Annotated in this window: 83 protein-coding genes, 1 tRNA gene, 1 pseudogene and 2 riboswitches (2 of these 87 running past the window's edge); of the genes and pseudogenes, 60 read left to right on the top strand and 25 right to left on the bottom strand. The window is 56.8% G+C overall.

Going from position 1 to position 115,343, the window contains the following annotated elements; genetic code table 11:
- Nucleotides 1-972, top strand: the 3' portion of a protein-coding gene (gene groL, locus DKK74_RS05470; RefSeq protein ID WP_015022107.1) for a chaperonin GroEL. 648 nt of this gene lie to the left of the window's left edge; 972 of the gene's 1,620 nt are visible here — the last part of the coding sequence; the start codon falls outside the window, past its left edge; the stop codon is at nucleotides 970-972.
- A gap of 207 nt (nucleotides 973-1,179) precedes the next feature.
- On the opposite strand, the gene DKK74_RS05465 is transcribed toward groL, so the two are convergent.
- Nucleotides 1,180-1,473 carry a WXG100 family type VII secretion target gene (locus tag DKK74_RS05465; protein ID WP_015022106.1) on the bottom strand — a complete coding sequence of 98 codons (294 nt, stop codon included), beginning with the start codon at nucleotides 1,471-1,473 and terminating at the stop codon, nucleotides 1,180-1,182.
- Between the two features lie 69 nt (nucleotides 1,474-1,542).
- Between DKK74_RS05465 and DKK74_RS05460 the strand changes: the two genes are divergently transcribed.
- From DKK74_RS05460 to DKK74_RS05435, 6 genes are all read left to right on the top strand, one after another.
- Entirely contained in the window at nucleotides 1,543-2,334 is a 792-nt protein-coding gene (locus DKK74_RS05460) for a TPM domain-containing protein (protein ID WP_219997355.1), read from the top strand.
- Nucleotides 2,335-2,338: 4 nt separating this feature from the next.
- Nucleotides 2,339-3,097, top strand: coding sequence for a response regulator transcription factor (locus DKK74_RS05455; RefSeq protein WP_110413148.1), 759 nt, complete (start codon nucleotides 2,339-2,341; stop codon nucleotides 3,095-3,097).
- A gap of 94 nt (nucleotides 3,098-3,191) precedes the next feature.
- Nucleotides 3,192-5,042: a sensor histidine kinase gene (locus DKK74_RS08835; protein ID WP_309146457.1), complete on the top strand. Its 1,851-nt coding sequence runs from the start codon at nucleotides 3,192-3,194 to the stop codon at nucleotides 5,040-5,042.
- Between the two features lie 86 nt (nucleotides 5,043-5,128).
- Nucleotides 5,129-5,518, top strand: a complete 390-nt coding sequence (locus DKK74_RS05445) for a cold-shock protein (RefSeq protein WP_110413147.1) — start codon at nucleotides 5,129-5,131, stop codon at nucleotides 5,516-5,518.
- Between the two features lie 68 nt (nucleotides 5,519-5,586).
- The gene (locus DKK74_RS05440; RefSeq protein ID WP_110413146.1) at nucleotides 5,587-6,573 is read left to right on the top strand and encodes a DUF3027 domain-containing protein; all 987 of its coding nucleotides are present in this window, start codon (nucleotides 5,587-5,589) and stop codon (nucleotides 6,571-6,573) included.
- A gap of 102 nt (nucleotides 6,574-6,675) precedes the next feature.
- Nucleotides 6,676-9,318, top strand: coding sequence for an ATP-dependent Clp protease ATP-binding subunit (locus tag DKK74_RS05435; RefSeq protein WP_258334468.1), 2,643 nt, complete (start codon nucleotides 6,676-6,678; stop codon nucleotides 9,316-9,318).
- A gap of 559 nt (nucleotides 9,319-9,877) precedes the next feature.
- Here DKK74_RS05435 and DKK74_RS05430 read toward each other — a convergent pair.
- Complete coding sequence (locus DKK74_RS05430; RefSeq protein WP_110413145.1) at nucleotides 9,878-10,267, bottom strand: hypothetical protein; 390 nt, start codon at nucleotides 10,265-10,267, stop codon at nucleotides 9,878-9,880.
- A gap of 1,032 nt (nucleotides 10,268-11,299) precedes the next feature.
- Between DKK74_RS05430 and DKK74_RS05425 the strand changes: the two genes are divergently transcribed.
- The 6 genes and pseudogenes from DKK74_RS05425 to DKK74_RS05400 all read left to right on the top strand — a co-directional run bounded on the left by DKK74_RS05425 (nucleotide 11,300) and on the right by DKK74_RS05400 (nucleotide 17,296).
- Nucleotides 11,300-12,760 (top strand): NAD-dependent succinate-semialdehyde dehydrogenase, encoded by a 1,461-nt coding sequence (locus DKK74_RS05425; protein ID WP_110413144.1) that lies wholly within the window; start codon nucleotides 11,300-11,302, stop codon nucleotides 12,758-12,760.
- Nucleotides 12,761-12,954: 194 nt separating this feature from the next.
- Nucleotides 12,955-13,788 carry an IclR family transcriptional regulator gene (locus tag DKK74_RS05420; protein ID WP_110413143.1) on the top strand — a complete coding sequence of 278 codons (834 nt, stop codon included), beginning with the start codon at nucleotides 12,955-12,957 and terminating at the stop codon, nucleotides 13,786-13,788.
- Nucleotides 13,772-14,560 (top strand): IclR family transcriptional regulator, encoded by a 789-nt coding sequence (locus DKK74_RS05415; RefSeq protein ID WP_146210546.1) that lies wholly within the window; start codon nucleotides 13,772-13,774, stop codon nucleotides 14,558-14,560. Before DKK74_RS05420 ends, DKK74_RS05415 begins: the two co-directional genes overlap by 17 nt.
- Before the next feature lie 960 nt (nucleotides 14,561-15,520).
- Nucleotides 15,521-15,712: a hypothetical protein gene (locus DKK74_RS05410; RefSeq protein ID WP_110413141.1), complete on the top strand. Its 192-nt coding sequence runs from the start codon at nucleotides 15,521-15,523 to the stop codon at nucleotides 15,710-15,712.
- A gap of 117 nt (nucleotides 15,713-15,829) precedes the next feature.
- Nucleotides 15,830-16,072: pseudogene (locus DKK74_RS08925) on the top strand (hypothetical protein); the annotation flags it as partial.
- A gap of 171 nt (nucleotides 16,073-16,243) precedes the next feature.
- Nucleotides 16,244-17,296: a 3-isopropylmalate dehydrogenase gene (locus DKK74_RS05400; protein ID WP_110413140.1), complete on the top strand. Its 1,053-nt coding sequence runs from the start codon at nucleotides 16,244-16,246 to the stop codon at nucleotides 17,294-17,296.
- Between the two features lie 542 nt (nucleotides 17,297-17,838).
- On the opposite strand, the gene DKK74_RS05395 is transcribed toward DKK74_RS05400, so the two are convergent.
- Together DKK74_RS05395 and DKK74_RS05390 are read right to left on the bottom strand one after the other, a co-directional pair.
- Nucleotides 17,839-20,256: an energy-coupling factor transporter ATPase gene (locus DKK74_RS05395; RefSeq protein ID WP_110413139.1), complete on the bottom strand. Its 2,418-nt coding sequence runs from the start codon at nucleotides 20,254-20,256 to the stop codon at nucleotides 17,839-17,841.
- 33 nt (nucleotides 20,257-20,289) lie between these two features.
- Complete coding sequence (locus DKK74_RS05390; protein ID WP_045924627.1) at nucleotides 20,290-20,916, bottom strand: ECF transporter S component; 627 nt, start codon at nucleotides 20,914-20,916, stop codon at nucleotides 20,290-20,292.
- Nucleotides 20,901-21,035: riboswitch (FMN riboswitch) on the bottom strand. Its footprint overlaps the gene before it by 16 nt.
- Nucleotides 21,036-21,295: 260 nt before the next feature.
- Here DKK74_RS05390 and DKK74_RS05385 point away from each other — a divergent pair.
- Complete coding sequence (locus tag DKK74_RS05385) at nucleotides 21,296-22,321, top strand: glycosyltransferase (RefSeq protein WP_446002667.1); 1,026 nt, start codon at nucleotides 21,296-21,298, stop codon at nucleotides 22,319-22,321.
- A gap of 12 nt (nucleotides 22,322-22,333) precedes the next feature.
- Here DKK74_RS05385 and DKK74_RS05380 read toward each other — a convergent pair whose 3' ends face one another.
- Complete coding sequence (locus tag DKK74_RS05380; RefSeq protein ID WP_110413137.1) at nucleotides 22,334-23,107, bottom strand: histidine phosphatase family protein; 774 nt, start codon at nucleotides 23,105-23,107, stop codon at nucleotides 22,334-22,336.
- Nucleotides 23,108-23,159: 52 nt separating this feature from the next.
- Nucleotides 23,160-23,939 carry a nitroreductase family protein gene (locus DKK74_RS05375; RefSeq protein WP_110413136.1) on the bottom strand — a complete coding sequence of 260 codons (780 nt, stop codon included), beginning with the start codon at nucleotides 23,937-23,939 and terminating at the stop codon, nucleotides 23,160-23,162.
- A 172-nt stretch (nucleotides 23,940-24,111) separates the two neighbouring features.
- Here DKK74_RS05375 and ppgK point away from each other — a divergent pair, with 172 nt between their 5' ends.
- The 4 genes from ppgK (at nucleotide 24,112) to DKK74_RS05355 (ending at nucleotide 29,956) form a co-directional block, all read left to right on the top strand.
- Nucleotides 24,112-24,882: a polyphosphate--glucose phosphotransferase gene (ppgK, locus tag DKK74_RS05370; RefSeq protein ID WP_110413135.1), complete on the top strand. Its 771-nt coding sequence runs from the start codon at nucleotides 24,112-24,114 to the stop codon at nucleotides 24,880-24,882.
- Between the two features lie 75 nt (nucleotides 24,883-24,957).
- Nucleotides 24,958-26,139, top strand: coding sequence for a pyridoxal phosphate-dependent aminotransferase (locus DKK74_RS05365; protein WP_110413134.1), 1,182 nt, complete (start codon nucleotides 24,958-24,960; stop codon nucleotides 26,137-26,139).
- A 131-nt stretch (nucleotides 26,140-26,270) separates the two neighbouring features.
- A complete protein-coding gene (locus tag DKK74_RS05360; protein ID WP_110413133.1) occupies nucleotides 26,271-27,647 on the top strand; it encodes an MFS transporter in 1,377 nt (458 codons plus the stop codon).
- A 71-nt stretch (nucleotides 27,648-27,718) separates the two neighbouring features.
- Nucleotides 27,719-29,956, top strand: coding sequence for an exo-alpha-(1->6)-L-arabinopyranosidase (locus DKK74_RS05355; RefSeq protein WP_110413132.1), 2,238 nt, complete (start codon nucleotides 27,719-27,721; stop codon nucleotides 29,954-29,956).
- A gap of 18 nt (nucleotides 29,957-29,974) precedes the next feature.
- On the opposite strand, the gene DKK74_RS05350 is transcribed toward DKK74_RS05355, so the two are convergent.
- Nucleotides 29,975-32,233, bottom strand: coding sequence for a hypothetical protein (locus DKK74_RS05350; protein WP_146210545.1), 2,259 nt, complete (start codon nucleotides 32,231-32,233; stop codon nucleotides 29,975-29,977).
- A 50-nt stretch (nucleotides 32,234-32,283) separates the two neighbouring features.
- Between DKK74_RS05350 and DKK74_RS05345 the strand changes: the two genes are divergently transcribed.
- The 3 genes from DKK74_RS05345 (at nucleotide 32,284) to DKK74_RS05335 (ending at nucleotide 39,526) form a co-directional block, all read left to right on the top strand.
- Entirely contained in the window at nucleotides 32,284-35,679 is a 3,396-nt protein-coding gene (locus DKK74_RS05345) for a tetratricopeptide repeat protein (RefSeq protein WP_258334467.1), read from the top strand.
- Complete coding sequence (gene ligA, locus DKK74_RS05340; RefSeq protein ID WP_110413130.1) at nucleotides 35,672-38,260, top strand: NAD-dependent DNA ligase LigA; 2,589 nt, start codon at nucleotides 35,672-35,674, stop codon at nucleotides 38,258-38,260. The genes DKK74_RS05345 and ligA overlap by 8 nt, the downstream gene beginning before the upstream one ends.
- A 69-nt stretch (nucleotides 38,261-38,329) precedes the next feature.
- Nucleotides 38,330-39,526 carry an Mrp/NBP35 family ATP-binding protein gene (locus DKK74_RS05335; RefSeq protein ID WP_110413129.1) on the top strand — a complete coding sequence of 399 codons (1,197 nt, stop codon included), beginning with the start codon at nucleotides 38,330-38,332 and terminating at the stop codon, nucleotides 39,524-39,526.
- 131 nt (nucleotides 39,527-39,657) lie between these two features.
- Here the strand turns inward: DKK74_RS05335 and DKK74_RS05330 are convergent, their stop codons facing one another.
- Nucleotides 39,658-41,004 carry an MFS transporter gene (locus DKK74_RS05330; protein ID WP_181414933.1) on the bottom strand — a complete coding sequence of 449 codons (1,347 nt, stop codon included), beginning with the start codon at nucleotides 41,002-41,004 and terminating at the stop codon, nucleotides 39,658-39,660.
- 157 nt (nucleotides 41,005-41,161) lie between these two features.
- Here DKK74_RS05330 and DKK74_RS05325 point away from each other — a divergent pair, with 157 nt between their 5' ends.
- From DKK74_RS05325 to DKK74_RS05300, 6 genes are all read left to right on the top strand, one after another.
- Nucleotides 41,162-41,875 (top strand): LytR/AlgR family response regulator transcription factor, encoded by a 714-nt coding sequence (locus DKK74_RS05325; RefSeq protein WP_110413127.1) that lies wholly within the window; start codon nucleotides 41,162-41,164, stop codon nucleotides 41,873-41,875.
- On the top strand, nucleotides 41,865-43,175 hold the full coding sequence (locus tag DKK74_RS05320; RefSeq protein WP_181414932.1) for an ATP-binding protein: 1,311 nt from the start codon (nucleotides 41,865-41,867) through the stop codon (nucleotides 43,173-43,175). Before DKK74_RS05325 ends, DKK74_RS05320 begins: the two co-directional genes overlap by 11 nt.
- A gap of 154 nt (nucleotides 43,176-43,329) precedes the next feature.
- A complete protein-coding gene (locus tag DKK74_RS05315; RefSeq protein WP_110413125.1) occupies nucleotides 43,330-45,936 on the top strand; it encodes an alpha-L-rhamnosidase in 2,607 nt (868 codons plus the stop codon).
- On the top strand, nucleotides 45,936-47,645 hold the full coding sequence (locus DKK74_RS05310; protein ID WP_110413124.1) for an MFS transporter: 1,710 nt from the start codon (nucleotides 45,936-45,938) through the stop codon (nucleotides 47,643-47,645). The genes DKK74_RS05315 and DKK74_RS05310 overlap by 1 nt, the downstream gene beginning before the upstream one ends.
- A 78-nt stretch (nucleotides 47,646-47,723) precedes the next feature.
- Nucleotides 47,724-50,804: a beta-glucosidase gene (locus tag DKK74_RS05305; protein WP_110413123.1), complete on the top strand. Its 3,081-nt coding sequence runs from the start codon at nucleotides 47,724-47,726 to the stop codon at nucleotides 50,802-50,804.
- 12 nt (nucleotides 50,805-50,816) lie between these two features.
- Nucleotides 50,817-51,269, top strand: coding sequence for a hypothetical protein (locus DKK74_RS05300; RefSeq protein WP_110413122.1), 453 nt, complete (start codon nucleotides 50,817-50,819; stop codon nucleotides 51,267-51,269).
- A gap of 89 nt (nucleotides 51,270-51,358) precedes the next feature.
- Here DKK74_RS05300 and glnA read toward each other — a convergent pair whose 3' ends face one another.
- The 4 genes from glnA to DKK74_RS05280 all read right to left on the bottom strand — a co-directional run bounded on the left by glnA (nucleotide 51,359) and on the right by DKK74_RS05280 (nucleotide 55,978).
- Complete coding sequence (gene glnA / locus DKK74_RS05295) at nucleotides 51,359-52,795, bottom strand: type I glutamate--ammonia ligase (RefSeq protein WP_110413121.1); 1,437 nt, start codon at nucleotides 52,793-52,795, stop codon at nucleotides 51,359-51,361.
- Between the two features lie 144 nt (nucleotides 52,796-52,939).
- Nucleotides 52,940-53,674: a DUF4191 domain-containing protein gene (locus DKK74_RS05290; protein WP_110413120.1), complete on the bottom strand. Its 735-nt coding sequence runs from the start codon at nucleotides 53,672-53,674 to the stop codon at nucleotides 52,940-52,942.
- A 48-nt stretch (nucleotides 53,675-53,722) separates the two neighbouring features.
- Nucleotides 53,723-55,210, bottom strand: coding sequence for a dihydrolipoyl dehydrogenase family protein (locus DKK74_RS05285; protein WP_110413119.1), 1,488 nt, complete (start codon nucleotides 55,208-55,210; stop codon nucleotides 53,723-53,725).
- Between the two features lie 141 nt (nucleotides 55,211-55,351).
- Entirely contained in the window at nucleotides 55,352-55,978 is a 627-nt protein-coding gene (locus DKK74_RS05280) for a DUF3043 domain-containing protein (RefSeq protein WP_110413118.1), read from the bottom strand.
- A 66-nt stretch (nucleotides 55,979-56,044) separates the two neighbouring features.
- Here DKK74_RS05280 and DKK74_RS05275 point away from each other — a divergent pair, with 66 nt between their 5' ends.
- From DKK74_RS05275 to DKK74_RS08970, 3 genes are all read left to right on the top strand, one after another.
- On the top strand, nucleotides 56,045-57,421 hold the full coding sequence (locus DKK74_RS05275) for a dipeptidase (RefSeq protein WP_110413117.1): 1,377 nt from the start codon (nucleotides 56,045-56,047) through the stop codon (nucleotides 57,419-57,421).
- Between the two features lie 27 nt (nucleotides 57,422-57,448).
- A riboswitch (TPP riboswitch) is annotated at nucleotides 57,449-57,564 on the top strand.
- 49 nt (nucleotides 57,565-57,613) lie between these two features.
- Nucleotides 57,614-58,288, top strand: a complete 675-nt coding sequence (locus DKK74_RS05270) for an ECF transporter S component (RefSeq protein WP_258334466.1) — start codon at nucleotides 57,614-57,616, stop codon at nucleotides 58,286-58,288.
- 10 nt (nucleotides 58,289-58,298) lie between these two features.
- Nucleotides 58,299-60,794: an ATP-binding cassette domain-containing protein gene (locus DKK74_RS08970; RefSeq protein ID WP_110413116.1), complete on the top strand. Its 2,496-nt coding sequence runs from the start codon at nucleotides 58,299-58,301 to the stop codon at nucleotides 60,792-60,794.
- Nucleotides 60,795-60,906: 112 nt separating this feature from the next.
- On the opposite strand, the gene DKK74_RS05260 is transcribed toward DKK74_RS08970, so the two are convergent.
- Nucleotides 60,907-61,527: a superoxide dismutase gene (locus tag DKK74_RS05260; RefSeq protein WP_015022073.1), complete on the bottom strand. Its 621-nt coding sequence runs from the start codon at nucleotides 61,525-61,527 to the stop codon at nucleotides 60,907-60,909.
- Between the two features lie 220 nt (nucleotides 61,528-61,747).
- Between DKK74_RS05260 and DKK74_RS05255 the strand changes: the two genes are divergently transcribed.
- From DKK74_RS05255 to DKK74_RS05125, 25 genes are all read left to right on the top strand, one after another.
- Complete coding sequence (locus DKK74_RS05255) at nucleotides 61,748-62,668, top strand: TrmH family RNA methyltransferase (protein ID WP_110413305.1); 921 nt, start codon at nucleotides 61,748-61,750, stop codon at nucleotides 62,666-62,668.
- Between the two features lie 69 nt (nucleotides 62,669-62,737).
- On the top strand, nucleotides 62,738-63,805 hold the full coding sequence (pheS, locus tag DKK74_RS05250) for a phenylalanine--tRNA ligase subunit alpha (RefSeq protein WP_110413115.1): 1,068 nt from the start codon (nucleotides 62,738-62,740) through the stop codon (nucleotides 63,803-63,805).
- Nucleotides 63,806-63,812: 7 nt separating this feature from the next.
- Entirely contained in the window at nucleotides 63,813-66,419 is a 2,607-nt protein-coding gene (pheT, locus tag DKK74_RS05245; RefSeq protein WP_110413114.1) for a phenylalanine--tRNA ligase subunit beta, read from the top strand.
- A gap of 27 nt (nucleotides 66,420-66,446) precedes the next feature.
- Nucleotides 66,447-67,052 carry a DUF4190 domain-containing protein gene (locus tag DKK74_RS05240; protein ID WP_052733342.1) on the top strand — a complete coding sequence of 202 codons (606 nt, stop codon included), beginning with the start codon at nucleotides 66,447-66,449 and terminating at the stop codon, nucleotides 67,050-67,052.
- Between the two features lie 115 nt (nucleotides 67,053-67,167).
- Nucleotides 67,168-67,770, top strand: coding sequence for a DJ-1/PfpI family protein (locus DKK74_RS05235; RefSeq protein ID WP_219997354.1), 603 nt, complete (start codon nucleotides 67,168-67,170; stop codon nucleotides 67,768-67,770).
- 108 nt (nucleotides 67,771-67,878) lie between these two features.
- Entirely contained in the window at nucleotides 67,879-68,973 is a 1,095-nt protein-coding gene (gene argC / locus DKK74_RS05230; RefSeq protein ID WP_110413113.1) for an N-acetyl-gamma-glutamyl-phosphate reductase, read from the top strand.
- Nucleotides 68,970-70,139 carry a bifunctional glutamate N-acetyltransferase/amino-acid acetyltransferase ArgJ gene (gene argJ / locus DKK74_RS05225; RefSeq protein ID WP_110413112.1) on the top strand — a complete coding sequence of 390 codons (1,170 nt, stop codon included), beginning with the start codon at nucleotides 68,970-68,972 and terminating at the stop codon, nucleotides 70,137-70,139. The genes argC and argJ overlap by 4 nt, the downstream gene beginning before the upstream one ends.
- A gap of 71 nt (nucleotides 70,140-70,210) precedes the next feature.
- Nucleotides 70,211-71,158, top strand: coding sequence for an acetylglutamate kinase (gene argB / locus DKK74_RS05220; RefSeq protein WP_110413111.1), 948 nt, complete (start codon nucleotides 70,211-70,213; stop codon nucleotides 71,156-71,158).
- A 28-nt stretch (nucleotides 71,159-71,186) separates the two neighbouring features.
- Entirely contained in the window at nucleotides 71,187-72,458 is a 1,272-nt protein-coding gene (locus DKK74_RS05215) for an acetylornithine transaminase (RefSeq protein WP_181414944.1), read from the top strand.
- A 47-nt stretch (nucleotides 72,459-72,505) separates the two neighbouring features.
- On the top strand, nucleotides 72,506-73,480 hold the full coding sequence (argF, locus tag DKK74_RS05210; RefSeq protein WP_110413303.1) for an ornithine carbamoyltransferase: 975 nt from the start codon (nucleotides 72,506-72,508) through the stop codon (nucleotides 73,478-73,480).
- Nucleotides 73,480-74,016, top strand: coding sequence for an arginine repressor (locus DKK74_RS05205; protein ID WP_110413109.1), 537 nt, complete (start codon nucleotides 73,480-73,482; stop codon nucleotides 74,014-74,016). The genes argF and DKK74_RS05205 overlap by 1 nt, the downstream gene beginning before the upstream one ends.
- A gap of 59 nt (nucleotides 74,017-74,075) precedes the next feature.
- Nucleotides 74,076-75,311 (top strand): argininosuccinate synthase, encoded by a 1,236-nt coding sequence (locus tag DKK74_RS05200; RefSeq protein WP_110413108.1) that lies wholly within the window; start codon nucleotides 74,076-74,078, stop codon nucleotides 75,309-75,311.
- A 17-nt stretch (nucleotides 75,312-75,328) separates the two neighbouring features.
- A complete protein-coding gene (argH, locus tag DKK74_RS05195) occupies nucleotides 75,329-76,774 on the top strand; it encodes an argininosuccinate lyase (protein ID WP_110413302.1) in 1,446 nt (481 codons plus the stop codon).
- A gap of 93 nt (nucleotides 76,775-76,867) precedes the next feature.
- Nucleotides 76,868-77,599 (top strand): SGNH/GDSL hydrolase family protein, encoded by a 732-nt coding sequence (locus tag DKK74_RS05190; protein ID WP_110413107.1) that lies wholly within the window; start codon nucleotides 76,868-76,870, stop codon nucleotides 77,597-77,599.
- A gap of 248 nt (nucleotides 77,600-77,847) precedes the next feature.
- Nucleotides 77,848-79,179: a tyrosine--tRNA ligase gene (gene tyrS / locus DKK74_RS05185; RefSeq protein ID WP_110413106.1), complete on the top strand. Its 1,332-nt coding sequence runs from the start codon at nucleotides 77,848-77,850 to the stop codon at nucleotides 79,177-79,179.
- A gap of 23 nt (nucleotides 79,180-79,202) precedes the next feature.
- Nucleotides 79,203-81,290, top strand: coding sequence for a helicase (locus tag DKK74_RS05180; RefSeq protein WP_258334465.1), 2,088 nt, complete (start codon nucleotides 79,203-79,205; stop codon nucleotides 81,288-81,290).
- Nucleotides 81,287-82,351: an HAD-IIA family hydrolase gene (locus DKK74_RS05175; protein WP_110413105.1), complete on the top strand. Its 1,065-nt coding sequence runs from the start codon at nucleotides 81,287-81,289 to the stop codon at nucleotides 82,349-82,351. Before DKK74_RS05180 ends, DKK74_RS05175 begins: the two co-directional genes overlap by 4 nt.
- Before the next feature lie 38 nt (nucleotides 82,352-82,389).
- A complete protein-coding gene (locus tag DKK74_RS05170; RefSeq protein ID WP_146210544.1) occupies nucleotides 82,390-82,677 on the top strand; it encodes a hypothetical protein in 288 nt (95 codons plus the stop codon).
- A gap of 47 nt (nucleotides 82,678-82,724) precedes the next feature.
- Nucleotides 82,725-83,483: a TlyA family RNA methyltransferase gene (locus DKK74_RS05165; protein ID WP_181414943.1), complete on the top strand. Its 759-nt coding sequence runs from the start codon at nucleotides 82,725-82,727 to the stop codon at nucleotides 83,481-83,483.
- Nucleotides 83,484-83,588: 105 nt separating this feature from the next.
- Nucleotides 83,589-83,662: transfer RNA gene (locus tag DKK74_RS05160), tRNA-Arg, on the top strand.
- Nucleotides 83,663-84,874: 1,212 nt separating this feature from the next.
- A complete protein-coding gene (locus DKK74_RS05145) occupies nucleotides 84,875-85,318 on the top strand; it encodes a nucleotide disphospho-sugar-binding domain-containing protein (RefSeq protein WP_309146458.1) in 444 nt (147 codons plus the stop codon).
- Nucleotides 85,319-85,700: 382 nt separating this feature from the next.
- On the top strand, nucleotides 85,701-86,240 hold the full coding sequence (locus tag DKK74_RS05140) for a gluconokinase (RefSeq protein ID WP_110413100.1): 540 nt from the start codon (nucleotides 85,701-85,703) through the stop codon (nucleotides 86,238-86,240).
- Nucleotides 86,241-86,366: 126 nt separating this feature from the next.
- On the top strand, nucleotides 86,367-87,530 hold the full coding sequence (locus tag DKK74_RS05135; protein ID WP_219997353.1) for a Gfo/Idh/MocA family protein: 1,164 nt from the start codon (nucleotides 86,367-86,369) through the stop codon (nucleotides 87,528-87,530).
- A 6-nt stretch (nucleotides 87,531-87,536) separates the two neighbouring features.
- Entirely contained in the window at nucleotides 87,537-88,415 is an 879-nt protein-coding gene (locus DKK74_RS05130; protein ID WP_110413099.1) for a sugar phosphate isomerase/epimerase family protein, read from the top strand.
- A gap of 39 nt (nucleotides 88,416-88,454) precedes the next feature.
- Nucleotides 88,455-89,945, top strand: a complete 1,491-nt coding sequence (locus DKK74_RS05125; RefSeq protein ID WP_110413098.1) for a GntP family permease — start codon at nucleotides 88,455-88,457, stop codon at nucleotides 89,943-89,945.
- 128 nt (nucleotides 89,946-90,073) lie between these two features.
- On the opposite strand, the gene DKK74_RS08830 is transcribed toward DKK74_RS05125, so the two are convergent.
- The 5 genes from DKK74_RS08830 to DKK74_RS05105 form a co-directional block, all read right to left on the bottom strand.
- Entirely contained in the window at nucleotides 90,074-90,301 is a 228-nt protein-coding gene (locus DKK74_RS08830) for a hypothetical protein (RefSeq protein WP_258334478.1), read from the bottom strand.
- 38 nt (nucleotides 90,302-90,339) lie between these two features.
- Nucleotides 90,340-90,873: a FadR/GntR family transcriptional regulator gene (locus DKK74_RS05120; protein ID WP_258334464.1), complete on the bottom strand. Its 534-nt coding sequence runs from the start codon at nucleotides 90,871-90,873 to the stop codon at nucleotides 90,340-90,342.
- Between the two features lie 158 nt (nucleotides 90,874-91,031).
- Nucleotides 91,032-91,772, bottom strand: coding sequence for a glucose 1-dehydrogenase (locus tag DKK74_RS05115; protein WP_110413097.1), 741 nt, complete (start codon nucleotides 91,770-91,772; stop codon nucleotides 91,032-91,034).
- Between the two features lie 1,097 nt (nucleotides 91,773-92,869).
- On the bottom strand, nucleotides 92,870-94,162 hold the full coding sequence (locus DKK74_RS05110) for an MFS transporter (RefSeq protein ID WP_110413096.1): 1,293 nt from the start codon (nucleotides 94,160-94,162) through the stop codon (nucleotides 92,870-92,872).
- Nucleotides 94,163-94,935: 773 nt separating this feature from the next.
- A complete protein-coding gene (locus DKK74_RS05105) occupies nucleotides 94,936-95,751 on the bottom strand; it encodes an MFS transporter (protein WP_146210543.1) in 816 nt (271 codons plus the stop codon).
- A 1,461-nt stretch (nucleotides 95,752-97,212) separates the two neighbouring features.
- Here DKK74_RS05105 and DKK74_RS05100 point away from each other — a divergent pair.
- Entirely contained in the window at nucleotides 97,213-98,448 is a 1,236-nt protein-coding gene (locus DKK74_RS05100) for an MFS transporter (protein ID WP_110413094.1), read from the top strand.
- 635 nt (nucleotides 98,449-99,083) lie between these two features.
- Here DKK74_RS05100 and DKK74_RS05095 read toward each other — a convergent pair.
- The 4 genes from DKK74_RS05095 to DKK74_RS05075 all read right to left on the bottom strand — a co-directional run bounded on the left by DKK74_RS05095 (nucleotide 99,084) and on the right by DKK74_RS05075 (nucleotide 104,276).
- Nucleotides 99,084-99,659, bottom strand: coding sequence for a cysteine hydrolase (locus tag DKK74_RS05095; RefSeq protein WP_110413093.1), 576 nt, complete (start codon nucleotides 99,657-99,659; stop codon nucleotides 99,084-99,086).
- Between the two features lie 58 nt (nucleotides 99,660-99,717).
- A complete protein-coding gene (locus DKK74_RS05090) occupies nucleotides 99,718-101,181 on the bottom strand; it encodes a purine-cytosine permease family protein (protein ID WP_110413092.1) in 1,464 nt (487 codons plus the stop codon).
- Nucleotides 101,182-103,301: 2,120 nt separating this feature from the next.
- Nucleotides 103,302-103,682: a helix-turn-helix domain-containing protein gene (locus DKK74_RS08905; RefSeq protein WP_110413090.1), complete on the bottom strand. Its 381-nt coding sequence runs from the start codon at nucleotides 103,680-103,682 to the stop codon at nucleotides 103,302-103,304.
- A gap of 54 nt (nucleotides 103,683-103,736) precedes the next feature.
- Nucleotides 103,737-104,276 (bottom strand): hypothetical protein, encoded by a 540-nt coding sequence (locus DKK74_RS05075; protein ID WP_110413089.1) that lies wholly within the window; start codon nucleotides 104,274-104,276, stop codon nucleotides 103,737-103,739.
- Nucleotides 104,277-104,431: 155 nt separating this feature from the next.
- Here DKK74_RS05075 and DKK74_RS05070 point away from each other — a divergent pair, with 155 nt between their 5' ends.
- Together DKK74_RS05070 and DKK74_RS05065 are read left to right on the top strand one after the other, a co-directional pair.
- Nucleotides 104,432-106,471 (top strand): ABC transporter ATP-binding protein, encoded by a 2,040-nt coding sequence (locus DKK74_RS05070; RefSeq protein ID WP_309146456.1) that lies wholly within the window; start codon nucleotides 104,432-104,434, stop codon nucleotides 106,469-106,471.
- A complete protein-coding gene (locus DKK74_RS05065; RefSeq protein ID WP_181414930.1) occupies nucleotides 106,472-108,229 on the top strand; it encodes an ABC transporter ATP-binding protein in 1,758 nt (585 codons plus the stop codon).
- A gap of 716 nt (nucleotides 108,230-108,945) precedes the next feature.
- Here the strand turns inward: DKK74_RS05065 and DKK74_RS05060 are convergent.
- The 3 genes from DKK74_RS05060 to DKK74_RS05050 form a co-directional block, all read right to left on the bottom strand.
- Complete coding sequence (locus DKK74_RS05060; protein WP_219997352.1) at nucleotides 108,946-110,208, bottom strand: MFS transporter; 1,263 nt, start codon at nucleotides 110,206-110,208, stop codon at nucleotides 108,946-108,948.
- A gap of 150 nt (nucleotides 110,209-110,358) precedes the next feature.
- Complete coding sequence (locus DKK74_RS05055) at nucleotides 110,359-111,807, bottom strand: FAD-binding oxidoreductase (protein WP_219997351.1); 1,449 nt, start codon at nucleotides 111,805-111,807, stop codon at nucleotides 110,359-110,361.
- 108 nt (nucleotides 111,808-111,915) lie between these two features.
- Entirely contained in the window at nucleotides 111,916-112,836 is a 921-nt protein-coding gene (locus DKK74_RS05050) for a LysR family transcriptional regulator (protein WP_181414929.1), read from the bottom strand.
- A gap of 334 nt (nucleotides 112,837-113,170) precedes the next feature.
- Between DKK74_RS05050 and DKK74_RS05045 the strand changes: the two genes are divergently transcribed.
- Nucleotides 113,171-114,400 carry an L-lactate MFS transporter gene (locus DKK74_RS05045; RefSeq protein WP_110413085.1) on the top strand — a complete coding sequence of 410 codons (1,230 nt, stop codon included), beginning with the start codon at nucleotides 113,171-113,173 and terminating at the stop codon, nucleotides 114,398-114,400.
- A gap of 3 nt (nucleotides 114,401-114,403) precedes the next feature.
- Nucleotides 114,404-115,343 carry the 5' portion of an acyl-CoA dehydrogenase family protein gene (locus DKK74_RS05040; protein ID WP_110413084.1) on the top strand. The gene runs 263 nt beyond the window's last position, so the window shows 940 of its 1,203 coding nt (coding positions 1-940); its start codon is at nucleotides 114,404-114,406; its stop codon lies off the right edge, out of view.

Below are 115,343 nucleotides of genomic sequence, written 5' to 3'. Positions count from 1 at the left end.
TACATTCTGCTGACCTCGGGCAAGGTCTCCAGCCAGCAGGACGTGGTTCACATCGCCGAGCTGGTCATGAAGACCGGCAAGCCCCTGCTGATCGTGGCCGAGGACGTGGACGGCGAGGCGCTGCCTACCCTGATCCTCAACAAGATCCGCGGCACCTTCAACTCCTGCGCTGTCAAGGCTCCTGGCTTCGGCGACCGCCGCAAGGCCATGCTGCAGGATATGGCCATCCTGACCGGTGCACAGGTTGTCTCCGATGAGCTTGGTCTCAAGCTGGACTCCATCGACATGAGCGTGCTGGGCACCGCCAAGAAGGTCATCGTCTCCAAGGACGAGACCACCATCGTCTCCGGTGGCGGTTCCAAGGACGAGGTCTCCGCCCGCGTGGGCCAGATCCGCACCGAGATCGAGAACACCGATTCCGACTACGACCGCGAGAAGCTGCAGGAGCGGCTGGCCAAGCTGGCCGGCGGCGTGGCCGTCATCAAGGTCGGCGCAGCCACCGAGGTCGAGGCCAAGGAGCGTAAGCACCGCATCGAGGATGCTGTCCGTAACGCCAAGGCCGCCATCGAAGAGGGCCTGCTGCCCGGAGGTGGCGTGGCTCTGGTTCAGGCCGCTGCCAAGGCTGAGAAGGATGTCAAGCTGGATGGCGACGAATCCACCGGCGCCTCCATCGTCTTCCGCGCCATCGAGGCCCCGATCAAGCAGATCGCCGAGAACAGCGGCGTCTCCGGTGACGTGGTCATCAACAAGGTCCGTTCGCTGCCTGCTGGTCAGGGCTTCAACGCCGCCAATAACGAGTACCAGGACCTGCTGGAAGCAGGCGTGGCCGACCCCGTCAAGGTGACTCGTTCCGCGTTGCAGAACGCAGCCTCCATCGCCGGGCTCTTCCTGACCACCGAGGCTGTCGTGGCCAACAAGCCTGAGCCTCCGGCACCTGCCGCCGCTCAGCCCCAGGGCGACATGGGCTACTGATCCTTTAAGGTTCGGCCGGGCTTTCGGCTGAACCTAGTGATCGCCAAGGACGGGGGCCTGCGCACCGGGCAATGGTGCGCAGGCCCCCGTTTCTTTTATGGTCTGCTTTCGTTTATCGTCTGTTCTGTCTTTCCAGATGCTTGCCAGATCTGGGCCCGATATGCCATGGTCAAATAGCTTTGAGCTGCCAGCACATCGGTCCGGTGCTCAGGCTCCGGCGAAGAGGCGTGTGGCCTGGGCTTCCGTATCTGCATAGAGAGCAGAAGCTTGGGTTAAAGCCGCCTGGATGCCTTCAAGTGCCTGTTCCATCTGGGCTTGAGAGGCGCGCCACTGCTGGGCCACTGTGGCGAATTGGCTGGCCGCCGAGCCTTGCCAGACACTTTGGAGATTGTCCAGGTTGGTGTACATTCCCGCCACGGCATCTCTGATGGCCCCTATCGAGCCGCTGACTGCGCCGGAGGCGGTCTGTATCTGATCTGAATCAACTTGGAACCGTGTCATGGTTGTCCTTTCCGTGAATGGCGGTGATGGTGGGGGAGTCCGATGCCGTCAGCCGCTACTGTGGACACTATGACAGTGTTCACGCAGTTGCCCCGTCCACGGATCCATGTGGTCGAACGAGTCTTCCTCCACAAGGCGAGTCCGGGCTGCGCTCCGGTCATGGGGCGGGTTCTGGCTTTCCTGCTTTTGATGGTTTTGATGACGAGCGCCCTTGGACCGACCAGGGTCTTTGCTGATGAGCCTCAGACCGGGGCCGGAACCATGACCGACACGATCACTGATCCACAGAATCTGCTGGGCTCGGATGTAGGATCCGTCAAGGATGCGATCAAGGAGACTGCAGAGCAAACAGGGGTATCGGTCCGACTGCTCTACTTGCCGCATTTCTATGAGGGCGTCAAGCCGGAGATCTGGGCATCCCGGGTGCTCGAATCGATGAAGCCTGCCCAAGACACGGTTATGCTGGCCGTGGCCTCTCAGGACGGCAAATTGGTGGTGGCAGTCTCCAGCAACTCGCAGGCCTGGCTCAAGGACCAATCCAGCGTGGATCAGCTCTCGCAGGCTGCTCTGGAGCCGGTCACCAAAAGCCGCAATCCTGACTGGGTGGGCTCGGCCAAAGCCATGATGACCCAAGTGGAGACTCTTGACCAAAACCACAGACATCACCGGGTCATGATCATCGCTCTTTCGGTAACGGTTGTGGTCCTGGTCGTTCTGGGTATAGCCGTTACGATTTGGTGGCGTCGCAGCAGCCGAAGCGGGGCTCATCATCGCAGGTCCAGTTCAGTGAAGAAGAAATCACGCCCGGCAGAGACGGTCAGCGAACTTTCAGACAATACCCAGAAAGAGGCGGCAAGCTGAAGCCATGAGCAAACCGACGCAAGCACAACTGGTCGTGGTCGACGACGAACCGTCCATCAGGGATCTGCTGGTGGCTTCCCTGCACTTCGCGGGCTTTGCGGTTGAGACCGCAGCGTCCGGCTCCGAGGCCATTCAGGTCATTGAGCGCATCCAGCCCGATCTGATCGTCCTGGATGTCATGCTGCCTGACATCGATGGGTTCACAGTCACCTCCCGTATCCGTCAGGAGGGAATCGATGCGCCGGTGCTCTTCCTGACGGCCAGGGATGACACCCAGGACAAGGTCATGGGGCTGACTGTGGGCGGTGACGATTACGTGACCAAACCCTTCAGCCTGGAGGAGGTCGTGGCCAGAATCAAGGCCATACTGCGCAGAACCCGCGAGCATCAGGAGGACGACCCGATCATCCGCGTGGGCGATCTGGAGATCAACGAGGATTCCCATGACGTCACCAGGGCTGGCCGACCAATCGACCTGAGCCCGACCGAATACAAGCTGCTACGCTACTTAATGGACAATGAAGGTCGCGTGCTCAGCAAGGCCCAGATTCTGGACCACGTCTGGCAGTACGACTGGGGCGGCGATGCGGCCATTGTGGAATCCTACATCTCCTACCTGCGCAAGAAGGTGGATGGTATCACCGTCAGCGACGGGCATGGCCGGGAACACAAGGTCATCCCGTTGATCGAGACCAAGCGAGGAATCGGCTATATGATCCGGGCACCCAAGCAGAACGCATCGGACGGCGGCGATGGCGACTAGTCCCCAGAGTCCGACCCCTAAGACAGAACAGTCGGCTGTTCCCGACCCGAGGTCGGCTGACAGGTCCAGGTCGTTCAAGGGTTCGGACTCCGGCATGAGAGCCGACGCCAACAAGCCGCGGGGCAGGTCTATGCCCAGGTCGCCTCTGGCTGCGATTCCCTTAAGTACCAAACTTGTGGCCAGCATGCTCATCCTGCTCATCGTGGGTACGGTAGGCGTTTCTGTAGCAATCTGCCAGATGGCCGACGACTACCTGATGAAGCGCACGGACTCGCAGCTGATCCGCCAGGCCAATCTGGGAATCCGCAATGCCACCCTTTTGCGTCAGGAGGATCTGAGCAAGAACGGCCTGGGCCCCACCGACTACTTCCTGCAGATCCGTGACGACGACCTGCATATCATTTCGGACGATCTGAATCCCATGCAGGTCAACGGGGTCATCTCCCGCCCGCGTCTGCCTGCCGACGGCAGCATGGACTCGATACCCCTTGGCCAGCCGACCACGGTACCAGCATACGTGCGGATCTCTAAACAAGCCTCGCCAGACCGCGACACCATGAAGCGAGCCCGGGCCTCCTGGCGTGTGGTTGCCATGCAGTGGAAGTTGCGCAATGAACTGGACGGGTCCGAAATCAGCGGCGTACTCTTCATCGGTTTGTCCATGAGCGACCAGGATGAGGCTGTACACGATCTGACGGCTTTCTGCATGGTCATCTCCGCCGTGGTGGTTCTTCTGGGCGGGATTATCTCGGTCCTGCTGATCCAGTCCACTCTGGTTCCCCTCAAGCGCATCGAGAAGACTGCTGCAAAGATAGCGGCCGGCGACCTTTCCCAACGCATTCCCAGCTTCCCAGAAAATACCGAGGTGGGCTCCTTGGCGGCATCCCTCAATGCCATGCTGGCACGAATCGAGCATTCCTTCGACGAGCAGCGCCAGACCACTGAAAAGATGAAGCAGTTCGTTTCGGATGCTAGCCACGAGCTGCGTACCCCTCTGGCCGCCATCCACGGCTATGCAGAGCTCTACAGGATGCAGCGCGACTATCCAGGGGCTTTGGAGCGTGCCGATAAGTCCATTCGGCACATCGAGGATTCTTCCACCAGGATGACGGTCCTGGTTACGGATCTGCTTTCGCTTGCTCGTCTGGATGAGGGCAGGGGGATCGACCCGACCCTGTCGGTCGATCTGACTGGACTGGTGCGGGACGGAGTGGATGACCTGCATGCCCTGGACCCGGATAGAGATGTGGCTACAGGAAAGGTTTGCCTGCATACCGAGGATCAGCCTGCCCCTCAGGAAATGCAAGCTACGGCCAACAAGGGACTGCCAGGCCTCAAGGGACGCAACAAGGAGAAAATCACCGTGGGCGGGCACCTGGGCCCATCGGTCAGCCTGGACATTCAGGAGGGATCTCTGCCCTCGGTACAGGTGACTGGCGACCCCAGCCGTTTGCGTCAGGTGATCACCAATATCGTGGGCAATATTCACCGCTATACTCCATCTGATTCCCCGGTCCAGGTGGGATTGGGCCTTGTCAGGGCAACCATCGCTCCAGCGGATTTGACAAGGCTGGAGGCCACTGAATCTTCGCTGGGACGACTGACAGAGGCGATTCAGGTGGCAGAGAACAGCCATGTGGGCACTGACTACGCCATCATTCGCGTGGTTGACCACGGGCCAGGTGTCCCCGAGGAATCCAGGGCCAGGCTGTTCGAGCGCTTCTACACGGCCGACCCGTCCAGGGCTCGGGAGAAAGGCGGCACGGGGCTTGGACTGGCCATCGTCCAGTCTATTGTCAAGGCCCATCAGGGGTTCATCTGCGCTTCGCAGACCCCGGGTGGCGGCTTGACCTTCACCATCGTCATGCCACAGGGCGTCAGCCGGGATCAGGGGCACGTTGAGGACCAGGCCAATTCTGCCGCCAACCATCCCGTACGCCTATGACAAGATGGGTCGTCCTGCCCGCTCCAGTCAGGTAGACTAATTTCGGATATATTTGTTCAAGAAGCAACGTAAGGAAGTGGCAGAGCATGCCCAGCGGGAGAGTACGGTGGTACGACGCCAAGCGGGGGTTCGGGTTCATCACGGATGAACAAGGTGGGGATGTCTTCCTGCCCTCATCAGCCCTGCCTGCCGGGGTATCCACCGTACGTAAGGGATCCCGGGTGGAGTTCTCGGTGGCGGAGGGCCGCAAGGGGCCCCAGGCCCTGGATCTGAAGCTGATGGGGCCGACTCCCTCCATCCTGCGCGCCAAGCGACCTGATCCGGACGATATGGCCGCCATCGTGGAGGATTTGATCAAGCTGCTGGATTCGGCTGGCAACGGACTGCGTCGGCACCACTATCCAGGTCGGGCCGAATCCGCCAAGCTGGCCACCCTCCTGAGGGCTGTGGCCGATGACTTTGATGTGCCGGACTGAGTGGACGGCGAGAGGAATCCGACGTGGATCGGTCTTGTCCGGTCCCACTGATGATGAAGGTGTGATAGATGGTTCAAGAGGACCTAGATCCTGAGGAACTGGCCAGGCGAGTGGCTCTGAGCGTGGCTGCCGACAGTGATGAGGTCGGTGAACTGGTCGGCCGTACCCCGATCGGGGATGGAGTCTGGGACTACCGGTTCGCCTCGGCCATCAAGGGCTACGAGGGCTGGCAATGGTCGGTTACCCTTTACCGTGACGAGGATGCCGATACCTGGACTGTGGATGAATCGTCCCTGGTGCCCACTGATGCGGCCCTTCAGCCTCCGGCATGGGTTCCTTGGAAGGATCGCCTGCTGCCCTCGGATCTGAGCGTGACCGACGTCATGGGAACCGATCCCGACGATCCCAGGCTGACAGTCGGATACAAGCCAGCGCAAGCTAGTCTTCAGACTCACGAAGACAACGAAGAAGCCAGGACAGAATCAGCATCGGTTGATGCTGATGGTGCCGATCAGGAGAATGATGGTGCGGTCTTCCGCCTGGTAGATCGCTCAGGTGACGAAAAGGACATTCAAGGGCAGGAACCGAATGATCAGGTTTCTCTTGGCGCACAGACCTCTGTCGCCGACCTGGATGAGGCCGTCGATCGTTTTGCTCTGAGCCGCCGACACGTGATGACCGCCGAGGCCAGGGCCACAACTGCCAAGCGCTGGTACGAAGGTCAGCACGGTCCCAAGTCCCTGTCGACCCGAACGGCCAGGGGCAAGACATGCGAGACCTGCGGATTCATGATTCCCCTGGCAGGCGATCTGGGGACTATGTTCGGCGTGTGCGCGAATCGTTGGAGCCCGGACGACGGTCGCGTGGTCTCCCTGGATCATGGTTGCGGCGAACATTCTGAGATCGAGCCCCAGGAGGAGTCCCATCTTTGGGTTCAATCCCAACCGGCCTATGACGATCTTCATATTGATGTGGTCAGGCAGAAGCCACGCGAGGAGCGCCCTGAGGTGGAGCTCATGGAGCAGATGGAGTCGGAAGACGGTTCAGGGGACTGATTCCAAGGCCTCGTTGCGTTCAGAGCGCAATCACCGGCGGGCCGAGAATAAACGTCACCGTAAATCTGTAGAGTGAATTACGGATCAAAGGGAAGGACAAGTATGTTCGAACGGTTTACCGACCGTGCGCGGCGGGTGATTGTGCTGGCGCAGGAAGAGGCCCGCACCCTGCAGCACAACTACATCGGCACCGAGCACCTCCTCCTGGGCCTGATCAGGGAAGGTGACGGTGTTGCCGCCAAGGCCCTGGCCTCCAAGGGCGTGGAACTGGATGCCACACGCAAGCAGGTTGAGGAGATGATCGGTAAGGGCAATGCGGTCCCCAATGGGCACATCCCATTTACACCGCACGCCCGTCAGGTCTTGGAGCTGTCGCTGCGCGAAGCTCTTCAACTGGGTCACTCATACATTGGCACCGAGCACATCCTCCTCGGCCTCATTCGTGAGGGTGAGGGCGTCGGCACCCAGGTGTTGATCAAGATGGGTGTAGACCTGGGCGATCTGCGGACTGCCACTATTGACATGATTCGCGGCAACCATGAAGGCGGCGACGCTGGCAAGGGCGATCTGGCCAATGCCGGCGGCGTTTCCAACAAGGGTGGGCAGACCGGTTCGGCCATTCTGGACCAGTTCGGCAGGAACCTGACCCAGGAAGCCGCTGAAGGCAAGCTGGACCCGGTCATCGGCCGAGCCAACGAGATTGAGCGGGTCATGGTCGTCCTGTCCAGGAGGACCAAGAACAACCCGGTGCTGATCGGTGAGCCTGGCGTGGGCAAGACTGCCGTGGTCGAAGGCCTGGCGCAAAAGATTCATGAGGGCGATGTTCCAGAGACGCTCAAGGGCAAGCAGGTCTACTCGCTGGATCTGGGCTCTATGGTGGCCGGTTCCCGCTACCGGGGCGACTTCGAGGAGCGTCTGAAGAAGGTGCTCAAGGAGATCAAGACCCGGGGCGACATCATTCTCTTCATTGATGAGATTCATACCATCGTCGGTGCAGGTTCGGCCGATGGGGCCTTGGGCGCTTCTGATATGCTCAAGCCCCTGCTGGCCCGCGGCGAGCTGCAGACCATCGGCGCCACCACTACCGACGAGTACCGCAAGTACATCGAGAAGGATGCAGCCCTGGAGCGGCGATTCCAACCCATTCAGGTCTCCGAGCCCACAATCGCCCAGACCATCGAGATCCTTAAGGGTCTGCGCGGTCGCTACGAGCATCATCACCACGTCACTATCACTGACAAGGCCCTGCAATCGGCGGCCGAGCTCTCTGCACGCTACATTCAGGACAGGAACCTGCCTGACAAGGCCATCGATTTGATTGATGAGGCCGGCGCACGTCTGCGCATCAAGCGGCTGACCGCCCCGCCGGAGCTCAAAGAACTTGATACCAAGGTGGATCGTATCTCAGCTCAGAAGGACCAGGCCATCAAGGACCAGGACTTTGAGAAGGCCGCTCAGTTGCGTGACAGCCAGGAGAAGCTGGAGGCCGAGCGCAAGGAGAAGGAGAAGGCCTGGCACGAGGGCGAGTCCGACGTGAAGATGGTTGTCGACGAGGACGTGATTGCCGAGGTGGTCTCCTCGACCACCGGCATCCCGGTCTTCAAGCTGACCCAGGCCGAGTCCAAGAAGCTCCTGGGTATGGAGAAGGAGCTGCACAAGCGGATCATCGGCCAGGATGAAGCTGTCTCCGCCCTCTCCCGTTCCATCCGTCGTACGCGTGTCGGTCTTAAGGATCCAAAGCGTCCTGCAGGTTCCTTCATCTTCGCTGGACCCACCGGCGTGGGCAAGACTGAGCTGGCCAAGGCTCTGGCCCAGTTCCTCTTTGACGATGAGGATGCCTTGATCCGGGTGGATATGTCCGAGTTCTCGGAGAAGTACTCCACCTCTCGTCTATTCGGTGCCCCTCCGGGGTATGTGGGATACGAAGAGGGCGGCGAGCTGACCGAGAAGGTCAGGCGTAAGCCATTCTCCGTGGTCCTCTTCGACGAGATCGAGAAGGCTCATCCGGACATCTTCAACACCCTTCTGCAGGTGCTGGACGACGGTCATCTGACCGATGGCCAGGGTCGCATGGTGGACTTCAAGAACACCATCATCATTCTGACCACCAACCTGGGAACCCGCGACATCGCCAAGGCGGCCAACACCGGCTTCAATGTGAGCGGCAACACCGAGACCTCCTATCAGAGGATGAAGGACCAGGTGACCAGTGAGCTCAAGCAGCAGTTCAGGCCTGAGTTCCTGAACCGCCTGGATGACATCATCGTCTTCCAACAGCTGACCGAGCCCCAGGTCCGCCAGATCGTCGATCTGGACATCGCTCAGCTTAACGATCGTCTCTTTGAACGCCACATGTCCCTGGATCTGACCGACAAGGCCAAGGACCTGCTGGCCGAGAAGGGCTTCGATCCGCTCCTGGGCGCCCGGCCTCTGCGCCGCGTCATCCAGCGCGACATCGAGGATGCGGTCTCTGAGAAGATCCTCATGGGCGACCTTACGGACAATGAGTCCGTCCAGGTTGACGCCGAAGGCGAGGGCATCCTGGGCGAGTTCACCTTCACTGGCAAGCCTTTCGAGGGACCCCGGCATGCGGCCAGCTCTGCCGATGGGCAGAACCAGGAGCCTGAACTGGTTGGAGCCCCAGTGTCTGCTACCCCAGATGCCGATCTCTCTGAGGATGCCTCTCAGGCAGATCGGGTGGAACGTCCCTTGGGTGATGAGCCGCCAGAGGGTTCAGCTGAGTAAACAGGCCATGGACATTCTCTTGATGTGTTCGGCAGAGGAACCAAGGATTTAAAACACGATGATGGGGGTGGAGAACACAAGAGGTGTTCTCCACCCCCATCATTGCTATTTCCGGAGTCTCCGCCATGGTAATAGGCTGGGCCTTGAGCCCTTCAGCTTTGATAAGCCGGTAGGTGGGTATGCATACCCCCTCAAGTATCTTCGAAAATGGATGGGCAGGAAGTGGTCTTTGTCCTCAAATCCCTGGTCATTCTTCATGTAAAAGCGGGTTTTAAACCCCTGCGATCCCCCTGGTGGAAGAGGAAGTTAATGGAACCAAGCCGTAGTCGTTGACAAGAATGATGATGTTTTTTCCTGTTCCGGTATGGCAGCGAGGACACCTTGGTGGCGCATGAGGAAGAATGCGTGTCCTCTGAAGTTGAAGATTTCCCGATTTGGTGCTGCCATGCGCAGTCCATGCAGCAATGTTCATATTCGACGGAATAATCAAAGGTGATCCTGACTGCCAGGATTCCTTGGGGCCGCTGCATAGGGATCCAACGGCATTGACCATTGCATCCTAGGGCCCGGCGAAACTGGTGACAATCCCGATCACCTTTTTCTGACCCAGCTTGTCGTCTTCGGGAATATGCTGAGTCTGCCGAACAACTTCCGTCTTCCTGCTGTAGTCATAAGGTACCTGCCAGTCTGCCGGGGCATGGCTCAGTTCATGAATCGCATCCTTGCAACTCCCGACGATCGCGATTGTCGCTACCTTGTTGACATCAAACAAGGCTACGTTGATATTGACGAACCATACTGGGGGCTCTGGGAAGACGGTATTCGAGGCCGAGATAAAGTCGGTGTACTTGGTTCCGGTGCCGATTATCAGGTCGGTTGGCTGGCTCCGGTTGATTGGCTTATGTGAATCTGATGGAGCTGAAAGACTCGACATTCGGTGGGCGCTCATAGACTGATAGCCTCCCTTGGCTGACTGAGGGCTGCCACTGGGATGCCGATGTGTTCAGTGAAGACGTTCGGTTGCTTGCTGGCTGGCTGAAGAGTAGACCGTGCCGCCGCTGGCGATAGTGAAGGGAAGTTTACTAGTTCATATGGTTGTGGCTGTAGCCACAGCATCCGCATCCGGCCGGGCCTGCTGATTTTCCAGGTGCGTTGCTTAAAAGAGTGGCGGGGAGTCGAGGCTTCGGCCTGAACATCGAGCGTTGCCGCCCTGTTTTGGCTTGGACTGTCAGTGTTTCCACGGCATTGTTCAGGGCGGTTAATCCTATTCCGATAGCGGCCGATACGCTTAGGGCATCATTGCCGGAGATGTCATAGGAGCGTTCATTCCTCAATCTGTTGCAAGATTGAACCGGCACGACGGGTTGAGACAATATAGCTGGGCTGCAAGAGGAAGGGAAGGCAGAGGACGATCAGCCTTGCCGTGCCAGTGTCTGTCACCAGGTTGGCGGATCCTGGACCTATTCGGCTATCGCGGCCATGGCCTCTATGGTTCTTAAGGCGTGTTTAGAGCACGGCGACGTGGCTCAAACTTGTTCATTGTGCGCTTGTATGAAGCGTATTTGTTTTGCTCTTCTAAGAACGTCCACCCAAGGCTGCAGACATTGCCATGTTCCATAATGCGCATGGGTATCTTTAGAGAAGCTGTTGGCCTGTCTGCCGTGGATGACTTGTTGGGCCTCTAAGATCCGCGCCATCTGCCTGGCTGCCAATCGTATCACGCCCTTTTGGCGTATCCTCCGCTTTCTTGTATACCGACCCTGAGTAGTTGCTGGCCCATTGCCATCGGCGCCATTTCCCTATCTCCCTCCTGCTAGGAACCGGACTAGGTCATGCTTATCAGAGCAGTTGCTACTGACTGCAAATGCGAAAGATATCACTAAATGGACAAATTGTCTGAAATTTAGTATGTTAGAAATGTTTATCCAAACACAGGAATGTATTTGCTGCAAAGAAGCGCTGAAAGTGAGGAATAGACAGTATGTGGAAATACAAGGTCGAGTCATTACTTCCCCAGTCGGGAACGAGCTTGTTTATCGACGGACAGTGGAGGGCTGCCGACAGTGGCCGGGTATTTGAAGTGGACAACCCTGCCGATGGCTCTACGCTCTATCAGGCATCGGACGGGGATGGGCAGGAGGCGCTGGCTGCCCTGGACAGTGCTGACAGGGCCCAAGAGTCCTGGGCCCAGTCAACGCCGCAGGAGCGGAGGGATATACTGCAAACAGCTTATGAGGCTCTGATGGATAACAAGGAGATTTTTGCAGAGCTGATGACACGTGAGATGGGCAAGAGCTTCAAGCAGGCGCTGGGAGAGGTGGACTACGGCGGCGGCTTTCTCAAGTGGTTCTCAGAGGAGGCCATGCGTGAGTATGGCAGGACTTTCCGCCTGCCGGACGGCCGCAAGGGTCTGGTTACACACGATCCGGTGGGACCCTGTTACTTGATTACCCCCTGGAACTTCCCGCTGGCGATGGGAACCCGGAAGATTGGCCCAGCCTTGGCTGCAGGAGATACCGTGGTGGTCAAACCTGCCGCGATGACTCCTCTTACCACGCTGGCGTTAGTGGAGATTTTACGGCAGGCAGGGGTGCCTAAGGGCGTGGTCAATGTCATCACCACCTCCCATTCCTCTCACATTTCAGATGCCCTCTTTGCCGACCATCGGTTACGTAAGGTGAGCTTTACCGGTTCCACCCCTGTGGGTGTCAAGCTGATGAAGCAGGCGGCCGACAATGTGCTGCGCACTTCCATGGAGTTGGGTGGCAATGCCCCCTTTGTGGTTTTCGATGATGCGGATATCGATGCGGCCGTTGACGGCGTCATGCTGGCCAAATTCCGCAACTATGGAGAAGCTTGCACTTCAGCTAACAGGATATTGGTCCAAAAGGGGGTTGCCGACCGGTTTGTGGCCAAGGTGAAGGAGCGTATTGAGGCTCTGGTCGTGGGTGATGGCATGGATGAGGCAACCGATATCGGTCCCCTGATTGACGTCAAGGCTGTAGATCGTATCGGGCACTTAGTTGATGAAGCAGTCAGCGAGGGGGCGGAGCTGATCGTCGGTGGTCACAGGGATGAGCACGGTGAACGATACTTCCAACCGACGCTTCTGGACCGTGTCCCCCGCCAATCTCGGGTATACACTGAGGAAATCTTTGGACCCGTCCTGGCTGTAAGCCGCTTTGACAGCGACGAAGAAGGCATCCAGGCCGCTAACGACACGCCGTACGGACTGGCAGCATATGCCTACACCAGTTCGATAAAGCGCAGTGAACTCATGCAACGCCGTAGTGAGTCTGGTGTCCTGGCCATCAATTCCGGCGTGCTCTCCGATGCCACGGTTCCCTTCGGCGGAGTCAAGCAATCAGGTGTTGGCAGAGAGGGCGGAGCCGAAGGCATCTTTGAGTATATGACCACGAAGTATACCCTTCTGGTTCCCTGATGCTCAGTTTTGTGGTCTTCAAACCTAAGCGGTTGGAGACAGATTGAAGGGGGCAGATCCGCACAAGTTTTCGCTAGGTCCTGTCCACCTCAAGCCTCCTGATGGTGGACTTCCTTGTATGCCGGATAACCTGCCGACACCATATAATGTGCACTGGGCATAGATGGATGGCCAAACATTAGAAGGAGGGTGCCATGAGGAGGGGTACCAGATCTGACCCGGGGCACAGTGTTGGCACCCTGACCAAGGCCAAAGCGGTATTGGACGCTCTGAAGCAGCTTGGTCCTTCGAGGATCAGCGAGATCAGCGCTTATGTGCACGAGCCTGCAAGCTCCACCTATCGCCTGCTCTCCAATCTCGTGACCTTAGGTTGGGTGGATCATGGCCTACATCGCGGCGAATACCGCTTGGGCATCGCCTGTGTGCGCATTGGTGGCCGTATTGAGGCAAGGCTGGATGTACAAAGCATTGCCAGACATGTCTTTAAGAGGCAGGAGGGCTCAAATGGCAGCTGGAGTCTTTTCGTCCGCTACAATGTGCGCTCGGTCTGTGTGCAGATGACCTTCCTGGGGCAGAGTCGATTGCGCTCGCCCCAGATTGGCTATTCGCTGCCGATCAGCTTGGGTGCCCCCTCCGACGTCCTCCTGGCCTTTCTTGATCAATCGCGGTTTGAACGTCTGATAGAGCACTATCGCTACAACGCTGACATGGGCGGACTGCTTTCGACCTTCCGGGAGCGCTCGGTGCAGATGGCTGAAAAGGTCACCAAACGGGGTTACGCCTATGATGTTGACCAGACAGTACCTGGGGCGCTCACCATAGCTGCCCCGATATTCGATCATTCTGGTCATATCAGGGCGGCGGCCTGTTATAGCGGGCTCTCCAGGACCAATAAGGCACTGGTTGAATCAGGTGCCGATCTGTGTGAGGTGAACCGTCTGCGTCAAGCTGCTAGGCAGATATCGCAGGGACTAGGCTATTCGTTTGACGCCAGGGAGGGAAGGCTCGATAGTGAGAGTGAGCAGTAAGGCCAGCGATCAGGAGCCGACCGGGGCCCTGTTTAAGGCTGGAAAGATCATCGATATCCTGGCTGACAACAACGGTATCGGGCCTGCTGAAGTGGCGGTTGTCTCTGGCATCCCCCGCTCATCCGCCTACAGGATCCTGGATGGCCTGGTCCAAGTCGGTCTGGTCAAGGCCAACCAGGATGATACCTATTCACTGAGTTTGAGCTGGCTCGATCTTTCCGATGTGGCACGCAGTTCCCTGACTGAATGGCCCAAGGCCTATGATCTCTTGGCTGAACTGACGACTCTCACTGGGCAGACCTCCTTCCTGACAGTAATCAGTGGTTTCGAAACCGTCTGTGTGGAATGTGCACAGGGGCAAAGCTTTGACGCGTTGATCCTACGGCCGGGCGGTACTTTGCCCTTCTTTGCTGGTGCTGCTGGCCGGGTTTGTCTGGCCTATTCTGATGAGCAGATCCAGGAAGACTATCTGCAGCAGGCACCTTTTGAAGGATATAACGAGAACTCGTTGGTCACTTCCGACGCTCTGTGTGCGGATATTAAGCAGATTCAGAAGAGAGGATTTGCCATTTCCAATGAGGACATCACCATCGGTGTGGCCTCGATCGGTGTTCCCATTTTTTCACAATCGAATGGTAGGGTCGTGGGTGCTCTGTCGACTGGCGGTTTTGTAGACGCGATGATGCCACGTTGTGAAGAACTGGCAGGGCAACTCAAGGTTTATGTTAATCGCTTAGGAGCAGGTAGGCCTTTGGACTCCCTATCGGAATAAAGCCCTGATGTCCGGTTTTTGGGGGGGGGGAGACAGTAGAGTCCGAAGGTCGGGCTTGTGTTGCCTGGATGAACAGTCGGTCTGTTGTCTAGATCAGTGGAACTTTACTATTTCATTTGGAGTAATGAGCATATTGACCATAATTCAACAAGTAAGTCAAATTTATGGTTAGCGAGAAACACAAATAGGCATGTAGCATCTCAAGAGCCTTCCAGGACTTGTATGTCGAAGCCCTGGCTCGTAAATGTATACGTCATGTCAGCATAATGGTTGCGGTGGGAATTTTGGCGGGAGACTGGCTTGGTTATACGCTAACCTTCCGTCCAAGGCAGTCGCAAAGATGAATTTCGCTGTCTCCAGGCAGCGGCTCGGTGCCTGGCGTAAGGGCATTATCACTGCGATGATGCTCCTAGGGTGTGCAGTTGGTTCTTTCTGTGGTGGCAGCCTGGCAGATCACCTGAGTTGCAAGCGACTGATCCTCTACCGGGTGATCATATATGCTCTGGCAATCCATGCCGCCTTCCTTTGTCATCTTCCGGGAACTCGCAGGATTTGCGGTAGGGACGACTTTCTGTGTGGTTCCCAGATATCTGGGAGAGCTTGCACCATCCTGACGGCAGGGCTGGGTGGTCTCCCGCAATTCCCTGGTCCAAGAAGACTGGCATGGCCTGGATTTGGGCGATTGTGGTTCCTCGGTCCGCAGTCCATAACGGTTATCTTTTGTCCATGGAACACCGAGCTTCCTTGCTAGCCAGTTTATGGAAACCGAGGCAGTCAAGTTCCTGATGGAAACTTGTTCTAAGTCTGGAGCAGAGGCGACTCTCGCCTCCTTTCAACCGGCGGAAAAGAAAGAGACAGAGGGGCCAAGGAAAATTGCTCCACTCTTGGCTGCGTAGGATCTTGTTGGCAAAAGCAGGGGCATGGTAAATGAATCAGCGGCTGGTTTGAAAGCCATCAACATTGGGTATCGGCCTGGATAACTCGGTTATTGCCATGGTGCCGGTCATGAGTGATTTGTCTATCGGCGCTGCCCTTGGCGGCCTTGGCTTTATGGATAAGATGAACCTCTGGACTGCAATGATGGGTGTCTTGGGTGAGGTCTCTATCCTCCTTGCCTTGTTGCGGGCCCGCTTTTCTCTCTATAGACCCTAACCACCCCTCTGCTAGGATGTTCTGGCTTCGTATGGTCCTAGACATACTAGACCTCGCTTTCGTTCAGGACATCGTTTCGCCGGTGACCTGGCAGCTTCTTACTGAGTATTTTCGGCAAAGATCCGGGGCAGGGGAGTTGGATATGCCAAAGTATCAGTCAATGCGGCAAACTGTATCATTTCTTTTTTCTTCCTGCTCCTGCTCAAAGAGGTTGGCGGAGCATTTACCTGCTTTAGCTTTGCGCTCATCAATGTAGGAGCCATCTTCTTTACCAAGGCTTATATTCCGCAGATTGAACAGGGGGCCGAAGATGTGACTGGAAAGACTCGATTGACTCCGGACAAGATTGGACCTACCTAGCAGTGGAATTGCTCCCTCTTCACTCGCATGCCCTAATAGAGGGACAGAAGTAAATTATGATCATAAAGTCTAAAATGTAGAATTATCTAGGAAAATTACCCAGAATTGTCATAGTTCATCGGTAAATATTGATTATGTACACTCAAAAAATGATAATGATAGGTCAAGCATATGGCAGACAAAGATGTACAGAAGACAATCAATATAGCTGTTATTCCAGGAGACGGTATCGGCAGGGAAATTACCCCGCAGACCCAGGCAGTTATGGACAAGGCGGTCGGCGATGAGGTAAAGCTACAATACGTGGACTATGACCTTGGTGCTGAGCGTTACCTGCGCGACGGTACCCTGCTCAATGATGAGGATTTGAAATCCATCGGGCGGCAGGATGCCATCCTGCTGGGGGCTGTGGGCGACCCGCGTGTGCGTTCAGGGATTCTGGAGCGCGGCCTCCTGCTCAAACTCAGGTTCAGCTTCGACCAGGCCGTCAATCTGAGACCGACCAAGCTCTATCCTGGGGTGAGCTCGCCGCTAAAGAATCCTGGCCAGATCGATTTCGCCGTGGTCAGGGAAGGAACTGAAGGCCTCTACTCAGGAATGGGAGGATACGTCCGTCGGGGGACTGACCAGGCCATTGCGACCGAGACCTCACTCAACACGGCTTTCGGTGTCGAGCGTGCGGTACGCTATGCCTTTGATCTAGCCCGCAAGCGTGGGGGTAAGCGCAATGTGACTATGGTCAATAAGACCAATGTCCTGCCTCACGCCGGCGCTCTCTGGCTGGATATTATGGACAAGATAGCGCAGGACTATCCAGATGTGACATGGGACTACCTGCATGCTGATGCCTGCACAATCTTTCTTGTGACTGAGCCCTCGCGCTTCGATGTCATTGTCACCGACAATCTCTTTGGTGACGTGCTCACTGATGAGGCTGGGGCTGTGGTCGGCGGCATTGGATACTCAGCCTCAGCCAACATCAACGTCACTGACGAACACCCTTCAATGTTTGAGCCCATTCATGGTTCAGCCCCTGATATCGCCGGTAAGGGGATCGCCAACCCGACAGCTTCAATCCTGTCTGGAGCCATGCTTTTGGAACATTTCGGATATGACCAGCCTGCTCAACGCATACAGAGGGCTGTAGAAGAAGACGTTGCTGCCAATGCAAGCAGGTCAAGGTCCACAGAACAGGTTGCAAGGGATATTATCTCCCTCCTGTAAGCGGACAAAAGGACGAAGTTGATACTTATCAAGAGTGCACTTGACCCTACCTCATCTATTGCAATTACAGGCTGCTGGAATTGCAGCAGGCTATCGGTACAAGCAGAGGTATCGAATGATCACATCCTTCCCCTTACACTCACTCTCCAAGGCTGAAGTTGTCCTGGTCTACGATTTGGCACAGGCCACCGGCGCACATGGAGCGGCCTTCCAGAATCGACGCTATGTGACGCAAAGATTTTCACATCCAGCAAGTTACCTACAGCAATTGGACCTGGGCCGTGTCGTACATGTGAAATACAGGTACGGTTCTTTTCGCCTCAGTGTGGAAATCGGCTGGTGTGGCTTCCATCAGTGTAAGGCTGACAGTCTCTGTGTTCTGGAATTCATCGACCAGGCCACGCACTCTAGCCAGGAGAAAGAAGAAGAGGATCATCCACGATTAGGGTAGATGCACTCAACACTTGGCCTTCGGGCTTACTGATAACAGGTTAGGTCCCCGCTGATCGCATATATGGCTGATCAGTGGGAACCCAATCTGTTCAGAACAGAGGATGCAGCAGCAGGGCCAGCAGGTAGACGGCCATGAGAGCGATGAACAGGATGTCCATCCTGCCCAGTCGCAGCAGGCGGTAGTGGGTGCGCTGTTGACGACTACCCTCATAGCATCGGGCATCCAAGGCCCGGCTCAGGTTATCGGCGTGGCGCAGAGCTCCAGCGAAGACGGGAACCGTGATAGCTATGGCCGCATGCAGGCGTTGCGAGAGCGAGCCGGACTCGATGGATCCGCCACGGGCCGCCTGGGCTTCCACAATGGCCTGAACCTCACGTCCCAGGGTGGGGATGAAACGCAGAGCCAGTGAGAGGACTAGGGCGATCTCATTGGTGTGGATACCCAGCCTGGACAGTGGGCTCAGCAGGGATTCACAGGCATCGGTCATCTGTGTCGGCGTGGTTGTCTCTACCAGGAGCGCCCCCAGAAAGATGATCAGCATGAAGCGACAGGCATAGAGTACAGCTACCCAGATCCCTCCTGTGGTCAGCACGAATGGGCCCCAGGCAGCCAGTCTGCGGCCGGTTTGGGTGACCAAAAGATTGAACAGGGCCAGCAGAAGCATGAGTGCCAGAAAGCCCTTGACTGAATTCAAAATGGAACGCAGTGGCGCTCGTGCGGCGGCAAAGAGACCCACAGTGACCATCAGCGCCAGAACGAGTTGTGTCGGTGTGGAGATGGCGAAGGCGGTGAACATGGCTAGGAGGAAGGTCACAAGTTTGGCTCGTGGGTCCAGCCTCGCCAGCAAGGATAGGGGTTTCTGGTCGGCCTGATCACGTTCCGCTTTCTTCCCGGTGGCCCCCTTCTCCGCTGCATCTGTTGCGAGCAGTCGGTGATATCGTTCCACGACTTCGGCAGTAGTCCCATAGGCTAGTGTTTCCCCATGCTCTAGGAGCAGGGTCTGGTCGGCCAGGTCCAGGGCCTCGCGATCGGCGTGTGTGCTCATGACGATGGTGACCCCACGCTTATGGAGTACTCGGAGCAGTGTCATGATGCGTGCGCAGGCCTGGGGGTCGAGACTGGCAGTGACCTCGTCCAAAACCAGTAGTTGCGGGCTGCAGGCCACGACTCCGGCGATGGCCACCAATCGTCGCTGACCTCCCGAGAGGTCGAAGGGGGAGCGGTCGGCCAGATCACCGATTCCCAAAAGCTTCATGGCATCATCCACCCGATGCTGCACCTGCTCAGGCCCATAGCCTAGGTTGTGTGGACCATAGGCGATATCCTGGGCAACGGTATCCGCAAAAAGCTGATGTTCGGGATATTGCATGACATAGCCGACCCTTTGGCGCAGAAGCTTCAGATTATGGCGCCGCAGATGTTTGGCCTTGGGCCGGTTGGGTCCGGCCAAGGGCAGGCCGGCCACCTGGATGGATCCGCTGTCGGGAGCGGCCAAGGCACAGATGAGCCTGGCCAGGGTGGACTTGCCGGATCCGTTGCGACCGATAATGGCCAGGGTCTGTCCTGCCGCCAGCTCCAGATTCACCTCGTTGAGGGCTTTGCTGCCGGCATTCGGAAAGCTGTAAGAGACATTCGATAACTTGACCATGGCAATGGCATGGTTGTTGGCCGTGGTCTTCGTATCCGCTCCTGGCGCCCTGCTTTGGGTCAGCGGATTTCGGTCCGGTTTGCCAATAAGGGCGGGTACATCCTTCCTGGTCAGGATCTGGTCAGGTCTTCCGGATGCCACGATGCGCCCATGGTCAAGTACCAGGACCCGATCAGCCTGTCTGGCTTGCTCAAGCAAGTGGGTGATGTGGACGACAGCCGTGCCCTGGGTCGTCAGCCGACAGAGGATCGATTGAATCTCCTGCCGGCCGGCAGCATCAAGCATGGCGCCAGGTTCGTCCAGCACCATCATGCCTGGATTCATGGCCAAGCTGCCAGCAAGAGCCAGTCGTTGTTGTTGCCCGCCAGACATGCGGGTGGGATCATCATTCATCTGCGTCTGCAGATCCACCTGCTTCAGGGCCGCTGGCACGCAGGAGAGCATCTTTTGACGGGGAATGCTCAGATTCTCGGGTCCAAAAGCCACGTCGTCCTGGACCACAGTAGTCACGATCTGGTCCTCAGGGTTCTGAAAGACCATGCCGATGCTCCGCCGTGCCTGCCGGTAGGCCTCAGTGTCGATCTGTCGGCCCTGGTCCGGGGTATCGAAGCAGACCGCTCGGCCCATAAGTTCGACCTGGCCTTGGTCAGGTGCCGTCGCACCCGAGAGGATGCTTCCCAGCGTGGATTTGCCAGAACCATTCGCTCCAAGGATGCACAGATGCTCGCCTGCATGTACTTCCATGGAGAGATGGTCCAGGGCCCAGGTCTGGCCTCCGTCATAGGAGAAGGAGACCTGGCTGAGACGAGCGACCGTTGCCTTCGAATCCGCTGAAGCCGGGACTGCGGATTCGGTCATGGATGCTGCCATGACGATCCGAACCCCCGCGGCCTACTTGTTGATCAACGTGGAGATCGGCTTGTAGATCAGGAAGGTGACCACGCCGTGGATGGCGAACTTCATCAGGTTGAAGGGCAGGAGGATCGGCACGATCATGGCGACGACCTTGGCCATGGACATGTGCGCATAGAAGGGGGTAATCACCACGTTGCACAGGATGGCTGCAATCACACCCAGAATGGCGCCGGAGACGATTCCGATGACCGCTCCCTTACGGCTGTGCATCCTGCGGTAGACCAAGGCCGCCGGCACGCTCAGTGCCAGGGCTACGATCATCGAGATCAGAGCGCCGAAGGGATTGGTGAACAGGTGTGGCACGAATCCCAGGATGGAGATGATGGCGGCAGCCGCCGGGCCGAAGGCGAAGCCGCATACCAGGACAACAATGCCTGAGGGGTCGTATTTTAGCCAGGGGGCGGCAGGAAAGATCGGGAAGGAGAAGAAGCTCAGAACCATGGCCAGGGCTACGAAGAGCGCATAGACCGCGATCCGCTTGGTCGACCAACGTCCTGAACCACCTGCACCTGTGGAATGGACATCGTTGAAGCGCGTGTCCTTGTTTGCAGTAGTATGTGAATGAGAATTGGGCATGCTCATAGAGGGCCTCGTTTCTTCCATCCGGACTGTAACCGTTGGCTTCGGACTTTGACCGATATCCACCGCTTGCGCGGGTCGCGGGCTCCCGGCATTCAGCCGGATACCGCCAGTAAGGACTTTCACCTTCCCTGAAACTGACGATTTCAATATAGCTGCGATCCTTGGAATGGTCAATTCCCTCTTGCTGCCAGTGCATTTTTAAACACGCCAAGAAAGAAATAAAACCGCCTTCCATGCAACTATTGCAGCCTGCACAACGAATATGAGGTTGTCGAAAGTTCACAATGCTGCAAGGAGGCTGGAGCATGGCGAGGATGGGTGAATATCTGCAGCTCGTGAAAAGAAGCAAGGCGGTTATGGCCCAGAGGCAAAGTTGCGGGGCAGTGTCAGAATGGGAAGCATGGGAAAGACCTTGAATAAGGCGGCCATGGTCGTCGTTACTTATAAGCGTCAGGAATTGCTGACAGACCTGTTCGACTCGATTCTCCAACTTACCCAGGCTCCTTGGCGGATTGTGGTGGTGGATAACGAAAATTCGGCAGACACGCGAACCATGGTCGAGCAGTTCTCTGAACGTGTGACAGGACGTTGGGGCAAGACCATCATCGACGGCTCCGGCAATCAGGAGCGTGTCGTTTATCTGCCACAGGACCACAACGGTGGCGGCGCTGGTGGCTTTTCCGCCGGTGTGCGCAAGGCATACGAGCTGGGGGCCAAATGGTTCTGGGTTATGGATGATGACGTTGCAGTAGAACCTGAAGGACTTGACCTGCTGGCCAAGTGGAGTGACCGCTATCAGGTGGTGCAGGGATCCCGGCTGGACTATGATGGTGGCCCCTTCTATTGGCAGTATCATTTTCTTACCGCCTTGGGCATTCCAGACCCGATAGCACCGGGGGAGTTCGGCCCAACGGGCTGTCGGCCCATGAACACCATGTGTTTTGAAGGTGGATTCTTCTCCCGGCAGGTTGTGGAGCAAATTGGTCTGCCTGACCCACGTTTCTTCATTTATTGGGATGACACCATCTATGGGTATTTGGCATCCAAGGTCACACAGCCTGTGGTCGTCTCCGATATAGTCATGCGTCGGACTCGCAACATCGCCAATTGGAACATCGCCGGGGTGCGCCAGCTCAATTCCACATCGGATATGAACCGTTATCACATTATGCGCAACCGGGGCTTTATGGCCAGGTATTTCATGGTTCATGGGGACTATCGACCCCTGGCTTTCGCCCTAGGGACCCTGGCAACAGCTCTCAAGGAAGTCATTCGCCTTCTGGCTGTTGATCGCAGTCACATCATGACTGGTATTCCTGCCATCCTGAAGGGCTGGGTGGATTCGCGCCAGATATTGCATGATCCCGACTGGAGGCCCATGGAGCCCCTCAGAGGCCAACCAGCCGGGGAAATACAGCGCGCCTGAACGGTCTGACTGCTACTTTTCTTGACTTCCTGCCTGGAAGTACTCCATGGAACCGATAGGTCCTGCCAGGTGAAAGCCGTCGTCCTGGTAGACGACCTTTGTGACGGCGGTGTTGTCCATATCAGGGATGGGGCAGTGGCCATCGATGGCCACCAGGAACTGTTGCAGGCACATGCCGGAAGAGACCACCAGGACAGGCCCGCCGCCCTCTTCGATGGCAGATTGGGCGATGCGCGTCAATACTGCGATCATTCTGCTGCGGACCTGGGCGGTGGTCTCAGCCCGATCCTGTTCTTCCAGTCCGGCGGACAGGACGTCCTGGGCATCCAGCCGGTGGAAGGTGTCCTGCATATGGACGGAGATATTCCTGCCGTAGGTTGACTTGGCCGCAGCGAAATTCGCGAACCCCATGGCTGCGCAGACTTGGTCCAGAGTAGTGCGTTCGTCCCGGCCCTCGAAACTTCCGAAATTGTCCTCGCGCAGGTCAGGGTCTACGCCCACGCGCAGGTCTCCATTGCCGGACATATCAAGGGCCAGGCGGGCCGTTTCATACTGACGACTCAGATTGCCACTCCAGGCTGCCCGGAAGCGAATGGGCCGCAGACCCAGACCGAACTGGCGCACGTCCTCGCGGCCTTGCCGGGTGAGCGGAAAATCAGACCAGCCCTGCATCAGATGCATGACATTGGCCGTCGTTCTGCCGTGCCGGGTCAGGTAAAGGGTTGTCGAACCTGCTTCAGTGCTCGGTTCGGCGGTTGACTGAGATGATGATGCTCCATTGTTCATATTTCATCACCCTACACGATCCCCTTGCCGGGGCACTGGAATACAGTCGCGGTCAGGACCTGATGAAACGGCCTCCATCGCCCCAAGTCCATGTGCCGCCGCCGGATCCGATCTGGAAATTCATTTTGGCTATGCCCAGATCCACTGCGGAGCCATAGGCGACCGAGGGGTCCAGAGTGGCGATCGCATCGCCCGTGTTCTTGTCCCAGGCAAAAACCACGGGCTGTCCGTTCATGGCCGAAGGCGCCTTGGCGGCGGCAGCCACGCCGGCCTTGAACCATTCTGGAGCCTCCTGGCGGTCCTGCACGCTCATGGAAGAAGTCAGCTCCTCATAGCTCTTAGAGGTTCGATGCTCGCTCTGACGTTGGCAAAGCTTGTCGAAGTCCTGATTGCCGTAGCCGACCTGGTCGGCCGGATAGCCGATAGTGACCACCAGATAGAGCGACTGGCTGGGGGTGATCCGGCAGTGGCGCTCTGCTGCCTGACGGTCCCAGCTGCCTGACACCCATCCTGTCCCCAGTCCGTACAGGGTGGCGGCAAGAACCATGCGCTCGCCATAAAAGCCGGCTTTTTCCAGGCTCTCCTGATCATCCTTGGGTCCGACCAGGGCAAGGTAGTTGGCCGCATTGGCCAGGTGGCCGGAGGCATTGTCGGCAGTGAAGGCGTCCGGCTTGCCTAGGACCAGTTGCATGTCCAGACCGCTGAGCGTATTCAGGGCATTCAAGGTGCTGCCCAGCTGCCTTGCTAGGTCGGGATCGATGGGCTTAGGATCGTATTCTCTGGTGGTGATGCGCACGTTGACTGCGTCAATGAGCTGTGTATGTTCGGTCATAGCCTCATTATCTCACCCAATTCTTCTTTCTACAGTTTGTAGCAGAAGGCAGGCGGAAGGGTCAGCCCTAGTCCGGCTTATGCCGCTCCTACAGGTTGCAGAGGCATGGCTTGGGGTACAATCGCTACCGTGCCGGTTCGGACCCTCATCTTTGATCAGCTAAGGAGCAGCAATGATTGAAACAGCGCAGGCTTTCGGAGTGGATATCGGTGGATCCGGCATTAAGGCTGCCCCTGTTGACCTGACGATCGGTGATTTTGCAGAGCCTCGCAAGAAAATTCTGACTCCTGAGCATTCCACGCCAGAGGCTGTGGGGGTTGTTGTCAAGGAGCTCTTGGACCGCTTCGAGGTTCCTTCGGATGTGCCTGTGGGCATCGCCTTCCCGGCCCCTGTCAAGCCTGATAAACCGCTGGATTTCATGGCCAACCTGGACCAGGCCTGGGTCGGCACCAATGTTCAGGAGGTTCTTTCCAAGGCCTGCGGTAGACCCGTCAGCGTTGTCAACGATGCGGATGCGGCCGGGCTTGCCGAGGTGCAGTACGGGGCTGCCAAAGGCCAGAAGGGTCTGGTCATCGCCACCACACTGGGCACCGGCATCGGCACGGCGCTGATTTATAACGGCGTTCTGATTCCCAACAGCGAGCTGGGCCATCTGACGCTGGACGGCAAAGACGCAGAGAAGTACGCAGCCTCATCGGTGCGTGACCGCAAGAAACTGAGCTATAAGAAGTGGGCCAACCGTCTGACCAAGTATTATCGACTGCTCGAGCACTATTTCAACCCTGACTTCTTCGTTGTCGGTGGTGGAGTCAGCAGGATGAGCGAGAAGTTCTTGCCCCACATCGACATCAAGACCCCCATTGTGGCTGCCAAGCTGCGCAACCAGGCCGGCATCGTGGGTGCCGCTTATCTGGCTGACCTCCGGCAAAAGCACCTGGGGTGAAGCAGGGCTTTTCCTGCGACCGACCTGTTTGGGGCGTTCTGGCCATTGCTGGATCGGATGAGGAGCTGAGAAACCGTGCATTTTTCTCACCGTACAGGGTCTGACCGCCCCAATCGCATTGCTCTGGCCGAGTCGGAAGCGCGCTCCCAGGGTCTCAAGCTGGGCAGGCTGAATGATTCCAATCCCACCCGTTTCGGGCTGGCCCCGTCATTCCTGCCCCAAGTCTATGAGGCTGAACCCAGGGGGCCTCGTAAGGCCCGTCAGGCCCTGGCTGAGTTTCTGACCAGGCGTAAAGAATTGGATGAGAATGAGGGCGCCGCAGCGGTCAATCCTGATGACATCTATCTGCTCTCCTCCACATCCCAGGCTTATTCCTGGCTGATGAAGCTTCTCTGCGATCCGGGCAACGCCATTCTGGAACCCAGGCCTGGATATCCTCTCATAGAATCCATCGCCGGACTGGAGTGCGTCCGAACAATCCCATACCGCCTGTCCTACGACGGATCCTGGGTCCTTGACCTGGCCACGGTCAGGCAGGCCTTGGAGGGACCGGATGGCGACCGTATCCGTGCCCTGGTCCTTATCAACCCCAACAATCCCATAGGCTCCTACATTCATCCTGAAGAACGCCAGTCACTGCTGGATCTCTGCCAAGGGCATGGGGTGGCCATCATAGCGGACGAGGTCTTCTTCGACTATCCTCTGGATCCTCTGCCGGGTCGTGCCCGGTTGGCTGGTGAGAAGCAGGTGCTGACCTTCGCCCTGGACGGGTTCTCGAAGAGCCTGGCAGCTCCCCATGCCAAGGTGGGCTGGATCCAGGTTTCCGGGCCAGCCGACCAGGTTGCCCAGGCCAAGCGCCAGCTCGACCTGATAGCCGATGATTACCTGCCCATGAGTCTTCTGATCACCAGGGATATGGAAGCCATGCTGGCAAATATTCCCAGTCAGACCAGCCGAGTGGGGGAGCGCGTCAGGGGTAATCTTGAAAGCCTTAGACGGATATTGGGCCAAAAACAGTCCAGCGTCTCCCTGCTCAGGCCCGAGGGAGGCTGGAACGTTCTGCTGCGCTTTCCCCAGGTCATCGACGAGGAGAAATTGATTCTCCGCCTGATTGGGTCCTACGGGTTGACTGGCCAGCCCGGATACTTTTTCGACATGCCAGGCAACGGATACCTGGCCCTGTCGCTTCTTCCGGAAACCTTGGAATTCCGCCGAAATGTAGGTTCAGTCGTCTCAGCTATCGAAAAAATGCTGTGAAGAAAACCCTCCTCTTTCCTGGTTTGCTCCGATAATGAATTCGGAATGATCACCCGTCATGGAAGGGGGAGGTTGGTGGGGCTCGATGATGAGCCACTGATTGCAAGGTTGCACACGAAGGAGCAGTAACGATGGGGAACGGAAACAAGGATCGAAGGGAAGACCCGGTCGAGGGGGTTGGTGCACGAGTCGGAGAGGACATCAAAGCCATGGCCTCTGCAGATGAGACCGGAGATGCCGTCGCAGACCAAGGCATGGATGCGAGCCTGGCTCCGGATACTGGCAGAAAGCTCAACAGCAAGGAGAAGGTCCGTTTCGCCATTGGGTTCGCCCTGGTATCCTTGCTCTGGGCCGCGCCCTTTTCCATGGGTTCGGGGGTTCTTCTGCCTCAGATCTTCAATACCCTGCACGGGGTCAGCGCCGAAGCGGCCCTAGGGACGATGAATTCGATTGGTTGCGTATTCGCCTTGGTGGCCAACGTTGTTTTCGGCGCTCTCTCTGATATGTCCAGGTTCCGCGTCGGCAAGCGCACCCCCTGGATCGTGCTGGGCGGTATTATCGGCGCCCTTGGTTTTCTGATGATCATCCAGTCGCATACCCTTTTCATGATCATCTTTGGCTGGTGCATCGTCCAGGTGGGCATCAACTGCCTGATAGCCCCGGCTGTGGCGGTCCTCTCAGACAGGATTCCCGAATCGACTAGGGGAACCTACTCGGCTCTGTATGGTGCCAGCCAGGTGGTTGGCCAGCAACTGGGAAACATCATCGGCAGCTCGTTCATAGCCAACATCCGTACGGGCCTGATAGTCGGCATGATCATCTTCCTCTTCTCTGGAATCCTCACCGTGTTGATCTGGCCGCGCGAGAAGTCAGCTGCAAACACAGTCGTGGAACGGACTTGGGCTGACGTCGGCCGGTCCTTCATACCGCCCACCAAGAACAGCCGGGACTTCTACATGGCGCTTCTGGGCAGGTTCACTTTCATCGTCGGATGTTACATGATCCAGGGCTACCAACTCTACATTCTGCAGAAGTACTGCCGTTTGAGTGATGACCAGGCTGCATCCACACTCAAGATCATGGCTCTGCTCTCGGTGATCACCACCATCCTGGCCGCTGTGGTCTCGGGCCCTCTCTCGGACTTCCTGCAGAAGCGGAAAGTGATTGTGGCCATCAGCTGTCTGATCATTGCTCTCGGGATGGTTTTCCCCTTCCTGATGCCGACCGCAACGGGCATGTACATTTATGCCGCCTTGGCCGGAATCGGCAACGGTTGCTACATGTCAGTGGACCAGGCGCTGAATGTCGATGTGTTGCCGAATGCCAAGGAGGCCGGCAAGGACCTGGGCATCCTCAACCTGGCCAATACCATTGGTCAGGTGATCGCCCCCGGGTGCACCACCCTGGTCATCGGTATCTTTGGCGGGTATAGGATGATCTTCCCCGTTGCCATCGTTTGCTTGCTGGCGGGGACTTTCTTCATCATGATGATCCGCAAGGTCAAGTGAGTCTGAAAACCTGTAATCCGGACCTGTGCTGAGCAGCGGCCCGGCCAATCGAATCCGAAAGGAAAATAGACATGACGGAAAAATCGCATACCAAAGCCAAGGATTTGGATCTGCAAGAGGAGGCCTCGCTGACCTCGGGATCCGACTCCTGGCACCTGCAGGGACTTCCCGACAAGGGCTATGAAGGCTATATGATCACCGACGGCCCTTATGGCTTGCGCAAGGCCACAGGCTCCGACGTCTACGGATCGGTTCCGGCCACCTGCTTCCCTCCGACCGCTGGGTTGGCCTCCTCATGGAATCCTGATCTGACCTACCAGGTGGGCCAGGCCATGGGCGAGGAGTGCATCCAGGAGAGGGTGGCCGTGATTCTGGGCCCCGGCATCAACATCAAGCGCAGCCCGCTGGGCGGCCGCAACTTCGAGTTTTACTCGGAGGATCCGGTCCTGGCTGGGCATGAAGCCGCTGGTCTGGTCGAAGGGGTCCAGTCCAAGGGCGTGGGAACCTCTCTGAAACACTTTGCAGCCAACAACCAGGAGACCGACAGGCTCAGGGTCAGCTCTGACGTGGACGAGCGCACTTTGCGCGAGATCTATCTGCCGGCCTTTGAATACGTGGTCAGGAATGCCAAGCCCTGGACCATCATGTGCGCTTACAACAAGCTCAACGGGGTCTTCAGCTCGGAGAACCGCTGGCTGTTAACGGAGGTTCTGCGCGGCGAGTGGGGCTACCAGGGCATGGTCATGTCCGACTGGGGGGCCGTCCACAACAGGGTCAATGCCCTGCAGGCCGGGCTCAATCTGGAGATGCCGCCCTCCCACACTGACGACCAGGTGGTTCAGGCCGTGCAGGCTGGCAAGTTGGGCAAGGAGCAACTGGACCGGATGGCCCAGGGGATCTTGGACCTGATCGACAAGGCCCGTCCGGCCATGTCACAGCTGGGGTATCGCTACGATGTTCAGGCGCACAACGACATGGCTCGTCGAGCGGCTCAGGAGTCCATCGTCCTCTTGCGCAACGAAGATCGGATTCTTCCTCTTGACCACCAGGAGAAGGTCGCCGTTATCGGCGAATTCGCCCGGACTCCGCGCTACCAGGGCGGAGGCTCCTCGCACATCACGCCCACCGAGGTCTCCTCGGCTCTGGATGGCTTCAAAGAGGCCGGAATGAATGTGGACTTCGCGCCCGGGTTCACGTTTAACGACAAGGAGCAGGATCCTGCTCTGACCCAGCAGGCGCTTGAGGTCGCGCGCGGAGCCGACACTGTGGTGCTCTTCCTGGGGTTGCCTGAAGATGCCGAGTCCGAGGGCTTTGACCGCACCAGCATGGATCTTCCTGACAAGCAGGTGGCTCTGCTCAAGGCTGTCTCCGAGGTCAACGACCGGGTGGTCGCCGTCCTCTCCAATGGAGCCGTGGTGACAGTTGCCGACTGGATGGACAAGACCAAGGGTCTGTTGGAGACCTGGCTGCTGGGCCAGGAGGGAGGACGCGCCGTGGTGGATGTGCTGACCGGCGCCGCCAATCCCTCGGGACATCTGCCTGAAACCATTCCGGTCCGGCTGGAGGACAACCCCACCATCACCTCCTTCCCCGGCGAGGAGGGTCACTCCCGCTATGGCGAGGGCGTCTACGTGGGCTACCGCTACTACGACACCTTCCAGCGTCCGGTGGCCTTCCCCTTCGGGTTCGGGCTGTCCTATGCCGACTTTGACCTGGATCAGGTTGCGGTGACCAAGACCGGAGCCAACTCGGCTCGGGTGGAGGTGACGGTGACCAACACCTCGCAGGTGGACGGCGCTCAGACCGTGCAGGTCTATGTGGCCCCCTGCGCCAGCCGGGTGAACCGGCCCAGCCATGAGCTCAAGGCCTTCGCCAAGGTCTTCCTGAAGGCCGGGCAGTCCCGCCGAGTGAGCATGGACCTGACTGAACGCGACTTCGCCTACTGGTCCACAGCCATGGATACCTGGCATGTGGAGGCGGGCACTTACCGCATCCAGGTGGGTACTTCCAGCCGAGATCTGGTTGCAGAAGAGGACCTGCAGGTGGATGGCGACGGCAGGTTCATTCCGTTGAATGCCGAATCGACCATGGCCGAGTGGCGCGAGAATTCGATTGGCGGGCCCATCTTGCGCGATCGTATCGATCAGGATGGCATACCGCTGCCTGACGATCCCAATACGGCTCAGCTTTTCGATACCATGCCTCTGGCATCGGTCATCACCTTGTCAGGCGGCGATGGCAATGGCATCGTGGCTGACATGGTCGACCGGTATCACCAAGCCCTCAAGCAGCAGGGCCTGGACTCCTGACATCACTGTCGGCTGGGCTCAGGGTGCTAGGAACCAGACGGCTACGTTCATGGCCTGACTGGGGTCGAAGTGCTCCAGCAGGACCATGGCGTTGATCAAGGTCAGGACCAGGCCAGCCAGACAGGTTAGTGTCAGTAGGCTCATGACGGCCGCTCCCGCTCTGGAGCGGCCGCCTTCGTATGCCGAGGATGCGGCGGCCATGATTACAACAGCAGCCAGGCAGATCAGCCAGGCGAAGTCGATGGTGTAGCGCACCGAGAACCCGCCAACATAGGAGTCTGCAGCCATAACCAGAGCCGCTAAGGCCAGGGCCAGGATCAAGGCGGGCATCCATCCTCGGCGCTGCAGTTCTTTTCGCACTCGGGGCAGGACGATAAGGACAAGGGCCAGTACGAGTACCGGGGTGGTGACTAACAGCCCGCCCAGGCCAGGCTCGGTGAAGTGCCAGACCCGCATGGGAGCGGGGGAGAATTGCAGGTAGGGGAAGACCGGCAGGGCGGTCAACGGCTGCAGAAGGTAGTAGTCAAAAATCTGAAGCAGACCTTGGGTGCCAGGATGATAGTTGGTCAGGTCCAGGACGGTCATTTGATATCTGTTGCCGAAGTCCAGCAGGGCCCCGAAGCGCCAGCGGTTGTACCAGAGCAGGGGAGCGGCTACCAGGATGACTGGCAACAGGCCACAGACCAGCAGCGACAGCGCCCGTTTCCTAGACAGGTCGGCAGGATGGCTCCTGCGAGCGAACAGGGTGTTGATGACTGCCCTTATTTCTTTGGCAAACAGGGGTAGCGCCAGTAGTCCGGCAGCCAAGAAGGTGGGTCGGCAGCCCAGGGTGGCAGCTATTGACAGCGAACCCAAAAAAAGTCGAGGTCTGGACAGTTGCCATGGTTGGTCCCCGTCCTCCACGGTCCACATCCGCGTTGATCCACGATCCGAATGCTTACTGGCATCTGCAGGCTGTCGATGGACCCGTCTGGCCCCCATCCAGAGCCAGAGTCCAGTCATGACCGCCAATATGGAGGCATCGAAGGGAATCGTATAGAAGTTGCGGCGGCACCAGAGGTAGACCATGCCGGATCCTTCCAGCATGGTTGTAAGAGCCATGCCGACCACGGCCAGGTTGACCCGGGGGAACCATCGGGCCAGCAGGCGGATGGTGGCCAGGGCGGTCATGATGGTGGCCGCCGTGACCAGCAGGGCGGCAGCCGAACTGGTGGGCAGGGCATACCCGCCCGGATGCGCCAGGCTGGTCACCGCCCTGTAAGGCAGAAAGAGCAGCAGTACCGGCAGGACACCGAAGTATGAGTACCAGTGGCCATTGTGATAGACATAGTCCCAATATATGGGTTGCTGGTCCTGGGCCAGCAGTGCGTTGCGGGTGGCTATGTCAAAGGGGTTGGCTGCCTTGGACAGACCCGGCGCCTGGCCCAGATCCAGCCAAGGGCGTCCATGCAGAAGGGCCTGCGCCACATGATCGTACTGGTTGAAGTCGTAGACGTAGGCCTGCGGGTGATGGTAGGCCACGGGGGTAAAGGTGGACAGATCATACTGGATGCTCCAGCAGGACCAGACTGCAAGCGGAGCCAAAATCAGGACCAGTGCCAGGCGCTGGCTTATCGAACCCGTATCCAGCCGGGTCCGCCAGAGGACCGAGCCGGGTAGGTAGCCTAGGATCAGCGCCGCCAGACAGGCCAGCATCAGTATCCGCGCTGGGTTGAGTTCCAGGGGTACCACATCGGCCGGAGTCATTCCGGTCAGCTCCAGCTGAGATCCGACGGGCTCCTGTATCCACAGTCGCATGGCCTGGATCCGACCGCCGTTGGGATTGCCTCTGATGCGTAGATAGTGGCTACGGGCCTGACCGGGGCAGATCAGCCCTCGGGTGCCCTGGGTCCAACCCTTGTCGCCGGCCAGGTGCAGGTCCAGACGTACATGAATCTGCGACAAGGGTGAACCCTTGATGTCTTCTGCCAGCTGAGCCTGAAGGAAGGATGCCCGTCCATCGGCGACAGGGACGTCCATCCAGGCATCAGCTGGATCGGTGACTTTCAGTCCTCCGCCCGGCAACGGGGACAGTCCTGGTCCCAGCTGGCGCGATTGTGAGGCGACGTGGCCAGCAGTCCTTGTCGGAGAGTTTGAGGATGAACCCGACAGCGACTGCCAATGGGCCAGATTGAAGACCCCCAGTTCCAGGGTGAGCACAACAAAAAGTGCCAGCAGCAGGCGGATGGCTGCGCCCCTGGCCGGGGTGGGGCGTCTCAGGGCTGGCAGAGTCATCACGGTTTTATTCTAACGGCGACATGTCGGGCTGGATTGGGACAATCAAAGGTATGTCCAAGAACGCGAAGAAGTCCCGGGGGTTCGGGGATCTGTCCGGCCTGGGCCGTTCCATTCTTTCCTCACTGGAGGGACTGGTCGGCTCCTCTCGTCCGACTGCTGGGAGTCGCGGGGATCGTCCCCTGGATTCTTCGGTGGCCGACATGGTCGATCTGATCAACCGGACAGGGCACCACCCAGATGATCGGCAGATGCGCGAATTTCTGGCCTCCCACAGCCGTGTTCTGGGCATCGCCGTCAAGCGTCGGCTTTTTCCGCGCCTGCAGGGCGTTCCCGATGGTCTGACGCTTGGCTGGGTCCAATGGTCTGATGCACCAGGCCGCGGCTTCGCGCTGGGTATCTTCACCGATCGTCGTCACTTCGCCCAGATTGCTCTGGCCGACGACCATGGCCGGGTCTTCATCGGCGAGCAGAGCCGGATGGACTTACAGAACATGGAACCTGCCTTCTTGCTGGGCCGGGAGGAGGAGGTGACCCTGGCCGACGGTCGTCGGCTGGGCCGCGATCCAGGTCAGGATTCGGGGCCGGTCCGCGCCCTGCAGGGTGCTGTAGCAGGCCGTGACGATGCCGGCCACATGCGTTGGCTGGCCTCCTGGCTGCGAGCCGATGGTCGCTATTCACTTGAGCAGCTGCGTCCGCTCCTGCCTCCTGAGATGCGCCTGGACCTGGAGTATAGGGATGCCGTGGCCATTGCCTTCTTCGCTGCTTACCTGCTGCCGCGCATCCAGGGAACCTTCACTGGGTTCGGCTCGGGCAACATCTTCTACCGGCTCAACCGGGAGGCGCCCATGGGAGCCATCCGACGCAGCGTGGGCGACATGATCCAAGCGCGCTCCCATGGACAGCGGGTCTCCGGTCTGGAGGATTTGTTCGCCGACCTGATGCGCGAGGCTGGGGCCCTATCGCCCGTCTCAGGCCTTGAGGCCGTTCATGGGGCGGAGCCCCTGCATCTGTATGCTTCTTCTTATTCGGGCGCCTACTTCCTGAGCTGGGACAATGGGCTGGAGTTCACTGCCGCCCTTGCGGCCCTGCGCATCGAGGGCAATCTCAACAGGTTCGCCGCCGTCAGCGCCTGGCTGGAGCGCAATGCCCGCCTGGGAACGCTGCCCACCGAGGACTCAATCAACCGCGTCCAGGCAACCCGGCTGGACCAGGCACTTTTGGATGATCCTGCCATTGTCGCCTTGCTGCGCCCGGGGGACTATCCGATTCGTTTCGACCCCCTGGAGGACGACGGGCGGACTGCCATCAATGCCATGGTCGACAAGGCTGCGGCGACCGCCGTCATGGTGCGTCAACAGGCTCCCCAGGCTCTGCCTGTGCGAGCGGACGGCCAGGGTCAGGAGCCGGTGCGTTCCGAGTGGGTCTACAGGCAGACGCTGTCCATGCTGATGCGTTCCCTCCGGCTGCCCTTCCGCTTCGATGTGGAGTTCAGGTCCAACCTCTCCCAAGGACAGGTGGCCCTGGCCTTCACTGCAGCAGGACGCACGATGATGCCTTCCAGCCGCTATGAGGACCAGTCGCGGGCCTGGCGGGACCTGGACGACGGCGAGCGATCCGCCATGAGCGCTGACTACAACCTGCGCGTCGGGCTGATGATGGCTGCCCTGGCCTTCGGGGTGGATCCGGCCGTGCGCGAGGTCAGCCTGCAGATCGACTCCATCGGTCTGGAAGAGGCTGTCGACCAGCAGAACTCGGCGATCAGGACCATGATGGGACAGGCCCTGGAGGCATTTGAGCGCATGCGTTCAGGCGAGGTGGCCCCCACCGGGTCCAAGGCTGATCCCAAGGATGGCGACGTGCACGGCGATCCCACCAAGCCCATTGCCTCTCGGATGGCCCCGGAGCAGCAAGAGGGGAACGAGGAGGACAAGGCCGAGGATCAGGGTGAAAAGGAATCTGTGGATCGTGAGTTCAAGGATCTCATGCAGGGCGTGGACCTTGACTCTGCTACTTTTGCGCCGCCGTCGTCAGCCAATGATTCCGACGCGGATGAGTCGACTTCTGATGATGCATCGAATGATGCCAGCAACGAATCCCAGAATCCGCTCAGCGCCCTGCAGAGCAATCCGACCATCCGCACCCTGGTCTCGGTGGTCTTCAGCAGGGAACTCTTCCTCTCCCGCATCCGTTCACAGGGTTTGAAGGATCCACGTGCCATCTACCGCTTCTTCGACGCGGCCATGCAGGTGGATCCCCAAGGCGGGCTCAAGCCTACTGAGGCTGAGTTTGACATGCGCGATGACCGCTTCAGCCCCCATGGCAGTCAGGAGGAACCCGAGTTCTCCGAGGTGGCCTTTGCTGATAAGTCTGCCAAGGCCCTGGGCGCACATAAGGCCGTGGATCTGTCCATCCAGCGTGCCGACCTGTTGCAGAGGGCTGTAGGCGGTTTCCACCAGCTGGCCTCGGACCGGACCATGACATCAGCGGCCAAGGCCCAGGCGGCCACAGGCATCATCCAGAGTATTGGCGACCCGGAGCTGGAACAGCTGGCCCCCCAGGTTGCCAGTGCCATGATCGATGGCACCCCTGTTCCAGACTTTGACTTCTCCCTGTCCTCCCAACTAGACAAGGAGCGCGTCAAAGCCCGTGATCTGCTCTTCTCCGGTGGGGCAGCCCAGGGCATACAGGTTGAACAAGACGCTATCGCTCATCTGGATGCCGTCTTTGCGGCCGAAGGCCAGGTACCCCGCTACTTCAACTCCTATGCCGAGCGGGTGGTCTACAACCGCCTCTTCGCCACACCGGGAGAGCGGACCCTGCTCATTCCTGACAACCTCTTCTATGCCCACTTGGAGATAGCTGACCTGCTGGCCCAGATCAAGGAGGACCAGGCGGCCCTCAAGCATCTGAACGCCATGGTGGCCTATGCGCCCGCCTATCCGCTTTCCCACCTGAAGCTGGCGGTCATGCTGGCTAACCGGGAGGACTGGGATTCGGCACGGGCTGCCACGCTCAACGCCCTGCGGGTGGCTTTGGATCGGGACGACGCCTCCTTCGCCTACTATCGCCTGGCCTATGCCTCATGGATGCGCGACGAGTTTGACGTGGCTGCAGCGGCCTACCTGATGAGCGAGCACATCAGTCCCGATCGGATACCAGCCCTCAAGAGCGAGCTTGCCGAGCTGCAGGCCAGGGCCCGCTCCCAGTGCGTGGTCCTGCCCGAAGACCACAGGCAGGCCCGCCGGGTGCTGGCAGAACACGGCCTGCCGGTCTGGCCTCACACCGAGGTGGCTTCGATAGTGCGCCAGGCCGCGCGCATCTGTGTGGACGGTGGGCTCTTCGTCCCGGCCCGAACACTGTCAATGGCGGCCGCAAGGATGAACGACGACGATAATGAAGGTGTTGATGTGGTACAGGCACAGTTCATGAGGTCGCTCAATGCATGACAAAACAGCTCAGGAAGATATCCAGCAAACCCGTGATGAGGACGGGGGTGCCGAGTCCAGGCCCAGGCCGGGCACTGACCGATGGATAGCCTCCCTGCAGCCCGACGATGCTGATGCCATGCGACTGGGGGAGTTGGACCTTGACTCTCTGGGAGCCCAACAGGCCCAGCGTCTCTGGTCCAGACTGGCTGCCTGGGTGGAGTCCGACCAGGTTGCCTACTACATAGACGATGCGCCGGTCTCCTCCGACGCGGCATATGATGCCAGGATGCGCTGCCTGCAGGAGCTGGAGTCCCGCTTCCCCAGCTTGGACACACCCCAGTCGCCGACGCACCGGGTCGGAGGGACTTTCTCCAACGACTTCGCCTCCGTTCGCCATCCCTCCCAGATGCTCAGCCTGGATGACGTTTTCAGTGTCGCCGAGCTGCGCCAGTGGTATGAGGGGCTTCGCAGCGAGCTCGACTGGCCGCGGGACAAGGCCCTGCCTATGACCAGCGAGGTCAAGATTGACGGCCTGGCCCTCAACCTTCTCTACCGCAACGGGGTTCTGGAGCAGGGCCTGACCAGGGGAGACGGCGTTACCGGGGAGGACATCACCCTGAACGTCAGGACCATTTCGAGCATTCCGCAGAACCTGTCTGGGCCTGCCAGTGATATTCCCGAGTTCGTGGAGGTCCGTGGTGAGGTCTTCATGCGGTTCGACGACTTCAAAGCCCTGAATGAGCAGCAGGAGCAGGAGGGAAAGGCGCCCTTCGCCAACCCTCGCAACGCCGCCGCTGGATCCCTGAGGCAAAAGGATCCGCGCATCACGGCCAGCCGCCGTCTGAGCTTCTATGCCCATGGATTGGGCTCCTTGACGTGGGGCCCGGCACATCCCAAGGGGACCCACGACGAGGTCATCGACCAGTCCCAGGCCTACGACCTTTATAAGCAATGGGGGATTCCGGTCTCTCCCCACAACCGGGTTGTTACCTCATTCGACCAGATCCTGGACATGATCGACTATTACGGCCAGCACCGCAATGACATTGAACACGCCCTGGACGGCATCGTCGTCAAGCTCCAGGATCGGGATCTCCAGCGCAGGCTGGGAGCTACCTCCCGTGCCCCTCGCTGGGCCGTTGCCTACAAGTACCCGCCGGAGGAGGTCAATACCCGGCTTCTGGATATCACCGTCCAGGTGGGCCGGACCGGGCGAATCACCCCGGTGGCTGTTCTCACTCCGGTCACTGTTGCAGGATCCACGGTCTCCAGGACCACCCTTCACAACGCCTCTGAGATCAAGCGCAAGGGCATTCTGATCGGGGACACGGTCGTGGTTCGCAAGGCGGGCGATGTCATCCCCGAGCTGGTCGGACCGGTCGTCGAGGCCAGGAAGGGGCGCGAAAAGGAATTGAGACCCTTCATCATGCCCGAGACCTGCCCCAGCTGCGGTGCCCGGCTGGCCCCGGCCAAGGAGGGTGATGTGGACATCCGCTGCCCCAATGTGGAGTCCTGCCCGGCCCAGCTGACCGAGCGGATCATCCACATGGCCTCGCGAAAGGCTCTGGACATCGAGCATCTGGGGGAGCAGAGCGCCATAGCCCTGACCAACCCCGATGAGAACCGGCCCGGTTCCGTGGAGGTCTACGCTCCCGGACTGCGTGAGGTCCTGGTCGACCAAGGCGGCCAGGCAGCCCAGTATCAGCCGGACCCGGACCTGAAGCTTCCGCCTCGTCAGGAACCTGTCCTGACCAGCGAGGCGGGTCTCTTCGACTTGAAGGTGGAGGATTTGCGCCAGGTCTATGTCTGGCGTGAGGTTCCCCTGATGGAGCAGGCGGAGGTCGAAGGCCGGCAGGGACGTGCCACAACCAAGCGCCGGACTGGCGGCAGCGGTCTCTGGTACCGGGTGCCTGCCTTCTACAACCTGCCCAAGAGCGCCCAGGCTGGCCAGGGCGAGCGGGCTATGAACAGCCATGAGACCCAGGTCCAGGAGGCCGCCCTGGGCAGTGCCGACGCCCAACCCTCCAGGAACACCCTGCAGATGCTTGAAGAGATCGACAAAGCCAAGCATGCCGACCTGTGGAGGGTCCTGGTGGCCCTGTCCATCCGACACCTGGGACCGACCTCGGCCCGGGCCATCGCCACCCGCTTCCCGTCGCTCAAGGCCGTGGAGGAAGCCAGCGTGGAGGACCTGTCCGAGCTGGACGGCGTGGGCCCCGAGATCGCGCATTCCATCCACGACTGGTTCCAGGGTGCTCGGCAGCCCGACGACTGGCGTGGACGCATCCTGGATGCCTGGCAGGCAGCTGGCGTGGGCGCTCATGTCGAGCGCAGCACTAAGCCACAGACTCTAAAGGGCATGACCGTTGTGGTCACTGGCAGCCTGGAGGACTTCTCCAGGGACTCCGCCAAGGAGGCCATCGTGGAGCGCGGCGGCAAGGCCTCAGGATCCGTAAGTAAAAAGACCACCTATGTGGTGGTGGGCGCCAACCCGGGATCCAAGGCCGAAAAGGCTGAGAGCCTGGGCCTGCCAATCCTGGACGAGGCGGCCTTCCACCGCCTGCTTGACACTGGCGATCCCAGCCCAGCCCAAGGTTGATTGTGACATTCGCAATATCCGACCAGCCGCGCCCTAGCAGCCGATGGCTGGGCGCGATATGGTGACGGCATGGAACAAGTAGAGCATCGCAAGGAAGGGACCCGGGATCTGGAGGAGCTGCCTCGAAGAATCAAGGGGGAGGTCTATGAGCGGCTCAGTCGGGTCATCGATCCAGAGCTGGGACGGTCCATTACCGATTTGGGCATGATCACCGACATCATTGTCGAGCCAGCCAGGGATGCCCAGGCCGATTATGAGGTGACCGTGCGGGTGGAGCTGACCATCAAGGGATGCCCGCTGTCGGCCACCATCACCAACCAGATCAACGGGACCGTGACTTCCTATCCGCGAGCCCGGCTGCGCCCGCATATCGATGTCTCCTCCATGAGCCGGGAAAAGCTGGACAACCTGGTAGCCGACCTCAAGGCCGCCCGGCGCAGCAACCCCTTCTCCAAGCCCGGCGTGGGCACCCGCATCTTCGCCATTGCCTCGGGCAAGGGCGGCGTGGGCAAGTCCTCGGTGACGGTCAATCTTGCGGCCACGCTGGCTGCCCTAGGCTATGACACGGCTGCCATCGACGCGGACATCTACGGATTCTCCCTGCCTGGGCTCTTCGGTGTACACAGCCGGCCCACCAATCTGCACGGCATGCTGATGCCGGTCACCGCATGGGGGGTCAAGCTGATTTCCATCGGCATGTTCGCCGGGTCGGACCGGGCCATTCTCTGGAGGGGTCCACGCCTACAGCGCTCGCTGGAGCAATTCCTTTCCGATGTCTGGTGGGGAGACCCCGATGTGCTTTTGTTGGATCTGGCCCCAGGTACCGGGGACATGGCCCTATCGGTGGCCCAGGCCCTGCCCAACAGCCGGCTGATCGTGGTCACCACCCCTCAGCCCTCGGCCTCGCAGGTGGCCGTGCGTTCAGGGCTGGTGGCCCTCCAGCTGCCCACCAAGGTCCAGGGTGTGATTGAAAACATGTCCTGGTACGAGCACAATGGCGAGCGGCTGCGCATTTTCGGGCAGGGAGGCGGCCAGCGTGTGGCTGATCAGCTGACCCGGGATCTGGGGTATCAGGTGCCCCTGCTGGAGCAGTTGCCCCTGCAGACCGACCTGCGCGAATCGGGGGAGTCCGGCCGGCCGGCCGTACTCAGACCGGATGGCTCCCTGGATGATTCGCCGCTGACCATGCGATTTGTGGACCTGGCCAAGACCCTGATGGAGGGTTCGGAGCCCGGCGATGCCCGTCGGGCCGCTGGTGAGGACTGACTCTCAACGAGGACCGACTTTAGAGAGATGACTCAGTCCGCTGGACTGGCCACTGTGGGTATGCCTTCTCGGCCATCCTCCGAATTTAGCCAACCTTGGAGTTTTAATCCGGTGCCGCGTTTTGTCTGAAGCTAGACGCCGGCCGGGCTCTTCCGGCTGGTGATCTGTCGCGAGGGGATGGCCAGGAACCAGGGGACTGCCAGCAGGACCAGGCCGATGGCGCACATGGCCAGGAAGGGAATGACCTCATGGCCTGCCAGGATGTAGGAGGCGAACATGGGTCCCACGATGTAGCCCAGGGAGGCGGCCGTGTTGAGCAGGCCGAACATGCGTCCGCTGAACGATGGTCCGGCCAGCTCAGCGGCCACCACCGGCTGGGAGATGCCCATCATGACCTCGCCCAGTCCGAAGATGGTGATGCCCAGGGAGGCGACGCTCAGAGCGCCGGGGGTGGAATCCAGGCGCAGGCCCAGGACGATAATCATCCAGGCCGCAGCCCAGAAGACCGGCACGGTGCGCAGCAGGCGCACATGGTTGGCATCTTTGAGCCGGGGTAGCAGCACGATGTTCATGATGACCACCGAGAAGGTATTGACCACATCCACCACCGAAAGAGACCAGCGTGGGATGTGCGGATCCGAAATCAGGGTGGTGACCAGGCCGGCGTCGAACTGGGAGTAGCCGAACAGATCCATGAAGAAGGTGCCGAGGGTCAGCAGGATCATGGAGGCCAGCACCCTGGTCAGGGAGCTGGTCCGCCCTCCAAAGGTGCCGTTGACGGTCTTGCTTTCTGTGCTGTCCGATCGGCTGGCCTGCAGAGCATTGGTGGACTGTACGGATTCCTGGACGACCTCCTGTTCCGCCTTGGCCTTGAGCTCAGCCGTCAATCGTCGCAGCTGCCAGTGTCGTTCGATGACCAGCAGGGACAGACTGAGCAGGGCGAATCCCAGGGCCCTACCGCCGAAGCCGAGCCGATAGAGAAAGTCCTGACCACCGGCGGCCAGCAGTCCGCCAACGGCCGCTCCAAGGCCGATGCCCAGGTTTAGTTCGGCCTGGTTGATGCCGTAGACGATTCGGTGCTGCTTCCTGGTGGAGATCTGCGTCAGAATGCTGGCCCAGGAGGTCTGCATGCCCATCCCTAGGCCTGATACGAAGGCTCCCGCCACTGCCGCACGATAGTCGTGGGCCATGGTGAAGATCAGGGGGCCGATGACCGAGAAGATCATGGCTGTGTGCATGGCCAGCCATGAGGAGTGACGGTCCGAGACCCAGCCGATGATGGGATTGGAGATCAGGGACCCTACAGAGCTGATGGTCACGAGGAGCGCTGCCTCGCTCATGGTCGCGCCCAGGGAATGGGTGGCGAAGAGCAGCTCGATGGGCATGACCAGGCCGATGCCGAAGTTGCACATGAGGTCTACGATGAGCATGGCTCGCAAATATACGGGCAACTCCATGAACTCACGCAGCCAGCGCACTTCACCACCCCTGACTTTGGCCCTATATAAGGCATAATTACGGACAATATTAATGTTGATGGTAATCGGAGGCATGACTATTTGCGGCAAGATCGACCATTAACTTTCCAACGCCATACTGTATGCTCAGGATTGATAGGTCGAGAAGGAGTGCTGAATGTTGACGGTAGCCCTTGTCGAGGATGATGAGCCCGCCACAGCCTGGTTGCACCGCTGTCTGGATGATTACATGGACAAGACAAAGGCGAGGATCGAAATAACCGATTTTCGTGAGCCCACGGCCTTAGTTGAGCCGTATCGGATTCGGTACGACCTGATTTTCATGGATATTGATCTGCCCAATATGAATGGGCTCGAAGCTGCCAGGCGAATAAGGCACATGGATCAGAAAGTCATTATTATCTTCGTGACCAATATGGCTCAATATGCAGTCAAAGGATATGAAGTTTCGGCTTTAGACTATATTGTAAAACCCTTTACTAAAGAGGATTTCAATAGGAAAATGGACAGGGCCGTGTCCCTGTGTCGGCAGCAAGCTGATACCATTACCATAAGATACAGGTCAAAGGGTCAACGTATTTTCCTGCGGGACTTGGCCTACATCGAGGTTCGACGCCATCAGTTGGATTTCCATACCGACAAGGGTCTGATACATGGGGTGGGCAGTCTTCAAGAAGTGGAAGACATGCTCCAGGGACATGGTTTTATTCGCTCATCTAAGTCCTTTCTAGTCAATCAGCGTTATATACGTCTGGTAAAGGGGGAGGAGATCACCCTCCTAAATGGGTCTGTTTTAACTATCGGCCGAGTCTACCGTAAGACTTTCATGGCTCAACTCGTCACTTGCATCGGCAATGACCATGTTATCTGAAGACCCGATTGAGACCGTTCTTTGGTTCTTCCAGTCGTCGGGATTCTTATTTGAGCTGATTCTCTCAATCGGTCTCTATACATGGAAGTTGGATCGTCGTCCTCCGATCTTTTTCCGGATGGGTCTATCATTGACGCTCATGTTGATCATCTGCCTTGTTTGGGCAGAACTTGTACATCAGAACCCTTATACCCTCATCCTTAGGGTCACCGTTTTCTATGCTATGTGTCTGGCTGCCATGAAGATATGCCTGTGCTTGAGCACGGGACAGGCTGTCTTTTACCTGGTGGCGGGCGTAGCTACTCAGCATTTGATCTATTGCGGCGCCCAGATCATTGTTTCCCTGCTGAAAAGCTTCACAGATATGCGTGGCGACATGCTGTCCTATTTGGTTTATCCGGTGATCTTCCTGGCTCTCCTGCCTGTCGTATATAGGGTCTTTGCGCGTTCCATAGTCGAACATGCACCACCCAGCACGGTCAGCAAGCACATTCCGCTCATACTTGTTGGCGTGATGTTGTGTGTAAACGTCTTTGCCTGTCTTTTCGATGAACTTGTAGGAAACACCCGCATCCCAGTTCTGGCTTATCTGATGTTCACACTCACCCGTTTGATCACGTGCATTTTCATTCTGGTCTTGCTTGATGAGATATCTGGTCGCAGGGCGGCCGAGCAGGATGGGCTCATGCTGCAGCGTCTTCTGGCACAGCAGGAGCAGCAGATGCAGCACGACAAAGAAACAGTCGATCTCATCAACATCAAAGCCCATGACATCAAGAAAGAGATCAACGATCTGGGAACTGCCTTGGATAAGGATGAGATCAAGGACCTTAATACTTTGATTGATGTCTATGACACCAAAGTCAAGGCTGGGAATGAAGCGCTGGAAATACTGTTGGCTGGTAAAGCCCTGCTCTGTCAAAAGCGTGGCATTCAATTCGACCGTATGATAGATGGTTCTTGCCTGGACTTTATGAGGCAGGGGGACGTATATTCCCTGTTTGCCAATGCCATGGACAACGCCATAGAGGCTACGGATTCCCTGGATGTCATGACAGATAAGTACATCAGGTTGATTGTGCATCCTGACAAAGGAATGGCGGTGATCCACTTGGAGAACCCCTACAAGGGAAGGCTGATTTTCAAAGACGATCTGCCGGTCACCACCAAATCTGATGCGCGCTATCACGGGTTTGGCATGCGTTCCATGCGTATGATCGTGACGCGTTATAAGGGGTATATGGTGGTTGATGACTCGCAGGGGATTTTCCGACTTAATATCCTTCTTCCTGTACCCTGAATTCATTTCGTGTATCTAAAAGAACCTTTCGTGTCATGCAGCTTGGTCGCTCACTTCTCATGCGAGAGCCTTAGAGGGTATTCGACAAAGAAACGACGAGACCGCGGGCAGCTTAAGGTGACCCTCTCGCCGTAGTAATCGAGAAGAGGCAAAGATGCTGACGGTGGGCCGTCTTGCTGTTGAGAATATGACCGAGGGCTGCGTCACTGATTCAGTTCATCCCCTTTTCACTTTCAATCTTGACAGTGACTGTCAGGATGATCGCATGGAATCAGCCACCCTCAAGGTGAATTCATGGGTGGGTAATCCTGGCGATGATATGTCTATCAGATATGGGGGTCCTGATTTAAAGCCCTTCACCAGCTACAACCTCGACTTGAACGTCAGGGATACGCTCGGTCAGTCTGCCTTTGCCGTTGCCCAATTCGAAACCGGACGCATGGGAACCCCTTGGCAGGCCAAATGGATCACGGACGGCACCTATAGGTTTCATGAAAAGAAGGTTTCGCCTTCCCCTATGGTTTTTCGGAGAGTTTGCTCCTTGAAGGAGGGGAAGGTCATCAGGGCACGTCTTTATACCACTGCTTTGGGTATCTACGACTTCACCATAAATGGCAAGGAGGTCTCCGATCGGTATTTCGCCCCCGGCTTCACATCCTATGCCTCCAAGCTCCAGTACCAGACTTACGATGTCACAAATCTTCTGGCCGGTGGCGGTCAGAAGGAGATCACAGCCGTGGTGGCCGGTGGGTGGGCTGTAGGATCCTTTTCCTTTACTAGGAAAAACAGGATTAGCGCAGACCGTCAGGCGCTCTTGGCCGAGCTTCGGATTGAGTTCGAAGATGGCACCAGTCAGATCATTGGCACTGATAAGGATTGGTCAGTCACTTTGAACGGTCCCTGCCGGATGGCTGACCTGTATGACGGTGAGACCTACGATGCCAGGATCGATTTGAGTGAGTCGCAAATGGGTCCTGACTGGCACCCTGCAGCTATTGAGAAGCCGAAAATCCATCCTCTTCTGGTTGCTGACTATGGTAGTCCGGTTCGGCCCCACGAAGTCTTGAAGCCTATTAGCGTATCCAGACTCTCCTCTAATGAGCTGGTTTATGATATGGGTCAAAATTTTGCGGGTGTGGTTAGGCTGACCATCGATGGGAAAGAAGGGCAGATCATCAAGGTCCGTCACTCCGAAATCCTCAACCCGGATGGCAGCCTCAACACCCGGTTCCTTCGTACGGCCAAAGCGACCTTGACCTATATCTGTCGCCAGGGCCGCCAGGTTTATTCCCCTCGCTTTACATATATGGGGTTCAGGTACGTTTCCGTCAGCGGCATATCAGCTGGCAGGATCCAAGTTGAAGGTCTGGCTCTCTACTCAGATATGCCTGTGACCGGGGATTTTTCATGTTCAGAACCCAGGCTGAACCGTTTGCAGAGCAATATTGTCTGGGGTGCCAAATCCAACTTGATGGATATACCAACAGACTGTCCCCAAAGGGACGAACGTATGGGGTGGACAGGCGATATCGCAGTCTTCGCTCCAACAGCCTGCTACAACTTCGATATGAGTCGATTCCTTGACAAATGGCTGAAGGATGTAGCCGATGAGCAAGCGCGGACTGGCGGAATACCGAACACAGTGCCAGCGCAGGGGTTCGGATTCCCGGACACGATGCCCACGATGGCCGTTGACTGGTGGGGAGATGCCTGTGTCTTGGTACCGTGGGCCGAATATCAGGCTCGAGGCAATATTGATCTCCTGGAACGGATGTATCCGGTAATGCAACGCTATGTTCGTGCCTGCCGGTTCTGGGCTGGGCTTTGGGGTATAGGTAAGAGGCGATACATCTGGCACACCCCAGCAGTGGTTCATTTCGGCGATTGGGTGGCACCTGACCTTCCCAAAATGTCTCAATGGCAGGCCCGGAGTCCTTGGACAGCCACAGCAAGTCTCAACAACACCAGCCGGACCCTGGCAAAAGTGGCAAGAGAGCTAGGCAAGGATCGTGAGGCACAGGAGTACGACCTGTTGGCCGACAAGGTGGCTGATGCTTACATATCGGTTTTTACTGATGGACGGGGGCATCTGAAAAAAGAATTCCAGACAGCGTATGTCCTCCCTCTCTACTTGCACATGTTCAAAGGGGAAGAAAGAAAAGAAGCAGCAGCTCGCCTGGCCGAGCTGGTAAAAGAGAATGGGTACCGAATCGGCACCGGATTTCCTGGGACGCCTTATATCCTCTTTGCTCTGGCTGATAACGGACAAGTAGATGCTGCGTATCGGATGCTGTTGAACGATACCTGTCCATCTTGGCTTTACGAGGTGAAAATGGGCGCCACAACGATATGGGAACGCTGGGATGGCCTTGACGAATCCGGTCAGTGTCCTATCGGTGATGACGGCACTGATCTGATGATTTCCTACAACCATTATGCATCAGGTGCCGTGGGAGACTTCCTCTACCGTCGCGTACTCGGAATTGAGATGATCGATCCAGGATATCGTACCTTCAGATTTAAACCCATTATTCACTCCAGCCTGAACTGGGCCAAGGGACACGTTCAGACTCCCTACGGCACTATTAGTGCCTCCTGGAAGGTTGAGGATTCCCTTCTTGCCGTTCGTGTCCATGTTCCTATAGGGACACGTTGTCGCCTGGAATTGCAGGGGGGGCAGACACAAGATCTCTGTCCTGGTGATCACCAGGTTAATCAGACCATCAACTTGGGAACAAGGCAAGAAGAGGACAAAAACTGATGGCTCAGCAGAAAATAAATCTATTAGAACAGTTCTTTTCTTCGAGCTGGTTGCGCACCCGCATCACCTCGGCCAATGTCCAGATCAAGGAAATGGTTCTCGGTTATCTTGTAGGACCATTGTGCGCCCTTATCTCGAATGCCATCTTCGCCTCTTATCTGAACAGGTACTATTCGGATATTCTCCACTGGACCGATAAGAGCAAATTCGGTCTCTTTGCAACCTTTATGCCAATGGTCTCCGTCATAGTCGTGGTTCTGGGTAATCTTCTGGTGGGACGAATGATGGATTTGACCAGAACCCCTCAGGGCAAGGCAAGGCCTTATCTTCTTTTGTCGGCTCCGATTCTTATGGTTGCCATCATCGGCCTTTTCATGACTCCTAGGAACTCCTCGCCGACGATGCAGATGGTCTGGATTTGCGTCTCCTATAACCTTTACTACGCGTTGGCATACCCTATGTTCTATACGGCTCACAGTTCTATGGTCAATCTTTCTACCCGCAACACCAATCAGCGGGGGCTCCTGGCCACTTTGTCCAACGCAGCAGGCGTGGCTGCAGTTGGTATCGGCGCCAGCATACTGGTGCCGGTCCTCCTTCAGGGTTTTCTGTTCGTAGATCATGGGGGGGTCATTGATACACAGGCCTCATACAATCACTGGAAGGTGGTAATTTTAGTCCTCTGTCTGATCACTTTTCTCGGTATTCTCTGCGAGTACTACTTCACCCGTGAACGGATAACCGAAGAGAATCTCAAGCTCAAGATCAAAGAGACAAAGTTACCCATGGCAAGACAGGTCAAAGCCTGCATGACTGAACCTTTCTGGTGGGTCATCATCCTATATTTCCTTCTATTCCAGCTTTCCGGCATGGTCAAAAACGGTTCTATGAGCTACTACAGCCGGTGGATGTTCAACGATGTGACCGGGGAGGGAGCCGCAGGCGGGGCTATGAGCGCTCTTGGTCTGATCGGCGGCATCCCCACTGCTATTGGCATGGTCCTGGCTTGGCCGATCGCCAATAAGCTGGGCAAGAGGAAAGCTGTGGCCTGGGGGATGGTCATTGCCGTCATCGGAGGATCATTCAGCCTTATTGACGTTCATAGCCTGAAAATGGTCTGCATAGGTGTCGCCTTGAAGGGGGTCGGCTCCATTCCTGCCATGTATGTGACTTTGGCTCTTCTTTCCGATGTACTGGACCACTTGGAGGCTAAAAACGGGTTCCGTTCGGATGGATTCACCATGGCCGTCTATGGGGCGATCATGGTTGGAATGACTGGCTTAGGCAGCGGTCTGATCAATATGCTTCTCACCGCGTCAGGTTATGACCCTTCTCTGCCTCGACAGAACAGAACAGTCCAGTCAGTGCTGGTTGTCTGCTACATAGGTTTCGAATTGGTCTGTTATGCGGCCATCGCGGTTCTCATGATTTTTCTCAATGTGGAACGCCATTCGGACGAGGACCATGCCTTGATTCTCAGGCATCAGAAAGAGAAGGTTTTGGCGGCAGGTGGAGAGTGGTTGGACCCTTCCGTCCGTCTGCAACGGGAACAGGATGAGGCGGATAGAAAGGCCGAATCCGTAAGACAGGAAGAACTACGCCAACGATGCGTCAGGAAAGGGCTGGACTTCGAAAAGGAGGAATCCAAGTATCAGGATAGACAAAAAATTCTGCTGAGTTGGAAGCGCAAGCTCCATCTTGAGCAGTAGCAGCAGGGGGTAGAGAAGCAAGACTCGGTGCTTGTTCATCAAGCATCAAAGTCGCACAAACAACGAGGAGGTTGTGTCATGAGAAATGATCGTCGTATACAGGCCTGGAGGGGGATGACAACGGTTTTTGCATCATTGCTGGCCTTGTCTCTTTCAGTTACAGGGGCCGTCAATGGTTTTCGCACGGATATTGATAAGTTTCTGGGAACCAAAAGCTCACGTTTCGTCACAGCCCAGGGCAAGGATGCCAGGAAGGCTTACACCTACCGTTCTGATTACTCAAGTACTAAGGAATTGTTGACATCGGTGGCTGATTTGGGTAGACGAATGAGCGCAGAGGGCTCTGTTCTCTTAAAAAACAACGGAGCTTTGCCCTTGACGGAGAAAGAAACCCATCGAGTCTCCCTTTTGGGATTCTCGAGCTATTACCCGGTCCTGGGCGGCGACATGGGTTCTTCTGTGAGTATGAACAAGGGTACGGATGCCGACACGGTTGACTTGATAGCCGCTCTTCGCTCGAGGCAGTTTGACATCAACTCAACGCTTCAGCAGCTTTATCAGTCTAAAAAAGATGAATTCTCGACAGAAATCAATAATTTCGGTCATAAAAGCAAGGTCACACGTATTACGGCGCCCCTTATCGGTGAACGGTTCTCTAGCAAGGAGCTCTCCCAATCCCAGATGGATCAGGCACGGCCTGATTGGCGGTCGAGTTTGGATAAGGACAATGTAATGATTGTAACCTTGGCAAGGGCTTCGGGAGAGAATAGAAACTATACGCCAGGCAAGGACGGGGTGGACAGCAAACAGCACCTCGATCAACGTGATCCCTTGGGACTTTCGGACGATGAGCGCCAGTTGATCGACGCTGCAGTCAAAGCCAAGCAGACCAATCATGGCAAGGTGATCATTCTTATCAATAGCGTTAATCCCATGCAGATTCAAGAGCTGGCAAATCAAGATGGAGTAGACGCCATCATGCAGGTGGGCCTGCCAGGCGCTTATGGCTTCAATGGTGTTGCTGATCTTCTCTGTGGCAGAGAGAATCCATCCGGACGCTTGACAGATACCTGGGCTGCCAACAACACCAGCGCTCCGGCAGTCAACAACTACGGAAACTACAGTTGGACTAATGCGGATCCTGCCCACAGCATTAACTCCGAAATCGTCGAAGCTGAAGGCATCTACACCGGCTATAAGTATTATGAGACCAGATATGCCGATAAGGTGCTGGGTCAGGGCAAAGCAGATGCCAAGGTTGGTTCGACTACTGGCGATGCCTGGGATTACAACAGGGAAGTAACCTATCCGTTCGGTTATGGTCTCTCTTACACCAGCTTTCGTCAAACATTGGACCAAGTAGCAGTAGATATGAAAGAGGGCACAGTAACCGCGCGCATCCAAGTGACTAACACTGGTAAGGTGGCCGGCAAGGATGTTGCACAGTTCTACGTAAGCACTCCTTATACCGACTATGACCGTGAGCATCATGTTGAAAAATCCGAGGTCCAGTTGTTGGACTATGGCAAAACCGATTTGCTTCAGCCCGGTCAATCGCAGACCTTAACGATCAAAGCGGATGCCCAGTATATGGCCAGCTGGGATTCCACTCTTGGCAATCACGGACGTAAAGGGGGTTATGTCCTGGATGCTGGGGACTATTACTTCGCTTTGGGAGATGATGCCCACCAAGCTGTGGAAAATGTCCTTAAGGCCAAGGGCGCATCTGCAGATGGCATGATGGATCAGGTGGCAAGCTGGAATCTGGCGCAGCGCGACACCAGTCGTTACGCAGTCAGCAAGACAGGTGCCAAAGTGACCAACCAGCTAGCGAATGCAGACTTGAACTTCTACAAGCCAGGTTCGGTCACTAACCTGAGCAGAAGCGATTGGGAAAGCACTTGGCCCAAAACTTATAAGGGGTTGACGGCGAGCTCCAGTATGCTCAAGCAGGGTCTGACCAATCAGACTTACCAGATAAAATCCCAAGGCGATCCTAAGTCGGTAAAGTTCGGTGCCAATAATGGGATGACCTTGGCCCAGCTGAAGGGTGTTACAGACATCAAAGATAAGCGATGGTCCAAGCTCATGGATCAGTTGACCTTGCCGGAAGCCATGATCAGGACCGCTTTCGGAGGAACTTCGACCAAGCCCATTCGTTCCATCAGCTCACCTGAAGTAGTTCAGAACGACGGTCCCAATGGATTTGCTTCTTATCCTTTAGGGCAGTATGCCAACAAGGACAAGCAATCAGGTGATCCTTATGCGGTTGACGGGACGGATCACAACCTTTCCTATACCATGGGGGTCATGGCCGTGGAAACCGTTATCGGCCAGACATTCAGCAAGGACTTGGCAGGTCAGTGGGGTAAGGCCCTGGGTAATTATTCGATCTGGGCCAACACTGCGCTTATCTGGGGTGTCGGCACCAATCTTCATCGCACCGCGTACAATGCCCGGAACCATGAATACTATTCCGAGGATCCTATGCTGACTGCCTATCAAGCGGCTTCCTCCGTCCGCCAAGCCAGAAAGTACGGCTGTATTTTGGCGCCCAAGCATTTTGCTTTCAACGACACAGAGATCAATCGCACGGGCATAGCTGTTTTCATGACTGAGCAGAAGGCGCGTGAGGGCGAGCTTAGAGCTAACCAGAGCATAGTCGAAGATGCCGGAGCCTTGGGTATGATGACCGGATTTAACCGGATTGGTGTGGTGGCTGTCAATGCCCATACTGGACTGCTCATGAACATACTCCGTAAGGAGTGGGGCTTTAAAGGTGTGCTTTCCCAGGACTTCATCATGGATACCGAATATCAAAATCTACCGGCTTCTGCCCATAACGGAGTAACCATGCTGACCAGTACCGGAAATGACAGCCTGGATGCCGTATCAAGAAAGTGGCCAGAGTGGAACCTGAAGAATGTCAGCAAGGACGCCCAGCTCATGAGTGACTTGAAAAGGAACATGACTTGGCAGAATTACGCCTATGCGAACTCCAATGTAATGGACGGTTTGGATGCGAAGTCACATTTGGAGACTATCCGCACTTGGTACGACAAAGTTCTGATGTGGTCGACGGCGGGTACGGCTCTGCTGACCCTTTTGAGCTTGGTCATGTACATGGTCAGTCGTCGCCGTTATTACAGGTCAATCTGAAAGGTGGAGATCATGGATTTTTTCAAGCGTCAATCAATCGGTTTCTATATGGGCACCCTAACCTTCATTGTCACTTTGGCTGCCTTGATTTATGCTGAAATTAACGGGAAAACAGCTTACTTCCAAAATTTGGGAGTCGAGCCAAGTGTCTTGGCTTGTGCCATCGTAGCTATGGCGTCAGAGATTTTCGTCCTTGTCTCCGGGCAGGTCTATCAAGGCAGCAGATGGTTAGCCTTGGCTCGCGATATAGCTCTTTGCTTAGCAGCCGTACTGCTCGTACTGAGTATGGTGAGTTTTCTGACAAGTCGGATCAATGGCTTTGCCAGCATCATGACTTTCGAGCAAAATGCGCAGAATATGGCTGATTTGCAGAGTGCCTTGATTGCCATAGTCCTTTTCGCGCTGGCCTCTGTATTGGCCGTTGTCACCTCTTTCTTTAGGGTGCGTAAGAATACCGGCAGATAAGGCTTTCAAACTGGATTGATGTAACTGTAATCGGATACAGTTGGGGCTCCATCGTAAAGGATGGAGCCCCAACTTTTATTAACCATGGCTCAGATGTGGAAGTAGAGCTCATACTCCAGAGGGGTGGGAGCCAGACGGGTTTGGTCCAGTTCACCGCGCTTCAAGTCCAGCCAGGTCTGGATTAGATCGTCGGTGAAGACGTCGCCTTCGCTCAGGAAGTCGTGGTCCTCCTCCAGAGCGTTCAGGGCCTCCTCCAGGGAGCCCGGCACCTGCTTGATCTGGGCGTGCTCCTCCGGAGGCAGCTCATAGAGGTCCTTGTCAATGGGGGCCGGGGGCTCGGTGTGGTTGAGGATGCCGTCCAGTCCTGCCATAAGCTGAGCCGAGAAGGCCAGGAATGGGTTGCAGGAGGGGTCGGGCGCGCGGAACTCGATCCTCTTGGCAGCAGGCGAGGTGCCGGCCAGGGGGATGCGGATGGCTGCCGAACGGTTCCGGGCCGAGTAGACCAGGTTGACCGGGGCCTCATAGCCGGGCACCAGCCGCTTGTAGGAGTTGGTGGAGGGGTTGGTGAAGGCCAGGACGGACGAGGCATGCTCAATTAGGCCGCCCACATACCAGCGGGCGATGTCGGAGAGTCCGCCGTAGCCATTCTCGTCATAGAAGAGGGGCTTGCCATCCTTCCAGAGGGACTGGTGGCAGTGCATGCCTGTCCCGTTATCCCCGGCGATGGGCTTAGGCATGAAAGTAGCGGCCTTGCCAGCCAGAGCGGCGGTCTCGTGGACCACGTACTTGTACTTCATCAGGTCGTCGCCAGCGTGCAGCAGGGTGTTGAAGCGATAGTTGATCTCCTGCTGGCCAGCGCCGCCCACCTCGTGATGGGAGCGCTCCAGAATCAGGCCCACTTTTTGCAGGTTGGCCACCATGTCGTCGCGCAGATCCTGATAGTGGTCGATGGGCGGTACAGGGAAGTAGCCCCTCTTGACCCGGTTCTTGAAACCGATGTTGTCGGAGCCGTCCTCTTCGACATCCACGCCCGAGTTCCAGGGGGCTTCGATGGAGTCGACCTCATAGAAGGAGCGTTGCATGCTGTTCTCGAAGCGAACCTTGTCGAAGATGAAGAACTCGGCCTCGGGAGCGAAGGAGGCCGTGTCGGCGATGCCGGTGGACCGCAGGTAGGCCTCGGCCTTGGAGGCGATCTGCCGGGGGTCGCGCGAGTAAGGTTCGTCGGTCACCGGGTCCACGATGGAGAAGGCCACATTCAAGGTGCGGTGGCGGCGGAAGGGATCCAGATAAGCTGTTTCAGGATCCGGAATCAGCTTCATGTCGGACTCGTTGATGGCTTGGAAGCCTTGGACGGAGGAGCCGTCGAAGGCCATGCCGTCCGTGAAGGCGTCCTTGAGGAATTCGCTGGCGGGGACGGTGAAGTGCTGCTGGACCCCGATCAGGTCCGTGAACCTGACTGAGACATATTCCACGCCCTCCTGGTTTATCAGAGCTTCGCAATCGGCCTTTGACTTAAGTTCGCTCACTGAACTGCTCCTTTCGTGGAAACCGTAACGGTCACCCAGTCTAGGGGACCGGTTTTTTCGGCAATGCGCCACTGAGGTTACGGGGGTGTTTCATGCGAAGGTCCCGGCACCTCCCTGAGGGAGATGTCGGGACCTTGGGAAACATCAGCGCCCGCGCATGGCTTTGCGGCTGACGTGTATCTTGGTCGGATCAATGCCCTTGGGCATCCCCAGGGCGCTCTGCCGCTTTTGCAGGGTGACCAGCCGGTCGTTCAGCGTCTCCAGTTCGGTGGCGGTCAGCTTGACCTTCTTCTTGATCACAGTGCGCTGGAGCTTGTTGAGCGGGACCTGGTCTGGACCGTGGCCCACGCTGATCCGGTAGATGGGGATGGCCGACCCGCGGGTGATGCGGCGGATCTTCTCCTCCTCGCGGTTCATGGCCTTATTGACGCGGTTGTAGTCGCCCTCGGCTATCAGATAGACCCCGGTGCGACCGGTGCCCCTCCAGATGGCATCCTTGGTCTTGGCGTCAATCCAGACGGGTTCCTGGGGGAAGGAGAAACCTGCCTTGGAGATGCTGCTCAGGACGGCGGCGGCAGCGCCTGGACGACCCTCCATCTTGGCGTAACCGACACGGTCTGATCGCCTGGTCAGGGTCATGGTGGCCAGAAGCAGGCCGACCATGATGCCCAGAAGCACGGTCAGTATCCAGGACAGCCAGCTGAAGTGGGCCAGCAGGCAGATCACCACTGCTATCAGTGTGGGCACCAGAATGGCTGCGGCCAGCAGCCAGGGAAGGGCCTTGTCCTCTTCATAAGTGAATTGGTAGATCTTGACGATCTGGCTGATCGTACTGGTCTTCTTTTTTGCTTTTTTGCCCTTGGTGTCCTCTGTAGCCATGCCATCCTCACTCGGAAACGTTCACTGGTTGACCAGTCTACCGCATGCCTACCGCATGTTCAGGGGTCTGCCGTCAGCCTTGAGCAGGGCCTCTCCAATGGCTTCCGAGAAGGTGGGATGGGGGTGGATGAGCCCGGCCGCCCGGTGCAGGGGGATCTGGTTGCCCACCAGCTGCTGGGCCTCGGCGATGTTTTCCGAAGCCTGGGGGGATACCATCTCCAGACCGACCACTATCTGCTTCTCCATGTCGGTGGCTTGGCAGGCGGTGATCAGACTGAGGGTGCCCTGCATGCCGCTCATGCGCATGCGCGAGTTGGACATCATGGGGTAGATGGTCTCCTTGACCTGATTCAGTGATGGATCGTCCTCGGCCTCCTGACGGCTGAAGCCCACAGCTGCGGCCTGGGGGGAGGAGAAGACCACGCGGGGGATGGTGGCCTCGTTGACCGGCTCGGGGTCCAGACCGGAGGCGGCATCGGCCAGGGTGATGCCCTGCTGGAAGGCCCTGTGGGCCAGGTGGTGACCCGGGGTGATGTCGCCCAGGGCCCAGACCCGGTCGCGGCTGGTGCGTCCCTGGGAGTCGGTCAGGACCTGGCCATGTTCGTCCAGGTCGATGCCCAGCTCCTTCATGTGCCTGGGATCGGTGTTGGGGTCCCTGCCGATGGCTACCAGGACCAGATCAGTCTCGATCGTTCCCGCCTGGCCCTTGTCGTCCGTTGGCTGGTAGTCGACCTGGATGCCTCCATCAGCGGGTAGACGGTGCCCGCCCGAACAACGGGCATGGGTGATGATCCGAATTCCCTGACGCTCCAGCTCCCGGGTCAGGATCTGACCGGTCCGCCGCCCCCAGTGGGAGAGGACCCGGTCCCGCCTGACCATCAGGGTCACTTGGCAGCCGGCTTGATTCCAAATGGTGGCGAATTCCAGGGCCACCGCACCTGAGCCGATGATCAGTGCCCGGCGGGGGAAGGGCTTGAGGGTCAGGGCCCGGTCGGTGTCGATGACAAGATCATCGAAGGGGAGTTCCTCCAGGGCCCTGGCATGAGACCCGGTGGCCAGGATGGTGTCGCAGGTGGTCAGGCGGGTTTGATTGCCGTCAGCATCGGTCACCTCCACCAGGCCGTCGCCGACGATGGTGCCATGGCCGTGCACCACGGTGATGCCACGCTGCTTCAGCAGGCTCGACAGGCCTCCGGTCATGGCATCAACCATCCGGTCCTGATAATCCTGGAGCTTCCGGTAGTCGATATCGGCCGACTTGATGTTGATGCCCATGGCGGCCCCGAGGTCGGCCTGTTCGAGAACCTGGGTGGCGGTCAGCAGGGCCTTGGTGGGGATGCATCCCCGGTTCAGACAGACACCGCCAACAACAGGGTCCTGCTCGACCAGGGCCACCCTTCCGCCCAGTTCTGCCGTGCGAAGGGCCGTGGCATAGCCGCCTGGGCCGGATCCGATGATGACGGTGTCGTACTGGCGGCTGTTGGCATCCCAGGGGTCCAGGGACTGCGTACCGGGTTGGTTGATCGATTGCTGCATAACAATCAATGCTAGCCGTAGAGGCTGGGAGAATGAAGACCATCAGCAGAATGTGGAGTGAATACGAAGAACGCCCGGAACCTCAAGTGGAACCGGGCGGCGCGGCTAATCGATGGGTCGGTAAGTCAGGACAACCGGCTGTCACTTGGGCCAGTGCCCACGCTTGCTTTGGCTGGGCTTGGGGACCCGCCAGCGCCGGACCATCATGGCCCGTTGCCAGGCATAGGAGGCCGAGCGGGAACCCTTGGCCACCGAGCGCTCGCCGAACTTGTCGATCAGCAGGCGCTTGAGTTTGCGCCACATCAGCCAGGTGTCGACCAGGGCCACGATCAGGTAGCCATAGAGAAGGATGGTCACCACCATGGTGAAGGTGGCGTAATGCTGCGGACCCACGAACATGCCCATCAGGGTGGCCACGAACATGAGGATGATGGCCGGGAAGATCCATTCCAGCAGGTTGAAGCGAGCATCCACATAGTCGCGGATGTAGATCCTCCAAGGCAGGCGCTCCGACTTGGGCATGTGGTCGATGTCGCCGGTCCTCATGGCCTCGTACTGGGCATCCTCACGGGCTCGGATCCGGGCCTTGGCGGCCTTGCGCGAGGCCTTGCGGTCCTTGGGGACCAGCGGACGCAGGTTCCGGGCCTCGGCCTGCTTGCGCTTGGGTGTGGGGCGTCCCTTGCCTCGTACCTCTTCAGCGGAGGCCGTCTGGTCCGCCTCCGCATCTTTGTCCCGTCGATCCTTGCGTGAGAAGGGGTTCCATGTCATGCGAACAGGTTACGGTGACGCCTAGACTCGCAAGCATTGATTCACAAGCAATCACAGGAGGTAGCGATGGCAAAGCTGGGCCTGGAAACGATCCGCACACGTGTTCAGGACGATGAGAGCCGGGTCGTCGATCTGCTCAAGGACAAGATCGCCCTGGCCTCGGTCTCAGCCAAGGGAATCACCGGGGATCACATGCGGCGCTCAGCCGACTATGTGGCCGGACAGCTGCGGCAGGTGGGTGTGGACGCCCATGTGGTCCAGGCCACCAATCCTGACGGGACCCCTGGTGCCTTCGAGGTCATCGGATCCCGTCAAGTGGATCCCAATGCTCCGACTGTTCTGCTCTATGCTCATCACGATGTGCAGCCGGTGCCCGATCCCTCCCAGTGGTCCACTGATCCCTTTACCGGTGTGGAGAAGGAGGGACGGCTCTACGGACGTGGGTCGGCCGACGACGGAGGCGGTATTGCCATCCACTCGGGTGCCTTGCATGCCTTGGGCAAGGACCTGCGCGTCAACGTCAAGGTCTTTATTGAGGGGGAGGAGGAGATGGGCTCGCAAAGCTTCATCCCCTTCCTTCAGGCTCATCGGGACGACTTCGCCTCGGATCTGATCATCGTGGCTGACTCGGGCAACTGGTCGGCGGACACCCCAAGCCTGACCACCTCTCTGCGAGGGAATGCGGACCTGGATGTCACGGTCACAGCCCTGGAGCATCCGGTCCACTCCGGCCAGTTCGGCGGGCCTATTTTGGATGCCAACACTTTGGCTGCCATGCTGATTGCCTCCATGTATGACGACCAGGGTCAGCTTGCGGTGCCCGGCCTGGAGAGCGACCAGCCTATCGGCGGCCTGCAGCGTGACCTGGACCAGGCCCAGCTGCGTTCAGATGCCGGTGTGGTGTACTCCTACCGGCTGGCCGGAACCGACTCCCTGGCATCCCGTCTCTGGACCAAGCCGGCAGCGGCGGTGATTGGCTTCGATGCCCACCCGGTGGAGGGCTCCTTCAACGTGCTGGCCGACAAGACCCGCTTCCGCATTTCCCTGCGCACCGCGCCCACCCAGCGTCCTGAGCAGGCCGCGCAGGCACTGGCCGATTTCCTGATCGCCCATGCTCCTCAAGGGGCCAGGGTGGAGGTCACGCCCGGCGACATGGGCATGGGATGGGCCATGGATGCCGACAGCCCGGTGGTCCGGCAGGCCGAGGAGGCCATGCGGCAGGCCTTCGGACGCGACCCGGTCAACAAGGGCGAGGGCGGATCTATCCCCTTCATTCCCGAACTCAAGCGGCTCTTCCCTGAGGCTCAGGTTCTGGTGACCGGCCCCGAGGATCCCCAGTCCAACGCCCACAGTCCGAACGAGTCCATCTCCCTGCAGGGGCTGGTCGACAACATCATCACCGAGGCCCTCCTGCTGGATTCCCTGGGCGCGGGTCAGAACTGACTTTTTGGCCACGGTGTGTTCTAGGGTTATAGGTGACACGGGGGCCGTATGCCTGAGGGCGTGCGGCTGAGAGGAGGCTCAGCCTCAACCGGACGAACGTTTACCGGGTAATGCCGGCGCACGGATGTCACTGGACCCGTGCCTGAACGGGATGGCGCTCATAGGGAGCGCCCCGAGGAAAGGCACAAGATCATGACCGATGGTCATTTCATGAACAATACTGTTTCCGGATCGGAGCCGGAGTCTGAGCGGACCCCCTCCCAGGTCAGGATCCCCTCCAAACGGTGGAGGGTGGTGGATATCGCCGTCGCCTCGGTCATCGGGGTGGCCTCCGCCGTCATCTACTGGGTGGTCGCCATGGTGACCACCATTCCCTGGTCCTTCCTGGATGGGGTTGTGCCCGGTCTGGGAGGTATCCTCAACGGCCTCTACCTATTTGCCGGGCCCCTGGCTTTGGTCATCGTACGCAAGCCGGGGGCTGCCGTCTACGCCGAGCTGGTGGCAGCCATCCTGGAGTCGCTGCTGGGCAGCCAATGGGTGCCTGTGGAGACCATACTGATCGGTCTGCTTCAGGGCTTCATGGCCGAGCTGGTCTTCATACTGCTGCGTTATCGGCGTTGGAACATGCCCACGGTGGCGCTGTCCGGTGCGGCAGCTGGTTTCGGCTGCTGGCTATACTCCTTCTGCACGCACCTGCAGGCCATCAACCTGACCGGCCCCTACGGGGTGATCTATCTGATAGCCACCCTGATTTCAGGCGCGCTGATCGCCGGAGTGCTGGTCTGGTACCTCTACAAGGCCATCGCCGCGACCGGGGCCCTGGACCGCTTCGCCTCCGGCCGCGATATTCGCATGGCCGGGAAGTAGAGGCTCGGGAGTGGACCAGAGCATCCAGGACAATTCCTATCGACCCGCAGCCTTGGAACTGCGCGGCTGGGGGTACCGGCATGCCTATCGGAACCACTTCGCCGTCAGGGATCTTTCCCTACGCATTCCTGCAGGTCAGCGGGTGCTTCTGCTGGGAGCCTCGGGCATTGGCAAGTCGACCATCCTTGAAGGTGTGGCCGGTCTGCTGGGCGATCATGCACCGCAGAGCGGCCAGGACCAGGTCGAGGATGACGAGGGCGGGGTGACCCAGGGCCAGGTCCTGATCGACGGCAATCCCGCCGTCTCCAGCCGGGGGCGTGTGGGACTGGTCCTTCAGGACCCGGATGCTCAGGCCATCTTTCAGCGCCTTGGAGACAATGTGGCCTTCGGACCAGAGAACATGGGGCTGCCACGAGATGAGATCTGGCCACGGGTGCGTCAGGCCATGGCCGAGGTGGGTTTGGCCGACCTGCAGCTGACCCGGCCCACCATGCATCTCAGTGGAGGACAGATGCAGCGCCTCGCCTTGGCTGGTGCCCTGGCCATGCAGCCTGGGCTGCTCCTGCTGGACGAGCCCACGGCCAATCTGGACCCGGTCGGCGTCGAGCAGATTGTCGATGCCGTCAGAAAGGTCCTGGATCGGCAAGGCTCCACTATGATTCTGGTCGAGCACCGGGCAGGGCCTTGGATGGACATGATCGACCGGGTCATCGTGCTTGGGCTGGGTGAGGTTGAAGGCGGCACTGAAGGATCGGGTGCTGCGGCCTATCGCAAGACTGTGATCATGGCCGACGGGAGCCCCCAGGAGGTCTTCACTGATCCTGGACTGGATCTGGCCGCCCTGGGCATCTGGGTTCCGGAAGCCTATAGGAGCGCCAAGGATTCGCTTCCTGCGCTTGGTCAGGACAGGAGCAGACATCGGCAATCCGACATCGGCCAGGATGAACATCCCGTTCTGCTGGCTGCCCAGGATCTGGCGGTGGGTCGTCAGGACAAGGCAGTGGCCGAGCATATCGATCTGGAATTCAGGGCCGGTCAGGTCACCGCCCTGGTCGGGGCCAATGGGGCTGGCAAGTCCACTCTGGCCATGACCTTGGCTGGTCTGCTGGAGCCGGTGGCCGGTTCAGTCCTTGCCCAGGATCGCCTGCTTCGGGAAACCCAAGGGCAGACGCCTGCCGAGCCTGAGCCCATCCGGTGGACCTCATCCCAACTGGCCGCGCGCATTGCCTATGTTTTTCAGAATCCTGAACATCAGTTCGCCAGGGGCACGGTCCTGGATGAGGTCAAACTGGCCCCCATCCGCACCGGCATGACCGAGGACCAGGCCCAGGCCCGTGCGCTTGAGCTGTTGGACAGTTTCAGGCTGAGGCAGTACGCGCACGCCAACCCTTACACGCTCTCGGGCGGCGAGAAACGGCGTCTCACGGTGGCCTCGGCCCTGGCGGCAGCACCCCAGATGCTGATTCTTGACGAGCCCACCTTCGGCCAGGACAGGAACACCTGGGTCAGTATGGCCCAGCTGATTGTAGACCTGCGCGACCAGGGAGCCTGCATCATCCTGGTCACCCACGACCGGGAGCTGGTCCAGGCCCTGGATGCCCGTCTGGTGGAAATGACGCCACCGGGAAACAAGAAAGCCGTCTGGCCTATAGCCGGGTCAAGGCTGCAGACTCGTCAGGAGACCGTTGCCACCAGGCTGACCGTCACACCCATGGATCAGCGGGATGAACCGGTCAAACCGGCCAGCCGGTCGCCATACATAGCCTCCATCAATCCGGCCTTTCGCCTGATAGGGGCCTTTCTGGCGGCTCTGCCCCTGCTGATCAGTCTGGACTCGGTCTCGGCCACGACGGCCCTGATCCTGGAGTTCCTGCTGCTGGGTGCGGCAGGCTTCACGCCCCTGCGCGTGGTCAGATCCACCTGGCCCATCTTCCTGGGGGCGCCAGGCTCGGCCCTGGCGATCATCCTCTATGGCAAGAGCGGCGGCGCCACCTTCTGGCAGTGGGGAATGATCCACATCACCCAGCGCTCGCTGGATCTGGCCCTGGCCACTGCCTTGCGAATCCTGGCCATCGGAATCCCCGCCATCATCACCGTACTGGGAATAGACGCCACCGACCTGGCCGACGCCTTCAGCCAGGTGCTCCACCTGCCTGATCGCTTCGTCTACGGGGGGCTGGCCGGTATGCGGCTCTTCACTGTTCTCAAGGATGATTGGTCGGCCCTGACCGCCTCGCGCCGCAGCCGTGGACTGGGCGATGAGAACCGTTTCAAGGCCTTTATGCCACAGGCTTTCGCCCTGTTGGTCCTGTCCATCAGGCGTTCGACGACCTTGGCCACGGCTATGGAGGCCAGGGGCTTCGGCGGCAGCACACCACGCACCCATGCCCGGGTCTCCCAGGTCAGTCTTCGTGATGTGGGCTTCCTGCTCATATGCTTGGCTGTGCCCGCGATTTCCCTTACCGTGGCTGCGCTGACCGGTTCCATCGCCTTCTTCGGCAACTGACTGTCAGGGTTTTCCGCAGCAGACTCCGGATATGGAGGGACCCCGGTCCTTTCCACCTCCCGCAGAGAGGGGAAAGGACCGGGGTCCGCCTGTGGTTGGAAGCGCCGGTCTTTTACCTGGCCAGAGTGGTGTTGATGTTGCGCACCTCGTCGAACCGCTTGGAGGCGTCCTCCCAGTTGACGATGTGCCACCAGGCCTTGACGTAGCTGGCCCGGTCGTTCAGGTACTCCAGGTAGTAGGCGTGCTCCCAGAGGTCCAGCAGGACCAGCGGGAAGATGGTGACTGGCAGGTTGCCCTGGTGGTCGTACATCTGCAGGGTGACCAGGCGCTCACCCAGCGTATCCCAGGCAAGGACGGCCCAGCCGGAGCCCTGGATGCCTGCGCACATGGACTCGAAGTAGGTCTGGAAGCCCTGGAAGGACCCGAACTGGTCCTCGATGGCGGCCTTGAGCTCGCCAGTGGGCTCCTGGCCGATGGCTGGGGCCATGTTCTTCCAGAAGATGGAGTGGTTCTTGTGCCCGGCCAGGTTGAAGGCCAGGTTCTTCTCCAGCAGGTTGGACTGAGCCACGTTGCCGGACTCGGCCGCGTCGTGGATCTGCTCCAGGGCCTTGTTGGCACCGTTCACGTAAGCCTGATGGTGCTTATCATGGTGCAGCTCCATGATCTTGCCGGACACGTACGGCTCCAGCGCCGAGTAGTCGTAGGGCAGATCGGGAAGTGTGTATACGGGCATATCGTCTCCTCACAATGATTCTGGCCAAGCCAGATGTGCCATGGTCGGTCTGCGCCATACCAGCTGTGGACGTGGTCGACCCGACCGGTTCTTTTACCCTAGCCCCTTGTCCGGCGAGCACAAGGGGCGCAGGCCTTTCTTTCAGTGAACTTTCCCACAGATGTAGGCCGATTGAGGTCCGATCTCAGAGCTCTCGACTGTCGAGGCTAGAGTTATGCCCATGCCCTTTGATGATTCCATTCTCGACAATCCCCGTGCCCAACGAATTCGTCGCCTGGCTGAACTGCAGGATCGGCGGGCACGGCAGCGTCATGGCCGCTTCCTCATAGAGGGGCCGCAGAGTGTGCGCGAGGCGGTCCGCTGGCGTTCTGACCTGCTGACTGACCTCTATATTCAGTCGGACGAATCCTCTCCTGCAGCCCGGGGCGGTCATCCACGGCCGTTCAACGAGACTGTGGGCGCCATCGTGGAGCAGGCTCGGGAGCTGCCTGACTGCTACGGACATTTCGTCTCCGCCAGGGTCATGCGTGCCATCAGCGGCAATGCACAGGGGATCGTGGCCCAGGCGCGTACGGACGGATTTCTGACACAATCGATGGACTTCGAGGATCCCCAGCGCCTGACGAAAGAGGGGCCCGACCTGGTGGCAGCTTTCTGGCAGATTCGTGACCCGGGCAATGCTGGCACTGTGATCCGCACTGCCGATGCCGCTGGCTGCAAGGCAGTCATCCTGGTGGACCAGTGCGTGGAACTCACCAATCCTAAGGTCATTCGCTCCACGGCTGGATCGGCCTTTCACATACCCCTGATGACCATGAGCACCGAGGACTTCCTGGCCCTGTGCAGACGGCAGGGTCGGACCATGGTGGCGGCCGATGTCTATGGAACACCGGATAAGCCCGTCCGCTCCCTGGCTGATCTGATGGCGAGCGGAGCCCTGACCAGGCCAGACTCGGCGGGTCGGCCCATGGTTCTGCTCTTCGGCAATGAGGCACGCGGACTGCCCAAGGAGTTGTTGCAATCCATGGATCAGATCGTCCGCATTCCTCTATATGGGCGGGCTGAATCCCTCAACCTGGCCACCTCGGCGGCGGTGCTGCTCTACGCCATGGCCATGTCGAGTCGTATTGAAAGAATGTGAAGGCGTCAACGACCGGGATTTCCGCTGATTTGCGGCCCGGATACGGCATTGGCAACAGTGGAAAGGTCCATGGTGGCACAGGAAGAATTCGACCCCGCGGCGATGACCGACGAGGTCAACGAGGGCATCGGCAGGATTCGCGAGGCCTCTGATCTGGAGGAGCTCAAGGCGATCAAGGCCCGGTATGCGGGGACAGGTTCAGCCCTGGCCGGATCCGGTCGGATTATCGGTACGTTGCCAGCGGATCAGAAGAAAACCGCCGGCCGCCTAGCTGGCAAGCTCAAGGCTGACTTTGGCCGCGCCTACGGGCTCAAGGAGCGGCAGTTGCGCCAGGAGGAGGAATCCCGCCGTCTGGCTGCCGAGCAGGTGGATATGACCCTGCCGGTCAACCGCCATCCGCAGGGTGCTCGGCATCCACTGTCCAAGCTCATGGAGGACGTAGAGGACTTCTTCGTCTCCATGGGTTGGAGCATCGCCCAGGGCCCCGAGCTGGAAGCCGAGTGGTACAACTTCGATGCCCTTAACTTCGGCCCTGACCATCCTGCCCGCCAGATGCAGGATACCTTCTATGTCAAGGGCAGCCAGGCCAGGGACGCCGCCGGTTTCGTCGGCTCCAACATGGTCATGCGCACCCATACTTCGCCCGACCAGGCCCGTTCTCTGATAACCCGCGGCGTGCCGCTCTATGTGGCTTGCACGGGCAGGGTCTTCCGCACCGACGAACTGGATGCCACCCACACCCCGGTCTTTCACCAGTGCGAGGCCATCGCCGTCGACGAGCATCTGACCATGGCCGACCTCAAGGGCACCCTGGACAAGCTCGCCGTTGCCATGTTCGGTCCCGAGGCCCGGACCAGACTGCGTCCCTCATACTTCCCCTTCACCGAGCCCAGCGCCGAGATGGACCTCTGGTTCCCCGACAAGAAGGGCGGCCCTGGATGGATCGAATGGGGAGGCTGCGGCATGGTCAATCCCAACGTTCTGAGGTCGGCCGGCGTGGATCCGCAGCGTTATTCAGGCTTCGCCTTCGGCGTGGGCATGGAGCGCACCCTGCTCCTGCGCCACGACATCAACGATATGCACGACCTGGTCGAGGGTGACGTGCGGTTCAGTCAGCAGTTCGAGATGGGGGAGTGACCGTCAGATGCCAATGGTAGATATCGACTGGCTCAAGGAGCATGTGCAGGTCCCTGAGGATCTGACCTATGAACAGCTGGCCAAGGACTTGGTTCGGGTCGGTCTGGAGGAAGAGGACATTCATGAGTCCACGGTGACCGGTCCTATCGTGGTCGGCTATGTGGTGGATGCTGAGCCTGAACCTCAGAAGAACGGCAAGACGATCAACTGGTGCCATGTGGATGTGGGCGAGCAGTACAACGCTGTGGACGACCAGGGTCACAAGGTGCCTAGAGGCATAGTCTGCGGGGCCCCAAACATGGCTGCGGGCGAAAAGGTGGTGGTGACCCTGCCAGGGGCCGTCCTGCCTGGGGACTTCCGTATCGAACCGCGCAAGACCTATGGCCACATCTCGGACGGCATGTGCGCCTCAGAGCGTGAGCTGGGGCTGGGCTCGGACCATCAGGGCATCATCCTGCTGCGCAATTACGGGTTCACCCCCGAGCAGTACGAGCAGCTCAAGCCAGGTGACGATGCCATAGCTCTGCTCCATATGAACAGGCCTGTTCTTGAGATCAACATCACACCCGACCGCGGCTATGCCTTCTCCTACCGGGGGGTTGCCAGGGAATACCACCACTCCACGGGTGCTGAGTACACGGATCCGGTGATTGAGCTGAACAAGACAGTGCCGGCCCCCGCAGCTCAGGAGGATCAGGCTCCGCTGGCCGTGCGCATTCAGGACGAGAACCCTATTCACGGTCAGCCAGGCTGTGATCGGTACTACCTGCGTGCCTTGACCGGGTGTGACCCCAAGGCGGCCACTCCCAGCTGGATGCGTCGGCGGTTGGTACGTGCCGGCATGCGCTCCATCAGTCTGCCGGTGGACATCACCAACTATGTCATGCTGGATCTGGGCCAGCCCCTGCACGCCTATGATCTGGACAAGCTCAGCGGGCCCATCGTAGTCCGTAGGGCCAGGCAGGGTGAGCACCTGACCACTCTGGATGGCAAGGATCGCGAGCTCAGCACCGAGGATCTGCTCATTACCGACTCGCCCGAGGGGCAAGAGGGATCCCGTATCTTGGGTCTGGCCGGAGTCATGGGTGGTCTGTATGGAGAGGTGACCGATCAGACGCGGAATATTCTGATTGAGTCCGCCCACTTCGACCAGGTGACCATCGCCAGGACCGCACGTCGCCACAAGCTGCCCTCCGAGGCTTCCAAGCGCTTTGAGCGCGGGGTCGATCCGCAGATGCAGCCGGCTGCCGCGGCTATGGCCGCTGACCTGCTGCATCGCCTTGCCGGTGGCCAGGACCTGGATGCTCCGCTGGATATGAACCAGACCAAGCCCATGTCAGTCATCGACTTTACTGTCAGCGAGGTGGCCAGGCTGACTGGACTGGATGTGGAACCCCAGCGCATTGTGGCCATTCTGCGCGACATAGGCTGCACGGTCCAAGGCGATCCTCAGGACCGGCTGTCCGTGACTCCGCCAACCTGGAGGCCCGACCTGGGCGAGGGCTGCGACCTGGTCGAAGAGGTGGCCCGCCTGGTGGGCTACGACCGTATCCCCGTCACCGTGCCATCACCCAAGGTTTCCGGAGCAATTGGTCTGACCGATCGCCAGCAGCGTCGCCGTTGGGCGGCGGACACCCTGGCCGAGTATGGGCTGACCGAGGTTCTGGACTATCCATTTGTCGGTGACAATGATTTCAAGGCCTTCGGCATGGATCCTGATGAGGTCCATATCAACAGCGTGGAGCTGGCCAACCCCATGGCCGCTGATAGGCCCTATCTGAGGCAGAGCCTGCTGCTGCCACTGGCCAACACCGTGGGCCGCAACCTGCGACGTGGCAACACTGATGTGCGTCTCTTCGAGATCGGCTATGTCTTCCGTCGCGACCCCAAGGCTCCTGCGGTACCTACACTTCCGGGCGGCGTGCGGCCCAGCGACGAGGATTTGGCTCGCCTGGACCAGGGTCTGCCAGAGCAACGGCTGCATGTGGCGGCCTTGCTGACAGGCCGGGCCCAGGAAGACGGCTGGCTTAAGGACAGCAGGGATGTGGACTGGACTGATGCAGTCGAATCGGCTCGCCGGGTTTTGGACAGGCTGGGTGCCGATTATCGGCTGGAGCAACCCTCAGCCGAGCAGGTGCCTGACCAGTGGCATCCGGGCCGCACCGCCAGGCTGGTCCTGGATGACGGCACGCTCGTCGGCATGGTGGGCGAGCTGCATCCTCGGGTTGATCAGGCTCTGGGTTTCCCTGCCCATTCTGCCGCTTTCGAGCTGAGCCTGGACATGGTGCTGGACCACCTGGATTACACACCCCTGCAGGCCAAGCCGGTCTCGACCTTCCCGCCGGTCCGTCAGGATCTGGCCTTCACTGTGCCGGACACGGTCTCGGCAGCTGATCTGACTTCCGCCATCAGAGAAGCGGCTGGGTCTAGTCTTGAATCCATCGAGCTGTTCGACGTTTTCACTGGCGATCAGATCGGTGAGCATGCAAAATCACTGGCCTTCGCAGTCACCTTCCGCGCCCCGGACCGCACCTTGACGTCCGAGGACAGCGAATCCCTGCGTCAGGCCATCGTTGACAAGACTGCGGGTCTGGGCGCCGTACTGCGCGCTTGACCGGGCATCACAAGGGGGCCGAGGGACATGACGGATTCTCAAGAACAGGGCACAGCCGGTGGACCTGACCGCCAGGATCATGATGGGGGCGACCAGCCTTTGTACGGCGCACGCGCCGATCGTTATCCAGGGTGGAATCCGTACATATACGGTCGCCCAGACCCTGAGCCCAAGGCCAAGGAATCCGATTCGTCACAAGGCAACCCCGCCAACCGTCCTATGCACATGGCGGGGCAGCCGGGTCCCGGTCGTGGCGAAAACCCTGGGAATCCTCAAGCCCGTCCCGGCGCTCCGGTCTGGCCTCCTCAGGGCATGCCCGATCTGAACGACCCCTCCCAAAATCCGGCCTACGGCCACTGGGATCCCTGCGCCATCATCGCCTTCCTTATGGCCCTCTTCTTGCCCATGCCTGTGATTCCCGCTCTGCTGGGTGGCGTTTCCATGTATCGGACCCGCCGACTGCATATGAAGGGCTATGGATTGGCCATGGCGGCCCTGATCATCAACCTGCTCTTCACGCTTGCCTGGATCTGGCTGCTGGTCAACGGCATCTCCCTGAATGATTTCTACCAGCAGATGATGCCATCGCCTTCGACGGGCGGCGGATCCGGCTCAGGTGGCGTCAGCGCCTGAAAACTCAAGGCACTGGCTCCTTCTGGATGTCTGGATGCGATTATGCATTTGCATGAGCCGGAATTCATGTTTGTGCATATGCTGTCAGCCTTGGGATATAGAGATCTACGAGGGGATGTTCGATCAGATGGGTTTGGATGTCAATATCGTCGTATTCGACGGGTTTGAACCCTTGGATGTTTTTGGCCCCTTTGAGGTTTTCATCAATACTGATGGTGCCCGAGTGCGGCTTTTCTCTCTTGACGGGTCCGGCATGAAAGTCGGTGAGGGCGGTGTCAGGGTCGAAACTGTAGGGCCAGAAGATATCAATTCCCAAGGGGTTCTGCTGATACCCGGCGGGTCCGGTACTCGAACTCTGGTTGGGGACGACCAATGGACAGGGCAGCTGGCAAGCTTGGCCGCCAGGTCGCCGCAGGTAATGACGGTCTGCACAGGCTCGGCTCTCTTGGCTGCCGCTGGTGTGCTCGACGGTCGGCGTGCGACCTCAAATGACTTGGCCTTTGACTGGGTCGTCAGCACAGGGAAGCGTGTGGACTGGATCAAGGATGCGCGCTGGGTGGTCGATGGCAAGTTTCGTACATCTTCGGGTATCTCGGCCGGCATCGATATGGCCTTGGCCTTTGTAGAGGAGGCGTGCGGGTCCGAGGCTGCGGAAAAGGCCAGCAGGCAAATGGAATATATCCGCAACAGAGACTCCGGTTATGACCCCTTCGCATAGTTGGAAGCGTTGCACAGCTAGAGCAGATATATAGCGACACGCCGAATTGCATAAATATGCGTTTTACTGCATGAGTATGTATGATGGTGCCCGATGAAGGGAGCACTCATGCGGCAATACACGGTGGCTGTAGCGGGAGCTTCGGGGTATGCCGGCTCGGAGATGATCCGTCTATTGGCGGCCCATCCAGCCTTTCAGGTTTGCACGGTCACCGGTCATGGCTCGGCTGGCCGGCTGCTGGGGGAGTTCTCGCCCAACCTCCCGGAGTCGATAGCCTCGCTGCAGATTCAGGATACCGATCCAAAGATCTTGGCCGGCCACGATCTGGTGGTTCTGGCACTGCCTCACGGGGCTTCAGGTCCCCTGGCAGAGCAGCTGGATCCGCAATCGCTGATGGTCGACCTGGGTGCTGATCACCGGCTGGAGGATCCGGGCGACTGGCAAGACTACTACGGCGGGCCTTTCTCAAGCCCGTGGACCTACGGGATGCCTGAGCTGCTCAATCCGGGTGGCGGTCGCCAGCGTCAGCTGCTTGGACAGACTCGGCGGATCGCTGGTCCTGGCTGCAATGTCACGGCAGTCACTCTGGCCTTCCAGCCTGCTTTAGCCGCCGGACTGGTGCAGATCGATGATCTGGTTGCTGACCTGGCGGTCGGCTACTCGGGCGCCGGACGCTCAGGCGGCAGAATGGACCTGCTGGCAGCCCAGGCCATCAATTCAGCCCATCCCTACTCGGTCGGAGGCACCCACCGGCATATCCCTGAGATTCTGCAAAATCTGCGTAAGGCCGCAGCTGCGAACCCGAGCATAGGGGGTCTTGGGAAACAACCCATCCGCATGGGGCTGACCCCTATACTGGTCCCCATGTCGAGGGGGATTCTGGCAGTGGTCTCAGCCAAGCTGAGCACGCGTGGACGGAGCATGGGGGTGTCTGATGTTCGCGGAATCTGGAAAGAGGTCTATGCCGGGGAGCAGTTTGTCGATCTGCTCCCCGAGGGCAGGCTTCCCTCCACGGCCGATGTCTACGGCTCCAACCGGGCCCAGGTCCAGGTAGCTGTGGACCAGCGCGCTGACCGCCTCTACGCTTTTGCAGCCATCGACAACCTGACCCGGGGCACCGCAGGCCAGGCTCTCCAGGCCGTAAATCTGGCCTTGGGCCTACCTGAGGAGACCGGACTGACAACTATAGGAGTGGCACCATGAGCATCACCTACCCTGCAGGCTTCCGGACCGGCACCGCTATCGCCCACCGTCCGGGAGGCTCACAGCGCCGCAATCTGGCCCTGGTCGTCAACAGCGGACCCATGGACACGGCTGTGGGGGTCTTCACACCTAATCGTTTCCGGGCCGCTCCGGTTATCTGGACCAGCAAGATCCTTGAAGAAGGCCGTGCCGGAGCCGTGGTCATCAACTCTGGTAATGCCAACGCCTGTACTGGTCCTGAGGGCCTGGACCAGGCCAGAGCCATGGCCGAGCGGACAGGAGAGAAACTAGGCCTGCCGAGCAATCGGGTCGCTGTCTGCTCCACCGGGATTATCGGTCATCTGCTCCATCTGGATTCCATATTGACTGGCATCGACCAAGCTGCCCAGGGGATGTCGTCCAGTCAGGAGGCTGGTGAAGAGGCCGCCAAGGCCATATTGACCACCGACACCTGCACCAAGACAGTGGCCGTGGACGGGTCTGGCTGGCGGCTGGGGGGCATGGTCAAGGGTTCCGGGATGATTGCCCCGCAGCTGGCCACCATGATCTGTGTAATCACTACTGACGCCATTTTGGAGCCGGAACAGGCACGTCAAGCCCTATCCGAGGCTTGCCGACTCAGCTTCAATCGGATCGACGTGGACGGGTGTATGTCCACCAATGACACCGTCCTGCTGATGGCCTCCGGGGCCTCTGGTGTACGGCCCGACTCCGAGCAGTTCCAGGAGAAGCTCGGTCAGGCATGCACGGATCTAGCCCATCGGATCGTGGCTGATGGTGAGGGCAGCAGGCATCGGATCCGCATCCGTGTGGACGGTGCCGAGAGCGAGGGTGCAGCCCTTGCCTGCGCCCGGGCGGTCTCCGGATCCACGCTGCTCAAATGCGCTGTGGCCGGGGAAGACCCTAACTGGGGTCGAGTGGTGTCTTCCCTGGGCACTGTGCCTGTTTCTACGGCGGCCTATGATCCGGCCCATGTGGATGTCAGCTTCAACGGCATCAAGGTCTGCCAGGGAGGCCGTCCCGGACAGGACCCGGAGCTGGTCGATCTGCACGTTCCCGAGGTTCACATCGACATCGACCTTGGTCAGGGCGACAGCCAGGCCACGGTATGGACCGATGATCTGACCCACGAATACGTGACCATCAATGCCGACTACCACACCTGATAGGAAGTCTGATCGGACGCAGTGCCAGGAGCGGCAGCAATCGGAAGATGGTCATAAGGAAGGGGAAGAGGATGGCGGATGACGAGCAGGATGCCGAAGCTGAAAAGGCCTTGGACGACGCCCGCAAGGCCCAGGTGCTCATCGAGGCCCTGCCCTGGCTGGAGGAGTTCGCCGGCCAGCGAATCGTAGTCAAATACGGCGGCCATGCCATGGTGGACGACCATCTGCGCCAGTGCTTCGCCCAGGATATGGTCTTCCTGAGGCAGGTGGGCATGCATCCGGTGGTGGTGCACGGTGGCGGCCCGCAAATATCCCACATGCTCCAGGCCCTTGGGATTCCCTCAGTCTTCCGTGGCGGCCTGAGGGTAACGACCCCGGAAACCATGAAGGTGGTTCGCATGGTGCTAACCGGACAGGTGGGCAGAGATCTTGTCGGCGCCATCAATGCTCACGGTCCCATGGCTGTCGGCCTGTCAGGGGAAGATGCCGGCCTGTTCAGTGCGGCTCGCCGTACCGGCATGGCGGATGGCCAGCCGGTTGATCTGGGTCTGGTGGGTGAGGTCGTGGGCGTGGATGCTTCGGCCGTCGAAGACCTGATTGATGCCGGGCGGATCCCTGTCGTCTCCTCCGTGGCTCCTGACGAGCAGGATCCCACCCAGGTGCTCAACGTGAATGCCGACGCGGCCGCATCTGCTCTGGCAGTAGCTCTGGGGGCCCGGAAACTGGTCATTCTCACCGACGTGGAGGGATTGTACGCCAACTGGCCCCAGGCCGATTCACTGGTCTCCAGCATCGGCGTGGACCGACTTGAGGATATGTTGGAGGACATGCATGAGGGGATGCGCCCCAAGATGGAAGCCTGCCTGCAGGCCGTGCGCTCCGGGGTGGGCGAGGCGCACGTCATCGACGGACGGCGACCGCATTCCATGCTCAACGAGATATTCACCCGCAACGGCATCGGCACGGTGGTCGTGCCGGGCCGGGACATGATCATGAGGAGGAGCCATGACGAAGGCTGATGCGCCCACTGCCGAAACTGCTGAGCCTATGAGGACTCCCGAAGGGCCGCAGAGCAGTCAATGGGCAGACCGCTATGACCGCGTTCACATGAAGGTCTTCGGACGCCCGGGCAGAGTCATGGACCATGGCCGAGGCGCCTGGATCTGGGACCTGGACGGCAACCGCTATCTGGACATGATGGCCGGAATTGCGGTCAATGCTCTGGGTTACGCCCATCCTGCCTGGAACAAGGCACTGGCTGAGCAGGCAGGAAAGATGGCCCACATCAGCAACTTCTTCGCCTCCCAGCCTCAGATCGAGCTGGCCGAACGATTGCTGGACCTGGCACAGGCTCCGGAGGGGTCCCGCGTCTTCTTCGCCAACTCGGGAACCGAGGCCAATGAGGCGGCCATCAAGCTTGCCCGGCTGCATGGCGCTCGCATGGGCGGTCACCCTGGCCGGATCCTGGCTCTGACCCATAGTTTCCACGGCCGCAGCATGGGCTCCTTGAGCCTGACATGGAAGCCGGCCATCCGTGAGCCCTTCCAACCCCTGGTCCCGGGTATGGGCTTCCTGCCGGCAGAAGACGGCGATGCTATAGAGAAGGCCTTTGCACAGGGGGAGACCTCAGGAGAGCCGGTGGCTGCCGTCATTCTGGAGCTCATCCAGGGAGAGGCCGGGGTGCTACCGCTGAATCCTGACTATGTTCGTGAGGTGCGCGAGCTCTGTAGCCGGTATGGGGCCCTGATGATTTTGGACGAAGTGCAGACCGGCATGGGCAGGACCGGTCACTGGTTCGCCTTTCAGGATCAGAGCCTGTCTGGGGGAGCCTGCCCAGACGTGCTCACCTTCGCCAAGGGGGTCGCAGGCGGATTCCCCATGGGCGGGATGATCACCTTCGGCTCTGGGCCATCAGGTCTGCTGACCCCTGGCATGCACGGGTCCACCTTCGGTGGCAATCCTCTGGGATCGGCCCTGGCACTGACCACCTTGGAGACCATCCAGCGGGAGGGTCTGCTGGAACGGGCGCGGCAGATGGGGGAGAGGCTGCGTGCTGGCCTTACTGATTGCGGCAATCCCCTTTATAACCAGGTCAGAGGCAGGGGGCTGCTGGATGCGGTTCAGCTGAGTGCTCCCTGTGCCGGGGATCTGGCCTCCTGGGCTTTGGACCATGGGCTGATCGTCAATGCAGTGGCCCCTGATGCCCTGCGGCTGGCTCCGCCCCTGATCATCGAAGCCGACCAGATCGACCTGGCCGTGGATATCCTGTCTAAGGCTCCGGTCAGTCTCGGGAAGGGCTTGGGGCAGGATGATCAGTGAGATCAGCCATCAATGACGTGCGTAATCATAGCGATAGGGAGGCAGAGATGAGCAACGGTTTGCGGCACATGCTGCGTGACGACGACCTCAACCACGAGGAGCAACTGGAGGTGCTTCGACTAGGCATGGCCTTCAGGACCAATCCCTATTTGTCCCAGCCTTACCATGGGCCTCAGGCCGTGGCGATCATCTTCGATAAGCCCAGCACGCGAACCAGGACAAGCTTCTGCGTAGGCGTGGCCCAGCTGGGTGGCTATCCCATGGTCATTGACAGCTCAGGCTCGCAGCTGGGCCGTGGCGAGCCTGTGGCGGACACCGCTAACGTGTTGACACGGATGACATCCACCATAGTCTGGCGCACCTTTGGCCAGGATCGGGTGGAGACCATGGCTGCCCATGCCACCGTGCCCGTCATCAACGCGCTGACCGATTCCTTCCATCCCTGCCAGGTTCTGGCCGACTTCCTGACCCTGGCACAGCATCGGGGTGGGGTCGATGCCCTGGCTGGCATGACCATCGCCTACCTGGGAGACGCAGCCAACAACATGGCCAACTCCTATCTGCTGGGCGGGGCAGTAGCCGGTATGAACGTGCGGATTGCCGGCCCCCACGGCTTTCTGCCCGATCCGAGCCTGGTGAATCAGGCGCAGACTCTGGCCACTGAAAACGGCGGATCCATTCTGGTCACCACGGATCCTGTTCAGGCTGTGGAGGACGCTGATTGTGTCTTCACTGACACCTGGGTCTCCATGGGCGAGGAGGATCAGTATGAAATTCGCTCCCACCCATTCATGCCCTATCAGGTCAACGCCGCACTTATGACCCATGCCCGCCCGGATGCCCTCTTCCAGCACTGCCTGCCTGCATACAGGGGTCGAGAGGTGACGGCTGAGGTCATTGACGGCCCCCAGTCCGTGGTCTGGGATGAGGCCGAAAACCGACTGCACGCCCAGAAGGCACTGATGACCTGGCTGGTAGCCCGCTCCAGGGGCGATGAGTCACTCCTGCAAGGGGTGTGCTGATGCGTCCGACGACCAAGGTGGCCCGGCTGGATGCCATCCGTCAGGCCCTGAACCGACATCGTGTCAATTCCCAGCAGCAGCTGTCAGCCTTGCTGGCGGAGCAGGGCATCGAGGTGACCCAGGCCACCCTGAGCCGGGACTTGGACGACCTGCACGCCACCAAACTGCGGTATGCAGACGGCAGCATGGCCTACTGGATTCCCGCCACCACCGATCAGCAGGCCATGGAGGCCGCTGCCGCCGAGGGGCCTGAGGTCGAAGGGGAGAACAAGACCGATGCCTACCTGGCCAAGATTCTGACCGGGCTGATCACCTCGGTGGCACGGGCCCGCAACCTGCTGGTGGTCAGAACCCCGGCCGGTGCCGCCCAATATGCAGCCTCCGCCTTGGACCGCCAGCCCATCAATGGAATCCTGGGCACCATAGCCGGGGACGACACGATTCTGATCATCGCTGCAGACGATGAATCGGCTTCATCCCGGGCCGACTGGCTCATGACCATAATCTCCGGCCAGGAGGATGCCAAGGCCCGATGATCGCTGGAAGAACGAACTGAATATTGACAAGTGTGAAATTAGAAGGAAAGAGGATCGCCATGACCGAAAACAATCGCATCGTGCTGGCCTACTCGGGCGGCCTGGACACTTCGGTGTCCATTCCCTACCTCAAGGAGCGCACCGGCAAGGATGTGGTGGCCGTCTCCCTGGATGTGGGGCAGGGCGGGGAGCGTCTGCAGACCATCCGCCAGCGTGCCTTGGACTGCGGGGCCGTCGAGTCCGTCGTGGTGGATGCCCGGGACGAGTTCGCCAGGGACTACTGCATGCTGGCGCTCAAGGCCAATGCCATGTACGAGGGCGTCTACCCGCTGGTATCAGCCATCTCAAGGCCGCTGATCACCAAGCATCTGGTTCAGGCGGCCCACCGGTACGGTGCCGACACCATAGCCCACGGTTGCACCGGCAAGGGCAACGACCAGGTCCGTTTCGAGGTCTCCATCATGTCCATCGACCCCACGCTGAAGGCCATCAGCCCCATCCGTGATCTGGGATTGATGCGGGATGTGGAGATCGCCTACGCCAAGGAGCACCATCTGCCCATCGAGCAGACTGAGGAGAGCCCCTATTCCATCGACCAGAACGTCTGGGGACGGGCCATCGAGACCGGCTACCTGGAGGATCCCTGGAATGGGCCTACCAAGGATGTCTACTCCTACACCGACGATCCAGCCTTCCCGCCGGTCGAGGACGAGGTGACCATCGACTTCGAGCAGGGCATTCCCGTGCGCATCGACGGCAGGGCCGTCACCCCTCTGGAGGCCATCGAGGAGATGAACCGCCGCGCCGGAGCCCAGGGGATCGGACGTGTGGATCTGATTGAGGACAGGTTGGTGGGCATCAAGTCCCGCGAGCTCTACGAGGCTCCGGGGGCTGTGGCTCTGATCACCGCCCACCAGGAGTTGGAGAACTGCTGCCTGGAGCGCGAACAGCACCGGATCAAGCGCGACATCGACAAGCGCTGGGGCGAACTTGTCTACGACGCCCAGTGGTACTCGCCTGCCGTCCGTTCACTGAACGCCTTCATCGAAGAGACCCAACGCTATGTCTCCGGTCGCATCCGCATGGTCATGCACGGAGGACGGGCCGTGGTCACCGGCCGGCACTCCGACAGCTCCCTCTACGACTACAGCCTGGCCACCTATGAGTCCGGCGACAGCTTCGACCAGAACGCCTCCAACGGGTTCATCGCCATCTATGGCCTGGCCGACAAGGTGGCCGCCGCCCGTGATATGCGCTTCGGCAACGGCATCGCGCAGGACGGACAAGAGCAGTGAGCACCGGCGACAAGCCTATGGCTCTCTGGGGCGGGCGCTTCAGCGGTGGTCCCTCGCCGGCGCTGGTCGAGCTGAGCCGGTCCACCCAGTTTGATTGGCGACTGGCCGATGACGACCTGGCCGGTTCCCGGGCCCACGCTCGGGCTCTCAACCGTGCTGGGTTGCTGGATGATGACGAACTGGCACGCATGGAGAAGGCCCTGAATGAGCTCCAGGACCAGGTGGATTCCGGCGCCTTCGCCCCTGAACCTGGCGATGAGGACGAGGCCACAGCATTGGAGCGGGGCCTGATCGACATAGCGGGGGATCAGCTGGGCGGCAAGTTGAGGGCCGGGCGTTCGCGCAATGATCAGATCGCCACCCTGATTCGGATCTGGCTGCGTCGTCACGCCCGGGTGCTGGCCAAGGATCTGCTGCGTACAGCACAGGCTCTGATGGATCAGGCCCGTGCGGCGGGAACTACGGTCATGCCTGGCCGCACCCATATGCAGCACGCCCAGCCTGTCTTGCTGGCTCACCAGCTTATGGCCCATGTCTGGCCCCTGATCCGTGACCTGGAACGCCTGAGGGACTGGGACCAGCGTGCCGATGCCAGTCCATATGGATCTGGCGCGCTCGCCGGCACCACTCTGGGTTTGGACCCATTGCCGGTGGCACGGGATCTGGGCTTTAGTCGGGTCTGCGCCAACTCCATCGATGGGACTGCAGCAAGGGATGTGGTGGCCGAGTTCGCCTTTGTCGCCGCCATGATCGGCGTGGATCTGTCCAGGCTGGCTGAGGAGATCATCATCTGGAACACCCAGGAGTTCGCCTTCGTTCGCCTGGACGACGGCTACTCGACCGGTTCCTCCATCATGCCTCAGAAGAAGAATCCGGACGTGGCTGAGCTGGCTCGCGGCAAGGCTGGCCGACTGGTTGGGGATCTGACTGGCCTATTGACCACTCTCAAGGGGCTGCCGACAGCCTATGCGCGCGACCTGCAGGAGGACAAGGAGGCGGTCTTCGATCAGGTGGATACCTTGGAGGTCTTGTTGCCCGCCTTTGCCGGCATGGTCGCCACCTTGACCTTCAACAAGGATCGCCTGGAGGAGCAGGCTCCCACAGGCTTTGCTTTGGCCACCGACCTGGCCGAGTGGCTGGTCAGACAAGGGGTGCCCTTCCGTCATGCCCATGAGCTCTCCGGGGCCTGCGTCAAGCTGGCCGAGGGTCGTGGTTGCGAACTGGCCGACTTGGATGATGACGATTTCGTCAGGGTCTTTGCTGACTGGGTGCCCGTCGAGAGGGCTCCTGAAGTTCGTTCGGTTCTGACCGCCGGTGGAGCCGTTCGCGCTCGCCAGGGTCAAGGTGGAACCGCACCGGAGAGGGTCAAGGAGCAGATGGACCAGGCTGCGCATGCGCTGGAGGAGCTGAAGACTTTCGCTGACTCGCAGTCTGATGGGCCTGCCTACCGTCCGTCCAGGTGAGCTTTCTGATTTCCGCCAGGCCGGTGGCCGCGTTAAAATTCCGAACGGCAATTCCCCAAAGGGGACGGCAAACAGCGAAAGGTGGCGGCGAGCATGAATCCGGTGGCACTGGTCCAGGCTTGGTGGGCCAAGCAGCACATCACCCTGGCAAAAGAGCCGCCCGGCTCACGCCGTGGGCTGTGTTCGCCTCCGGACAAAGGCCGCGACCTGGAGCCGCTGACCATGCTGGTGGTGGGCGACTCCATGGCGGTCGGCTGCGGGGTAGAGGACCAGAGCCAGGGCTTCGTCCCTGACATAGCCGCTTGTCTGGCCACTCGGCTGGGGCGCCCGGTATCCTGGTCGACCCAGGGTCGGCTCGGGGCCACCATTCGCAGGGTGCGCTATAGGTTCCTGCCCGCTCTGCAGGACCATCCTGATCTGCTGGTCCTGTGTGCAGGTTCCAATGACATCATGGCCAACCGCACCGATGAGCAATGGCGGGATGACCTGGCAGCCAGCATCGAGCTGGCTAAAGATAAAGGCCGTCAGGTGCTGGTCCTCAGCTCCGGTCAGCTCTATCGGGATCCAGCCCTGGGCCGGGCGCTCAGGGCCGAGGTGGAGCGTCGGATAACCCGTCAGACACAGACCAGCCGTCAGATCTGTCAAGACGCCTCGGTGCCTTTCGTGGATGCCACCCGCGACGACGTTGGCACCGACCGACCCGACTTCTGGGGTATTGACCACTTTCATCCGGGAGTCCAAGGGTACCAGCGCATGGCCGCCTGTGTGGTCGACCACATTCCCCAAGACTTGATTAATAAGTTATCTGTGTCTGTACATTCCTGACTTGAATGCAGCAATTACGCTGAGAGGCTCCTTCTGGTGGCCCTGCCTTAGCGAGACAGTCAGCGGTCAATAGTCAATCGACAGCGGTTGATTCGCAATGAATAATAAGTTCGCCTTCAGGCCTTGGTGATTCCGGCTTGGTGCGGCCTTGTCTGCAGTGGTTCGGGGCTCTGCCGTGTCGGTATCTGTTGCAAGAATAGTAGGGTTTAGCATATGTTCATCAAATATTCGATAGGGAGTAGCCTCTCATGTCGCAGGTCACCGATTTCAGGCAGGCGGGTTTCGACTCGCTTTTCGACGAACTCAAGTGGCGCGGTCTCATTGCGCAGTGCACGGACGAGTCCGAGCTCAGGAAGGTGCTGGCCGACCCCTCGGTGACCTATTATTGCGGATTTGACCCCACAGCCCCCTCACTGCACGTGGGCAATCTGGTCCAGCTGCTCAACATGCGTCACCTGCAGGCGGCCGGTCTGCATCCCATCGCCGTTGTGGGCGGTGCCACCGGGCTTATCGGTGATCCTCGGCAGTCGGGGGAGCGCACTCTGAATCCCAAGCAGACCGTGGCTGAATGGACCGAGCGTCTGCGTGGCCAGATCGGGCGCTTCCTGGACACCGAGGGGGACAACCCCGTCCGGTTCGTCAACAACTACGAGTGGACCGGTTCCATGAGCACCATCGACTTCCTGCGCGATGTGGGCAAGAACTTCCGCATGGGCACCATGCTGGCCAAGGACACGGTGGCCCGCCGCTTAGACTCCGACGAGGGCATCTCCTTTACCGAGTTCAGCTACCAGGTGCTTCAGGGCAACGACTTCCTTGAGCTTTTCGACCGTTACGGATGCAGTCTGCAGCTTGGCGGCAGCGACCAGTGGGGGAACCTGACCAGTGGTCTGGACCTGATCCGCAAGGTGCGCAACGCGTCAGTCAATGTGATGACCAGCCCGTTGATTACTGACTCCCAGGGCAAGAAGTTCGGCAAGTCCGAGGGCAACGCAGTCTGGCTGGATCCCACCATGTTCAGCCCCTATCGCTTCTACCAGTTCTGGTTCAACCAGCCTGACGACCAGGTGGTCAAGCTGCTGAAGACCTTCACCTTCCTGCCCAAGGCCGAGATCGAGCGTCTGGAGGAGAGGACCGCCCAGGATCCGGGGGCGCGCGAGGCCCAGAAGGTGCTGGCCTGGCAGGTGACCTCCTATGTGCACGGCGAGCATGCCGCCCAAGGGGCCATTGATGCCTCTGGTGCCCTCTTTGGTCGCGGTAAGACTCTGGAGGAGCTGGACGAGGATGTGCTGGATTCCGCACTCGACGGCCTCAAAGTCGATGATGGTCAAGGCGGGCGAGTTCTGCCCGCGGCCAGCGAGGGCCAGCGTCTGGTAGAAGCCGGGGTTGCGGCTGGACTCTTCCGCTCGGTCTCCGAGGCGCGCAAGACTGTGGCATCGGGCGGTTTCTACCTGAATAACCAGCGGGTCGAGGATCCGGATCAGGTTTTGGAGAACAAGGACTTTCTGCATGGGCGCTTCGCCCTGGTTCGCAGAGGAAAGAAGGCCCTGGGCGCACTTGAGCGTCGGGCCGGCAAGTAGGAACGTAGAAATTAAGGACACTGATGGCAGAAGAACACAATCATTCCCGGGGCGATCGCGGACGGGGCCGGGGAGGTTCGCGTCCGGGCGGATTCCGGTCGGGCGGTCGTCGCTCTTCGGGCTTCCACAAGGGCAGTTCGCACTCGGGCGGATACCGCTCCGGAGGCTATCGTTCGGGGGGTCACCGTTCCGGCAACTTCCACAACCATGACGGCGAGGGCGGCGAAGAGCGTCGTTACGAGGGCAGGAATGGACAGCGGCCCTTCCGCGGGCGCGGGCACGACCGGTTCGACCGCGACCATCGCGGATACAGGCATGACCGTCAGGATGGCCACGGCGGCTTCCGCAGGGATTCCGACCAGGATCGCCACGGCCGTCGACAGGATGGCGACCGTCCACGTCGCGATTTCCATGCCAATGGGCATGGCGGATACGGGCATCGTGATCATGACAACGACCGCGGTAGGTCGGGGTATGGCGATCGTCGTTCCGGTCGCGGCTACCAGCGGCATGACCGTGACCGTGATCGTGGTCAGGGCTTCCACGGAGACCGCCGTCGGGGTGACGACCGGAGGTTTGATCGTCGGCAGGATGAGCGGTCCGGCGGGGATCGTCCATGGAACAACCGTTCCCGTGGCGACCGTCCACGTCAAGACCGTTCACATGGGGACCGTCCCTACGGCGACCGTTCCCGTGATGACCATCGTCAAGGCGGCTATCGTGGCGACCGCTACCATGGTGACCGCTACCAGGGCCAGCGTGGCCGCGATGACCGTCGCCATGACGACCGCCGCGGGACCTATCAGCGTGACCGCCAGAATGGCTATGACCGCGGTCGCCGCAACTCAGACGGGACTATCTCCTATCCCTCGCAGAACCCCTACACGGATCGCCGGCCTGGCGAGCCCAAGATGCCCAAGGGCCTTGAATGGTCCATGCTCTCCAAGGATGACCGTCTGCGCCTGCGCGGGCTGAGCAAGGAGCACGCGGAGAACATCGGACTGCACATCCTGGCCGCCTACGCGCTGGAGGAGACCGATCCCCAGGGGGCTCTGGCTCATGCCAAGTGGGCTGCCCGGCAGGCCTCGCGGATCGATCTCGCTCGTGAGACGCTGGCCCTGGTGGCCTACCGTCAGGGCGACTACAAGCTTGCCTTGAAGGAGTTCCGCACTGCACACCGCATGAACGGCTATTCCGATTACCTGCCCTTCATCGCCGACTGCGAGCGTGGTCTGGGCAATCCCCGCAAGGCCATTGAGGAGGCCACCTCTGAGGAGGGCAGCCAGCTCCAGGGCGAGTCCAAGGCGGAGATGTTCCTGGTCTATGCCGGAGCCTTGGGCGATCTGGGCCTGTGGGACAAGGCCATCGAGACCGTTCAGGCCCTGGCCAAGGCTCGTGGGCTCAGCGGCGACTACCGGATGCGTGCCGTGCAGGCCGAGCAGAACTTCCTCGAACAGGCTGGTCGCAGCCAGGAGGCCCTGGAGCTGGAACCCCTGCTGGATCGGCTGGAAGCGGAGTATGCCGACGAGGATGAGGACGAGGATGGCCAGAAGGACGGACAGTCCGAGGAGATCCTGATCGACTACGACCTGGAGCACCTGGATCCGGCCATGATGGAGGATCTCTCCATTGACCCGGATGGTGGCGAGGAAGACTCGGATGAGGCTGAGACCGAAGATGCCGAGTCTGATGTCACTGACGAATCGGTACAGAGTGCCGATGAAAGCCAGGTTGAGGAATCTCCTGAATCAGTAGCTTCGAACGATTCAGCGGACTCGACTGACACAGTTGATTCAGCTGATTCAACTGAGTCGGCTGATTCATCCGCAATGTCCGAATCCGGAATGCAGGAATCATCGGATGCTGTGAAGCAATCCGAGGGAGAGCCTTCTCGCCTTGATGTGGAAGCTTCGGGGGATGGCTCTCAAAGTGACCAGACTGGCGACGAAACCGACATGACTGTTGCCGATGAACCGGCTGCTGATGATGGTGATCTGTCTGGCAAGGACGCAGGATCCGAAGCCGATACTGCCGATCATCAAAATGAACAGTCCAAGGATGTGCAGGTCAAGGAGTCGGATACGTCTGATGAAGCCAGGGCCGAATCATGACCGTCTTCCTCAAAGGAACTGAAGAAGCCCCGGCAAAGATCTACAGTCTGGCTCTACTGGATCTGGACGGAGTGGTCTACCGGGGCGCTGACCCTGTTGAGCATGCGGCCGAGGGCATCGACCGCGCCCAGACGCTTGGCATGCGCATGGCCTATACCACCAACAACGCATCCCGGTTTCCCCATGTGGTGGCCGATCAGCTGCGCGGGTTTGGGCTGACCCTGGAGGATGGCCAGGTCATTACCTCAGCCGTCGTCGCCGCACGAATGTTGCGCCGATATCTGCCGGAGGGCGCCCGGGTGCTGGTCATCGGTTCAGACCATTTGCGCGAGCAGATCCGCATCAACGGGATGGTGCCCGTGGATAAGGCTGCAGACCAGCCAGATGCTGTTATTCAGGCTTGGTATCCCGAACTGAGCTGGCAAGACCTGGCCCAGGCCGCCTTTGCCATTGAAAATGGTGCACGTTACTTCACCACCAACAAGGATCAGACCCTGCCCCGAGAGGGCGGTATGGCGCCCGGCAATGGGGCCATGCTCCAACCGGTGATTTTGGCCACTGGCAAGCAACCGGAGGACTCGGCGGGCAAGCCGGAATCGGCCATGTACGATGAGGCTCGGCAGCTCTTGGCTGGCAGCCAGGAGAAGATCCTGGACATTGACCGATGCCTGCCTGTGGGCGATCGTCTGGACACTGACATTGAGGCAGCCAACCGGGGCGGATACGACTCTATGCTCGTACTGACGGGTGTGGCCCGAACACCCGCTATTCTGACTGCACCAGCCAAGTGGCGGCCGACCTATCTGGCTGAAGACCTGCGTGGCTTGGCCGAGTCGCAACCGCAGCCTAGTAAGGAGGCCGACCAGACCTGGCACTGCGGAGACCAAACCGCAAAGGTGGATGATGACGGGCATGTCACCCTGCGTGCTCTTGAGGACGGCAGCGACCCCATATCTGATCTGGATGCTGTGCGGGCCTGCGCCTGTGCGATCTGGGAGTATCAGGATCGTGGTGGAGATATGGATTCGCTGGATCTGCCTGCCTTTGTCGTCGGGGCGTAGCGCCCATGTTGGAAGAGGTCAAGTCAGGACAGCTTGGAGTGAGTGGATCTTCGCAAGGTTCCATTGACTACGGGCTATCTGAGCAGTCCGGCCAGGTTGAGCAGCCTGTAGAGTCTGGGCATTCTGAACGATTCTCACAGACAGAAGACGAGAATACAACTGTGTCAGAACCTGAAGAGCCCATGGATAAACAAGCCATGGCCCCTATTTTGGAGCGTTTTCCTGATTTAGCGAAATTGGACGATCTGGACGATGCCCAACAGATCGAGCTGCTCGGCAAGGTGCTGACCGGGCTTCAGGAGGACCTGAACCGGGAGGGCAAGTGAACGATGAGGATACGGTCGTCAGCGCTGGGGCTGGTCGCAGAAGAACCGTGGTTCTTGCCCGCGACCGGCTTGATCGCATCCTGCCTGCACAGGGGTTGACGGATTCGCGGGCCAGAGCCCAGGCGCTGATTCGACAGGGCCGGGTTACGGTCAATGATCATTTGGCATCAAGGCCTGCTCAGAGCGTCCAGCCAGGCGATGTGATTCTTCTGAATCCGGGCGATGACTATGCCTCACGGGGGGCGTTGAAGCTGGAGGGTGCCCTGACTACTTTTGCGGCGCTGGGGATGCCTGGTCCGCGTGACAGGCTCTGCCTCGATATCGGGGCATCTACGGGCGGTTTCACTGATGTTCTGCTCAGACGTGGCGCGAGGCGTGTTGTCGCCCTTGATGTGGGCCACGGACAGCTGCTGAAAAGGATTGCTGCTGATCCTAAAGTGATTGACATGAGTGGTGTCAACATACGCGAAGTCCAGCCGGGGGACCTGCCTTATCGCCCGGAATATGTGGTCTCGGATGTGTCCTTCATCTCACTGACCTATGTCATTCCTGTCCTGCCTGCCTTGCTGGCGCATGCTGCCAACTGTCTGTTGCTGGTTAAGCCCCAGTTCGAGGTCGGACGTAGCCTTCTGGGCCATCATGGCATTGTGACGGACGAAGACCGCAGACAAGAGGCTCTGGAACGTGTCTTGGCCTGTGCACGTGAGCATGGATTCGTTATTCGTGCTACCATGCCATCGCCCATAACAGGAGCCCATGGCAACGTGGAATATTTGCTCTGGCTGTCTTGGCCACAGTCGGCCTAAAGCCTATGGTTTCCTGCTTCCTGTGCGACACACCAGACTGGACAGAATCCACAATTGCGGTAGTATAAATGAGTTGTCAAAACGAGTTCCTCGTCAAGATGACATGCGCCAGTAGCCCAACGGATTAGAGCAGCTGACTACGGATCAGCAGGTTGCAGGTTCGAATCCTGTCTGGCGCACCGAGAGCCTCTGGAAGCATTAGCTTCCAGAGGTTATTTAATATCCGGGTCATTCCCCTTCAGACACGATTAGACACGATGGGTGAAAGTGCTTTAGTTCAGTGGCCTGTCTCGCTGTTGTTCCATGATCTCGGCTACTTCATCCAGACGGTCAGGCCAGAGCGACGCATACACATTCAAAGTATGCTGGCATCCGCATGATTCCAGGTGTTTTGGACCGTTTTCACGTCTGCCCCTGCAGCGATGGATAGAGATGCGAAAGTGTGGCCGAGACTTATGTATCGTGAGCCCAGGTAGCTCAAGTCCGTTCCTGGCCACCGCTTTCACCCAGATGCGGTTATACCAGTTCTTTATGTTGATGTGCTCTCCGCGTTTGGGGAGGAAAACGAAGGCATCTGGTGGTAGCCCTGAACAGACCCTTTTGAGGGGGAAGACGAAGAAACTGGAAATCGCAACACGCCTGTGTTCCCAAGTTTTCGAAGATCCTAGCTAGGACCGGTTTGCCTTTGTCATCTTCCTTCCAGGTTCGTAGGACACTGGCCCGCCGCTTCTCAAAGTCCTTATCTGAGACTCTCAGCGCTGTTACCTCGCCGATCCGCGGACCCACATATGCGAGGAATCGAACTAGAGTACTTGATATGGCTGGATCAATCTTGTCTGCTTCCTCTGCCAGGTTTTCTACTTTCGCATAGGTCAGATATATCTGTTCGACTGTGACCTGCTTGCGAGGGAGTGTGATTCCTGACAGTGGGTCGATGGTAAGCCACCGGCGTTTAGGAGCTACCGTATACCGTAGCACGCTGCCGAAAGTAACTTCCGCTGTGCTGGGAATGCTGTTGGGTGACAGTGGCTTGGGGTTTGTGGGTGGTACTGAACTCGCAAGGGATTTCGCCTTTGTTGAGATCCTCGATCCAGGTGTTTATGTCCGTCTCCGTTACGGCGTTCACTGCACGTTGCTGCATCGTGGAAGCATATACTTCTTCTGTTCGCCGACAATATCGATTGATGCTTGATGCCTTCAGGTTATGCTTCGAACTCAGCTAGTCCTTGGCTGCCTCCCTGAAAGTAATTCTTCTGAGTGTGTCCGGTACGTACTTGCCGCTTCTCAGATCCCCTTCGACTGCATCCCTCTATGATTAGGCATCATCCAGCTTGGGGATATGCATCTTTGGGCAAGATCTTCAATACCTTCATGCCTTTTATCAGGCGGTAGTGGAAGCGTTCGGAGATAGAGATGTCACAGTGGTGCTGTTGGTTGGCCGTGATTTCGACCAGGCAAAGTTGGGGCGGATTCCTGAGAATATATTCATCCACCAGTCTGTAGACCAGCTGGCGGTCCTTGAGAGGGCTGACCTGTTCATCACGCATGGCGGCATGAACAGCGTGAACGAGGCTCTTTGCTACACGATGCCCATGGCGGTCGTTCCCATGGCCGATGATCAGCCGATGGTAGGGGCGAGAATCGCTGAGCTCGGGCTGGGAACGGTCGTGAGCCGAAGAAAGATCAACGGGCAGACACTAGGGCGTGCCGCCTCGAAGATTCTGGTAGACAAACAAATTGCCGACAATGTCAACAGTATCAGCGAGGACATGCGAAAGTCCGGCGGCAACGAACAAATAGTCAAAGATCTGGACCACATCCCCAACCAAACCTGACCAACCCAACCCAGCAATCCGTGCGGAAAAAGATAGGACTAGCATCCCCACCAGGAAACCCTTGTGCCTGCTTATCATATCAACCATTTCCGCTAAAGAGACAGAGAAGTGTTGATCCTGCATTTAGGAGCTGATGAAGTTCGTTCGTGCAGATAAGAGTAAAAGCACATTGAACAACGAGAAGATTTTTTATCCAAAGTAGCTTGATCCTAGCATTTATACCGGTCTTCTGATTGCCTGCATGAATTTATTGCCTCACAAATGTGATGATTTCATATATTTAAATCCTATCTGTATTCTATATAATCGTCTTTTGACATATTCGTATGACATATGTATTCTCTTAATTATGAAAGGCCATTGCAAGGTCGCAAGGAGAAGTATGGTTGTACACGTCGTCATCATGGGTGTTGCAGGTTGCGGTAAGACCACGACAGGTGAGGCTGTGAGCAATCGATTAGGCTTTGTCATGGCAGAAGGTGATGATTTTCATTCTCAAGCCAACATTGAGAAAATGAGTCGTGGCATTCCACTCACAGATGAGGATCGTTGGCCTTGGTTGAGGGCCATCAACCGGTGGATGATTCGTTGCGATACTCAAGGAAAATCAACTGTGGTCTCCTGTTCGGCTCTTAAGCGTGCCTATCGTGACATTCTTCGAAATGACGTTCCGGTGCTTTTTGTGCATTTGTCAGGATCTTCGCAGCTGATTGCCGACAGGCTCGCCAAACGGACTGGCCATTACATGCCCGCATCCTTGCTGCCCAGTCAGTTTGCTGACCTAGAAGCGTTGGAGGCTGATGAAACGGGCAGCACTGTATCAATTGACGGTACAGCGGATGAGGTTGCAGACCACGTCGTTGATGTCATTGATGAATACCGTCGTGTATCAGAAGGAACTGATGCAGATCGGAAACATTGAAACTTGTGATGTGAACGCGACCTCATTTATGGCGCCCTCCGGGGGTGGCTACCGCCAAGTAAATGAAGTTCAAATAATACGACATCTCTACAGAAAGGAAAACAAAGTAATCAAAATGATGCAGACATGATGAAATACATGGATGATGTCCATAAAAAGTATTGGCAATATACTCTGACAAGGGAGTCAATAATGACTACATTAAGAACAGCTATCATCGGTTGCGGCAAAGTCGCCGACTTTCACGCTAAGGCCTTCGTAAACCTGCCTGATTCGCAATTCGTGGCAGTGTACGATCGCAATCTTCAAAGAGCCCAGAAATTCGCTGAACCGTACAAGGTTCACGCTTACGATGACATTCGGGCGATGATCAGCAAAGAGCATATAGATGTTGTCAGCATCTGTACACCCCATCCGGCCCATGCGGCGCCGGCGATTGAAGCTATGAAGGCCGGTGCGCATATTCTCGTTGAAAAACCGATGGCTTCGTCTTTGGAGGATTGTGATGCCATGTTGGCTGTGGCTGAACAGGAGCACAAGAAAGTCGGAGTAATTTCGCAGCGTAGATTCTATAGACCATGTATGCGCATTAAGCAGGCGATTGATGCAGGGAAGATCGGCAAACCAGTGCTTGGCGCGGTTCGTATGCTTGGATGGAGAGACAAGCCATACTACGACAGTGATCCATGGCGGGGAACTTGGGATGGCGAAGGTGGCGGTGTTCTGGTGAACCAAGCTCCGCACCAACTTGATCTGCTGCTTTGGTACATGGGTGAGGTTGATGAGGTCTATGGCGTTTGGCGCAATTTCAATCACCCTTATATTGAGGTAGAGGACACAGCCGTCGCCGTGATCAAGTTCAAAAATGGCGCTTTAGGAAATGTTGTAGTCAGCAATTCCCAAAATCCCGCGTTGTACGGCAAGGTGCACGTGTATGGCGACAACGGCGCAGGGGTCGGCGTGCAGACCGATGGGGGAGCAATGTTCATCGCTGGAATGTCAACGATCACTGAACCCCCGTACAACGATTTATGGACCGTTGAAGACGAGGCCGATAAATTGGAATCTTGGAAGAAAGAGGACAGCGACTTCTTCAATAGCGTGGATTCTATGCACTATTATCATCAGCTGCAGGTCGAGGACTTCCTCAAGGCTGTCATCGAAGACGGCACGCCCTTAGTCGATGGATATGAAGGACGCCGAACGGTCGAGCTGTTTACCGCCATCTACCGGAGTACCAAGGACGATGCTGTCATCAAGTTTCCCCTGCATGCCAGTCAGGATCGGTGATCGGTTATGAAACTTGGATTTAACGAAGCAACTTCTAGAGATTGTTCTGATTTATCAACTGATTTGAAATTATGCGAACGCGCAGGTTTTGATTCCATTGAAATCCGTTTGGACATGCTCAGGAACTACATGAAGGATCACGACCTTGATGAGCTATCAGATTTCTTCGCTACGAGCCATCTGAAGCCTCATGCAATGAATGCCCTCTATCTGTATGAGAAGCTATTCGCGCAAGACGATGATCCATCCGAGCGAGAAACCGCCATGAACGATTTCAATCTGGCCTGTCGTGCAGCCCAGCATATCGGTTCCAGATATCTGATCGTGGTGGTGCCTCTGCATAGAAAGCCGGACCTTGAAGGCCCTTATGATGAGCCGTGGCCAGAGGTATTCTCCAACTGCGTTCGAATTCTGATGACCCTAGGGCAGATGGCTGCGCCATTCAAGGTGAATCTGTGCCTGGAATTGGTTGGACACGAATACAGCGCCGTTAGGACGGTAGAACGGGCTTGGGACATTGTCAAAGCAGTCGATATGAGCAATGTCGGTCTTTGCTTTGATGCATGCAACCTTTATCTTTATCATCATCTTCAGGATTTTTCTGTAATGGAGTTGGTGAATCCGGAGAAGATCTTCGACGTGCACATCAATGACGCGGATGATTCTCCCATGCAAGGATTGATGCAATCCAACAGGGTCTTCTGCGGAGAAGGAAATATAGATCTGATGGACTTCCTTCGTGTACTTCAACGCCTCGATTACCAGGGCAATGTATCCATCGAGACATTCCGGCCCGAGTATTGGAGTCGTTCGCCGCAGTGGGTGGTGGATAATGCCTATCAGTCCACTCGATCAATGATGCAGAAGGCAGGTATCGTCTTCTAGCAATACCAGCTAACGATGCGGTGAGCAGGAAATGCGACTATGCCGTCGATTGCTGACCGCATCTTTAGAGGGGACAAGAACGTCAACATACCAGGAGGTACACCGTTGACACCGACAATTTTTCTTATAGTTTTGGTGCTAGCAGTCGCACTGCTTGTCTACACCACCATCAAGCTGAAGATTCATCCGGTCATTTCCCTGTTCGTCATAGCCGTAATACTGGGTTTGGTGCTCGGCGGCTCTCTTGGCGACACCATGGACAAGATCAATAAATACTTCGGATCCACTCTGGCGGGCATCGCCATTGTCATCATCTTCGGCGCCATTATCGCCATGGGTATCCAGGACACTGGTGCAGCCACAAAAATTACTAATTTCTTCATACGAATCTTCCGAGGCAAGCACCTTGAGCTTGCGCCATCCTCGGCTGCTTTCGTAATGACGTTGGCAGTGTTTGGAAATATTTCCGAGGTCCTGACCGCGCCGATTTCTGCCATCATAGCCAAGCGCAAGAAGATCACTATGGCGCTGATTGCGCCTCTGGTCTGTTTGGGATTGACACTGACCCACGGACTTGTTCCGACACATCCGGGGATTCTAGCAGTGAGCATCATGTTCAAGGCCAACATCGGCAAGGTGATGGTATGGGGCATCATCATCAGTTTCATCGCTTTCGTTGCCTCTTATCTCATCAGCAGACCCTTCTTGGGCAGAGAATACATCGCGCCAAATCCTGAATTCGCGGCTGGCTATGAGGAGGCGCCGGAAAACGCCCCGCTCGATCAGCTCTACATCAAGGAAGAAGGCACTCCTTCGACCTTCTGGTCTTTCATGCCTCTGATTGTGCCACTGGTTCTGATAGCCGCCGGATCCTTGGGAACCCTTGGCGTGAAGAAAGGCAGCACAGCATATGCAGTTTTCAATTCCCTAGGCAACACCACATTTGCCCTTTTCGTAGGGGTCGTCCTGGTTGCTCTGCTGGTTGTCGGGCGCAAGAACAAGGTGCTCGCCAGCGCTCGCAAAAGCGATGCATCCTTGTCCGACAAGTCTTCTGCCTTGGAGATCACTATGAACAGCTGGGTGGGTCGCGCCATGAAGACCGCCATCGACCCATTGATCATGATTGGCATGGGAGGAGCCTTGGGCGGGATCCTTCAAGATAATGCTATGGTCAAGCAACTAGGCGCCATGATTGTCAACCTCAGCGTTCCTGCGGTCATCATTCCCTTTGTGCTGGCGGCAGTGATGATGGGAGCCACAGGTTCGATGACCATTGCAGTCATGATCTCTGCATCACTGGTCAACCCTATGATGGGCGCTTTGGGATTGTCTCCGGTCGTCGCAACTCTTGCTATCGGCTGCGGCTCCATGGTATTCTGGCACGTCAATTGCAGCGGCTTCTGGATGATGACTTCGCTGTTCAATCTCAACACCAAACAGGGTCTCAAATATCTGACCACACTGAATGCCTTGGGGGGAATCATCGGTTTCGCTGTGCTTTGCGGAGCTAGCGCCCTGGGCTGGGTCTGATTAGACATTCTGGAATCTCGAATACCCAACGGGTCATTATCAGGTGCGGGCTAACCTGCATAAACAGGTGCCTGCACCTGTTTATGCCATAATTGCAGCTTCTTCATTCATTTGCAGAGTTTCAAGGTTCAGGCCTGTTCAGTTGTGGTCCATACTTCGTCGACGATACGAGTCATGGCCTCTCTGTCAAGGTCAGGTTCTCCCTTCCATATCGCTTCTGCCACCTGATCATGTGCCTCCAAGGCTTCCGGTCTGGGCTTGGCTGGGTACATGCCTAGTTCGACCCTGCTGGAGAGCATGGTGTTGACCAGCGGTGAAAGCGAGGCGAACAATTCGTTGCCGCTGTATTTGAGGATTTCATCGTGAAATCGGATATCGAGCTGGTGAAATTCCTCTAATTTCCGGATTTCCCGTCTTTGTGCATTTTCATTGCAAGAACCGGCATCAAGGCACGAACTTCAGTCGGAGCCCTTCGTGCGGCATCTTCTGCAGCTATCGGTTCCACTGCCAAGCGTAGTTCAGTTAGGGAAAGCAGCTGTTCCTTACGATGAGAGGAATGTAATTCCCAACACATGATTTGCGTGTCCAATGAATTCCCTTGATCAAGGCTCTTGGCAATGAGCCCCACCCTTTTTCTAATATTCACAGCTTGCACGGATTGCGACGTTTGTGCTGTCTCTCTGGCTATAGTTCGGGAGACCGAAAAACGTTGCTGTATGTCTGCCAGGGTAATGCTCGTTGTAGGCGGCCAGCGTCCCTCGATAATGTCAATGGCAAGCAGCTCCGCAATATGAGCAGCATTGGGCCTGGCGGATTTTTCGGTGTCACAGTGGCCGGATGCTCTGCTGCGGGACTTTTGCGAAGCACTCAGTGTTTTGCCGCTTCCCGTTCTTGTCGGTGACGTTTCAAGACTGCTGGTAGTGCTCATAATTTACAGATCATCAATATCATATGGCCGAAGAGAGTTCCTTCTGGGAATTTGGATAAGCACAGGAAAGGTGTGCTGTAATAGGTGCCCGGCCGTCCAGCGTTTCATCATAATCTGGGCGGCCGCTGCTCAGATTACTCTGGAGCAGAGTGTACTTGTTATTGCGCCGTATACCCGCCATCAACAACGAACTCGGATCCAGTTGAGAAGGAAGAATCATCACTGGCGAGGTATAGGGCCATATTGGCTATTTCGCGGGCTGAACCCAGTCGACCCATGGGGTGCAGCTTCTCTAGATCGCTGCGCATCTGGGGATAGGCATCGACCATGGGAGTGTGGGCGTATCCGGGATGAATGGAGTTGACCCGGATTGGGTATCCCTGCTGAGCGCAATAGAGGGCGGCCGACTTGGTCAGCAGCCGTACCGCGCCTTTGGCGGCGTTGTATGCGTACAGATTGGCTATGCCAATCAATCCTGCAATAGAGCACATATTAATGATGGAGCCGCCATGCTCCTTCATGTGCGCGATAGCATGTTTGACGCCCAGCATGACCCCATCCAAATCCACAGATAGAATTTTATGCCATTCGTCCATTTCAATATGCTCAGCGTCGTCAAAGAAGAGGATGCCCGCATTGTTGACCAGTACATTGGCTTCGCCAAACTTGTCGCGTGCGGCATTGAAGACAGGCTCCCAGCTGTCCTCCTTTGCGACATCTTGGGCTACGAAAGCTGCCTTGTCCCTGCCTATGGTGTCTAGGGCCTTCTGACCACCTTGCTCATCCAGATCGGTGATGACCACCTTGGCTCCCTCCTGCACGAACAGTTGTGCAGTTGACAGACCGAAGCCCTTGGCTCCTCCAGTAATAATTGCCACTTTACCGTCCAGTCGTGCCATGGTTGACCTCCTTGTTCATATGTGTGCGCCTTGCACACTCGCTCCATGTCTATGCTAGTCATGTGGTCGATAGCTGGGTGGCTCCTCTATCATGCGAGCTTGAGCTGGATCAAGCGAGCCTGTCGGATTGGGGCCTGACGGATGAACGCCCATATGGCAGATATAGGAAGAATCCGCTATGGTTGTCAAGTCTCCATGTGAGGTCCTGTTGGCTCCTGGGCCGACGCCAAGGTTGTGTTACTCACATCTGTAAGAAGGTAAACGATAGGAACGACAGTAACTCCCAACTATAAATCCCCCCAGAATCCCATCTGTGCAACGTTGCGCAGGCGTGCTTATAGCTTAGGTATGAGCCCTTTATCGAGGGGATGGGTAGCTTGCAAATCTAGTCCAGAGGGGAATGTGTCAAAATTACGATATACAAAATCCAACTTTTCTGTCAGTTCAGCAGATGCGTATCCGCTGTTTTGAGAAACAAATAGAAATAATCATTGCATAATAAGTTATTCAAATACTTCGAAATCTAATAACGAGAAGCATGGACATCACAAATCATTGATATTGGCTTTCTTCAGGTAATTTGAAAAGAAATCAAGACCAATATCTAGTAAAACTCTATCGTTTTCGTTAAACTCGGGAAGATCCTTAAGCTCGCCCACAATCACAGTACAGTGATTCAGCTCAAATAAGTATGGGCCTCTGAGCAAAAACCTTAGTAGTGAGCTAACGCTTATTGTTCCAGCCTGTTTTTCGAGCAATGACATGAATGACACAGGAGATGAGAACTAAATTCCGTCTGGAACCACCCAATATAGTTTCGAAACATGACCTACTTATATAGCAAAATATAACCAGTTAGAATATCTGTAGAACCCTCATATTGATATAAGAAACTATCTCTTCTTCTGAGTCGAACCAATCTGAATGATTCTCACTGGAGAGAAATCTATATTTTCCTTCTTTTGCAGTCCAGCTTCAATCCAAATGAACTTCTAAATGGATGCAAGTACCCTTGGTGGACATTATATTGATCCCACGGTTTTAAAACTGAATTATGATTATCGACTAAATGCTGTTTCTCACCAGGCAGCATAAGGCTAAACCTTTTCTACTCGATGTCGAATCATAGTCAATCCCGCAAAAATTCCTGCGCCTATTAGACTAGCTGCCGCTAGAATTGCGGTATTCGTAGGACCGACTAAGTCTGATAACCAGCCGGTTAGAGATCCTCCGATTAGATATCCGACCGTACCTACCGCGCCTATAGTGGACATCACAGAAGCTCTGTATTCATTGGGGGAGAGAACTTGCTCAAGTAATTCTTCAATTACATTGGCAATTGTATAGAATAAAGAAAATACAAAAAAGCTGCAGAAAGCGAAAATCAGAGATTGACCGCTCAATGCAAACGCGCAGAAGGCTATTCCAGAAGCGATGAGGGACATTGGCAAACTTTTTATTGCTGATCGGGTATTTGAGGAAAAAGGTGCAGCTAGTGCTGCTCCGATAAGTGCCCCAATGGATCCAATTGTGTTCAAATACCCGTAAACAGAGTTTGGAGCATGTAACACCGTACGGGTGAAAACAACGAGTAGAGTTTCTTGTAGTCCGAGGCCGAACCAAAGTGCAAGAACAACAATGGACAGGGCAGCAAGAAGTCGTTCCTTTTTGATAAGGCCTAAAACATTTTTCAATCGAATGTTGGTTGAAGAAATTATCCTTTTTAACTTAACCCAGAAGGAAATACTATGACTTTCCCGAAAATCATTGTGTGAATCGACAGTTCGCTTCGAATTATGCTCCTCATGTGAATAGCAACCGTCAAGTGAAGCAGCAATTAAGCTACCAAAAGCAGCAACCGCAAATGCAGCGCTACTGTTGAAATTGGTGAGCAAACCGGCAAGGGCGCCTGAGGCGATACCTGCAGCATTGATCATGAAAGATAAAACAGAATTGAGAACTGACAGTTTTGAATCTGAAACTAGTTCAGCAGCTTTTGCATATCGCGCTGGCTTCATAACCGCAGCTATACTTGTTATAACAAAAGCAAGAATAAATGAAACAGCAATGTTATGGTTAAATGCGAGCAACAAACAACAAAGAGCTCGTAGCGTTCCGCCCACTGCTAAAACAATTCTGCGATTATATTTGTCAGCTATACCAGAAAACAGCGGAGCTACGATTAAATTTGGCATAAAGGTAACTAAAAAAAGGGCACTGACCGCTAGTGGCGACGATCCCGAAATATCGTATACATGAATGGTCAGTAAGAGATTAACGATTCCACCGACAAGACTGGTAAAGAAAGCACCAAGCGATAATGTAACCAATGGTTTGTGTCTCAAAACGTCTTTGAGGGCTACGAATGTTGTCGCTGCTTTACTTAACATGTGGCATACATCCTTCGTCTACTTATGGCTCAGTCAGCAGAATGTTGTTAACCTTCAAGGATTTCATCGTGTGGAATTCAAATTCCTTAATAAATAATATTATGCCTTCCGTGATTTGTTTATCTCTGATTTTAAAATGGCCGATTTGGGTCTAGTAAAATTCGCGCTTCGGCTCAGTACCGTATTTTATGCTCCACGAGTTTAGGTTCAAGTGCTTCGGGGACTTCTTAATCAAATCTTGTCTTCTTGAAAACGATATGCTGCATCTTTGCGGCATTTATATATCAGATTTCCCATGTTGGTGCTACTGCTCGATATGCGTACAGCCATTAGGTATTCTTCATATATTTGTTCGCAATCAGAACTAAAATCCCGGCGATTCCAATAGTAGTGATTGCGGTATTTCGATCCGCACTCCAACCTATGATCGAGTTGCAGACCATGCCAATCAAGCACCTAGCGAGCTCGGAATATTAAGAACAGTGGAGCGCTGATCAGACGGAATCAGACTATTCGCAACTGCCGAAGTTATGGGTCCCCTTCCATTCATACCCATTACGACAAGCAGGAATCCGATCGCTACAACGATTGGTGAAGGAACTGCCATGAGCGCGAAACCAGCTGCCCCCTATAGTAAAGGCTAAAAAGAGAGCTTTTGATCTTCCCAGATATACCTCAAGCTTGTCAGAAAGGTAGCTATAAACTGCGGCTAAAATAAGAGCAGTGGATGACAGCAAGCCCCAGTATGACATAGGCAAATTCGTATGTTCATTTTAGGGTTGATTTAACGCATAAACAGCGTTGAAAAGCACGAACGAAGCGTTAGATGTGATGCTAACGAAAGCGAGAACAGGCCTTCTTATCAATACGTTTGCTCCCTTCATCAAATCCTGCAGAAATGACCTCTTGCTTGTACTGTGTTTGCGATTGCTCACAGGAATAGAAGGCAGTCTAAGCATGAATAAGAACCCGATGAACGAGACCATAGCGGTTGTATATGCGGGAAACGAGATATTTAGGTGAGCGAGGTATGATCCGCACAATGAGGCAAGCACGCCACTTATGAGTTCCAGTGATTTATAGAAGCCGAAGATCCCTGTTGCAAGCTTGTCTGCATCCTTATCAAGAGATCCGTAAACGTATGCTTCTAATATGCCTGAGAGTAGCGCAATGCTGAAACCACTCATGCTGTAGGACACCGCATACCAAGCAAAGCCCTGGCCTAGTGCATAGACTATATTTGAAACAGCACTAAGCGCAAACCCAATATAATCGGCGCTTTCTATCAACTTTATCCGCCAAACACCAGAGGGCATCTCGACTAACAATATTGAGAGGAGGAGCACGCTTTCCAGCGTGAAAATCTCTGAGTAGTCTAGGCCTCTGGAGGTAAGGAGGACAGCACTTACAGGAGTATAAAAAATAAGGACAGAAGCAATTTGGCCACATGCTATCGTGGAAAGACCTCTAGACCTTTTCACTGCCAATCTTGCAGTTGAACTCGTTCTTATTTTATTATAATTCTCTTTCTTGGGCTGATGGAGAATATAATTTATCCGGTCACTTTTCCGTATCGTGAGTGTATCCAAAAACGCTCACGGTTGGACCTACGAATGAGTCTGCAATTTCAATCAGGTTTTCTATATTCGCCTTCGTATAAACCCTACACTGTGTGGTAAATACGGAGCGTTGATCCTTCGCCTAATACAATGTCGTTCAATCCAGTTGATTCGCATCAAGATGGCTTCAAGCTCTAGTGACAAAGAGCTACGCTTGGGATGCGTCATAGGAATAGGTGGTTCACTAATGCTGAGGCAATATTCGAAGCAGGGCATGATGCAGATATGGCAGGATCGTAGCTGGCTAAGACTTTTGTATTTGAGACCTTAAGCGGGTTCCGGTTCGACGTGATGTTCTCCGGAATCTTGATCATTGTTCTTCTTATCTGAAGCCGGATGAACCATGTCATTGAATGGATTTGGTCTTCACTGTAAGTGTTCGTGATGGTTCTTAATGGTTTGTCGGATTGGTGCTCTCTGAACGATGGCACGCAGACGATGAGATGTTCATAGGAGTTGAGAACCGAATATGTTCGAACCGATGCGCGGATCTCCGATATTCCTGAAGGCTTTTCAGCAAGGTCACAGACCTGTGGCAGCAGGGTCAGCCTGGTACGGTCAAGGGATTGACCGTGGAATTGTTAATAACCATCCTGTATTGGATAAAAGTTTGATGTCTGCAATCTTCGAAAAATGATATGCAAATTATTTATCATTTTTCTGATAAGGCCGTTACCTTTGTGCTCCGAAGTGGTCCTATTATTACTGGCAAATTCAAAACTATAGATTAGTAGTTGTTGAACTATAGTATTTTAACAATTTTACTTCTTCATACGTCAGCTGTTCGTTTGTGCAAAATCCAGGAGAACGAGAGAGACTTTTGCGTTACTCGGGTAAACAGACAGTTTAATTTTTTTTTGAAGCAGATAAGGATTACCGATGGACAGCATATGACGATTGTCTCTAATTTGAGGTAAAAATCGTTAACGTAAGTTGATCATTTAGAGCAACTATCCAGATCTCAACCCAGAGATTCAATTGATCTATCAACTTTAGGTGACACCTTGGAATTCTATACAAAACATGTTCGGCAGACCCAAACCATCAATTCTTTTGAGCAAAAATGCCCCCCCCCCCCTGTCGCCCGGTACCACGCTTGCGGGGGGGGGGCAGCAACTGACGGGGAACCCTCACTCATTCCCCGGTCATGCCCAACTTGCAGAATTGGTTCGATACAAGAGGGTAATAATGATTTTGTTAGTCATTTATATCCGTTTATCTCCCGTGGTTGATCAAGATTTTAAATAAATTATGACATATACAATTGCTACTATTTGACTGTATCGAATAACACTATGGACGAGCTAATGGTGGAGAAACTAGTAGATTTAGATTAAATAGTCGTAATTTGTATGGATGCTGTCGCTCTAGAACGAGACGTTCACTCATATAAAGTAATACTAATCGGAGATAAAGGCCTCGGATATTTTCATGGACAATTTATTAAAGAATAGGAACAACAGATTATATCTTTCCTCAGTAGTTACAGATAACTTTGGGAGTTCTTTAATGATGTTTGCGTTACCTCTCATGGTACTGGATATAACAGGTAGCGGAATACATCTGTCATTTATCTCTGCAATCGAAACAATACCGTTCCTTATCTTGGGTCTTCCGATAGGTGCGATAATAGATAGATTAGATGTAAAGAAGATCATCGTCTTTAGTGATTTGATCAGGTTGCTGAGTTATTCGGTTCTTGCTCTCGCATTGGCGTTGAAAATACCGTCAGCATTTATGATTTTTGTCATTTACATAGTTTCGCTTGCAGTAAGTGTTATGAATATTTTAAGTACAGTGTCGGAAATTACTTTTGTTTCATTCTTAGTCAAAAAAGAGGATTTTTCGAAATTAAACAGTACGGTTTACGGAATACAGTATGGTGTCAATTTCGCTTTACCCATACTAGGGGGAGTGCTGTATAAATATTTTCCTCACAGTTTGCTGACTGCAATTTGCGCGGTTTTCTATTTAATTAGCCTATTGCTGGTGAATAATATAATTCTGGTATCCCAGAGCGACCCTTCTGCAAGGTTATCCTCTGTTAAGTACAGTATAAATGTAGTATTCACAGATATAAAGGATGGGGTGCGATACACTGCTAAAATTCGCGCTGTTCTGTACCCTCTTGTGCTTGCCGCCTTGGTTAATATGGCATCGGCTAACTTTCAGAACGATAGTCTGATCGTCTTACGTCAACAAATAGGTCTTTCTTCTGACCAAATTGGTTTGATTTTGTCCATCGCAGCAGTCAGTGCCCTAATCGGAACAGTCGTAGTAAATTGGTTAAATAAAAAAATCGAGTTTGGTAAACTATTGGTACTGTCGATTATTGCTGGATCTCTATTTCGGACAGTATTTGCATTAAGCACGAATTTAGTAATTTTAGTTTCTTCTATTGCATGCATTGCGATTAATGAGTCGATTCTCAATATCAGTATAATCACGAATCGACAGAATGAAGTTGGGCAAGAATACCTTGGTAGGGTCACGAGTATATACAAGGCAGTTCTAATCGGTGTGAATTCTATAGGCTATTTACTTGGCGGATTTGTTGCCAATAAGATAGGTTCAAGATTAGGTATCGGAATATCAGCGGTTGAACTTTTCGTAGTCTCAATAGTAGGTATACTGTTGATGACTTTTGTGAGGGTGCATAACGATTAGTTTCAGCGTGAAAGATATCCATGAGGACTTTATCGTTAAAGAGAATAGTTATATCTGAGATAGGGGCGGGATGCTTTGATAAAGCTATCGATCCAATTTCCACGGAGTTTTCAGGGCATGCTATAGTGCATCGACCTACAAAGCGACAGTTTTCTAAAACAAATGCAACTCAGGGGCTGCTTTGCGTGCGTCGTTGACTACTGCTTTGACTGGGACTTCATTGATAGCCAGCTTCTTGAGTGCAATTTTGGCGCATGGATTTGGGGTTCGTTAGCTTCTTACGTATGCCAGTGGAGCAGTGAGTAAGCCATTGCTTTTGACACGTTGTATTACCGTGTGTACACCTCGTATAGCTCTTATATTTTTCATACATTCTTTTGATGTCTGTGTATGTTATTTATGCACTAACGGGCGCACTTCGCTGGGGGTCTGTTGTATTTTACCTTCTGCCATTTGGTTGATCGGCAATTCACTTAACGATACGTGTGGCAGTTAAATACTATAGGTAACGTGTAATCAGGTGATCAGCAGACGCTCAAAGTACTCAACGTATCATTGATTTATGCTGTAGGTGGTTCTTCGGTTTGTAAGAGAAGAACCACCTTCAAGTTAAATATATATTGAAATAATGATGACTAGTCTGCTTTGTGGCTTACTAGCAGTGAACCGGTGTCGGTGATGGTGATGAGTGGTGTGAACAGGGCCATCGTATCGATTGCCAGTTTGTGGTTTTCCGGTGTGGATCCAGCGCAGACATCTGCTGCCAATCGAACGGCGATACCTTGGTCTGCAGCCGCCAAGGCGGTCTGCAACACACAGGCATCGGTGGCGACACCGCACAGGGCTATCTTCTGGGATCCCTTTATTGCCGCCTGCAATTCCGGCCCCCACTTGCCGAAAGTGCTGAGCGAGACAATTGGATGCCCCTTGGCGAGCTCGGCGGTCTCTGGTGTGAGGTCATACATGGGATCGTCGGAGGGGACCTGGAATTCCGGCCATTCGTTCATATATTCCACCCATACGCCTTTTGGCGGCTGCGGCGCAATGTATCTGGTGTAAGCAACGCGGTCGCCGTATGCCTTGGCGAGACGGATGTAGTTCTTGTTGGTCTGATAGTAGGTGCCGTCGGAGCAGGCCCAACGGGACCACTCGTTGTGGGCGAATACCTCCTGGCGGTCAATCACCACTAGCCATTCATCATCGTTGATCATGATAATTTCCTTTCCTGTTGTGGACCGTGGAGCGCATCCCTCTGCGCTCCTTGCGATTTCAGTTGATGCTCTCCTGACGACGGATATCGCCCTTCTGGAAGAAAATCGTTCCGAGGATTCCGACAGCCAGGGCTATGATGACACCCAGATTTGCTGCCGCCCAGGTCCCGTACTTACCTCCGATGGGGCCCAGTAGGTATCCCTGCCAGTTGAGCCAGTTGGCGGAGGAGTTCACGACCAGTCCCCAGCCAAGGAAGGTGGCGATGGTAAGGATGGCAAAAGCGGTGATGTTCCAGGAACCATATCGTCCCTCGGATTGATAGAGGTCGGTGGTGTCATAGTCCTTCCGGCGAAGCAGGATGTCGGCTACGAACATGCCCGCCCAAGCGGCCATGGGTACGCCGAGCGTAATCAGGAAGCCTTGGAAGGGGCCGATGAATGTGGAGGAGAAGAAGGTTACATAGACTACTCCGATTACGGTCAGCACGGCGGTGATGGCCGCTGCGAGTGTCCGCGGGAGCTTGATGCCGAAGGAGAGCAGGGCCAGACCATTGGAGTAGTTGTCCATGATGGCCCCAGCTATCAACTCCAGCACCGCAACAATGGTGAATGGAACCAGATACCAGGTAGGCAATATGCTGGCCATGGCTCCGATGGGGTCGTTGCCTACGTTTTCGGCCAGGCCTTTGTTGGAGACGGCCAGAAGCAGGCCGTAGACGATAAGGAAGATGTTGGCGATGGAGGCGCTGAAGGTGGTCCAGAAAACGATTCCTGTTTTGGAGGCGCTGTGGGGCAGGTATCGCGAGTAGTCCGCTGCGATGTTGACCCATCCCAGGCCAAAGCCTGTCATCACGAAGAAGCAGCAGCCCAGCATGGCTGGCAAGGAACCGGAGTGGGCGGAGGAGATGGCGGAGAAGTCGATATTGCCCCAGCCGATGATGAAGAAACCTGCAATTACGATCGCGGTGACGATGGTGATGATCTGTTGGAGGCGCATGATCAGGTCGTAGCCGTAAATGCCGGCAACTACAACCAGCCCGATGATTATCAAGGTAGAGATGATTTTGGGGCTTGCGCCTGATCCCCAGCCGAGTTTTTCGATGGTCGAAGACGCTGCCAATACGGCCGTGGTCGTTAGGGATATCTCCCACCCTAGTGTGGCTATCCAAGACATGGCGGCCGGTACTTTGGCGCCCTCCACGCCGAAAATTGCCCGGGTGAGGACCATGGTTGGGGCGTTGCCGCGCTTGCCTGCGATGGAGATGATGCCAACAAGCAGGAATGAGATGACGACACCTGCGATGGTGGTAAATGTAGCCTGCCAGAAGGAGATGCCGAATCCTAGCGCCCAGGCGCCATAGGACATGGCCAGCACTGAGATATTGGCGGAGAACCATGGCCAGAAGAGACTTGATGGCTTGCCCTTACGCTCAGACTCGGCAATGGTGTCGATGCCTTGGGCCTCAACGCTCAGGACTGAGCCTTTGCCGGTTCCTTCTTTGGATGCACTGTGCTCATTCATGTTGATTCCTCATATCTTGTGGCGCTCGTTGACGGATTTTGGACGAACGCCATGTTGGTGTTGGTAAAGTCTTGGATTTTCTGTGGTGCGAGCGGGTGGCCGGATCGGCTTTTGTCACAGACAAGGATGCGGCCGGTTTGGCGTAAGAGTTTGTTTCGGGTCGGGGCAGCACTTGGATGGTTTAGTGCAGAGCAACCTATGTATGGCAGTCGCCTGCCTTTTGGTATCCAGAGGGATGAGGGGGGGCCAAGGATGTCTCGGACCTAGCTGCCCAGACAGAGCTGGGAACCGTAAGGACCGATCTGCACAATCAGAGTCGAGTCAAGGGTTTGGCATAGTTGCGGGAAGGCAACTGTGCCGCCGTCTTCTGTTTCGCCTGTATTAGCCGGTTATTCCATACCAACTTTCTACGCGATGATAGGTACCTCACCATGGCTGGAGGACCAAATGTGGGAGTGGTCCACCAGGGCCTGCAGAGCCGTATCTTCTGCCTGACCAAACACTGGTGAGGCATCGAAAATCGTTGTGAGCTGTCTCGAGCTCGGGTGAGACCGAAGAAATATGAGCAGCGCCTGGGCGCTACGGTGCACCAAATGATGGCTGGTGTTATGCCCGACTTTTGAACAAGTTGAAGTTTCAAGGAGGGTCGATCACCGTTCAGCGGTTCACCCGCTTCGATCCGCTTGGCGAAATGGCCCGCCACGCTCTGAGATTGGGACCGGCGACAACTGTCGACCGGTTTGGACATCCATGTCATGTCTTCAGTATTGTACAGGTTTATTTGCATGTTAGTTCCGGTTTAGTGAAGAGGAACTTCTGGAAAGTGTGCTCGTTGTTGCCTGATGCTGGCGCGCCACATTTTCCGTAAATACTGTATGGAAAAGATGAAACTCAGCGAAAGAGTGCAAAGTGACCATACCCGGTACCTTGATAGAGTCTCATCGATATCCGCAACATGCTTTGCTCCAGGACCTCGTCTTGCCCGATGGAACGACCTTGCCGCGGGTGGAGTGGGAGGACAACTGTTGCGGTCCGGCATGCATCCAGTCGATTCTGGATGCCGAAGGACTTCCTGTACAGACTCTCGACACTTTGTTGGCTGAGAGGATTGAGAGCGGAGCCTACGATGTTGCCAAAGGGTGGATATTGAGGGTCTTCTTGAAATGGGACGTTCCTTTGGCTTGGATGGTGAGGTTTTTCCCGAAGCCATAATCGGTTTTCTAGAAGGTCTACCCGCAGTCCACGTTGCTCCTATAGTCTCTGTATCCTGCAACTTGCGGCCACTTGGTCGTATTTCGTGGCACTCGGGCGTCTAGCACATAGGTGAAGCCTGTTGCTGCGATGATCCTTCAACCTAAGAGCCACTGTCGATGAAGTAGAGCGGACCAAATTTTGGTCAAGCTTCTCCGGTCGTGCGCTTATCTTGAAAAGCGCGAAAGCCTGACAGGAGCTGCTTTCGGTTATCGTAGATTAACGCTAAGAAGCATATTTTGTTACTCGAAGACCCATCCAGCTTTTTGACATTGCCAGTGCTTATCCGTATAGGAATTCTGGACGATACCTGGGCCAGGGCCTGAAGAAGTAGCGAAGTAGGACGGAATCCCCGTTGCCACCAAAGTCTTCTTCCTCCCCGTCGGATCACTCCAACTAGCGCGTGCATTCCCGTTAGCCTATCATGCAGCAAATCGACTATAGCCTGGAACGTTTGGGAATAGTCTACGTAGACTTCTATATCAGTCACCGCTGGGAATACCTCGCATCATCGAAGAGAAATGGATGCTCTGCACAATCTGGTGAAAGCGGGAAAAGTACATTACCCGGGAGCAAGCGCCATCTACGCCTGAAAGTTCTAGAAATAACGACACGTGGCGGCAAGCCGCGGATAGGCTCCTTAGTTTCGATGCAGAGCCATATGGACCTGATCTATATGTGAGGAGCAACGTGAGCTGGTTCCCTTCTGTCAGGACGGAAACATCACCATCGCTTCATACGGCTCCTCTGCCAGGACGCCAAAATCTGACAAGGATCTCAGCTAGGGGAACGTTCATAAGGTCATAGTCCTCGGTTCTGTGACCGTCTACTTGACTTTCGCAATTGCGGACGTATAAATTGCAGCGAGCTTATTCGATACGCTTGCTTTGCTTGCGCCAAGAGATTGGAGCGATCCCGGTTTCTCTGGTGAAAGCCGCGCTGAATGAACTGAGATGCGTATATCCGACCTGCCTGCCAATCCAGGCAATGTCCTCCGTGGTTGACGAGAGAAGGTGGCGGGCCCGGTCCATTCTTTGCTTTCTGATGTACCTGGCCAGACTTGTACCGGTCTGACGTCTGAAGGCGAGGCATAAACGTGTGCGTCCCACATACAGGGATTGGGCTATCTGATCGATGGAGAGGTCGCCGCCAAGATGGGATTGGATGTGAGTTTTGACCTGCTGGACTAGGTCGTGGTCGAGTGACGGTTCGTGGCTCTGTTCAGGTGCAGAGGAAGCCTGAGCCAACATTGCTATGAGGAGGTCGATGTGTGCTTTGATGAGGAACTCCGTCTGGCCCGGCCTTCAGGGGGGCAACTTTGACATGGCGGTTAAAGCGGCCAGGGCAATACCGGGTGGCCAGGGTTGGCAGAAGGCGTCAAAGAGTCCCTTGATCTGGCCAGGCCATTGGTTTTCCAACTCCATGAAATAGTCGGGTAGGATGCAGATGCTCCGGGTCCGTGAGCGGGAGCCTGCCGGCATACGGTTGGTGACCGATCCTGCCCGCTGGACAAGGGAGGCCATATTGCCCTCCTGCATCGTACATGGCTGCAACCCGTAAGAAGCAGGGTTGGATGCCGGGCTTTCATCCAGGGTCAGGCAGGCGTAGTCGGTCATGGCGTACTCGCTGAAGTTCATCTCGCGCATGAAGGTGATGTCGTGCCATATGACCAAGCAATAAGGACCCGCCGGATTAGCTTGGAATCTTCCCCGACAGATGTCACCATCGACATGCCCTTCCAGTCCACCCGACCGGTGGTGGAGCTCCATGCCGAGTTGCTCCACCTGGGGGCGATACAGGGTCTGTATCTCGCGGGATTCGGAGCGTATCTCGTGGTCTGTCATTGCGCACCTGGTTTCATGCTGCCGGCCTTGCAGCGATCTCGATAGACTTTCGTTTTCGTTCGCACCTTTTATGGATTCATCCGTTGCTCTGTGACGGTCTTCCAGCCGTTGGCTTCTCAGATTACGTTCGATGGCAACGAACGACAAGGCTTTGGATGAAAATCAGGAGGAAAGGGATGACCACAGACCAGGTGGATTCGGGAAGCAAACCGGATCCTATAGAAAGTAAAGCTCAGGGTGGTGGAGGCTGGCCTGGACAGGAGAGGTCGCATGGGCGTAGTTCATTAATGCGGCTGCTTGATTTCGCTGGCCCTCGTAAGGTGTTTTCCTATCTCGGCTGTGGTCTGTCCGCCCTCTCCACGATTGCCGGCCTTGGACCCTATATCTGCATATGGCTGGCGGTAAAAGACCTCCTCGCCGTAGCGCCTAAGTGGTCCCAGGCCACGGGAATCGCCATATACGGATGGGCCGGATTGGGGTTTGCGGCGGCTTCCGTCATTCTGTACTGTGCAGGACTGTTGATGGCGCATCTGGCAGCTTTTCGGAGTGCCTCCAACATGCGTAAAGAGGCCATAAGCCACCTGATGAGCCTGCCTCTGGGTTATTTCGACCTCCATGCTTCAGGGGAGTTGCGTCGCACCATTGATGGCTCGGCGGGCGATACCGAGAATCTGCTTGCCCATATACTCCCTGATGCAGCCGGCTCCTTCGCCATGATTCTGGGTATGCCGATACTGATGCTGATTTTCGACTGGCGTATGGGCCTGGCCTGTCTCTTCCCCATCCTGATTGCCCTGGTCTGCATCCGTGTCATGATGAACGATCAGGGACAGTCCTTTATGAAGGAATACCAGGATGCCCTGGTGCGAATGTCCAAGACGGGAACCGAATATGTCCGTGGCATTCCGGTGGTCAAGGTCTTCCAGCAGACGGTTTATTCCTTCAAGGCCTTCCATGAGGCCATCGAGCATTACAGCAGAATAGCCAGGAACTATGCCATGAAAATCTGTCACCTGCCTCAGGCCATTCAGATGACGGCCCTGAACGGGACTGCGGTTTTCCTTGTTCCTGTAGCCATCCTGCTGGCTCCAGGGCAGAGTGACTTCACCTCTTACCTGACCGGTTTCGCCTTCTATGCCGTCTTCTCGGGCATGGTTCCCACAGCCATGACCCGTCTGCAGTTCTCCAGTGAGTCCTTCAGTAAGGCCGACGATGCCTTAAACAGAATCACCGGCGTGCTCAGTATTGATCCCCTGACGGTAGCTGCTCAACCGAAACACCCGAAGTCAGCGGATGTGTCTCTGGATCAGGCGTCATATACCTATCCGGGTGCCAATCGTCCGGCACTGGACCGGATTGACTTCAAGGTGCCGGAGGGTGGAATGGTGGCCCTGGTCGGTCCCTCGGGAGGAGGAAAATCGACCTGTGCCAGCCTGGTGCCGCGCTTTTGGGATGTGAACTCAGGCAGGGTCGCTGTGGGCGGCATTGATGTCAGATCCATGGATCCCCACAATCTGATGGGGCAGATCGCCTTTGTCTTCCAAACAAACAGGCTCTTTTCCGCGACCCTGCTCGAAAACGTCCGCGCAGCCAGGCCGGAAGCGACTGCCGAGCAGGTCCTGGACGCATTGAGAGCGGCTCAGTGCACGGACATCGTGGACAAGCTCCCCCAGGGGCTGGATACCATGCTCGGCTCCGGGGGAACCTATCTTTCCGGGGGAGAGGTCCAGCGTGTGGCCCTGGCCAGGGCGATCCTCAAGGAGTCTCCCATTGTGGTCCTGGATGAGGCGACCGCTTTTGCCGATCCCGAGAACGAGGTCCTGATACAGAAGGCGCTGACCAAGCTGACCCAGGATGAAGGGGGTCGGCGGCGAACCGTTCTTATGATTGCCCACCGTCTGTCGACTGTGGCGCATGCCGATCAAATTCTGGTGCTGGATGGGGGCCGCCTGGTTGAGCAGGGCACTCATCGCCAGCTTCTTGATGCGCAGGGTACCTATGCCCGTCTCTGGTCTGATTACGAGCGGGCGGTCTCCTGGAAGGTCGACAACTCTTCGAAGGCTGCCGACAAAGCGGATCAAAACCCCGCAGGCTTCACTGTGGTTGAGGATCGCACCGTTCCCGGTACGGATCCATTCGTTGCGTACATGTCGACCGGTGATTCCGCCACTAAGAGGGAAGGAGGTGAGGCATAAGTGTTCGCCTCATTCAAGAAGAAGTATGCCCTGTCCGACCAAGGCATGAAGATCGTGGTTCTGGGAACGCTGTGGACCACGCTGACCAATCTGATCATCATGGCGGGAACGGCCTTCCTTCTGCTGGTCATGAAGGTTTTTGTTGAGCACCTGACGGCAGGGGCGCCCCTGCCGGAGATCTTGCCCTACCTGGCTGGTCTCCTGGCTTTTGCCTTGATTCTCTTTTGCTCCTCCTGGTTTCAATACAGTTATTCCTATGGCGCGGTCTTCAGCCAGACCGGAAAGCAGCGGATCGACCTGGCCGAGAGACTGCGCAAACTGCCGCTCTCCTTTTTCGGGCGGCGTGACCTGGCTGATCTGACCGATACCATTCTGGGTGACGTGGCCACCATGGAGCATGCCTACGCCCATGCCTTGAGCCAGCTCTATGGTGCAGTCGTCTCATCCGTCCTGATATTCCTGTCCCTTCTGCCCATCAATTGGGCTCTTGACTTGGCTGCCTTCTGGAGTGTGCCAGTGGCCTTCGCTATCATCTTTGCCACTCGACGATTCGTTGAAGCTTCGTCACGGCGCACGAGGCAGGCTCAAATTAGAGTCAGTGATGGCATTCAGGAGGCGCTCGACTGTGTTCGGGAGATTCACGCCACTAACCAAGAAGACAGGTATCTGGACAGGCTCTTCTCGACCATCGATGACACCGAAGCCATTACAGTCCGAACCGAGATGACCAATGGCCTCATATTGAACTCTGCCATGGTGGTTTTGAGGTTGGGTGTGGCAACGACCTTCCTGGTGGCTGCCGGGTTGATCATTGAGGGCAGGATCGACTTCATGGTCATGTTTCTTTTCCTCCTGATGGTCTCACGGATCTATTCCCCGTTTGATCAGGCGCTGATGCTGGTTTCTGAGCTCTTCCAGTCCCAGAGTTCGGCACGGCGGATCCGCTCCATCACTGAGGAAACTGTGGCCGAGGGGAGTGAGGAATTCCACCCCGATGGGCACGATATCGTCTTCGACCACGTTGCCTTTTCCTATCCCGCGCTTGCGGGTAAGACGGTAGGCGAGCCGGTTCTCGAAGATGTGAGTTTCACCGCCCGGGAGGGGGAGGTCACGGCCCTGGTCGGCCCTTCGGGTTCCGGGAAATCGACCTGTGCTCGGCTGGCGGCTCGCTTCTGGGATGCTGCTGCAGGCTCCATTACCGTAGGAGGAGTGGATGTGAGCCAAGTGGATCCGGAGGTTCTTCTGCGCGACTATGCCGTGGTTTTCCAGGACGTGATGCTCTTTGATGACACGGTCATGGGCAATATACGGATGGGTCGGAACGGTGCAACTGATGAGGAAGTGTTGGCTGCAGCCAGGGCCGCCAACTGCGACCAGTTCGTCTCGTGCCTGCCACAGGGGTACCAGACGATGATTGGTGAAAACGGCTCCAGACTTTCCGGGGGCGAGCGGCAACGAATCTCCATTGCCAGAGCCATCCTCAAGAATGCACCGATTGTCTTGCTTGACGAGGCTACCGCCTCCCTGGATGTAGAGAACGAGACGCAGGTGCAGGAAGCCTTGTCACAACTGCTGGTGGGGAAGACCGTCATGGTCATCGCCCACCGGATGCGCACTGTCGAGCAGGCCGACAAGATTGTGGTTCTGGACCATGGGCGCGTGGTCGAACAGGGCTCCCCGCAGGAACTCATGACCGCAGATGGTGAGTTTGCGCGGATGGTTCGTTTGCAGGGGGAGAGCGCAGATTGGACCTTGTAGGGAGAGGGATTGAATCGATTCTTCGATGTTGCCTGGTTGGTGCGGGAAGGGACAGTGTTTACGTATTATCTACCTGTCTCACTTACATTGACGATCTCCAATCCCGTGCTACCAGTTTACGCAAGAGTCACTCTTTTTGAACATCGCTCGCTGACGGTTGCAGAGGGCGAGAAGGTCGCCATCATAGGAGAGCCTGGTGTTGGCAAGAGAGCATTGCTGAACATCCTCGGCCTGCTCGATACATGCTGCTAGGCAGATCCGCGTGCATGCTGTCAGACCTGGAATCTGCCGCATGGAGGAACTAGAAAATCGGGTTCGTGCTGCAGGAATCTGCGCTCATCAGCTCCCTTAAGCATAGTGGACAACGTCAAGCTGCTCCTGCTCCACGTACGGACACCCGGCAAGGGAAATTCCGGAAGATCTGACCAGTTGTCGACGCTCTCTGGACATCGGGCCTATCGTGGCAAAAACCGCTTGAATGATCTAGTGAGGAAAAGCATGAGCCGTCTTCGCACGGGCCGTCGTCATGAATCCCGAGGGTGTTCTTGCTGACGAGCCCTCTGTCGCTCTCGATTTTGAGAACAGGTCAAAGATTCTACGATTCGGGTTCCACAATCGTCATCATTACGCACGATGCCTCACTGACTGACCAACCTGATCGAATCGCCAAACTTCAACAAAAGGCTCAGAACGTGGGTTTCTGGATTAGAGCAGGATCACTCCATGAGTGCCTTGAGCTTGGGACGCTGCTTCAGCGCCCAAGCCCCGAGGACGAAAGTAATGATCATGCAAACTGCGCTAAGTGCAAACATGATGGCGTACCCGTGGGGCATGTCCACTATGGTTCCCCAGAAGAGGGCAGCAAAGGCTGAGGCCAGGACTCCGACCATCTGAACTCTGGAGTAAATGTTGGTGTAGTCCTTGGATCCGAATACAGCGCGAACCAGAAGTGGCGTCTGAACCGAGGGGAAAGCATAGGCGAATCCGAAGGCAAAGGATCCAAGTAAAAGCACAGGAGCGATCGTAGGCATCAAGGCCATCAGCGCCACACCCAGAATGCCGCAGCCGATGCCCATCCCCATGCCACCGATGATGCTTCTGTCGTTGGCAGCTCCCAAGAAGACCTTGCCTATGGCCTGTCCGGCCATGCAGCAGGATGCTATCAGACCCGTCAGGGTGGCAATCTGTGGTGCACTGTTCTGGAATGAATGAGCATAGGATGGCAGGAACTGATAGACGGTTTGGTTCATGGTAATAATGCCGCAGAAACCTGCCAGGGCGATGAAGGCGCTGGTTCTCATAGCCCTCGACGCCATAACGCCTTTGGTTTGAAGCTCAGGTTCATTATCGGCTTCTGTCCGTTCAGAGCCGTAGGGGGCCAAACCCTTTTCTGAGGGATCGGAACGGACGATAAAAATGGTGAATGGGAGAGTGACCACTAATATGATGAGTCCGAATACCAGGTATCCACGGCGCCATCCATCATGCCCTGTTCTGATCAGTACAGTACCCAACTGGTTGAAGATGACCCCGCCGATGCCGGTGAAAGCCATGCAGAGCCCCGTCAGAAAACCTACCTTGACTTTGAACCAGGCATTGATCATGGCGGGTACAGCCAGGTAAAGGAGGGCCGGCAAACCGATTCCCATGACGACTCCCGCTATGTAGAATTGCCAGACGGCCGACATGAAAGATATGGAGAGGCATCCCATCCCCGACAGGAGTGCGCAGCATGTTAAAACGATGCGAAGGTCGAACTTGCTCATCAACTTGCCTGCTATGGGCAGGGCCACCATCATGGTGATGTTCAAGGCGCTGAAGTATCCTGCCACGGCTGCCTTGGAAACATGGAAGTACTCCGAAACGGGTGAGAAGAAGATGCCAGCGCAACTGTAGATCATAGCCCCAGGCACACCGGTGAAAATGATGCCGGAAAGAACGATCAGGAAAGCATATTTGGACTGCTTGGGTTTCTTCATGACTGACCCTGGGTTTTGAGTGGACATAGTTAAGGATTCCTCCCTAAAAAAAATGAAATATGCGTCCGGGAACCTAAGACCGGTCAGGCTCCCGGACGGTTCGCCAGGATCGTTAATTTTCCAGGCAATGTTGTGGGATACTGGTTGCGATCAGATAACTTTCTGAGGGTTGAGAATGTTCTTGGGGTCCAAGGCCCGCTTCACAGCACGCATCATGGTGAGAACCTGAGGCTGGGTTGTGGCAACCAGATAGTCGCGCTTAGCGTAACCGATCCCGTGTTCACCAGAGATCTTTCCTTGAAGCTCGTATGCTTTGCCATACAGAGCGTCGAAGGCCAGACGCAATTTGGTTCGCCAATCACGATCGTTCAGGTCGTCTCGGCATATGTAGAGGTGAAGGTTTCCGTTTCCGGCGTGCCCGAACCCGCCTATTCTGATTCCGTTATTTTCGGAATAGGAGTGCGTGAAGTCCACCATGTCTGCCAAAGATCCTACCGGAACCACAGCGTCAATCTCGTCCATTTGCGATGTCGAGTTTTTGAAGGCCTCGAGGAAGGAGTCCCGCGCTCGCCACACTTGGTCAGAGAGAGATTGGTCATCCAGAACGAATACATCGGCGGCCTCATGGGCCAGGCAGAGTTCAGCCGTTTCCTCATAGGCCTCCTCGATGGCTTGCTGACTGGCTCCATCGAAAGTCAGGAGAAGGTAGGCCTTGAATCCTTTTTCAGGGAAGGAATCGTGGGCGTAGTTCTCCCAGAGGGCAATAGAGTCCTCCTCAAAAAACTCCAGAGCAGTGGGTCTGATTCCAGTGGCTAAAATTCTGGGAACGTTTGAAATAGCTGCATGATAGTCGTTGAATGGGATGAGCAGGCTGGTGCTGAATTTGGGCAGTGGGAAGAGCTTGAGTCGGGCTTCGGTGACGATTGCCAAGGTGCCTTCGGATCCTATGATCAGGTCCTTCAGATCGAAACCAGAGCTGTTCTTGCTGACGATGCCGCCTAAGTTGACGATATCGCCGGGGGCTGTTACCACGGTTATGGCTTCTACCGAATTTCTGGTCACTCCGTATTTTACTGCTCTCATGCCGCCAGCGTTAGTAGATATGTTCCCGCCGATGGTGGCTGTTTTTTCACCAGGGTCCGGTGCATAGAGGAAACCGTGGTCCTTGGCATAGGCCGCTACATCCTTAAGAAGAACACCGGGCTGGGTGATCAGCATGGCATTGGTCACGTCAATTCCGATGATCTTGTTCATGCCGGCCAGGTCAATCATGATTCCACCCTCGACGGCCACCGAACCTCCGACCAGACCGGTTCCCCCGCCTCTGGCAACTACGGGAATCTCGTAGCGATCGGCTATTCTCAAGACCTGGGAGACATCCTCGGTACAGGTCGGCGTAATCAGAATATCGGGCAGGTGGAAGACGGTTTCCATCTCATCGTGCCCGTAGTCAGAGTTGATTTCGCTTCCTGATTTGAGTGCATCCGGGCCAAAGTGTTCTTTCAGTTCCTCCAGGGCCCCTTCGATCCGATCCGACTTCACTGGGTCCATGCTGGTCTGCGAGAACTGAGCAGACTGTGTTGGATTGATATTGTCCATTACCTCATTCCTTTCACGGGTATGTTGTCTTTTCATGTCGTTGCTTTATGCAGAATGATTTGCCCTGTCACTGTGTAGGCCAGTGGCGTAATCTGTGATCCTTGATGGTTAGCTGGAGGATCGGAGCATGTTCAGTCTTGGGTTCAGTCCCTTTCCCAAGTCCTTCTGCAGGAAGAGCCCGAATTCCTTGTACCAGTGGGAAAGCTGACGGCGCGGATCGTAGACGATATAGACTTTGTGGGTGTCCTTGCTGACATTGAGTGGTATTCGTCGCAGCTCGAAGGAATCCAGAAGGATAGTGTCTGCTACCACAGCAACGGCATCGTTGGCCAAGGCTTCGCCTGCTATCGTGATCTCCCCATCCAGGGTGTCGGCTATGTGCAGATCCGCCCAGATATCGGCAAGGCTTTCTCGAATCTCGCGCCCAATAGGGGTGTCATCCCCGTAGGTGATTAAGTTGTATGAGGTTAGCATGTAGGGATTAATGGTCTCGAACGCAGCCAGGGGGTGGCCCGGCGGAACCGCGACCACGAACCGTTCGCCATAGAGAGGAATGAAGTTGAGTTCTTCGAATCTCGGGTCGTAGGAGCAGATTCCCATCTTGTATTTATCGGAGACCAGCCCTTCCAGAATGGGCAGGGAGATCTGGTTGGCCAGTATGAACTTGGGCATTCCCCCATTCATTTCCTGGAAGGCCTTTATGGCGCGGGGAAGATAGGTGCCGATGAAAGTGGGAATGCAGGCTAGATTCACATAGTCGGCATCACTCTGAACCTTGTCATGGAGTGCTTTGACCCCTTGATCGAATACAGTCAGAGTGGAGCATGCAGTGTTGTAGAACATTTTGCCATATTCGGTAAGTTCTATCTGATGTCCACTCCGCTTGACCAGCAGGCATCCCAGCTCCTTCTCCATGGATTTGATGGAATTGCTGAGTGTCGGCTGACTGATATGCAATTCCTCTGCCGCTATGGTGAATTGTCTGTATTCAACCAATGTTCGAAAGTAACTGAGCTGATGGAGATTCACTGGTCGTACCTTCTTTTCTTCAAGCTGCATGAGGAATTTATCTAGCCCCGGCAGTCATGTATGAATATGATCTCTTCCTTGCGATTCATTCCCATCGTATGAAAAAAAATCCAACAAATTAAATAATGACTCGCTATGGGTCTATATGTATTTTTAATACAGAGCAACCTTGATGATCTGTTTTGTGAGTTTCTTGTTGGCAAAGTTGCTGATTATACTTTGTTGCCCTATTAAATCATTCCTATTTTGTATTGGGAATATGTGAATTGCGTCACTATCGTGAGGCCTAGTTGTGCAGACAGATTGACAGATACTCATCGGGCAAGGAGGCCAAATGGTAGAAGCTGTCACTGGGAAAAACAGAAACCGTTGGTTTGTTTTCACAGCGGCTTTCTTAATTATTTTCTGTTGTGCCGCGTCGTCAGCGTTTTCCGTCTTCGCTGAACCCCTACGCAAGGCTGTAAATGGCACCGCCTCGCAGGTTGCCTTCACATTGACCCTCTACCAGTTCTTCATGGCCTGCTTTGGGGTAGCCTCCGGCTGGATCATGGACAGATTCGGGGCCAAGAAGCTCATGTATGTGGGAGGACTCGTTTTTGGGCTGGGATGGGGCCTGACGGCGTTTGTCCACAGCCTTCCGCTCCTTTACCTGACAGTAGGTTTGATGGCGGGCGCCGGCAATGGAATCATGTACAACCCTGCTCTATTGACTGCTTTGAAGTGGTTCCCTGAGAAGCGAGGCACCATTTCCGGCTTCCTGCTCGCTGCCGCTTCATTGGGGCCTCTGGTCCTGGCTAAGGTCGGTGCTGTCCTCTGTGACAAGTTTGGGATGAACGGCTTCATTCCTATTGGTCTGGCCTACCTCATCATTTGCTGGGCTGTCGGTTGGCTTATGGATTCACCCGAGCAGGTGGATAACACGGGCACAGCGACAACGGCGACTGTAGAGTCCAACGATTACACCCCTGGACAGATGCTCAAGACCGGTCGCTTTTGGCTCATGCTGGCCCTGTTCGCCATCTCCTGCACAGCAGGCATCATGCTGATCGGCTCCTTGTCGCCCATTGCCCAGGTCCAGCTCAGCATGACTCCGATAACGGCAGCCAATATGGTTGTCATAAATACCTTGGCCAACTTCTGCGGCCGTCTAATTACTGGGCGCTTGACCGACAAGCTGGGTCAGACCAAGACCCTGGCTCTGATTCTTATCCTGACCATGGTGGGTTTGGGTGGCCTGAGCGTAGCCCACAATGTTTGGTTTTTTGCAATTTTCCTCATTCTGCTGGGAGCCTCCTTCGGTGGCGTCTTGGTGGTTTACCCGACCCTGACAAGTAGCGTCTTTGGCCAAACCCACTCCGGTACCAACTACGGCATCATGTTCTTCGGCTATGCCATTGGTGCACTCCTGGGTCCTCAGATCGCAGCGCGTTTTATAGACCAGTCGGCAGGTGTGGGGGCCTATCGCGGTGCCTACATGGTGGCTATTTGTGTGGCCCTGGTCGGACTGGTCATTGATGTATTTCTGATTGCCAAAAAGATTGGCACAAAAGAAAAGGAGCAGTAAGTAATGGAACCAACACAAAAGCTGGTGCATACTCAACCCGGAACCAAAATGACTGATGATGAGTTCCAACTCTATCTGAAGCAGATCCAGCACCTTGCAGAGAACGAATTTGATGAAATGCAGAAGGAGGTGGAAGTTACCAATACCTTCCCCAAGGAGTTCTTCCGACTGGCTATTGACAATGATCTATATAGGTTTGCGCTTCCGCTGAAGTATGGTGGTTTCGGTCTGAACTGCCATCAGATCTTCCAAGTCCAGGAGCGTTTCTCCCGTGGACCCGGCGGCATGAGAATGCACCTGCATTATGCCGCTGATTTGAACTGGAGGATCATGAATGAGTTCGGGCAGCCCGAGCTCAAGGCCGAGGTCATGCCCAAGCTTCAGGACAAAAGCATCTTCACCTGCTTTGCCCTGACTGAGGAAACTGGTGGAACGGGCGCCGATCTGCATACCTCTGCCGTCAGGGATGGCGATGACTTCATTCTCAACGGCGAAAAGACCTTGATTTCTCATACCGACTGTTCGGACGCGGCCTATGTCTTTGCTGTGACCGATCCCGACAAGCCAGGTCCCGAGCGCCTTACTGCTTTCTATGTGCCTGTTGACACACCGGGATATGAGATTGTTCCCATGCCCCACATGATGGGCTGCAGGGGTGCAGGACATGCCGGGCTGCGCTTCACCAATATGCGCGTCAACAAGCGATTCCAACTGGGCGAGGAAGGTGATGGCCTCCATGTGGCGATAGCATCTCTATCCATCTCTCGCGCTCACATCGCCGTTTCCAATCTCGGTATGAGCCAGCGCTTCCTGGAGATGGCCATTGCCCGAGCAAAGGACCGCGTTACCTTCGGTAAGCCCCTGGCCAAGCGTCAAGCTATCCAGCAGATGATCGCCGATATGGGTACCCACATCTTCGCTCTGCGTTGCATGCTGACCGACC

Origin of the sequence: Bifidobacterium asteroides (assembly GCF_003202755.1) — a bacterium.
Classification (GTDB): Bacteria; Actinomycetota; Actinomycetes; order Actinomycetales; family Bifidobacteriaceae; genus Bombiscardovia; species Bombiscardovia asteroides_F.
This window is presented reverse-complemented; position numbering and strand designations above follow the sequence as displayed.

Bases quoted from the DNA above. Each gene is read 5' to 3' on its own strand.
- ppgK (WP_110413135.1), top strand. From the start codon at position 24,112: ATGATTGAAACAGCGCAGGCTTTCGGAGTGGATATCGGTGGATCCGGC.
- DKK74_RS05305 (WP_110413123.1), top strand. From the start codon at position 47,724: ATGAGAAATGATCGTCGTATACAGGCCTGGAGGGGGATGACAACGGTT.
- DKK74_RS05140 (WP_110413100.1), top strand. From the start codon at position 85,701: ATGGTTGTACACGTCGTCATCATGGGTGTTGCAGGTTGCGGTAAGACC.
- DKK74_RS05110 (WP_110413096.1), bottom strand. From the start codon at position 94,162: ATGTTAAGTAAAGCAGCGACAACATTCGTAGCCCTCAAAGACGTTTTG.
- DKK74_RS05385 (WP_446002667.1), top strand. From the start codon at position 21,296: ATGGGAAAGACCTTGAATAAGGCGGCCATGGTCGTCGTTACTTATAAG.
- argB (WP_110413111.1), top strand. From the start codon at position 70,211: ATGGCGGATGACGAGCAGGATGCCGAAGCTGAAAAGGCCTTGGACGAC.
- DKK74_RS05435 (WP_258334468.1), top strand. From the start codon at position 6,676: ATGTTCGAACGGTTTACCGACCGTGCGCGGCGGGTGATTGTGCTGGCG.
- DKK74_RS05175 (WP_110413105.1), top strand. From the start codon at position 81,287: ATGACCGTCTTCCTCAAAGGAACTGAAGAAGCCCCGGCAAAGATCTAC.
- argC (WP_110413113.1), top strand. From the start codon at position 67,879: ATGCGGCAATACACGGTGGCTGTAGCGGGAGCTTCGGGGTATGCCGGC.
- DKK74_RS05180 (WP_258334465.1), top strand. From the start codon at position 79,203: ATGGCAGAAGAACACAATCATTCCCGGGGCGATCGCGGACGGGGCCGG.
- tyrS (WP_110413106.1), top strand. From the start codon at position 77,848: ATGTCGCAGGTCACCGATTTCAGGCAGGCGGGTTTCGACTCGCTTTTC.
- DKK74_RS05130 (WP_110413099.1), top strand. From the start codon at position 87,537: ATGAAACTTGGATTTAACGAAGCAACTTCTAGAGATTGTTCTGATTTA.
- DKK74_RS08905 (WP_110413090.1), bottom strand. From the start codon at position 103,682: ATGTTGGCTCAGGCTTCCTCTGCACCTGAACAGAGCCACGAACCGTCA.
- ligA (WP_110413130.1), top strand. From the start codon at position 35,672: ATGCATGACAAAACAGCTCAGGAAGATATCCAGCAAACCCGTGATGAG.
- DKK74_RS05255 (WP_110413305.1), top strand. From the start codon at position 61,748: ATGCCCTTTGATGATTCCATTCTCGACAATCCCCGTGCCCAACGAATT.
- DKK74_RS05070 (WP_309146456.1), top strand. From the start codon at position 104,432: ATGAAAATCAGGAGGAAAGGGATGACCACAGACCAGGTGGATTCGGGA.
- DKK74_RS05055 (WP_219997351.1), bottom strand. From the start codon at position 111,807: ATGGACAATATCAATCCAACACAGTCTGCTCAGTTCTCGCAGACCAGC.
- DKK74_RS05060 (WP_219997352.1), bottom strand. From the start codon at position 110,208: ATGAAGAAACCCAAGCAGTCCAAATATGCTTTCCTGATCGTTCTTTCC.
- DKK74_RS05125 (WP_110413098.1), top strand. From the start codon at position 88,455: ATGCCGTCGATTGCTGACCGCATCTTTAGAGGGGACAAGAACGTCAAC.
- argH (WP_110413302.1), top strand. From the start codon at position 75,329: ATGGCTCTCTGGGGCGGGCGCTTCAGCGGTGGTCCCTCGCCGGCGCTG.
- DKK74_RS05095 (WP_110413093.1), bottom strand. From the start codon at position 99,659: ATGATCAACGATGATGAATGGCTAGTGGTGATTGACCGCCAGGAGGTA.
- DKK74_RS05285 (WP_110413119.1), bottom strand. From the start codon at position 55,210: ATGCAGCAATCGATCAACCAACCCGGTACGCAGTCCCTGGACCCCTGG.
- DKK74_RS05045 (WP_110413085.1), top strand. From the start codon at position 113,171: ATGGTAGAAGCTGTCACTGGGAAAAACAGAAACCGTTGGTTTGTTTTC.
- DKK74_RS05300 (WP_110413122.1), top strand. From the start codon at position 50,817: ATGGATTTTTTCAAGCGTCAATCAATCGGTTTCTATATGGGCACCCTA.
- DKK74_RS05395 (WP_110413139.1), bottom strand. From the start codon at position 20,256: ATGACCGAATCCGCAGTCCCGGCTTCAGCGGATTCGAAGGCAACGGTC.
- DKK74_RS05460 (WP_219997355.1), top strand. From the start codon at position 1,543: ATGACAGTGTTCACGCAGTTGCCCCGTCCACGGATCCATGTGGTCGAA.
- DKK74_RS05440 (WP_110413146.1), top strand. From the start codon at position 5,587: ATGGTTCAAGAGGACCTAGATCCTGAGGAACTGGCCAGGCGAGTGGCT.
- DKK74_RS05315 (WP_110413125.1), top strand. From the start codon at position 43,330: ATGCTGACGGTGGGCCGTCTTGCTGTTGAGAATATGACCGAGGGCTGC.
- DKK74_RS05205 (WP_110413109.1), top strand. From the start codon at position 73,480: ATGCGTCCGACGACCAAGGTGGCCCGGCTGGATGCCATCCGTCAGGCC.
- DKK74_RS05375 (WP_110413136.1), bottom strand. From the start codon at position 23,939: ATGACCGAACATACACAGCTCATTGACGCAGTCAACGTGCGCATCACC.
- DKK74_RS05425 (WP_110413144.1), top strand. From the start codon at position 11,300: ATGTGGAAATACAAGGTCGAGTCATTACTTCCCCAGTCGGGAACGAGC.
- DKK74_RS05400 (WP_110413140.1), top strand. From the start codon at position 16,244: ATGGCAGACAAAGATGTACAGAAGACAATCAATATAGCTGTTATTCCA.
- DKK74_RS05390 (WP_045924627.1), bottom strand. From the start codon at position 20,916: ATGGAAGAAACGAGGCCCTCTATGAGCATGCCCAATTCTCATTCACAT.
- pheS (WP_110413115.1), top strand. From the start codon at position 62,738: ATGGTGGCACAGGAAGAATTCGACCCCGCGGCGATGACCGACGAGGTC.
- DKK74_RS05275 (WP_110413117.1), top strand. From the start codon at position 56,045: ATGGCAAAGCTGGGCCTGGAAACGATCCGCACACGTGTTCAGGACGAT.
- DKK74_RS05290 (WP_110413120.1), bottom strand. From the start codon at position 53,674: ATGGCTACAGAGGACACCAAGGGCAAAAAAGCAAAAAAGAAGACCAGT.
- DKK74_RS05115 (WP_110413097.1), bottom strand. From the start codon at position 91,772: ATGGCACGACTGGACGGTAAAGTGGCAATTATTACTGGAGGAGCCAAG.
- DKK74_RS05270 (WP_258334466.1), top strand. From the start codon at position 57,614: ATGACCGATGGTCATTTCATGAACAATACTGTTTCCGGATCGGAGCCG.
- DKK74_RS05090 (WP_110413092.1), bottom strand. From the start codon at position 101,181: ATGAATGAGCACAGTGCATCCAAAGAAGGAACCGGCAAAGGCTCAGTC.
- DKK74_RS05335 (WP_110413129.1), top strand. From the start codon at position 38,330: ATGGAACAAGTAGAGCATCGCAAGGAAGGGACCCGGGATCTGGAGGAG.
- pheT (WP_110413114.1), top strand. From the start codon at position 63,813: ATGCCAATGGTAGATATCGACTGGCTCAAGGAGCATGTGCAGGTCCCT.
- DKK74_RS05215 (WP_181414944.1), top strand. From the start codon at position 71,187: ATGAGGACTCCCGAAGGGCCGCAGAGCAGTCAATGGGCAGACCGCTAT.
- DKK74_RS05120 (WP_258334464.1), bottom strand. From the start codon at position 90,873: ATGAGCACTACCAGCAGTCTTGAAACGTCACCGACAAGAACGGGAAGC.
- argF (WP_110413303.1), top strand. From the start codon at position 72,506: ATGAGCAACGGTTTGCGGCACATGCTGCGTGACGACGACCTCAACCAC.
- DKK74_RS05445 (WP_110413147.1), top strand. From the start codon at position 5,129: ATGCCCAGCGGGAGAGTACGGTGGTACGACGCCAAGCGGGGGTTCGGG.
- DKK74_RS05360 (WP_110413133.1), top strand. From the start codon at position 26,271: ATGGGGAACGGAAACAAGGATCGAAGGGAAGACCCGGTCGAGGGGGTT.
- DKK74_RS05190 (WP_110413107.1), top strand. From the start codon at position 76,868: ATGAATCCGGTGGCACTGGTCCAGGCTTGGTGGGCCAAGCAGCACATC.
- DKK74_RS05420 (WP_110413143.1), top strand. From the start codon at position 12,955: ATGAGGAGGGGTACCAGATCTGACCCGGGGCACAGTGTTGGCACCCTG.
- DKK74_RS05240 (WP_052733342.1), top strand. From the start codon at position 66,447: ATGACGGATTCTCAAGAACAGGGCACAGCCGGTGGACCTGACCGCCAG.
- DKK74_RS05200 (WP_110413108.1), top strand. From the start codon at position 74,076: ATGACCGAAAACAATCGCATCGTGCTGGCCTACTCGGGCGGCCTGGAC.
- DKK74_RS05260 (WP_015022073.1), bottom strand. From the start codon at position 61,527: ATGCCCGTATACACACTTCCCGATCTGCCCTACGACTACTCGGCGCTG.
- DKK74_RS05310 (WP_110413124.1), top strand. From the start codon at position 45,936: ATGGCTCAGCAGAAAATAAATCTATTAGAACAGTTCTTTTCTTCGAGC.
- DKK74_RS05135 (WP_219997353.1), top strand. From the start codon at position 86,367: ATGATGAAATACATGGATGATGTCCATAAAAAGTATTGGCAATATACT.
- DKK74_RS05235 (WP_219997354.1), top strand. From the start codon at position 67,168: ATGTTCGATCAGATGGGTTTGGATGTCAATATCGTCGTATTCGACGGG.
- argJ (WP_110413112.1), top strand. From the start codon at position 68,970: ATGAGCATCACCTACCCTGCAGGCTTCCGGACCGGCACCGCTATCGCC.
- DKK74_RS05465 (WP_015022106.1), bottom strand. From the start codon at position 1,473: ATGACACGGTTCCAAGTTGATTCAGATCAGATACAGACCGCCTCCGGC.
- DKK74_RS08835 (WP_309146457.1), top strand. From the start codon at position 3,192: ATGAGAGCCGACGCCAACAAGCCGCGGGGCAGGTCTATGCCCAGGTCG.
- DKK74_RS05430 (WP_110413145.1), bottom strand. From the start codon at position 10,267: ATGAGCGCCCACCGAATGTCGAGTCTTTCAGCTCCATCAGATTCACAT.
- DKK74_RS05380 (WP_110413137.1), bottom strand. From the start codon at position 23,107: ATGAACAATGGAGCATCATCATCTCAGTCAACCGCCGAACCGAGCACT.
- DKK74_RS05280 (WP_110413118.1), bottom strand. From the start codon at position 55,978: ATGACATGGAACCCCTTCTCACGCAAGGATCGACGGGACAAAGATGCG.
- DKK74_RS05345 (WP_258334467.1), top strand. From the start codon at position 32,284: ATGTCCAAGAACGCGAAGAAGTCCCGGGGGTTCGGGGATCTGTCCGGC.
- DKK74_RS05075 (WP_110413089.1), bottom strand. From the start codon at position 104,276: ATGACAGACCACGAGATACGCTCCGAATCCCGCGAGATACAGACCCTG.
- DKK74_RS05320 (WP_181414932.1), top strand. From the start codon at position 41,865: ATGTTATCTGAAGACCCGATTGAGACCGTTCTTTGGTTCTTCCAGTCG.
- DKK74_RS05355 (WP_110413132.1), top strand. From the start codon at position 27,719: ATGACGGAAAAATCGCATACCAAAGCCAAGGATTTGGATCTGCAAGAG.
- DKK74_RS05455 (WP_110413148.1), top strand. From the start codon at position 2,339: ATGAGCAAACCGACGCAAGCACAACTGGTCGTGGTCGACGACGAACCG.
- DKK74_RS05325 (WP_110413127.1), top strand. From the start codon at position 41,162: ATGTTGACGGTAGCCCTTGTCGAGGATGATGAGCCCGCCACAGCCTGG.
- DKK74_RS05100 (WP_110413094.1), top strand. From the start codon at position 97,213: ATGGACAATTTATTAAAGAATAGGAACAACAGATTATATCTTTCCTCA.